This is a genomic window from Polynucleobacter sp. 31A-FELB (assembly GCF_018882405.1).
Lineage (GTDB): Bacteria > Pseudomonadota > Gammaproteobacteria > Burkholderiales > Burkholderiaceae > Polynucleobacter.
The window spans coordinates 1-115,343 of the sequence record NZ_JACVOO010000001.1 but is presented as its reverse complement, the minus strand read 5'-3'; the positions used below and the strand labels follow the sequence as shown (position 1 = coordinate 115,343).

Below are 115,343 nucleotides of genomic sequence, written 5' to 3'. Positions count from 1 at the left end.
CTGGCCGTTTGCATGCTAATCAGTGGAAAGGCATGGAAGATGAGGCCATCATCAAAGAATTGTGTGATATTCGGGGAATTGGGCGCTGGACAGCCGAAATGTTCCTCATGTTTAACATGGTGAGGCCTAATATCCTCCCTTTGGATGATGCAGGCCTAATTAAGGCCATTTCCCTCAATTACTTCAGCGGAGAGCCTGTCAGTAGGCATGAAGCCCGTGAAGTGGCTGCAAATTGGGCCCCTTGGCGCACCGTAGCCACCTGGTATATGTGGAGAAGTCTCGACCCCGTCCCCGTTGAATATTAAAATCAAGCTATGAAAACGACTTTCCTGGATTTTGAACAGTCAATCGCTGAACTAGAGTCAAAGATTGAAGAGCTGCAATTTGTGCAAGATGAATCATCAGTGGATATCTCTGATGAGATCAAAACGCTTACCGAAAAAAGTCAGCAGCTGACTAAAGATATTTATGCCAACTTAAGCCCTTGGCAAGTTTCACAAGTAGCGCGTCATCCACAGCGTCCTTACACGCTGGATTACGTGGGTGCATTGTTTACGGATTTTCATGAGCTTCATGGCGACCGTAATTTTGCTGATGATCAATCCATCATTACTGGCTTAGCCCGTTTTGAGAATCAGCCTTGTGTGGTTATCGGCCATCAAAAGGGTCGCGACACTAAAGAGCGTGCCTTAAGAAACTTTGGTATGAGTCGTCCAGAGGGTTACCGTAAAGCAAAGCGTGTCATGCGCTTGGCAGAAAAATTTAAGTTGCCTGTGTTCACTTTTGTGGATACACCAGGCGCATTCCCAGGCATTGATGCGGAAGAGCGTAACCAGTCCGAAGCGATTGGCCACAATCTCTATGTTCAGGCTGAACTAGAAGTTCCAATCATCGCTACCATTATTGGTGAGGGTGGTTCTGGTGGCGCACTAGCTATTGCTATGGGCGATGTGGTGCTGATGTTGCAAAACTCAACCTACTCTGTGATTTCACCTGAAGGCTGCGCATCCATTCTTTGGAAGACTGCTGATAAAGCACCTGAGGCTGCCGAGCAACTGGGTTTGACTGCGCAGCGTTTAAAAGCAATTGGCTTGATTGATAAGATCGTCGCCGAGCCAACTGGTGGTGCGCATCGCGATTACGAGACCATGATGAACAGCATGCGTAAAGCTTTGGCTGAGTCACTCAAGACCTTCGATGGTATGAAAGTAGATGCGCTTCTTGAGCGTCGTCATGAACGCTTGATGAGCTATGGCAAGTTCAAGGAAATCGAAGCCAAGCCTTAAGGCAAAAACCAAAGCAGCCAAACGTATTGGGCTTGCCTTAAGTGGTGGGCTTGATTCGGTTGTGTTGCTCGATACCGTTTGTAAAGCGGTTCAAAAAAATTCAACCCAAGAGTCAACCGAGGTTTGGGTTTTTCATATTCACCACGGTTTGCAAAAGCCTGCAGATCAATGGCTGGAGTTCTGCGAGAAGCTAGCTAAAAAGTATCGGGTGCATTTTGACTTCCGCCTATTGCATTTTGCAGATCCATCCCAAGGCAATATCGAAGCCAGAGCAAGGGTGGAGCGCTATGAGGCTTTAACTGACTTATGCATTGAGCATGGCATTGAAGATCTCCTGCTGGCGCATCACCAAAATGATCAGGCAGAAACCGTGCTCTTGCAACTCTTACGAGGATCCGGAGTGGCCGGTCTTTCTGGTATGCCACTCAATCGTGCCAATACAAAAGATGCCAGTGCAAAAGATGCCAACACCATTACTCTTTGGCGCCCGCTATTAAATCAAACTAAGGCCAAGTTAGAAGCCTACGCCAAAGAACATAAACTGAAATGGATTGAAGATCCTAGTAATCAAAATACGCGCTATCGTCGTAATGCTATTCGCAAAGAAATTATTCCAAGGTTGGAAAAAATTCAGCCTGGTGCAATTGCCAATTTAGCTCGTAGCGCAGACTTGCTAGCCCAATCCCAGGTGCTGCTCGATCGTTTGGCCAAGCAAGATGGAAAAGGAATTATTGAAACTAAGAGTCTGAAGTTAAAACCGCTTCTGGCATTCGCAAATGCTGATAGACCTGCTGCTAATAATTTGCTGCGCTATTGGCTCAAGTTAAATGATTTAGCCATGCCTTCTCAAGAACGGCTTGAATCTTGGTGGCGGGATCTGATCGCCGTCAAATCAGATTCAAGCCTAGAGTGGCAGCATGATGAGGTGAGCATTTATTTGTGGCGTGGCGCCTTGCAAGTAGCCAAGCCCAAAGTCGGGCAGTGGGTGTTCCAGGATGTGCTCACAAAAGGTAAGTCGCTAGGACTACCTGCGGATTGGGTTGCTCAAGCCCAAGCAGAAGGCCGCGTTGAGGAAAGACTGCGTCAGGGGGCGGAAAAGATTCAAATCAAGCCTAATACCCCGCGTAAGACTCTTAAGAACCTCTTTCAGGAGTCCGACACGCCACCTTGGGAGCGACAGGTACCATTGCTCTATATCAACGAGCAGCTTGTGGCTGTAGCGGGGGTGGGGGTCAGTTACCCGCATTTGGTTCCAGGTGGGAAAAGAGTTTTGCCTTGCTGGGAATTGCTTTAACTTAGTAAATCCCGCCCGATTCTTTTTGGTGGCGAACGGCATTGATGAGGATCGTATTTTTTGATTCCTCAAAGCTATATAAGGCGATATAGCCACTCTTTCCCCGAGAAATCACCAGCTCCCTTAGATGGGTATCGCAAAGTCTTCCAACTAGCGGGTGCCTTGCTAGAATTTTTACAGCTTCTTCAATGAGTTCAATTGTGAGAAGTGCAGCACTTTTGTCATTTTCTATTAGGAAGTCAGTAAGTCGCTCTAAATCATCAAGTGCTTGGGGAGCAAAAACAATTCTTACCAATTGCTAACTTTCAATATAGTTTTTTTCCCTGTGATACGGTTTTTCATTGCCTCAAAAACCTTGTCTGATTCGAAGACCTTACCATTCTTGATAACCCCTTGACGAGCAATGTTGGCTTGCTGAATAAAGTTTCTGCGTATTTCCGCATTGAGGCTGGCTTGCTTAATAGCTTCCACCATAAATGCGTGTGGAGTCATGCCAAGCTCTTTAGCTGCATTTGTAGCTTGTAGTTTTATTTCTTCGGTGAGCTTTAGGGAGGTTGTGCTAACAATGCTCATAATGGTCTCCTGGTGTTACTTTAGTAACACCAATCCTATCGCTAGACCTAGCTACTGTCAATGCCCACGTTTTGGACTATAAAAACCCTGTAAAATAAGCCCCTTTTAGACCCTAGGGAATGTAATTCCCTGTAAATAGACAATACGACGGTTTTTATGGCTCTTATCGTTCATAAGTATGGTGGCACCTCAATGGGCTCAGTTGAGCGCATTCAGAATGTTGCTAAACGCGTTGCCAAGTGGATGCGTGCAGGTCACCAGGTAGTGGTGGTGCCTTCAGCTATGTCTGGCGAAACCAATCGTTTACTTGGTTTGGCAAAAGATATCAATCCCAATGCAAACCCACGCGAACTCGATCAAATCGCCTCGACAGGCGAGCAAGTGAGCTCTGGCTTATTGGCCTTGGCATTGCTGCGCGAAGGTGTGGATGCAGTCAGCTATGCAGGTTGGCAAGTCACTGTTCACACGGATTCTTCATTTACTAAAGCACGCATCAAGAGTATTGATGACAAGAAAATTCTCGCTGATCTCAATGCGGGACGTGCTGTGGTGGTAACTGGTTTCCAGGGCGTAGACCCTAACGGCAATATCACTACTTTAGGTCGCGGCGGTTCAGATACATCAGCAGTTGCGATGGCTGCAGCCCTTAAGGCGGACGAGTGCCTGATCTATACAGACGTAGACGGTGTCTATACGACTGACCCCCGTGTTTGCGAAGATGCACGTCGCTTAGACAAAATTACTTTTGAAGAAATGCTAGAAATGGCAAGTTTGGGTTCGAAGGTATTGCAGATTCGTTCAGTTGAGTTTGCAGGTAAGTACAAAGTTAAAACCCGTGTTCTGTCATCACTGACAGACCCGTTGATGCCCCTTGATCAAGAGATGAAGTCGGGCACCTTGATTACATTTGAAGAGGACAGCACTATGGAAGCCGCAGTTATTTCCGGCATCGCCTTTGCGCGTGATGAAGCAAAAATTACCGTTCTTGGCGTTCCTGATCGCCCAGGTATCGCTTATCAAATTTTGGGTCCGATTGCGGATGCCAATATTGATGTGGATATCATCATTCAGAACCAATCCTTTGAAGGTAAGACGGACTTCACTTTCACAGTGCCACGTGCCGATTATCAAAAGGCCTTGGACTTACTTAAGAACAACGTTCAAGCCCATATCGAAGCTAAAGAAATCACTGGTGATCCAAAGGTTTCTAAAGTGTCCGTGGTTGGCGTTGGCATGCGTTCCCACGTTGGTGTTGCAAGCAAAATGTTCCGCACCTTATCGGAAGAGGGCATCAATATTTTGATGATCTCTACTAGCGAAATTAAGATTTCTGTTGTGATCGATGAGAAATACATGGAGTTGGCAGTTCGCGCTCTCCATAAGGCATTTGAGCTGGATCAGAAGTAATAAACACGCAGTAAACGCTTCAAAAACGCAGTAAAAACCCTCAGCCAACGGAATCCGTTAAACTGTGGGTCGTTGTAAAGGCATCAAGCAGGGAGACGTGGCCGAGCTGGTCGAAGGCACTCCCCTGCTAAGGGAGCATCGGGGCTAAAACTCTGATCGGAGGTTCGAATCCTCTCGTCTCCGCCAGTAACTCTGGCAACCTACCTGCTTTTTGCCATACAACAATGACTTAGCCCCTTAATTGGGGCTTTTTCTTTTTCTATAAAAGACTCTACCCACCAGCCTACCCACCACTAAAACATATCTTGATTGAGGATTTTTTTCGTAGATAAGCCAATTGGCCTCAATTCAAGGTATGAAATGAATGGCACTAGGGTAGTTTGTAATCCTCGTGGTTATGTTCGATCTAACCACGCTGAAAACCCAGAATTCAATCCAGCTCTTATTGTTGAAATCTAGTTGTCGGGCAAGATCTTCTTAATGAGGGATTAACTCTTAGCTAAAGTCTTGATTAATTCAGGACTACAAATATCATCAATATGCCTAAAGGCCAGAGAGATTCCTTCAATTTGATCTGCAGGAATTCCAAGGCTTTCGAAGTGTGTTTTCCACTGCCTCGTTACTCGCCATATGCGATCGATAATGGAGCTTGCTTGCTGCGCAGATAAACCAAAGCGTTCTTTAGCCCCATAGGCATTGTCTAGGGTTGCTAGCTTGCCTTGAGGTCCAATGCCTAGATGTTGATAGCGCTCACTTGCAATGACTGCATGGGGCATCACATCATAGAGTGGGCTTAGACTCCAGCCTTTAAGCTTCCGATTCCATAAGAAGGCATGATTGCGTAGATGATCATCATCGTTGCTGACAAAAAGGTTAAAGATCATGCGTGCATATAGTTCTTCAACATCCGATTTGACGGTTTGAACCAGGCAATATCTGCGTATAGCATCCGCAATATCCATATAGCTTTTTGTATTGGACTCTGATTCGTGGCAAGCAACAAGGGTGAGGGCGCTAACCACATGATGACGAATTTCTACTGGTCGAGCACAGGCGATCCAAGAGCGATCAAAGCGTTTGACCATCAACACCTTTTTCTTGCCGACTTGCTCTAATTGAGTTTGAGCTACATTGAGGCCAGCCAATTCTGCAAGTTTGAGGGTGGCGTATTCAATGCTTGGTACATCTAAAGCGCCATCATTGTTGCCTGGGAACTTGGCCATCCATAAAATGTTGTCATCGTCGCGCACGCTTGCCTTTGGGCGCATACCCCCTAGGCCGCTACCCACAATCAAAATTCTGGATAATGCTTCGGAAACTGGTAAGCCAGCCTCGATCTTTTGCGCACCTTCCAGTACGTAAGATAGATTGTGAATACTTTCATGAGCAGGGCGCTCTTCTTGATCTAAGGAGGCTCGAACATCTAATGCCCCAATGCGATCGCTACCAGCCTCAAGAAGGTAGGTTGATTCAGGCAGGCTATTAGCTGGAACCTTAAGTCTTGCTTCAATGACTCTTCTTCCCCAAGAATCAGGAGCAGCGTCCCGAATTCCGCCAAAAACTTCTAGACCATTTGGTGGAACGAGGCGCTTGCCTTTGATCTCACTTTTATTCTTAAGACTAAGGGCAACAGGATCAATTTCCTGTGCAGTGCCCCTATCTAGGTAGCGCAGGCCATAGGCAAATGAAGAGGCAATAAGTCTTGAGCCTTCCTCGTCTACTTGCAGTTGTCCTGCTGGCACAAATTCACCATCAAGATTGGCAAAGACAAACAGGTCTTTGGTTGTGTTTGCCATCAGAAATCAAGCGCTTTCATTTCAGCTGCACTTAAGTCGCGAACGCGTTGTGGGCGCAAACGACGCTCCAAGGCAGCAATCGCAGGATCATTGCCGCTTAAGAGTTGCAGTAGGGTCATGCCTGGAGCTATTGCATCTAAGTAACGCAGGAGCGCGCCAATGGCAACGCCAGGATCACCTTTTTCAATACGCTGGGCAGTTGCACGAGATAGGCCAGCACGAACCGCAGCCTCACCTTGGCGAACATGACGGGCAAGGCGCAAGGACACTAGGCATTGCGCTATTTCAGCGGATTGGCTAAGTTGCTTTGATGCTAGAGATAGTTGTTGATCTACGCGCATAGCTGCCTCATGCTCTTCATTAGGTACAAGGCGCTAATATACCTGTTTAGACCTGATTTGTCAAAAAAATGACTCATAAATAAGTCCTTAAATACATTAATGACTTATTTATGAGTCATTTACTGATTTAAATTGGTGGAATATAGGCGGTCTATTTCCGTCAAGGGCACCCCAAAGGGGTGGCTTGCGAACCCTTGGTATCTTGCCGCCAACCATCCAGAATTAAGGATCGACATAATCAATTGCAATTGCTGTTACTTCCTTCTTCTTGCCCAGAATGCGGTGGGTGAGAGCTAATAATAGTTCGTATATGGCTTTCAATGCCGCACCTTCATCTGCTTGCCGGCATATTCGCTAAATCGCATCTGCTCCTAATATCCGAGCCTTTTTCTTTCTGCGCTTAAATATTTATTACTAAAGTTCACAACTTCACAACTTCTGTGGTATAGTATTACTAAAGGAGGGTAAATGAGAAGAGCGATACCAAAAACACATCAAGCTTTAGATTGGATAGGGAAGGGAATGACCGCAGCTCAAGCCGCTAGGAAGATGGAAATTTCAGAATCTAGCGTCTACGCCGCCTTAAGAAAAACAAAAGCAAAAGATTCAGGTTGTTGTCCAACGTGTGGTCACAAATTAAGGAAATAAGATGAAAAAAACTCTATTAGCTGTCGCCTCAATCTCCGTAGCTGCATTTGCATACGCAAATACCTCATCTGATTCTTCTGAATTAGTTAGCCAGCAGTGCAAGATTTCAGCTGAAGCAGTTTCCACATTGAAAGGTTTACGTTACGGCAATACATCTATTCGCAAGGATGTGGCCGGTCTAATTAATATGAATCTCAAGGTTCAGGAAAATAAAGATGCAGCGCAGATGACCTTAAACCGCATGGTTGACGATCAAGTAAATTCAGCATCCGCATTGGAAGCAAAGTACTGCTCTTAATGCTGCGTGAATGGGTTGAATGGGTTTCCCAATCATCGATAAAGGTGTGTGATGACCCATTCATTTGAATGTCTGGAATGTGGCAACCCCAGGGGGATGATTGGGGAGTGTCGTCAATGCGGAAGCGAGGAGCTTCCTATCCCGCATAGCGATACGATGGTGCTGAATTTGAAGTTCGATAGTCCAAGTGCTGAAGAGGCTTTGGATCGCTTAACCATTGCTCTACGCCGCGCATCAGAAGTGGGCATTAAGGCAATGATCTTGATCCATGGCTATGGAGCAAGTGGCGAGGGCGGAAGAATAAAGTGGGTCGTACATGACGCCCTCGAAAATAACTATTTTTCAGACCGCGTCGATGAATACCATTTTGGCGAGCAAACCGCCTTTGGTAGCGAGTCCTATCATGCGCTTTTGCGAAGAAGGCCAGGCCTTAAAGCCTATCTTAAGCACTTTAAGGAAGGCAATGCTGGGATGACAGTGCTAATACTGTAATTACTGAGTGGAATTGCTTAGAATGGATCAATTAATTCCTTTAAGCCTATCAACTAGGAGCGGTAATGACTGCTAAAAAATCAACTATCCACCATGAAGAAGCTCAGATTAACTCTGAGAATTTGATTGGTGACTTCAAGGCGCTCATGGCGGATGCTGAAGATCTTATAAAAGCAACAGCAAGCCATGAGGATGGACCTCTGAGTGCTATTCGCTCAAAGGCTTTGGATACGCTCAATAATGCGAAAGAAAGCTTTTCTTCAATGGAAGGCACTTTGACTGAAAAGGCTAAAGTAGTTGCTGAGAGTGCCGATGAGTTCGTTCATCGCAATCCTTGGGAGGCAGTCGGCGTTGCTGCTGGTCTTGGCCTGTTAATTGGCCTCTTTATTCGTCGTCGCTAGGCACTCATGTCCCAAGAAAATCTTTTATCGTCCCTCAAGAATCTAGTCTCTACAGGTGCGTCAATCGCCCAGACGCGTCTGGAGTTGATCTCCACTGATGTTCAGATTGCACGCGCTAAGTTTTTGAGTTTGATGGTCATGATCATCTTTACCTTATTTTTCTTGTTTTTTGGTTTAGTGATGCTAGCCTTGCTCATTGTTATTTATAGCTGGGAGGCTAATCGCATCTTCGCATTAAGTTTGCTTACTGGTGGATTCTTATCCGTCGGAATTATTTTGGCGCTGGTAGTCTTGCGTTCTCTCAAGACTATGCCTAAATTATTTGAAGCAACGATTGCTGAGCTATCCAAAGATCGCCAGGAGCTTGCTAAGCGATGAGTCGAAAGATTTCAGAGCTTCTAGCTCGGCAGCGAGTTCTTCAGGAGCGCGCGGCGCAAGAGCGCGCTGATTTTGCCTTGCATTTTGAACCAATAGAAAAGCCCTTATCTTGGGCTGATAGGGGTGTAGATGCCTTTAATTTTGTGAAGAGCACCCCAGTGCTGTGGACTGGCGCATTTGCTGTACTGGCCCACTACAAACCCAAGCTTGCTAGTAAGGTGCTTGCTGTAGGCTGGGGCGCTGTCAAGCTACTCAAAACCGCCAAGAAGCTGGTGTAACTCTAGCCCTTAGGCTATTAGTACGGTTTTATTAGTAATTCCTTTTCGAGTTAGAAGGTCGCCGCCATTTAAACCGGCGATTTCTAAAAAAGTTAAAGCACCAGCTACTTCAAACCCTGCTTTTTTAAGTAACTGACTGGCTGCTATGATCGTTCCGCCAGTAGCCAAAACATCATCTAGAATCAAAACTCGTGCCCCAGCTGGCAGGGTGGATTGCTGAATCTCCAGAGAGTCAGAGCCGTATTCCAGGCCATAGGATTCTCGATGGCTAGCCAAGGGTAGCTTATTGGGTTTTCGGGCTAAGGCGAGCCCCTTATGAGCCTGGTGGGCTAGGGCAGCACCAAAGATAAATCCACGTGACTCAATACCTAGAATATGGCTGTAGTCAAACTGCTGGGCCAGCGCCTCTAGTCGAAGGGTAGCCTCCTTAAATGCTGCTGGATTGGCTAAAAGTGGGGAGATATCCCTGAATAGGATCCCTGGCTTAGGAAAGTCGGGGACTCCGGGTAGATAATCTAATAAATTCATCAACAGCCAATATGAAAACAGAACTTCTTATTATTACCGCATTAGAGTCCGAGCTCAAGCGTGAAGCTCTGCCAAGTGGGGTGGAAATTGTTTATTCAGGCGTTGGCAAAATTAATGCTGCCATAACCAGCATCAAAGCCATTCACCAATACTCACCAAAGAGAATATTGAATTTCGGTACCGCAGGGAAAATCAAAACAGAATTACAGGGGCTACTAGAAATCGGTAAGGTCATTCAGCGCGATATGGATGCTGAGCCACTAGCACCCCGCGGCAGCACTCCTTTTTGCGCTAGACCACAAGAGTATGTATCTACCGGAAGATTTATCTGTGGCTCTGGTGATAGCTTTGTGACGGCATCCGATCCTTGGTTGCATAGCCAAGGTGTTGATGTTGTTGATATGGAGCTATTTGCAATTGCTGCGATTGCACATGATCATCACATACCTTGGCAATCATTTAAATACATCACCGATGAAGCTAATGAAGACTCTGGGGAAGACTGGCAGGCGAAAGTTCATCTCGGCCAAGAACTCTTTTTGGCGGCTTTAAGTCAGGCTCTTGCTAACGATTCCTAGTTACCTTATTCCTTAATTTGAGCCCAAAATCACCCTAAAAGCACCTAAGTAAGGTTTTTTACCCTCATCAAGCTTGTGGTGATTTCTGCTGAGTCGCACCGGCAAAATAAGTTCTTGTGTTATAAAATTCATTGACTAGTCAATTAGTTTTATGAAAAATACCAGCCCTTCACCATCCTCTTTCTACACCCCGGATAATTACCGCCCCCAGGGGAGTGTGGCTTATTTGATGTTGCGTAACAAATCAAGCTATCAACGCCTAGGTGATTTGAGGCTGGCAGATCTTGGTATTACTGCAGCGCAGATGAGCGTGTTGCTCCTCGTTTCACATTCTGAAGCGGCTACGATTTCTTCCTTATCGCAAGCGTTAGGAGTTAATGCCGCAGCAACAGTGCGCGTGGTTCAAAAACTGGAAAAGATGAAACTCATACAAAAAGAGCTCTCCAAAAAGGACGGACGTGTAATTGGCCTATCGCTCACTGCTGACGGAAAGAAGGCGGCAATATCGATTCCACCACTGTGGTGCGATCTATTAAATCAGTCATTAAATGGCTTTACGCAAAAAGAATTTGATCAATTACGCGATTTCTTATTGCGAATTGAAAAAAATAATTTACAGCAACTTGAGGTGAGCTCATGAGGCGCTTAGCTTGGGTATGTAGCGTAGTCCTAGTGACGTCCATAGGCTCTCTCCTATCGGCTTGTGCCTTTTTTCCTAGGCAGGCATTGCCTGAGCAAGCTGCGAAATCCATTGATGTGCTTGAGCCAAAGCTGGCTACACAAACCAATAGCAATAACAGCAGTACTAATCCTATTGAAGATGCATGGTGGACGGCATTTGGCGACCCCCAGTTAAATCAATTGATTCAACTGGGGCTTAAGCAGTCTCCTAGCTTGGATACATCAGGCGCAAGGATAGCGGCAGCCCAAGCGATGTTAGAGAGTGAAAGGGCGGCATTTATTCCTCAGGTAAGTGTTGGAGGTCAGGTTGATCGACAACAACTTTCACAGAATTATATTTTTGTGCCTGGCATGCCTATTTACACTGGATACGGACTAGCCAATGCTTCACTGAGTTGGTCTTTGGATATTTGGGGAAAGCAAAAGAAGTATTTTGATGCCGCCAAGAATCAGGTACTTGTTGCTCAAGCAAATTACAAAGCCTCAGAACTTCTTCTCTCGACAACGATTGTGCGCGTTTATTTTGACTATGACCATATGGTTCAGGCTCGAGCACTCTATGCGAGGGAGCTTGAGGTCAGAAAGAATTTACTGCGTATTGCCATTGACCGCCAGCACGCAGGTCTAGTTGATGCGTTGACAGTAAATCAGCGCAAGGTAGAATTAGAGTCTGCTCAAGCTAATGTAAATCAGTCTAATTTGAGTGTGAAGATGATGCAGCATCAACTTGCTGCTTTGGTTCAAGAGGGCCCATCCTGGGGTGAATCGCTCAAGGCCCCATCGATTCAGGCAACCAATCTTAGTCTCCCCGAAGTTATCCCATCCGATCTATTGGAGCGCAGGCCTGATTTACAGGCATTGTTAAGTCAGATTGATGTAGCAAAGCTGCAATTAGAAGGTGCAAAGTTAGAGTACTTGCCGGACGTGAATCTTGCAGGTTTCATCGGAGTTCAATCATTTGGCTTATCCCAACTTTTTTCTAGCAGAAGTCAGCAATTTAGTATCGGCCCTGCGATAAATCTGCCAATCTTTGATGGCGGCGTAATTGATGCCAACGTAACTGGCAAAGAAGCCAATCGAAACCAAGCGATTGCCTCATATCAGGAGCAACTAGTACAAGCTTTGCGAGAGGTTGCCGATAGCATTGGATCTGTGAAGAATACACAGGCTAATTATGAGGGCTTCGCTAATGCCGAGATAAACGCCAAAAGAAATTTTGAAATTACGCGCAGTAGAAGCGAGGTTGGAATCGCCTCCAAAGAAGCGTCTTTAACTGCGGAGCAGGCTTATCTGTTGCAGGGGCAAAACTATGCAGATGCTAAATCCAAACTGTTAACTGCCAATGTGGTGCTGGTTCAGGCCTTAGGCGGATCTTATCTTCAGTCTAAATCTGAATCTAGAACTCAAGCGAAATTAAGCGGACAAACTCAATAAGTATTTCACTCGGAATATCCATGGACACTACTACAAACAATGGCGGTTTTAATCGACCAAAAGCTTTCAAGATCTTTTTCGCGATCCTGGTTGGCGTCTTTCTTTTAGGACTGCTGTACTGGCTTATTTTTAGCCGTAATTCAGAATCTACTGATGATGCATATGTAGCAGGTTCTCAGATTCAGGTTGTATCCCAAATAGAAGGCGCGATTGCTACTGTCAATGTTTCTGAAACCCAATCTGTCGAGGAGGGCCAAACACTCTTTAGGGTTGACCCTACAGAAGTACTGATTGCATCTGAAAAAGCAGACATTGATTTGCGCAATGCGAATGCAGATTACCAAAAGCGTAAGGTCTTACAGGGCGATGCCAGTGTGTCAAAAGAGGAGCTGGAACACTCTCAGTTGGCCTTGCTAAAGGCGATGGCTAATGCCCGCCAAGCCTACATCAATCTGCTTCGAGTCGATGTTCAAAGTCCAGCTAAAGCCACAATAGCAAAGCGGTATGCTCAAGTTGGCCAGCGTGTAGCTCCAGGCACTCAACTGGCAATGATGGTTGCGGGCGATCAGATTTGGGTTGATGCGAATTTTAAAGAAGATCAGCTTAAAAATATTCGCATTGGACAGTCGGTGAAATTGGAATCTGACATCTACGGAGGCAAGATGGAATTTCATGGCAAGGTAGTTGGCTTTGCCCCTGGAACAGGTTCCACTTTAGCCCTTTTGCCACCTCAGAATGCCACAGGAAATTGGGTAAAAGTAGTGCAGCGCTTACCTGTGAGAATCGCGCTGGATAGTAATGAGTTAAGTAAGCACCCCTTAAATATTGGCTTATCAATGAATGTTAAAGTCGATACTAGTGATCGCGATGGTAGTTCACTACAGGCGATGGATAAAGGTCCCATTAGTGACACTACTATTTATCAAAAGCAATTTGATAAAGCTGAGCGCCATATTCAGTCTCTATTGACGAATTCTAAGAAGCCATAATTAGCCCTTATGAGTGCGCCTGAGCTAGAGCCTCTTAAGGGATATAAGCTGGTACTTGGAACCTTGGCTTTTGCCTTGGGATCCTTTATGAACGTTCTTGATATGTCCATTGCAAACGTTGCTTTACCAACTATTGCAGGAGATTTTGCTATTAGCCCAACTCAAGGGACCTGGGTCATTACTTCCTACGCAGTTAGCGAAGCTATCTTTTTGCCATTAACCGGCTTTCTAGCCAAGAGAATTGGCGAGGTACGTCAGTTTATCTTTGCCACAATACTTTTTACGATAGCTTCAATGCTGTGTGGGTTGGCGCCATCCTTCGAGGTGCTGGTCATCTCGCGCATCTTGCAAGGCATTGTTGGCGCTTCAATGATTCCGCTTTCCCAAACCTTGATCATGAAATGTTATCCGCCAGCAAAGCGGGGTATGGCATTGGGTATTTGGGCGACAACTACCATAGTGGCGCCTGTATTAGGACCCTTAATTGGTGGCTGGCTTACCGATAATTTGGTATGGCGTTGGGCTTTCTATATCAATTTGCCATTTGGCATTTTGATTGCTGTGATGGTTTACTGGTTGTATGGGGCTCCAAAGCCTGAGTCCTCTAAAGAGAAAATTGATCTTATTGGCATAGCGCTACTAGTTGCTGCTGTCGCCTCGATGCAAATTGCACTTGATAAGGGTAGTGAATTAGATTGGTTGTCATCATCATTCGTTGCAACTTTAGCAACGATCTCCTTTATCTCTTGGGTCGCCTTTGTTCTCTGGGAGTTGGGGGCAGAGCACCCCATTGTGGATTTGCGCTTATTTAGGCTGGTGAACTTTCGTACCTCTGCCATCTGCTTGGGGATAGGATCTTTTGCCTTTTACATCTACATTGTGATCGGCCCTTTATGGCTGCAAACCCAATTGGGCTATACCGCATTTAACTCTGGCAAGGTCATGGCAATCACTGGAGTATTGGCTTTATTTTGTGGCCCTTTATTTGGGGCCAATATCCATCGTATTGACGCGAGAATCATTGCTACTATTGGATTTGCCGCCATGGCAATTGGGTGCTGGATGGCTGCCGGCTTTACAACTGGCGTCGATGAAAAAACACTGATGTTTGCTCGCCTCATTATGGGTGTGGGTATTGCAGGATTCTTCATGCCAATGTCTGCAATTTCTATGTCACAGCTCAGGGGGAGTCAAATCGCTTCTGGTACGGGTATCTCTAACTTTTTAAGAAACGTGGGTGCCAGTGTAGGAACAGCGGTTGCCACTACGCTCTGGCAGGACAATGCGATTAGACAGCATGAGAACCTCATGAGCAATATTCAGACGGGGAATCTTGCATACCAACAATTGATGGAAACAACTGCCAAACTCGGCATGACAGAAATGCAGCGATATGCCTTAGTTGATAACTTGGTTACCTCTCAGGCCTACATGCTTTCAACCAATCAGCTAATGCTATTGGCAGGACTCATTTTGGTGGCGCTGATGCCCCTAATCTGGTTATCTAAACCTCCATTCGGATCGGGCCTTATCGGTCACTAATGAGGCTTTAATGGCGCTCCATCATTAGGGATTTCACTAAGGTACTCTGAGCATAGCGCCTAGAAATGCAGGCTATCAAATCAAGCAATTTTTTTGAGTGGAGGCTAAGATGTGGTTATGAACGGCATAACAACAATCCAAGGTCCAGAGTGGAATGATAAGCGCTGGCTTTGGTTATTGAGCCCAACCATTCCATTTGCTTTTACCGCCTCTATTCTGGCATTCGTATTGACCGGTCATTGGCTCTATTTGCTTTTTGCCCTAGCCATCATTCATATCGCCATCCCTATCTTAGATCTGACTTTTAGTGAAGACTTTAGCAATCCTCCGGAATCCGCTGTCGAGAGCTTAAATAAAGATTTCTTTTATCGCGCGCTGGTTTGGGTTTATGTTCCCTTTCAGCTCATTGGCACAGTCTATGGAACTTGGCTGGCAGCGACTCAGTCTTTAGATTGGTATGCCTACATCGCCCTAGTATTTACTGTGGGATCTACCAATGGTATTGGCATTGGAACTGCTCATGAGTTAGGGCATAAACAAGAGTCCGTAGATCGCTGGCTTTCTAAATTGGCATTAGCCTCCAGTATGTATGGCCACTTCTTTGTGGAACATAACCGCGGCCATCATAAGCGGGTGGCAACACCAGAGGATCCTGCTAGCGCCCGTATGGGGGAAAGTTTTTGGGCATTTCTGCCGCGTACTGTATTGGGCAGCCTAATTTCCGCATGGGAATTAGAGCGAGAACGCTTAAAAAGAAAAGGGAGGGTCGTTTGGAGTATTCAGAATGAAAATCTCCAAGCTTGGTCTCTCACGATTCTCTTGTACGGTGCTCTCATATTTTGGTTGGGATGGGCGGCACTAATCTTTCTTGTCCTTCAGGGCATCTACGCTGCCTCGATGTTGGAAGTTGTGAACTATGTAGAGCACTACGGTCTGTTACGTCAAAAAGATCAAAATGGTGGGTACGTGCGCTGTGCACCAGAGCACTCTTGGAACAGTAACCATATAGTCGGAAATATTTTGTTGTATCACCTACAGCGCCATTCTGATCATCATGCTCATCCAACTAGACGTTATCAAGCATTACGTCATTTTGGAGAGGCTCCTCAATTGCCAGGTGGTTATGCATCCATGATTACCTTGGCGTATTGCCCGCCCCTCTGGTTTGCCTTAATGGACAGACGGGTAGTGCGCCATTACGCTGGGGATATGAGCAAAATCAATATACAGCCTTCAGCTAGATCAAAGCTGATGAATCACTGGAGTAATCAACAATGAAGTCTCAGGCCTTTGATTACATTGTCGTGGGTGGTGGGTCTGCTGGTAGTGTGATGGCAGGACGACTTAGCGAGGATGCCGGCACTAGCGTTGTATTGCTGGAGGCTGGCGGTAATGGTGATAGCTGGGTCGTTAAAACGCCTGCGGCTGCCGTAGCTATGTTACCCACATCAATCAATAACTATGCCTTTCAAACGGTACCCCAGAAGGGCTTAAACGGCCGTCGAGGATATCAGCCCAGAGGAAAGTGTTTAGGTGGCTCTTCGGCGATTAATGCCATGATTTACACCAGAGGGCATCGCTCTGATTACGATCACTGGGCAGCGCTTGGCAATATAGGCTGGTCATATGACGAGCTACTTCCTTACTTTAAGAAAAGCGAAAACAACACCACAATTCAGAATTCCTTCCACGGTATTGATGGCCCTTTATCTGTATCAAATCTGCAGTCACATAATCCTTTTCAGCAAATCTATTTGAATGCAGCCAAGGAAGCCGGATTTCCGGTTACGGAAGACTTCAATGGTGCTGAGCAAGAGGGTTTAGGGATTTATCAAGTTACCCATAAAAATGGTGAGCGCTGGAGTGCAGCGCGTGGCTATTTACACCCCCATATGGGTAAACGAAAAAATTTAAATGTGCAAACTGGTATTCAGGTTGAGTGTATTTTGTTCGAAGGTAAGCGCGCTGTGGGCGTGAGCTATATGCAGGGTGGTAAACAGCACATCATGCGCGCTAACAAAGAAGTTATTCTGTGTGCAGGCGCCTTCCATTCCCCACAATTACTCATGGTTTCAGGGGTGGGGCCTGCTCAAGAGTTAAAGAAATTCGATATACCAGTTATCCATGATTTGCCTGGTGTAGGTCAAAATCTTCAAGACCATCCAGACTTTATTTTTGGCTATTCAGCAGATAGCCTTGATCTGATCGGCATTTCTTTAGGTGGTACGGTTAAATTGACTGGTGAAATTATCAAGTATGTTCGTTCACGCGAAGGTATGATTGCCACCAACTTTGCAGAGGCGGGCGGCTTCCTCAAAACAGATCCCAGTCTTGAGGCGCCAGATGTGCAATTGCATTTTGTAGTTAGCTTAGTGGAAGATCATGCTCGTAAATTACATATGGCCCATGGCTATTCGTGTCATGTATGCGTTCTGAGGCCTAAGAGCCGTGGGCAGATTACGCTAGCTAGTAACAGTATGCAAGACGCACCATTAATTGATCCAGCTTTTTTGGCTGAAGAAGAGGATTTGGAAACCCTAGTTAAAGGTTATAAGCTGACCAAACAACTAATGGATGCCCCCTCGTTTACTAAGATACGCAAAAAAGATGTCTTTACACCTAATGTAAAAACAGATGATGACATTCGGAAGATTATTCGGGAGCGGGCTGATACGGTCTATCACCCAGTGGGCACCTGCAAGATGGGCCATGATGCAATGGCAGTAGTTGATGCAAACTTAAAAGTTCATGGCATGGAGGGGCTAAGGGTGGTTGATGGCTCGATCATGCCAACCCTAATCGGAGGCAATACTAATGCTCCCATCATTGCTATCGCTGAAAAAGCAGTAGACCTGATCCGAGCAGGTCGCTAATCTAGCCCATCAAAATTGGGGGTGCGCTTTTCTAAAAAGGAGGTCAGCGCTTCTTTTGCTGCTGGACTATGGAGTCTATCGATGAAGTGCTTGCCTTCAATATCAATTTGATTGAGTACTGCAGCCTTAAGTTCACCCTCTTTTAACAAAGACTTCGTTCTTGAGACTGATCCGGAGGATAAGGTAGTTAGTTTTTTGGCTCTCTGCTCCGCATAAGGCAGTGCAGATGGTTCTGAAATTACTTTGTTTACAAATCCAATTTGATGGGCTTCATCAGCGCTGATGGGTTCACCAAAAAGCAATATTTCTGAAGCCTTTTGATGGCCAGCGAGACGTGGTAGCAATAATGAGACCGCACCCTCTGGAACCAAGCCCAAGGAAACGAAAGGAAATATAAAACGAGCATTCTTCTGCGCGTATACCAAATCGCAATGAAACAGTAATGTTGCCCCAATGCCAACCGCAACTCCATCAACTGCTGCGATTAAAGGCTTAGTTAGTCCTGCTAGCGCCTTTAACAAATTAATGGGTGGCGCATCTTCATGTGTAATCGGCGATTGCATGAAATCCACAATATCGTTACCTGCTGAAAAGGCATTGCCAGCCCCAGAGATCAACATCACCTTCACTTGAGGGTTTTGATCTCCATCAAAGAGTGTCTGTGTAAGTTCACGATACATTGCATTAGTAAATGCGTTCTTTTTCTCAGAACGGTTCAGTAATATCTTCAGAATCCCGTCAGACAGATGGTGATTAATCATGTGATCTACGCTGCACCTTTAAGCAAAATTGCTTTAGTTTGATCATATTCAACTTTTAATCGAGCAACAAACTGCGCTGTAGGCGTAACTGCTTTTACGGCGCCAATACCTTGACCACAGCCCCAAATATCTTTCCAGGCTTTCTGGGCTGCGCCACCAAAGTTCATTTTGCTCGGATCGCTTTCTGGAAGATTATCTGGATCCAAGCCAGCATTGCGAATAGAGGGTGCTAAATAGTTCCCAGAAACACCAGTAAAAAGGTTGCTCAAGATAATATCATCTGAGTTGCAATCAACCACTGCTTGCTTATAGTCTTCACTCGCACGCGCTTCTTCAGTGGCAATAAATGCAGAGCCGATATACGCATAGTCAGCGCCTATGGCCTGGGCTGCTAAAACTGCACCGCCAGTAGCAATGGAGCCACTCAGTACTAATGGTCCTTTAAACCATTCCCGAATTTCCTGAATTAATGCAAAAGGACTTTTAATGCCGGCATGTCCACCAGCACCAGCTGCAACTGCAATTAAGCCATCAGCACCTTTTTCTATCGCCTTTTTAGCAAAAGCATTATTGATGATGTCATGCAATACGATTCCGCCATAGCTATGTGCGGCAGTATTAATTTCTTCGCGTGCACCAAGGGAGGTAATGATGATGGGTACTTTGTATTTGACGCATAGCGCCATATCATGTTCAAGACGATCGTTGCTCTTGTGCACAATTTGATTAATGGCAAAAGGTGCGGCTGGCTTATCCGGGTGTTCTCTGTTGTATTCCGCTAAGGCAGTAGTAATTTCAATCAACCATTCTTCAAGCTGTTCAGCAGGTCTGGCATTGAGGGCTGGCATAGAGCCAATCACACCCGCTTTGCACTGGGCAATCACTAATTTAGGATTGCTGATAATAAAAAGTGGGGCTGCAATGACGGGTAAATTACCATCCGCCAAATGTTTGCGTAGAACTTCTGGAAGAGGTTGATTGCTCATATTTTTTAAATGATCTGTAGATTACTGCTCAGCTTTGTACCAAACTTGGGTGCGACCTAATAATGGAATGCCAATATAGCCGCGGACATCCATCTTTTTGCCATCTTCAGTTGCAACCTTAACTTTGTAGGTTTCGCCATTCTTTGGGTCTAAGATTTTTCCATCTGACCAAGTGCCTGCCCCATCTTGCTTAAGATCACTCATGATTTTCATGCCAATAAGAGGCTTATCTTTACGATCGTCTTTGCACAGATTGCAATAAACTAGCGGCGTTTCGCCTGGGGCTGGGAATGTTTTGATGATGGTGCCCTGTAAAAACCCATTGGCCTCTTCAATCTTAATTAAGGAAGCCGGTTGATTGGTTTTATCGTCAATTGTTTTCCAAACCCCAATAGCTGGATCGGTAGCTTGAGCATACGTATTGCCAGCAATCAGACCAAGAATACAGGCCGATAGAATGATTTGTTTTTTTAACATTCTGATGTCTCCCATTTTTGATAAAAGCTGATTAGCAACGCTCAAATATTCCAGCAGCGCCCATACCGGTACCAACGCACATCGTCACCATGGCGTGTTTAAGATTACGTCTCTGTAGCGCATGAATCGCTGTTGCAGCTCGGATGGCGCCTGTTGCGCCCAAAGGATGTCCAAGAGCAATAGCGCTACCCAAAGGATTGACTTTGCTTTGATCCAAACCAAGATCTCGAATGACCGCTAAAGACTGGGCTGCAAACGCTTCGTTTAACTCGATCCAGTCCAAATCCTGCAAATTGAGTCCAGCCAGTTTTAACGCAGCTGGAATAGCCTCTTTAGGGCCGATGCCCATAATCTCCGGGGCAACGCCTTTGACGGCAAAACTTACAAAACGTGCCAAAGGAGTGAGGCCAAAGGTCTTGATCGCTTTTTCACTGGCTAAGATGAGTGCGCCAACACCATCAGAGGTTTGTGAGCTATTGCCAGCGGTCACGCTACCTCTAGCGGCGAATGGAGATTTGAGTTTCGCCAACCCTTCAAGCGAGGTATCGATCCGTGGGCCTTCGTCTTTCAAAAATTCACGCCACTGTATATCCACTTGGCCTTTATCCAGATTCATCGAGCGATGGGCAACCTTGACAGGAAAGATTTCAGAGTTAAATTCACCGGCGGCTTGTGCGGCCATAGCCTTTTGATGAGAATGAAATGCAAAAGCATCTTGATCTTCGCGACTGATCTTCCATTGTTGCGCAACTTTCTCGGCGGTTAAGCCCATACCGTAAGCAATACCAATGTTTTCATCGGCCATAAAGATTTCTGGTGACATCGATGGAGAGTTGCCACCCATGGGAACCATACTCATTGACTCAACACCGCCAGCAATCATCACATCCGCTTCGCCAACCCGAATGCGGTCAGCTGCCATAGCAATGGCATTTAATCCAGACGAGCAGAAACGGTTGACAGTAATACCGCCAATAGTATTTGGTAGACCACCTAGGAGTAATCCAATGCGGGCCACATTCAATCCTTGTTGACCTTCTGGCATGGCACAGCCAATAATGGCATCCTCAATGGCTTTGGGATCTAGGGTGGGTACTTGCGTCAGAATATGTTGTAAGGCGTTGCCAAGTAAGTCATCCGGACGAGTATTTTTTAATGCACCTCGCCCAGATCTACCAACGGCACTGCGAGTGGCAGCAACGATATATGCGTCTTGAATATTTTTCATAGTGATATCTCGGTAAATTAGTTTCTAACAGGCTTGCCAGTTTGGAGAATACCCATAATCCGTTCCATGGATTTAGGGTGACCAATGAGCTCCACAAATGCCTGGCGCTCCAGTTTGAGCAGCCACTCTTCAGTAACAAGCGTTCCTGCATCGACATCGCCACCAGTAATGATCTGAATGATCTTCTGAGCAATGTGCGCATCGTGTTCAGAGATAAAGCCACCGTCACGCATATTGACTACTTGACCCATCACGGTGGCGGCAACAGAACGGCCACCAACCGGTATTAAGGTTGGTATAGGAGGTCTGTATCCGGAGTAGCGCATTGCTTTGACTTGATCTTGTGCCAAAGCCAGTAATTCATAGACGTTTGCAACGATAATGTCACCCTTTTGGAGGTAAGCCATCTTCATTGCTTCTTGAGCTGATGAAGAAACCTTAGCCATTGCAGCATTTTCAAAAGCGGCTTTGGTAAAATCCAAATAATTGGTGTTCCCAGCAAGCGCAACGCCTTGAGCCGCACGAATGGCTGCTTCTTTAAGTCCGCCACCAGCAGGTAATAAGCCAACACCAACTTCCACCAGGCCAATATAGCTTTCCATAGCAGCAACTCTGCGCGCAGATTGGAGAACTAATTCACAACCACCCCCTAGGGCAATACCAGAGACTGCGGCAACTACAGGCACTTGGGAGTATTTGATTTTCATCATCGTATCTTGAAACTCTTTGACGAACGGCTCAACTCCAGCAGGGCCGCCTTTCATGACCATAGGCATTGCAGCTTCTAGATTAGCACCTGCAGAAAAGGGCCCACCAGGCGTGCCTAGCTTCAATGAAGTAGGTTGCCAGATCACCAATCCTGCATAGTTCGCTTCTGCGATCTCAACGGCTTTTTGTAGGCCACTTAATACGTCTGGGCTGAAGGTATTCATCTTCGAGCGGAATGAGGCAATCAATACCTCGGGCTGATTGGTATCTACCCAAGCTCGGAAGTCCGTGTTTTCAAAAACAGTGGTGCCCGCTGTTTTAGGATCAGGAGAGCCATCCCCTAACAGTGGCGCCCTAAATACTTGCTTTTGGTATACCGGCAAAGCAGAGCGGGGAATGTATTTATTCTCAGATGCAGACCATGAACCTTCAGGCGTGTGGAAAGCTTGCTTATCAGCAACTGGTCCACTAAAGATCCATGCGGGCAAAGGCTCTTTGCTTAGTGTTTTGCCTGCATCAATATCCTCTTTAATCCAATTAGCCACTTGCGTAACGCCAGCTGCTTGCCAGTCCTCAAAGGGGCCTAAATTCCAACCATAACCCCAGCGCATCGCGAAGTCGATTTCTCGAGCAGATTGCGCAATCTCACCAAGGTGAATCGCACAGTAGTGGAAGATATCCCGATAGATAGCCCATAAAAACTGAGCTTGAGGTTCATCGGTCTCGCGTAGCAATGCAAGTCGCTCTGCAATTGGTTTTTTCAGAATGCGCTCAATCAGCGGTTCAATCGTTGCGGTAGATGGTTTGTATTCACCGGTGACAGCATCCAATACAAGAACATTCTTACCGTCTTTTCGATAGAAGCCTGCCTTTGCCTTTTGGCCTAAGGCGCCTTTGGCAATAAGCTGAGTTACTACGTCTGGAATTTTAAATAGAGTTGAGAAGGGATCCCCTTGTAGAGAGTTCTCCATGGTTTTGATTACATGAGCCATGGTATCTAAGCCAACAACGTCGCTAGTTCTAAAGGTCGCTGATTTGGCGCGACCTAGTTTGCTGCCAGTGATTGCATCCACCGCATCAAACCCAAGACCAAACTTTTGCGCTTCAGCAAAGACCGCCAAAATTGAGAACACGCCTACGCGATTACCAATAAAGTTTGGTGTGTCTTTAGCTCTGACAACACCTTTACCCATGGTAGATGTCATAAATGTCTCTAGCGCATCTAATGCTACTGCATCAGTATCGGCGGCAGGAATGAGTTCCAGTAAATGCATGTAGCGCGGTGGATTAAAGAAATGCACACCGCAAAAGCGTTTCTTTAGATCGCCTGAGAAACCCTTAGCTAGTTCGCCAATAGGTAGGCCAGACGTATTGGTGGCAAATAATGCATGCGCTGGAATATGCGGGGCAACTTTCTCATAGAGAGCATGCTTCCAATCTAAACGCTCTGCAATCGCTTCAATTATGAGATCACAGTCGGCTAACAACCCCAAGTCATCTTCATAGTTGGCTGCCTGAATCAAATTAGCATCACTCGCAAGGCCTAAAGGGGCGGGCTTGAGTTTCTTAAGATTCTCAATAGCCTTAAGGGCAATCGCATTTTTATGAACTGGTTTGCCATCATCCGATTTTCCCGGCAGGTCAAATAAGACAACTGGTAACCCAACATTAATGCATTGGGCGGCAATCTGTGCGCCCATGACGCCAGCACCCAGGATGGCTACTTTTTTAATAATCTTGTTTTCACTCATATTCAGTCTCTCAGAAAAATTCAGCTGGCATTGCCATCAACGATTTGGAGCCGGCGCGCGCTTGACGAATCAGCATTGCGGTCTCAGGCAGGAGTTTGTCAAAGTAAAAGCGGGCAGTGGCCAATTTCGCTTGATAAAAAGGATCGTTGCTAGATTTATTGGCAAGTGCAATTTTGGCCATGCGTGCAAATAAATAGGAGTAAATCAGATGACCCACTACACGTAGGTAGGGAACGGCAGCAGCTCCTACTTCTTCGTGATTCATCATGGCTTTCATACCAATCTCTTTAGTGAGTTTTTCAACTTTAACGGCGATATCAGAAAGGGGGTCAATAAATTCCCGCATTTCTTTGCGAACGCCTTCATCCTCAATGAACTTTTCGATAATCTTTCCAAATTTGGTAAGTTTTTTTCCCATATCACCAAGTACTTTGCGTCCTAAAAGATCTAGTGATTGAATCGTATTGGTACCTTCATAGATCATATTGATGCGAGCGTCACGCACATACTGCTCCATGCCCCATTCAGCAATGTAACCGTGACCACCAAATACCTGCATGCCTTCATTGGTAGCTTCAAAAGCGTTATCAGTCAAGAATGCTTTAATAATTGGGGTGAGTAGGGCAACCATCTCACCAGTTTCTTTGCGAACTTTTTCATCTGGATGATTGAGTTCGGTATCGATCATGAGGGCAACCCAGTAGGAGAATGCTCTACCAGCTTCTGCATAAGCTCTTTGGGTGAGCAGCATCCTACGTACGTCAGGGTGAACAATAATCGGATCTGCTGCTTTCTCTGGTGCTTTCGCTCCAGTGAGGCTGCGCATCTGTAAACGTTCTTTTGCATAGACAACTGAGTTTTGATAAGCCACTTCAGTTAATCCAAGACTTTGCATTCCTACACCAAGGCGAGCCGCATTCATCATGACGAACATGGCATTTAAACCCTTGTGAGGTTCTCCAACTAGGGTGCCAATGGCGCCATCAAAGTTCATGACGCAAGTGGCATTGCCATGGATACCCATCTTGTGCTCAAGAGACCCACAGGAAACAGCGTTAGGTTTTCCAAGCGCTCCATCTGTACCAATCTGAAACTTCGGTACAGCAAATAAGGAGATGCCTTTACTGCCGATAGGTGAGTCAGGCAATCGCGCAAGAACAAGATGAACAATGTTCTCAGCAAGATCATGATCTCCACTAGAAATAAAGATCTTTGTTCCGGTGATAGCGTAAGTGCCATCAGCCTGCGGTTCGGCTTTGGTTTTAAGTAAACCCAGATCGGTGCCGCAATGAGGTTCGGTTAAGCACATTGTTCCAGTCCATTGACCAGACACTAATTTCTCAAGGTAGGTTTTTTTCTGTTCATCGGTACCGTGAGCATGAAGGCATTCATATGCGCCGTGTGATAGGCCTGGATACATCGTCCAGGATTGATTGGCTGAGTTCAGAGTTTCATATAGAACGGTATTGAGTAATTGAGGCAATCCTTGCCCGCCATACTCAGGATCACAGGATAGGGCGGGCCAGCCACCAGCAACGTATTGCTCGTAGGCTTGCTTAAAGCCAGTGGGTGTTGTGACCGATCCATCATCATGGCGTGTACATCCTTCCTTATCGCCAATCTGATTCAAAGGAAAAGCAATTTCGCTAGCGAACTTACCGGCTTCCTCGATGATTTGATTCATTGTGTCTTTATCAACATCTTGATAGGCTGGTAGGTTAGAAAACTCCTTACCAGCATCTAGTAGCTCATGAATTACAAATTGAATGTCGCGGAGTGGTGGGTTGTATTGAGGCATATTAGTTCCAGATTTGATAAAAATGAAAGTTATTTGGTGGTTGCTTGGTGATTGAGAAAAATATTCTTAATGAGCTTATTTGCTAGTGCCAAGCTCTTTGGGTTTTGCAGAAATCTTGAATCGTGATGCGCTCCCAACACAATGCTGTAGAGATGAAAGAGCATTTCTTGGGGAACAACGGTTTTCTTGAGGTGTCCAGCTGCAATGGATTCATTGATGGCACGAAGCAGGGCGGAGCGCCAGTCTTCAACGCTGTGTACTAATTCATCACGTACGATTCCAGGGCGATCGTCAAACTCAGCAGCGCCTGCAATAAAGAAGCAGCTAGAAGTATTCTCGCCAACACTGATCTTCAGCCAAGAATCAATCATTTGGCGTAAACGCGGTAGGCCCTTAGGTTTGGTAAGTGCTGGCGCAAATACGCTATCGGCAAAGAATTGGTAGTACTTGCGTATCACTTCAATCTGCAGTTCTTCGCGGGAGCCGAAGTGGGCAAAGACACCGCTCTTGCTCATGCCAACCGAGTCAGCTAAGTGGCCAATGGTGATTCCTTCTAGCCCTGACTTGCTAGAGATCTCAAGGGCGTCCTCCAAAATCATTGATTTTGTAGTTAAACCTTTTTTGGGCTCTGTAGATAAAGCCAGAGAGGTAGACCTTGTATCAAGCATGGGAATCAATATTAGCCTTCATTGTTGTAAAAATAATACGATCGTTCGTTTATATTACGGCATTATCCTACAACCCACAACCCACGTCAAATAAGCACTACAGAATGCTTACTGCCCGTAGGACTAATTTATTTGTTGCATCGCAAAATAAATAAAGGGAAAACCCGAGATACAAATTAAATTAAAACTGATTAAGATTCATCCAGTTGTTTCAGATTAATTAGAAGAATCAAAAATAGGAAGATATATGAAAACAGTAAAGATTAGCGCGTTAGTTTTAGCTATGGCTTGTGTATTCGCAACAAGTGCAAATGCACAATCTGCTAAGACAAATCCATGGGAAGGTTTTTATGCTGAAGCTGCAGTTGGATGGGGACAATTCAACCCTACTATTAACAACGCAAGCATACAGTCCACCGCTTTGCGAGGTAGAACTCTTCCAGTCACAACCCAGCAAGATAATCTATCCACTGGAACGAATAAAATTGGTTTGGGTTATACCTACGGGATCAATGATCGATACACGCTTGGTATAGCGGCGAGCTACTCTCTTGGCGCATCATCAGCTGCAAACGGATCCTTTTACGCGACACTCCCAAACGGAACGACCTCTTCCCCTACTTGGTTTAAGTATCAGATTAAAGATGTCTGGTCGGTAACTGTTAACCCTGGCTACGTGATCGATAAGGATAAGTTAGCTTATGCAAAAGTGGGTATGACAGGTAACACCATGGGTATTAATGGCGGTACGGCTAATTATCAAACTTATAACTTTACAGGATACGTGCTAGGTTTGGGTTACAAACAAATGGTTACTCAATCTGTCTATTTCCTTGGCGAGGTCAACTATGCCGGAATTAGTTCCAAAACAGCAACAATTCAAACTAGCAGGGGCCCGATTACGGGTAACGTAGGTGGTTCTGGCGTTGACCTGATGGTTGGTGTAGGTTACAAATTCTAAACAGCATTGCAGCATTAAATTTAAGCCCTCCTCACAGAGGGCTTTTTATTTATTCCTCATGTTTTTTCTTGCAACATGTGTTTAGATTAAGTCTTGCAGATTTAGAAGTCTAAATATAAATAAAATAAACGAGACAGGAGATAGCTTCATGGTTAATCCCATAAAACCTTGGTTAAAAAACTATCCTGAGGGCGTTCCTCATGATGTTGACATCTCAGAATATGATTCATTGTTGGACATGTTCGAAGAATGCTTTGAGCGCTATCCAAATCGCCGAGCATGTGAGTATCTGGGTAAGTTTTTAACTTATAGCGAGCTTGATCAGCACTCCAGACATTTTGCCGCCTACTTACAAAGTTTAGGCTTAGAGCCAGGGTCTCGAGTTGCCATCATGCTACCTAACGTGATGCAATTTCAGATTGCGATCTTAGGTGTATTGCGCGCTGGTTTTGTTGTGGTTAATGTCAATCCGCTTTATACGGCGCGTGAGCTGGAGCACCAACTTAAAGATAGTGGCGCATCTGCTCTCATCGTTCTTGAAAACTTTGCACACGTTTACCAACATATTGCCTCAAGCGCGCCACTGAAGAAGGTCATTGTTACCTCAATGGGCGAGATGATTGGTCTCAAGGGGGCAATAGTTAATTTTGTCGTCCGCAAGGTTAAAAAGTTGGTCCCTGCTTGGCATTTACCTGACCATACTCTCTTTACACATGCTTTGAGTGAGGGTGGTCGTCATAAATGGAATAGACCCAATACAACTCTTAATGACATTGCTTTCCTTCAATACACCGGTGGTACCACTGGGTTGTCTAAAGGCGCCATTCTGCTGCATAAAAATATTCTGTCCAACGTTATTCAGACGGACTTATGGTTAGAGCCAGGATTGAAACGTAAGCAGGTAGACCAGCTAGTCTTTTTGTGCGCATTACCGCTCTATCACATCTTTGCTTTAACAGCATGTGCGCTTATGGGAATGCGCAAGGGCGGCCTTTTAATTTTGGTGCCCAATCCACGTGACTTTGATGGCTTTATTAAGTTATTGAAGAAGCATCCAGATATCAACATCTTCCCTGGAGTAAACACTTTATTTAATGCCTTGATGCATAAGCCAGAATTTGCTTCAGTAAAGTTCCCTAATATTTTGGCAACCATCGGCGGCGGTATGGCAATGCAAAAAGTGGTTGCTGATCAGTGGCAGAAAATGACTGGTGCTCCTATTGCTGAGGGTTATGGTCTATCAGAGACCTCTCCAGTCGCTTGCGTTAATTCTGCATTGATCGAGAGTTTCACCGGATTCATTGGCTTGCCAGTCCCTGGTACTGAGGTCGTTATTTTGGGTGATGATGGCATAGAAGTGCCGTTTGGAACTCCAGGCGAGATTTGTATTCGGGGCCCACAAGTGATGGCTGGCTATTGGAATAAGCCCGAAGAAACTAAGAATGTGATGACGGCTGACGGCTTCTTTAGATCGGGCGATATCGGCATCATGAATGCAGATGGCCTAACCAAGATTGTGGATCGCAAGAAAGACATGGTGCTTGTCTCTGGATTTAATGTGTATCCAAATGAAGTGGAAGAAGTGCTATCGCTCATTCCGGGTGTATTGGAATGCGCTGTCATTGGTGTACCAGACGAGGATTCTGGTGAGGCAGTAAAGGCGTTTATCGTTAAGCAGGACCCTGATTTATCGGAGGAGACTATCTTGGCGTATTGCAAAGAAAATCTCACCAACTACAAGCGCCCCAAGCACATTGTCTTCCGTAACGATTTACCGAAGACCAATGTTGGAAAAATTTTAAGACGTGAGCTCAGGGATCTATGAGTCATATCCCTAAAATATTGCAAGGGCTTCGATTGCCGGTCATCTCGGCACCGATGTTCACTGTGAGCTATCCAGAGCTCGTCCTTGCGCAATGCAAGGCAGGTATTGTGGGATCGTTCCCAGCTCTAAATGCTAGACCACAAGAAAAGCTGGATGATTGGTTAAGTCAAATCCAGAGTGAGTTGGTGGATTTTCAGAAATCCAATCCAAACTCTAGGGTTGGGCCATTAGCGGTTAACCAAATCGTTCACGTCTCCAATGCACGACTAGAACAGGATATGTATTCCTGTGTAAAGCACCGCATTCCGATTTACATCACTAGCCTGAGGGCTCCTGTTAAGGAGATTATTGATGCCGTACATAGCTATGGCGGCATTGTCTTGCATGATGTTGTTAATATTCGCCATGCTGAAAAGGCTTTAGAGGCGGGTGTGGACGGTTTGATATTGGTCGCTGCTGGAGCAGGAGGCCATGCCGGTGCATTGTCTCCATTTGCACTGGTAGGGGAAGTAAGAAAGATATTTCAAGGGCCACTCGTACTATCTGGGGCAATCTCAACGGGTGATGCAGTATTGGCCTCACAGGCAATGGGTGCTGATTTTGCTTATATGGGGACTCGCTTTATTGCCAGTCAAGAAGCGCATGCGAGCGAGCAATATAAACAAGCCATTGTGACTGCACAAGCCGCCGATATTGTCTATACGGATCATTTCACAGGCATTCATGGCAACTATATTAAGCAGAGCATCATTAATGCCGGCCTAGATCCAGCCAATCTTCCAGATGGTGATCCGCAAGCGTTTGCCAAACTCTCGCAAGCGGGTAAAGATGGTTCTAGCGCTAAAGCTTGGAAAGATATTTGGGGTGCAGGTCAGGGCGTAGGTCTTATAGACGGGGTACCCACGGTTGCTCAGATCATGGATCAACTCGAGAGTGAGTATCAGGCGGCAAAGAAGCGCTTAGCTATCTAAAATTTGCCTAATATAATGAGGGATTAATATTTTCCTCAATTGTCTTGGGTAATTAACTGCTCATCGTGATTCTTTGGCTACGCTCACTACTGTTTTACCTATTTGGCTTTACATCAGTCACCATTTTTGCGACTGCGATTATTTTGGTCATTCCATTTACTAGTATTCGTACTCGCTACAGTATGGGTGTAGCTTGGTGCAGATTAATTCAGAAAGTTTTGTATTTACTCTGCGGTATTAGGTCTCAAGTTAAGGGATTGGAAAATATTCCAAAAGATCCTAATAAGCCTTTAATTGTTCTGGGCAAGCACCAGTCTGCCTGGGAAACCTTTGTTTATCTATCGATATTTCCAAAAGAACTCTGTTTTGTATTTAAAAGGGAGCTTTTGTATGTGCCATTCTTTGGATGGGCCCTAGCTTCATTACGTATGATTCATATCAATCGTGGCGATCGAGAAAACGCCAGAGAAGCCGTTGCTGCCCAGGGTAAGGTAGTTTTAAAAGAGGGTAGATGGATTGCGATTTTTCCAGAAGGTACTCGCACTCCTCGAGGATCGTTTAAGCCTTATCGCAAAGGTGGCGTACGTCTCGCCATCAGTACGCATACCGATATTCTGCCAGTCGCACAAAACTCAGGTGCAATTTGGCCAAGAAAAACTTTTCTTAAGCGCCCTGGTTTGATTACGCTTTCAATTGGCCCAGTCATTTCCGTTCAAGGAAAAACTGAAGAGCAGTTGCAGCTGGAGGTGGAGGCTTGGATTGAAGGTGAGATGCGCATGACCTGTCCTGGGATTTTCAGACCAAACGCTTTTAGAGATAATGACTCCTTCAACCTAAGGAGCGGGTATGAAGAGAGCACGGTTTTCAGACGAGCAGATTGTTCGGATATTGCAAGAGGCAGATCGTTCGCCAATAGCAGAGGTAGCCAAGCGCCACGGGGTCAGCGAACCCTCGATTTATAGCTGGCGTAAGAAGTTTGGCGACCTAGGTGCAGATGACGTCAAACGCTTAAAGCAACTTGAGCAAGAGAACGGTCGTTTAAAGAAGATCTTGGCAGAGCGCGATCTCGAGATTGAAGTGATGAAGGAGATCGCAGTAAAAAAGTGGTGAGCGTGCAGGAGCGACTGGAGCAGGTTCGCTATGCAGTTGGGCGGGGCATCTCCCAAAGACGAGCTTGTACGCTGCTAAGTGTTGCTAGATCTGGATTGGGTTACCAATGCAAGATGCCGGTTAAAGATCAGCCGATAGTGGCTGCCATGCGCCAGTATTCCGAGCAATATCCTCGCTATGGAGCAAGGCGCATTCGGATCTTTTTGCGGAGAGATGGCCTTATCCTGGGCCGTGATCGTGCAGCACGTATTTGGGCTGGAGCGGGTCTGCAGGTGCCCGCCAAAAGGACCCGCAAGCGTTACCGTAGTCAAAACCGTCAACCCTTTATCGCAACCGGACCCAATGAAGTTTGGGCATATGATTTTGTATTTGACGCTTGTGCCAACGGACAAAAGCTCAAGTGTTTAACCCTGATAGACGAGTTCACTAAAGAGAGTCTTTGCATTGATGTGGCAGGATCGATTAAAGGCGAGCGAGTGGTGCAAGTGCTAGAGGAGGTCATCGCAGAACGTGGTTACCCCAAAGTTCTGCGCAGTGACCATGGCCCTGAGTTTGTCAGTGCCATCTTATTGGAATGGGCTGTAGAGAGAGGATTACGCAATCTACACATTGAGCCAGGAAAACCTTGGCAAAACGGTACTAACGAAAGCTTTAATGGCAAATTTAGAGATGAGTGCTTAGCGATGAGCTGGTTTCATAGCCGAAAGCATGCGAAGGTTTTAATCGAGCAGTGGCGGGAACATTACAATACGATCAGGCCGCACTCAAGTTTGGATTATCAAACCCCATCTGAGTTTGTGGCGGGATGGCAAAAGGAATTAATAACGGGAGCCAGAGTTTCTAGATGAAATTGGTCCGATAAAATCAGATAGGTCACGCAGACTTGATGCGCCTGCTTATAGCAATTAAATAAGCAACAAAAATCTAAAAATATACCTAGCTTTTCTTAATCTTCTTACGTATGTAGAGTGTCTTGGTAATGCGCGCAACGACATCTTCTTCTCGGTCTTTCACATCGACGACAAAATCCCTCAGGACTTTATTGCCAGACTCGGCGGCGTTAATAATCTCGTCAATTTGAGATTGAGTAAGCTCAAAGGAGGCATGCACAGGACCCTTACCAGGCTTAAGGAACTCAATTTTTGCTGCTTGATCCCAAACAATGTAGCCTTTACCAATATTTTGAGACACCATCATCATGAAGAAGGGGTCAGTCATTGCAAATAGGCTTCCGCCAAAGTGAACCCCTAGGATGTTGCGATTTAAAAGACCATGCTTTAAGCGAACTTTGGCGTGACGAAAATCTTTAGCAATACTTTCCACGGTAATGCCCGCACCCAAGAATGGGGGCCATATATTCATTCCCTTACGCAAGAGGTTTGCATTCATCATGGCTTTTAAACCTTACTTTGACCAAGGAGTCTTGCCAACCATCTTGGCTGCCCTCAAGAAATCAAAGTCGACACCTTGGTCTGCTTGAGTAACGGTATCCAAAAAGAGCTTTTTATATCCACGCTCAGCTGTTGGTGAGGTGATGGGGTTATCTTTCATGCGCTGAGCTAATTCTTCATCGGAAATTAAAAGGCTTATCTCACGATTTTTAACGCTTAAGCGAATGTGATCGCCATTGCGTACTTGAGCTAAAGGTCCGCCAATTGCAGATTCAGGAGTAACGTGCAGCACAATTGTGCCAAAGGCGGTGCCGCTCATACGTCCATCAGAAATACGTACGATGTCTTTCACGCCTGCACGTGCCAATTTCATTGGGATCGGAATATAACCAGCCTCAGGCATACCAGGAGCACCTTTTGGCCCAATATTCTTGAGCACTAAAATATCTTCAGCCGTGACATCTAATTCTGGACTATCAATGCGGTTAGCTAAATCAGCGGCATCCTCAAATACTACGGCTCGACCTTCATGCTCCATCAGTTTTTCATTAGCCGCTGACTGTTTAATAATCGCGCCACCAGGAGCAAGGTTGCCGTGCAATACGGCAATGCTGCCACGTGGATAGATAGGCTTATCAAAAGGGCGAACGACATCTTGTTTAAAGCTCGGCGGCGCAGCATCAATCTCTTCACCTAATGTTCTACCCGATACGGTCATGGTATTTAGCTTTAGTAAAGGCTTAAGTTCGCGTAGCAGGGTAGTCATGCCGCCTGCGTCATGGAAATTCTCCATGTAATGATCGCCAGAAGGCTTTAAATTAACTAGAACCGGAGTCTCGTCGCCCATCTTATCGAGAGCATCTAAGTCGATCTCCAACCCCATGCGTCCGGCAATAGCGGCGAGGTGAACAATGCCGTTCGTTGATCCGCCAATCGCTAGCAATACGCGCATAGCATTTTCAAAAGCATCTGCAGTGAGCACTTTGTCTATGGTTAAACCTTCTTTTGCCATCTTCACCGCGCAAGTTCCAGTTTCTTCAGCAACGCGGATACGATCGGCCGTAACGGCGGGAGGAGTGGCGCCACCTGACACAGTCATGCCAAGCGCTTCAGATATGCAAGCCATAGTGCTGGCGGTACCCATAACAGAGCATGTGCCTACGCTGGCAACAAGCTGATCATTCACTTCATCTTTTTCTACTTCATCAATTTCACCAGCGCGGAACTTGCCCCAATAACGGCGGCAATCAGTACAAGCACCTACGCGTTCACTACGATGTGAGCCAGTCAACATGGATCCTGTAATAAGTTGGATTGCTGGCAGTCCTGCGGAAGCGGCCCCCATCATTTGTGCGGGTACAGTTTTATCGCAACCACCAATCATGACAACAGCATCCATAGGCTGTGCGCGTAACATTTCTTCGGTGTCCATTGACATCAAATTACGCAAATACATACTGGTTGGCGCAGCAAAACTTTCATGAATGGAGATTGTTGGAAATTCCATTGGCAAACCACCAGCTAACATAACGCCACGTTTTACTGCTTCAAGCAGTTGCGGCATATTGCCGTGACAAGGGTTATATGCGCTACCAGTATTAATGATGCCAATAACAGGGCGATCTAATGCACTATTGGTATAGCCGGCACCCTTAATAAAAGCTTTGCGCAAGAATAGAGAAAATCCTTTATCGCCATAGCTAGTCAAGCCTTTGCGTAAACCGCTCTCTGCAGGATCTTTTGGTTTATTGCTCATGAATGTCTCACATCTCTTTTAAGTGTTCTTTTGTATCATTGTAGCGATTCAAGACCTTATTTACCTACAGTCCGCCACCCCAGCGATATTGCCAAGAGAGTCCCAGTGCAGTGTAGTCAGTATTGGTATTGGAATAAACACCCTTGCTGCCAGTTAGGCGGATTGAATTGTGCTTATTGATGGGATAAGACATAGTGCTTCCAAAGCGCCAGTTTTCTTGTGAACCAGTGATTGCTGTGCCATTGACATATTTTTGACCGCCAGTAAAGTAGGTGGCATCAGCAGATATATAGGCCATGTTTTGAAAGTAATAAATGACGTGGGCTTCAGATGAATATATCGGATTTTGGGAGAGCGTATTGCTTCCCAGAAAGCTGGTGTTACTTGTATAGATCGTAGCCATACCCGCTAATTCCAAGCGCCATGGACCAATTGCTTGCGATGCTCCGATAGCAGGTTGAATCAGCGAGCGATTAGCGCCTACATTGAGCATTTGTTCGCTGTTGTACTTACCCCATGGAATAGATGTGGCTAGGCTGGTGCCGATAATAAGATCTTGTTGATAACTTTTAAATTCATCTAAGGAGAGTGCTGGTGCTCCATAAAGATTGGCTGAGACTTTCACAACAGGATCAGATAATCCTTCAGCAGATGCGTTTATATTTTGAGGGCCAAGAGTGCCTGTCCCAGAGAGTTGAGCGTACGGAACCAAGAGGCTGATTCGGCCAGACTGCCCAAAGACGTCGATGATGCGAGTTAGATTTACCGCTTCAGTAGTCAGTGTATAAGAACCACTTTTGGCCTGTGCAATACCGCCTGTAACAAAATTGATGCCAATTGGCGCATTGGAATATGCACGGGCTTCAATTTCTTGAGCTTGAGCCTGCTGATAAGTAAATACCAATAGGCATAGCCAAAAAATTCTCACGCAATACGAGTAAAACAATTATTTTTTCGAGCCAAAAAGAATTGCCAGTGTGGCTGTATTGCCTATTGCTTGGTTGACGCCCATGAAGATTAAGTAAGGCCAAACAATAAGCCAATAGAGGATAGCCATTGCAAAAATTCTGATGGGCTCACCATTGCCAAAGGCTGCCATAGAATGGATGAATTCTTTGCCATGAATTAATCCATCGACTCCAGCCTCAAGGAAGTTCAAAGCTAGAACGAAAGCTAAATAAACAATGGATTCAAATATTAGTGAATTAACAATCCCATGTTCTTTGTTAACTTTGATTGGATAAGCAGCCTGAGCAATCAACATAAATTTAGCTGCAATACCCGCCTTGATGATTGCAAAACCAAAAATAGATAGCGGGATCGGGCGCTCCTCAAGAGCGGTAGCGGCAAAAAATGTAATTGCACAGAACCAAGTGCCGAGATAAAGGGTCAGGGCAAAAGCCTTTTTAGCCTCCTCTTTAAGCTTATCTATTAAGCTGTGATGGTTAGGTTGGCTAACGGTATTGTTTGTCATTAAAAATAATCAATCAGAGAAAAGTGGGGCGATTACTCGCCGCAAGTGGCGCAAGAGCCTGCAGTTTCCACTGGAGCAGGCTCCTGTGTATAGCGTGCAATAAAGGCGTGCTTGCTGGTCATCGGAATTTTTAGCCAAACAAAGTGACCTGAACCAGGCGCAACATCTATTGATTCGCCACTCATATTCCACATTTCAGACAAGACAACATCAGTATTGCCGTTAGGCTCAATGATCTCTAATTTGTCACCAACGGAAAAGCGGTTCTTAACATCAACCTTGACGCGGCCCGAAGCAGAATCGACATCCAGAGTCTCGCCTACATACAAGCTGCGCCCTGATAAGGAGTGGCCGCGCATATAGAGTTGATACTCTTTATCGTGGTGGCGCTCATAGAAGCCATCGGTGTAACCTCGGTTAGCCAAGCCTTCTAGTTGACCTAATAAAGCGGTATTAAATGGTCTACCTGCTACAGCGTCATTGATTGCTGCTCGGTAGGCTTGTACAGTACGAGAAACGTAATAAGGCGATTTGGTGCGCCCCTCAATCTTGAATGAATCCACGCCCATCTTCGTCAAGCGTTCAATATGCTCAATCGCGCGCAAATCCTTGGAGTTCATGATGTAAGTGCCATGCTCATCTTCTTCCATTGGCATCAAATCATCTGGACGACGCGCCTCCTGGAGGAGAACGACATCACCACTGGTATTTTGTTGCCCTGGCTTGACCTTGTAATCCCAGCGGCAAGCGTTGGTGCAAGCACCTTGATTGGAGTCACGATGCGACATATAACCAGAGAGTAAGCAGCGACCAGAATAGGCAATACACAAAGCGCCGTGAACAAATACTTCCAATTCCATTTCTGGGCAGTCCTGACGAACTTCTTCGATTTCATCAAAAGAAAGCTCGCGTGACAAGATGACTCGACTAATGCCAACGGAGCGCCAGAACTTCGCAGAAGCTCCATTGACGGTATTAGCCTGAACCGATAAATGAATGGGCATATCTGGCCATGCTTCTCTGGCCATCATGATGAGACCTGGATCCGACATGATCATGGCATCGGGCTTTAATGCAACTACAGGATCCATGTCTTTAATGTAGGTGCGCGTCTTACCGCCATGAGGAAGTAAGTTAGAAACCAGATAAAACTTTTTGCCTAAAGCATGGGCGGTATCAATACCTTCTTTGAGCGTTTCCATTTTTCCGAAGTCGTTATTGCGTACTCGGAGTGAATAACGTGGCTGCCCCGCATAAATGGCATCAGCGCCAAAGTCAAAGGCAGTGCGCAGCATAGAGAGGCTGCCGGCAGGGGCTAGAAGTTCTGGAATCTTGGTCATGGGGGCTATTTTAGTGAATACAGGCATTCTTGCTTGATTTGCAGCAACACCAAGCCCTGGAGGCCAATAGGCATGTGTTTATCTCATCATTCCAGCTAAATAACCCCCTATGCAGAGTATCCTACGGGGTCTGTGGCCAGCATTGCAACAATGAACAGGGAGCCTTCCCCTTGAGCTGTCCACCCGAAATTGAAGGCATTTATTAAAGAATCAGAAAGAACGCAATGACAAAACTCACATCCAAGCCAATCCTCAAAAAAGCGAGCGGCATTCTGGCGCAAGAGTTTGCGATACCCAAAGATATCGCTTGGGCCTGGGTCACATTATTGCTGTCACAAGAAGAGCAAAAGCGCGATAGCGAGGAAAAGCGCTATGCCCGCATCGCAGAATTCGAAGCTTGGATTACAGAGCTCAATTTACCAACGGATCCAAAAAATCCTGCAGGCGGAGCCGTAAGTCCAGAGTCGGTCAAGAATTCAGCTAGAAACGTATTTGAGTGGCCGCATGACTACATCTTTGAAGAGCCGGCAGCAGCTAAACATCCAGATTCCAAGGTGACATATGCCGATACGATTACTAAGCCAATCTTAGATGCCATTAAAGATGCTGGTGGATCCGATGATCGTCCTGCACTCATTGCTATTTTGGAAGGCTACGCAAAAGAGGGTAAAGAGCCATTTGCCAATGTCACACCAGAAGGTATTGAGTGGAAAGGCAGTAACTGGGCTGAGGGAGACAAGCTTAATCTCCTCACTATCAAGACCTTAAACAACCGCCTGGCTAATCTAAGAAAGAAGGGATTGATCTAAGTCCAATCACTTCACGCGGATTGCAAAAGAAAAACCACCTAAAAAGGTGGTTTTCTTGTATTTGGCTCCTCGACCTGGGCTCGAACCAGGGACCTACGGATTAACAGTCCGGCGCTCTACCAACTGAGCTATCGAGGAATAAGCCGATATTATAGCAAGATGAAATCATCTACTCCAAGTTCTGTACAGATCCCTAAAGTATTGACCATCGCCGGGTCCGATAGTGGCGGTGGCGCGGGCATTCAGGCTGACCTCAAAGTCATTACGGCCCTAGGCGGATATGGGATGTCGGTCATCACTGCCATTACTGCCCAGAACACTTTGGGGGTTAGCCGTATTCAGGATATAGACCTTGATGTGGTTGAGGCTCAGATCGATGCCGTATTTTTGGATATTGGGGTGGATATCGTCAAAATTGGCATGTTGGCCAGCCCAGAAATCGTCCGTACCGTGGCATCAGCCCTCAAGCGCCATGGGGCCAAAAGAATTGTTCTTGACCCTGTATTAAGAGCTACCTCAGGCGCCAGCCTTGGAGGTGACGATACTGCCCAAGCCATTATTAAAGAGTTGTTTCCGATGGCGACTTTAGTAACCCCTAATCTCGAGGAGGCCTCCTTGCTATTGGGCCGAGAATTAACTGGCCCTGAGGATTTCAAGTTGGCTGCAGAAGAGTTGCTCGACATGGGCCCGCAAGCGGTCTTGATCAAAGGTGGTCATCTCGATACCACCCATACTCAGCTGACTGATTTTCTGATGTGGCGAACCATGGAAGATGGTCTTGAAGTAATTCAATCAAAAGAGTTCAAGCATTACCGCGTCAATACAGCCAATACCCATGGCACCGGTTGCTCATTAGCATCCGCCATTGCAACGTATTTAGCAGATGGTCATGATCTTTCTCATGCAGTTGCTAAAGCAATTTCTTATGTTGAGGCAGGGCTTGAGGCAGGGCGCTTCTTAAGTATTGGTGAGGGCCCCGGACCCTTGTGGCACATGCATGATTTCTATAAAACGGCATTGCCAGAAGAAGAGGGTAAGTATTGAGTTTTTTTGTCTTAGGTCTTAAGTCTCATCTCTTATGTCTCATGTCTTCATCAACTCTTGCAGCCGCTTCACGGCTGCTTTGGGGTCGCTAGCGCCATTAATTGCTCTGACAACAGCAACTGAGCCAACTCCACTTTGTGCCACCGCATGAATGCTGCTTTCATCAATGCCACCAATCGCCACTAATGGATAGTGGTTCATTAATTGAGCGTACTTATATAAACGCCCTAAACCCTGAGGTGCTGTGGCCATCTTTTTGAGATTGGTTGGAAAGACGGCGCCCATAGCGATATAGCTTGGGCAGAAGCGATCTGCATAAACCATCTCTGCATATCCGTGAGTACTTAAGCCAAGTCGAAGGCCTTCAGCTCGAATGGCATCCAAATCTGCAGTCTCTAAATCCTCTTGTCCCAAGTGGATTCCGTAGGCGCCAGCCTCAATCGCATCTTGCCAATAATCATTAATAAAGAGCAAAGTCTTACTACCTTGAACTGCATCAACAGCTTGCGCGATCTGTTTGCGAATAAGCTTTTTATCCTCGGATTTGAGGCGTAGTTGTACGGTCGGCACTTCAGCTTCCACCATGCGCTTTACCCAATCAGCATCCGGCATCACTGCATATAAACCTAAGCGCTTTGGACACTCTGCAAAAGCATTGGGATTCATATTGCGGGTCCAGGGAAGCAAATCAAAATGCTCGGGTCTAGATGGCCACTTAAAGGGATTAAATCCACCATCTTGGTGAACCATGCGAGACCAGGCCTTACCTAAGGTTTTGGCATCACATTCAATAAAGCCCATTTGGATTGCAGCAACCATGCCGGCGAGTTCGTAATGATCGACAGCATGTTCGTTATCAATTAATGGTGGTGGCGATGCCAGACTGAATTCTGGAATCGGAATGCACAAATCCGCTTTGCTATGGGCTGCAACAATTTGGTCTGCAAGATCGCGAACTAAGCTCATCAGTGCCTTATTTAACTTTGATGCCAAAAAGGCGTGCCAACTAATGGCGTACTAGCTTGTGCGGATTGCTGGGCTTTCATAGCGCCAGAAAGGAAGGCAGTGCGACCGGCATCTACAGACATTGCAAATGCTTTAGCCATTGCCACTGGGTCATCAGCCAGTGCAACAGCAGTATTGAGTAAGACGCCATCAAAACCCCATTCCATGACGCTACAGGCATGCGATGGCAGGCCTAAGCCGGCATCTACTAACAGTGGAACTTTCAAGCGATCACGCAAGAGTTTTAATGCATAAGGATTTAAAGGTCCTTGGCCTGTTCCAATCGGCGCAGCCCAAGGCATGACCGCTTGGCATCCCACATCAACTAAGCGTTGGCACAAGATAAGATCCTCTGTGCAATAAGGTAGAACCTTAAAACCATCTTTAATTAAAGTTTCTGCGGTAGACACTAGGCGCAATGTATCTGGCTGTAACGTATAGTCATCGCCGATCAGCTCTAACTTGATCCAGCTAGTTTCAAAAACCTCACGCGCCATCTGCGCCGTTGCAATCACTTCTTTTGGGCTATGGCAACCGGCGGTATTTGGTAAAACCGGCACAGCCATTTTCTTTAAGAGATCCCAAAATCCAGAGTGCGCTTCTGCTGTAGAAGTGCCTTGCCTACGCAAACTGACAGTAATCATTCCAGGATTAGATTGCTTAACAGCGTTCTCTAAAACTTGTGGGGAAGGGTAACGCGAAGTCCCTAGCAACAAACGGCTAGCAAAAGTCTCTCCATACAGAACCAAGGGATCTGCAGTATTTAAAGGATTTGGCAAAGGGGCAGTCATGTAAATAGATTACTTATGTATTAATTTTATTGATTCGTAGATGAGTTACCCACCGGTAACTGGTGCAATGACTTCCATCTCATCGCCTTCACACAAAACTTCTTCTGCATGTCTGGTCTTGGGAACGAATTCATAATTGATGGCAACAGCAAAAGGTGGTTTTGCATCGATGAGCAATAGAACATCATCAATCGTGCTGTTATCCGGAACCTCTTGAGCAACTTGGTTGACCATTATGCGCATGCACTTAGCTCCTGATGGGTCGAGCCTGTGACTTCTAATCCTAATTCAATTGCAGTAGAGCTAGATCCTGAGCTCAATACTTCTAATGCGCAATCCAGAATAGCTGGAGAGATCATGAAGCCATGGCGATAGAGACCATTGATCATCATGAGATCAGCCTGGTTGGATTTTTGATCAACTGAAATCTCGGGCAAGTTGTCTTTGAGTGTTGGGCGGCACTGTGTCGCCATCTCCAAAATACGCGCTTCGGCAAAACCACTATGCACGGTATAAACCGCACTGAGTAATTCCATGGCGGAGCGCACGCTCATCGGAGATAAATCCTCGGATTCAATTTCTGTAGCGCCAACTACATAGACGTCATCTTCTTTTGGGGCGATATAAATTGGATAGCGCGGATGAATTAAACGAGTAGGGCGACGCAGTTTGACCTCTGGTGCTTGCAAGCGAATAACTTCGCCACGCACGCCACGCAAATCTTTAGATTCGTCACCAAGCTGTTTCCAAGAATCCTTCGCACCCAGGCCCCGACAATCAATCACCCAATCAAAACCATGCGCTTTGCTACGGAGCTCTTCAGGATTGGCGGCTTGATTCCAATGACAGGGTACCTTCATTAAAGTGAGCTCGACTAACAAAGCTTCCAGTAATTGGCGGTTATCGAGTTGGCCTTCATTCGGAAGATAGAGACCTTGGGTAAAGCGATCAGCAACCCCGGGCTCGATTTCCGCTAGAGACTGACTATCCAAATGAATCGGTTTAGAAAGCGCCTGATTACGATCACAATTTCTTTCAAGATGGGAGGCAAAACGTTCCGCATCACTGGCATCTTGACGATGCCATAAGATCAAAGTGCCATCTTGCTGAAAGTAAACCGGCTTAGCTAGTTCATCGATGAGTTGCTTCCAACGCGGTAGGCTATGAACACCCATCCGCACAACGTTATCTTCCGTAATGGCAGATTCCGCCAGTGGCGCAAGCATTGCGGCAGCAATACGTGCAGCCGCATTAGCAGCATCTGAGCCGCCTTTCTCAAACAGCTCAACTTGAGCGCCGCGTTTAGCAAGCGCAACCGCTAGCAACCGACCCATGAGGCCGGCGCCAACGATGGCATATTTGCCGTTTGAGAATGCCTTAGTCACTTACTGATAAATCTCGCTACCGCGCTTACGAAACTCTGCAGACATCTCTTCCATGCCTTTTTGTGGATCGGTTGAGGCTTCTGCAGTAATCGGAATCACTTTTGCTTTGGGATTGCCATCAGCATCTAATGTAGCTGCGTAATCACGTACTTCTTGTGTGATCTTCATCGAGCAGAACTTCGGTCCACACATTGAGCAGAAGTGGGCAATCTTGGCGCCTTCAGCAGGCAATGTAGCGTCGTGATACTCACGAGCACGCTCAGGATCTAAGCCAAGATTAAATTGATCTTCCCAGCGGAACTCAAAACGCGCTTTAGATAAAGCGTTATCGCGAACTTGTGCACCAGGCAAACCTTTGGCCAAGTCTGCGCCATGGGCTGCAATCTTGTAAGTGATGATGCCGGTACGGACATCTTCTTTATCCGGCAAACCTAAATGCTCTTTTGGTGTGACATAGCAAAGCATCGCTGTACCGTACCAACCAATTTGCGCAGCACCAATACCGCTGGTGATGTGATCGTATCCAGGAGCGATATCGGTAATCAATGGTCCAAGGGTATAGAAGGGGGCTTCTAGGCAGTGCTTTAATTCTTCGGTCATGTTTTCTTCAATGCGCTGCATCGGAACGTGACCAGGGCCTTCAATCATCACCTGAACATCATGCTTCCATGCTTTGGCAGTCAATTCGCCAAGAGTGTGGAGCTCACCAAACTGTGCAGCATCATTGGAGTCAGCGATACAACCAGGGCGCAAACCATCACCCAAGCTAAATGACACGTCATAGGCTTTCATGATCTCGCAGATCTCATCAAACTTCGTATAGAGGAAGTTTTCTTTATGGTGAGCTAAACACCACTTCGCCATAATCGAGCCACCGCGAGAAACAATGCCAGTAATACGGTCAGCAGTGAGTGGAACATAGCGCAGTAATACGCCGGCATGAATGGTGAAGTAATCCACACCTTGCTCAGCTTGCTCTACCAAGGTATCGCGGAACATTTCCCAAGTGAGGTCTTCTGCAATACCACCGGTCTTATCGAGCGCCTGGTAGATTGGAACAGTACCAATTGGAACAGGCGAGTTACGAATAATCCACTCACGCGTTTCATGAATATGTTTACCTGTAGATAGATCCATGATGGTGTCTGCACCCCAACGAATGGACCACACCATTTTCTCTACCTCTTCATTAATAGAGGAGGTTACGGCAGAGTTACCGAGGTTGCCGTTAATCTTCACGCGGAAGTTACGACCAATAATCATTGGCTCTAGTTCAGGGTGATTGATGTTCGCAGGAATGATTGCGCGCCCAGCAGCAATTTCTGAACGTACAAATTCACCAGTAACAATGTCAGGCAAATTCGCGCCGTAGCTCTTACCAGGATGTTGCTTGAGCAGTTGTTTGTATTCTGGATTCTTGCGCAATTGCTCAAGGCCCATGGACTCGCGCAAAGCAACATATTCCATTTCAGGAGTCACGATGCCTTTACGGGCGTAATGCATTTGGCTCACGTTTTGGCCAGCGCGTGCAATGCGAGGAGGATTGATATGGGCAAAACGCAAACTTTGCGTAGCTTCATCTTGTGAGCGAGCAACGCCGTACTCAGAGCTCGGTCCAGCCAATTGCACCGTATCACCACGTTCTTCAATCCAGTTCTTACGCAATAAAGGCAAACCTTTTTCAAGGTTGATCACAATATCGGGATCGCTATAAGGACCTGAGGTGTCATAAACCGGTACAGGTGGATTAGGCACCATTTCTTCACCAACACGCGTTGATAGTTGCTCAATCATTCGGATAGGCGCTTTGATATCTGGACGTGAACCTTCTAGATAGGTTTTGGTCGAAGCGGGATAGGCAAATTTTTGGCCAAAGTCTCGCTCTAAGCTTTTAAGGCTAGGAATTTCTTGTTTAGATTTATTTTTGGTATCGCTCATGCCCATCTCCTGACTGTAATTAGATGGACGAAACCGGGTGACGGTCTGATGGAAAACTCCCCACGCCAGCATTACCTGGATCGGGTTATAGGGTCTTTCTCAGCGCCTCACAGTAAAAATCACCATCAGGGCACCCCTGTTTCATCCTTAGATCTAATTTAACCACGAATTCACACCAAGTTGGGTGACCAAAATCAAGTGGTGAAGAGTGCTTCAGTCTAGGGCGGGGAAATCTAGCCTGCTTTGGTATTACGCAATATGAAATCCGCCGTCACAAAAGCGGCATCGCTAGTGAATTCATCGGCCAGAATGCGCGCTGCAGCCTCTGAAATCGAGATTTCGATAAAACCACTGACTTCACCATCGTGGTTGGTTGGTACAAAATTGTCCGCTAGCTCCAAGTCATAGATATAGAGCTGCTCATCATGAAAACCTCGCCCTGGAATGGGGCGGCGCATATGAATGCGGCCCACTGGCTCAATTTGGTCAGAAATCTGCGGTGGAACGCCAGCTTCTTCCCATAATTCTCGGCGGGCATTAACCCAGGGGGTTTCATCGGCCCCAATACCGCCAGCAGCAAGGTTATCTAGTCGACCTGGGTCAGTAGCCTTGGTTTCACTCCGGCGTCCAAGCCAGAGATTGCCGGCCTTGGTATAGCCATTAATGTGGGTTGCCATGCTCTGAAAGCCAAAAGTACGGAAGGCAGAGCGCTCTAAACGGAAGTATTCATGCCCATTTTGGTCAATCCAGGCGAAATCTTCATGTCGCCAGCCCGGAATAAAGCCACCTTGGTGCATCCGGTCAGCCAATTTCGCCATGCTCTCGGAGAGTGCCACGGGTCTTGCATGGCGGATAGTCAGACGATCGTGACCCATTTCTATATGGGGGATTGGATTTTTAGCCAAGGATTCCTGTAAATACAGGGTGAAATCAGGATTTAAGTGCCCAATAACCTGCCCAGAGGTGGCACCACCCAGAAAATGAATAGGTAAAAAATCTTGTGGAGCTGATCTTGCCGTGTTTTGGAGCATCTCCTCAAGGGCGGCAATGGTGCTGGTAGTGACTTTGTGCATGCCCTAAGTGTAAGAGAAATTAAAAATACTAAAAAAGTAATCTAAAAATCTATAAACGAATTTCAATTGTCAATAGATCTTTATTTATATTTTTGTCGGAGGTGGATGCTCATAATTTAAGCAAGCTAGGTCACTCTATACAAATCTGCGACTTACGAAAACTTTCGAGTATTTATCCACAAAACCTGTGGATAAGTTTTTTATTCCGGAGTGGTCCCGCCGACAGGAATCGAACCTGTATCCCACGCTTAGGAGGCATGTGCACTATCCATTGTGCTACGGCGAGAATAAAAAATTAAAAACTATTTTTTCAAAAAGATGTTAGGACGTGAAACATTATCCACTGATTACCAGCCACACATTGCCCATACTGAATTGGTGATGGCAACCATCATGTCAGGTGCAAAGTAGGCAAAAAAAATCATGCCCAGAATAATGATTGCAAATGGATATAGGAGCCATTGCGGGAAACGAAGTTTGGCTGGCATGTTGTCTTAGGCGATCGCAGCGCGATGAATCGCACGCTCTTTCACTGGCAAGTTGACCAAGAATGCAAACACGCCTAATGCAATCGCAATATTCCAAACAATCAAATAGGAGCCAGTACGATCAAATAAGTAGCCGCCAAAATAAGCACCACAGAAGCTGCCCAATTGATGTGAGAAAAATACTAAGCCAGAAAGCATGGTGAGGTATTTAACGCCAAAGATCTGTGCCACGATTGCATTGGTTAAGGGGATAGTGGAGAGCCACAAGAAGCCCATGATGGCTGCAAAGATGTAGGTAGAAGTCGGGCTGAGCGGCAGCCAAACAAAAGCCATGATGGCAACAGACCTGAGGATATAGATCCCCGATAGTAGGTAGCGCTTAGGGAAGCGCTGGCCTAATATTCCAGCGCTATAGGTGCCAAAAATATTGAAGAGACCAATTAATGCCAGTGCGGTCGTTGCAACTGCTGGTGCACCAACATCGGGATAAATCTTAGATAAATCTTTGAGGTAGGGTGCTAAGTGCACGGCGATAAATACCACCTGAAATCCGCACACAAAATAACCTAAGGTGAGCAATCTAAAACTGGGATTGCCGATAGCTTCTTTAAGTGCTTGTTTAATTGTTTGATCACTCGCTTGCTGAGAGTTGCTTAAATTAGGTTCACGCAACATAAACGCAATTGGAATCATCAAGCTGGCCATCAGCGCCAACATGAGTAGCGCATCATTGGCGCCAAAGCTGCTGAGCAATCCTTGCTCAACCGGAATCATGAGGAACTGTCCAAACGATCCAGCGGCTGCAGCAATGCCCATTGCCCACACCCGTTTTTCTGCGGCAACGTTGCGACCTAAGATTCCATAGACCACGCTATAGGTTGTTGCAGTCTGCGCAAGACCAATCAGCAATCCACCAGCCAATGAAAAGTTCAAGGCATCGGTAGAGATCGCCATGCCTGCTAAACCAAGCGCATAAAGCGCACCACCAGCGACCATAATTTTGAGGGCGCCATAACGATCGGCTAGTGCTCCGGTGATTGGTTGAACTGCACCCCAAATTAAATTCTGTAAGGCAATGGTGAGGGCGAAGGTTTCACGACCCCAACCATTGGCCGAGGTGATGGGTAAATTGAAGAGGCCGAAACCATGGCGTATGCCCATGGAGAAAGTCACCATCAGTCCGCCAAAAATCAGCACCTGTCTCAGGGATAGCTTTTGGCTTGAATGGCTCGATGGCATTGGGTTAAATAATGCCTTTATCTTGAAGGGCGGCGATAGCCTGGGGATCTAAGCTTAAGCGTTCCTCCAAAATCTCATTCGTATGTTGACCCAAGGTCGGGGGAGCCATGCGCACCTCAACTGGGGTTTCAGACAGTCGCATTGGGCTGGCAACGAGTTTCATATTGCCGGCAGTAGGGTGCGGAACGTCAATTTGGACCCCTCGAGCCTTAACTTGCTCGTTATCAAAGACTTCCTCGAAGTTGTTGATAGGGCCACAGGGTACGTTCGCCGCCTCTAAAAGGCTGATCCATTCAGCCTTGGTTTTACGACGAGTCATTACTTCTAGTAATGAAATCAATGACTTACGATTCTCTACACGCAGAGGATTGTTGATATAGAGGGGATTCTCGGCCAAATGCGCCTCGCCACCCGCAGCAACAAAGTGCTTGAATTGGCCATCGTTGCCGACCGCCACAATCATCCAGCCATCTGAGGTTGGGAAGGTTTGATATGGGACGATGATGGGTGAGGCATTGCCCCAGCGACGAGGCACTTTATCCGAGCATAAGTAGGCGCTAGAGACGTTGGCCATAACAGCAATTTGAGTATCTAGAAGGGCCATATCGATATATTGACCCTGACCAGTCTGATCACGATGCACTACTGCAGCCAAAATGGCCGTACTGGCATACATGCCGGTAAAGATGTCCGCAATTGCCACGCCAGCCTTTTGCGGGCTGGCTCCCGGAAAGTCATCTGCCTCACCTGTCACACTCATAAAACCCCCCATGCCCTGGATGATGAAGTCATAACCTGGGCGATGCGCATAGGGGCCATCTTGGCCAAAACCCGTAATAGAGCAGTAAATAAGGTCAGATTTCACCTTTTTAAGGCTTTCATAATCAAGGCCGTACTTGGCTAGATCCCCAACCTTATAGTTTTCGATGACTACATCAGACTCTTTAGCGAGCTGGCGAATGATTTCTTGGCCCTCAGGCTTGCTGATATCGACCGTAATAGAGCGTTTATTGCGATTTATGCAGATGAAATAGGCTGTCTCTAGGGTGTCATTGCCTTGGGCATCTTTTACAAAGGGAGGGCCCCAATGGCGGGTATCGTCTCCAACGCCTGGGCGCTCCACTTTAATGACGTCTGCGCCGAGATCGGCGAGATTTTGTGCGCACCACGGGCCGGCAAGCACACGGCTGAGGTCTAAAACGCGAATATGACTTAAGGCTCCCATCTGCTAATTTTGGCATGAATAGAGGGGTAATTTAGGAAAATTCGGGTTTTGTTTTACACATGACTACAATTTGCCCGCATGGCTACCCGTAAAACATCCGAATACAGCGAATCATCGATTCAGGTCCTAAAAGGACTCGAGCCCGTCCGTCAGCGGCCGGGAATGTACACCCGCACCGACAACCCTTTGCACATCATTCAAGAGGTGCTCGATAACGCTTCCGACGAGGCTTTAGGTGGGTTTGGTAAGCAAATCATCGTGACATTGCATACCGATAGCAGTGTCAGCGTTGAGGACGACGGTCGTGGAATTCCGGTTGGAATGCATCCTACCGAGAAGTTACCTGTTGTAGAAATCGTATTTACCCAGCTCCATGCTGGCGGTAAGTTCGAAAAAGGCACTGGTGGTGCTTATGCATTCTCTGGTGGTTTGCATGGCGTTGGTGTTTCGGTAACCAATGCTTTATCCAAGCGACTAGAAGTGACTGTATGGCGTGAAGGTCAAGTGTCTACTTTGACTTTTGCTGATGGCAAGGTCATCGAAAAGCTTAAAACTAGTGCTGCTGGTAAAGAAGATAAATCGCACGGGACGCGCGTCCGTGCATGGCCTGATGGCAAGTACTTTGATAGTGCTGCGATCCCAATGCCAGAACTCATTCGTCTATTGCGCTCTAAGGCAGTCCTATTGCCAGGCGTCAAAGTCACCCTGATTCAAGAGAAGTCTGGCGAGAGTCAAACTTGGCAATATGCCCAAGGCTTACGCGGTTATTTAAATGAAGCAATGGCTCAAGCGGGTCATGGTGCTGAAGTCATCCCTCCATTTGAAGGCGAGCAATACGCTACCGGTAATGGTGATGATGATTCCTTTGCTGAAGGCGAGGGCGCGGCATGGGTGGTGACCTGGACTGAAGACGGCGCACCAGTGCGTGAGAGTTATGTGAATTTGATTCCAACTCCAGCAGGCGGAACGCATGAGAGCGGATTACGTGAAGGTCTCTTTAATGCCGTCAAAGGTTTTATTGAGATGCATGCTTTACAGCCTAAAGGTGTGAAGCTCATGCCTGAGGACGTGTTTGCCCGTGCCTCCTTCATCTTATCTGCCAAGGTTTTAGATCCACAGTTCCAAGGTCAAATTAAAGAGCGCTTGAATTCCAGGGACGCAGTGCGTTTGGTTTCTGGTTACGCTAAATCTGCTCTTGAGCTTTGGCTTAACGAGCACGTGGATTACGGTCGCAAATTAGCGGACTTGGTTATTAAGCAGGCGCAAGCAAGGACTCGCGCAGGTCAAAAGGTTGAGAAGAAAAAATCTTCTGGCGTTGCAGTGCTACCTGGAAAGCTGACTGATTGTGAGAGTCAAGACATTAGCCTGAATGAAATCTTCCTTGTAGAGGGTGATTCAGCGGGCGGCTCAGCCAAGATGGGTCGCAATAAAGAATATCAAGCGATTCTGCCTTTACGCGGTAAGGTTCTTAATACCTGGGAAGCAGAACGCGATCGTTTGTTTGCGAACAACGAAGTACATGACATTGCGGTTGCGATCGGGGTTGATCCGCATGGCGCTAATGACACGCCGGATTTATCGAACTTGCGTTACGGCAAGGTGTGTATCTTGTCTGATGCGGACGTCGATGGCGCACATATTCAGGTATTGCTGCTTACCTTGTTCTACAAGCATTTCCCGAAACTCATTGAATTAGGTCATGTGCATATTTCAAGACCACCTTTATTTAGGGTAGATGCGCCAGCACGTGGCAAAAAGCCAGCGCAAAAGATCTACGCACTAGATGCAAATGAACTTCAAGCAATTGAAGATAAATTACGCAAAGATGGTGTCAAGGAATCTGCTTGGCAAATCTCCCGCTTCAAAGGTTTGGGTGAGATGAGTGCTGAGCAATTGTGGGATACCACTTTAAATCCAGACACCCGCCGCCTCTTGCCGGTGACATTAGGCACTTGGACAGAAGACGAAACGATTAAAACAATGGACATGCTGATGGGTAAATCCGAATCCGGGGCGCGTCGTGATTGGTTAGAAGAGCGCGGTAACGAAGTAGAGGCGGATATCTAATGGCAACTAAAAAAACTCCAGGCGGTACTGGTTCAGATGATCAAGCAGACTTATTTGCTGGCGAACCCATTGAAATGAATATCGTTGAAGTGGATGAGCCAATTGCTGCTCAAGCAGGTGGCACTAAGGATCCGCATGATCCAAAAATTGTTGAGCTCAATGAGGATGACAAAGACAGCCTAACGCTGGCAGTCTATGCAGAGCGCGCTTACCTTGATTACGCCATTAGCGTAGTTAAAGGCCGTGCCTTGCCAGATGTATCGGATGGTCAAAAGCCGGTTCAACGTCGAATTCTGTTCTCCATGAGCGAGATGGGTTTACGTGCTGATGCTAAGCCGGTGAAGAGTGCCCGTGTGGTGGGTGATGTATTAGGTAAGTTTCATCCGCATGGCGATCAATCTGCTTATGATGCATTGGTACGTCTTGCCCAGAGCTTTTCATTACGTTACCCATTGATTGATGGTCAAGGTAACTTTGGCTCACGTGATGGCGATGGCGCGGCGGCCATGCGTTACACCGAAGCACGTTTAACCAAAATTGCTGGCCTCTTATTGAGTGAGATTGATGAAGGTACGGTTGATTTTGCGCCGAACTACGACGGATCTTTCCAGGAGCCTAAGTTGTTACCAGCACGCTTACCATTCGTTCTCCTGAATGGAGCATCTGGTATTGCCGTAGGTATGGCGACAGAGATTCCTTCACATAACTTACGTGAAGTAGCTAGCGCAGCGATTGCTTTGATGAAGTCGCCAAAAATGAGTACTTCAGAGTTGTTAGAGATCATGCCTGGCCCAGACTATCCAGGCGGCGGTCAAATTATTTCTTCTCCAGCAGAGATTGCGCAGATTTATGAAGCCGGTCGCGGCAGCTTAAAAGTTCGTGCTCGCTGGTCTATCGAAGAATTGGCTCGTGGACAGTGGCAAATTGTGGTCAATGAGTTACCTCCATCTACTTCATCACAACGCGTACTGCAAGAGATTGAAGAGATCACCAATCCGAAGGTGAAGGTTGGTAAGAAGACTTTAACTCCAGAGCAGAACAATCTCAAATCTACGATCTTGAATGTGCTTGACGGTGTCCGTGATGAGTCGAGCAAAGATGCCGCCGTGCGCTTGGTATTTGAGCCTAAGAGCAAAAATATTGATGTCAATGAGTTTGTCAACTTATTACTAGCCCACACATCACTAGAGTCCAATGCGCCAATGAATTTGGTGATGATTGGTACTGACGGCCGTCCTCGTCAAAAAGGCCTCAAAGAGATTATTGCTGAGTGGATTTCTTTCCGAGTCGGCACCGTTACACGTCGTACTCAGCACCGCTTGGGCAAGGTTAACGACCGTATGCATATTTTGGAAGGGCGTTTAATCGTTCTTCTGAATATTGATAAGGTTATTAAGATCATTCGTAATAGTGATGAGCCGAAGGCTGACCTGATTAAAGAATTCAAGCTCAGCGATCGGCAAGCAGAAGATATCCTAGATATCCGCTTGCGTCAGTTGGCTCGCCTTGAGGGCATCAAGATTGAACAAGAGTTGAAAGAACTCAAGTCCGAGCGTGATGATCTTGAAGGTTTATTACAGAGCGACACCGTTCTCCGTAAACGCATCATCAAAGAAATCGAATCCGATATGAAGGATTTTGGTGATGATCGCCGGACCTTGATTCAGGAAGATAAGCGCGCTGTTGCTGAAACTAAAGTATTGGACGAGCCAGTAACAGTCATCGTGTCTCAAAAAGGCTGGGTGCGCGTGCGCCAGGGCCATGAGCATGATGCAACTCAGTTTGGCTTTAAAGCAGGTGATGCTCTCTATGGCACATTTGAGTGCCGCACAGTGGATGTGATGCAAGGTTTTGGCAGTGATGGTCGCGTCTATACCGTACCGGTTAGCGAGTTGCCTGGTGCCCGTGGCGATGGTTCGCCATTAACCAGTTTCGTGAACTTGGCGGCTGGATCGCAGATGGTGGCTTACTATGCCGGCCAACCAGATGACCTCGTACTCATTTCTACAAGATCGGGTAACGGCTTCCTTGCAAACGTGGCGGATATGACTACCCGTAACAAGGCCGGTAAATCTTTTGTTGGTATTGATAGCAAGTTCCCAGGTGGTGATGCACCGCTTGGAGCATCTAAAGTGACTGCTGGCATGAAGCAAGTCGCTTGCTTATCTGAAAGCTCTAAGCTATTGGTTTTCCCGTTGGATGAACTCAAGCGTTTACCTACTGGCGGTAAAGGTGTCATTCTGATGGGCTTAGATGACAAAGAGAAGTTGGCGTCTGCAATTGCTGTTGGTCCAGATGGCGCTACGTATTCTGGCGCTGGACGTGCTGGTAAGCCAACCGAGTTAAGTCTGGATGCAAAAACCTTGAAATCGTTTGCGGGTAATCGCGCGCGTAAGGGTCATTTCGTAGAACCAAGACTGAAGGATGGAAAGCTCAAGGCAAACTAAGTAGCGAGCCTAGTTTGGTAGAAGTTGAAAAACCCGATCATTAGCTGATCGGGTTTTTTATTTCCCCTTAAACCTTTTTCGGAATTGGGACGCCGTACTTCACGGCAATCACTTCAGCCAAAATCGATACGGCGATTTCAGGTGGCGTCAAAGCGCCGATAAAGAGACCAACGGGTCCGTGAAGACGCTCTACCTGCTCCTGTGTCACATCAAATTCCAATAAACGAGCTTTGCGTTTTTGGGTATTGATTCTGCTGCCCAAAGCACCAACATAGAAAGCGGGGGACTTTAATGCTTCCATCAAGGCCATGTCATCGAGCTTGGGATCATGCGTTAAAGCAACTACCGCCGTATGAGAGTCAACACCAATTTCTAGCAATACATCATCTGGCATGCCCTTGATAAATTGAATATGCTCGCGATTGATGCCTTCTGCATACTCTTCACGAGGGTCAATGACGATGACTTCAAAGTCGGATGCAAGCGCAAAGTCTGCCGTGTAGAGCGAAAGTTGTCCCGCGCCAATAATGACCATGCGCCAACGAGGACCATAAGTGGTTTTCATTAATTGCTCATCGCAAATAAAGGCCTCGTTACGGTTGCCAGTATCTAACGTGGATTTACCTGTCGCCAGATCCACCGTGCGGGAGGTAATTTGGTGATTGGAGATGGAATGCAGAATGGCTTCCAGAATTGCCAATTCCGGTTTTGGTTCGACAAGCAAGCGCAGTGTTCCGCCACAAGGCAAACCAAAGCGCGCGGCCTCTTGCTGGCTCACTCCGTAGACGACCATCTCTGGCAAGTCTTTGGTCAGGATTTCAGTTTGAACTCGACGAATCAAATCGTCCTCAACACACCCACCAGACACCGACCCAGTAACCTGCCCATCACCCCGAATAGCCAACCAAGAGCCAATAGGTCTTGGGGCTGAACCCCAGGTTTGAACCACTGTGGCGATAGCAACAGGATGGCCCGCCTTGAGCCAGTCAACGGCGGCTTTTAATACGCTTAAATCAGTGCTGTTCATTTCTTGTCTTTAATTTCTTATATTTAATTTTTTATATTTATTATTTTTTCTGGCAATGTAATTATTATCACCTTAATGACAAGTTCTAGCCCGTCCACTAAAGCTTCACATTTACGCCTTGCCGTTCTCTTACTAGCTGCGGGAGAGGGTGGTCGCCTGGGGGCACATCCCAAAGCCTTGCTCCGCAAGGACGGTCAGACTCTATTAGGGCTATTTTCAGGTGCAATTCAAGGATTTGCTCCAACCGAATACATCGTAGTGACTGGCTTTCATGCTGGAGCGATTGAGTCTGAGATCAAGAAGATAAACAGCTCCCTAACGCATCCAATTGAAGTCATTCAGAATCCTGCTCCAGAAAGAGGCCAGGCCTCATCTGTGCGCCTGGGCCTCGAATCCCTTAAAGGAGAATTTCATGTCTTGTTGGTCGCACTCTCAGATCAACCTGAGATAGGGGTAAGAGAAGTTCAGGAGCTAGTCGATGCATTTCTCAATCGAGAGACCGGCAAGGAAATCATTCTCCCAATGGTGGAAGGCAGGCGTGGCAATCCTGTGCTCTTCTCTCGAAAAGCTATATCTGAAATTCTTGCGACTCCGGGGATGGTTTGTCGGGAATATATGGATACTCATCCTGACAAAGTGATGGCTATACTCACCAGCAATCAGGCATTTGTAATGGATGTCGACACACCGGAAGACATCCAACAGCACAAATTAAGCCTGACTTAGTTTTTTAAATCTCGGCAATCAACTCGATTTCAACACAAGCACCCAAAGGGATTTGCGCGACACCAAATGCACTGCGTGCGTGCTTACCGGCATCCCCAAATACTTCAAAGAGCAGTTCTGAGCAGCCATTCACTACCAAGTGTTGCTCAGTAAATTCAGGGGTGGAGTTGACTAAACCCATCACTTTCACAATACGCTTCACTTTGTCTAGAGAACCCAAGTGATTTTGTAAGGTGGAAATCAAATCAATCGCAATTGACTTGGCCGCAGCTTTGCCGGTCTCTGTATCCATATCTTGACCAAGTTTTCCAACCCAAGGCTTGCCATCTTTCTTGGCAATATGCCCTGATAGAAAAACAGTGTTGCCAGAAGTGGCTGCCATGACATAAGCGGCAGCAGGGGGTCCGGCCGGAGGTAAGTCAATACCAAGAGTTTTAAGGCGATCGCTAATGTGATTTGTCATAGAGTTCAGTGGCGTTAAATAAAGGATGAGAAAAAATAAAAAGAAAATAGGTCAATAAAGACTTAATTACAGCAAATAGTACTTGATTACTTTGACAGTTGACGCATGGCATTTTCAAGACCATTCAAAGTCACAGGATACATGCGGTCTTTCATCAAGCCTTTCATGATGTCAATGGACTGGCGGTACTGCCAAACAGATTCTGGCTCAGGATTGAGCCAAGCAAAGTGGGGGAAGTGATCAATCAGGCGATTGATCCAGGCTGCCCCAGTTTCGCGGTTGTTGTATTCAACCGATCCATTAGGACTCAGAATTTCATAAGGAGACATTGTGGCATCCCCAATAAAAATCAACTTGTAGTCGGGCCCATACTTGTTAATGATGTCTTGAGTGGCCGTTACCTGGTCTCGCCTGCGTCGATTACTTTGCCAAAGGTGTTCATATACGCAGTTATGAAAGTAGTAATACTCCAAGTGCTTGAACTCAGTTTTGACGGCAGTGAACAATTCGGAAATCCGTTGGATGTGGTCATCCATCGATCCACCGACATCCATTAACAATAAGACTTTGACTTGATTGTGACGCTCAGGCCGCATTTGGATATCAAGCATTCCTGCATTTGCTGCAGTGGAGTGAATGGTTTTATCGAGATCTAGCTCTAGACTTGAGCCTTCTCTGGCAAATCGACGCAAGCGACGTAATGCCATTTTGATATTGCGAGTACCCAAGCTGAGATCGCTGTCGTAATCTTTAAACTCGCGCGCTTCCCATACTTTGATGGCCGTTCGATTGCCAGCACTTTCACCACCAATCCGAATACCTTCTGGGTGATAGCCACTGTGACCAAAAGGGGATGAGCCTCCAGCTCCAATCCACTTGTTGCCACCACCGTGCCATTCCTTTTGTTCCTTCATGAGTTCTTGAAGGCGTTTCTGCAACTCCTCAGGACCGCCTAATTTTTTGAGCGCCGCTTTTTCTTCTTCAGTTAATACGCGCTGTAATTTTTTCTCAAGCCAGTCCAGTGGAATATCGGGGGCTAAGGCCATGATTTGCTCTACGCCATTAAAGTAAGAGCCAAAGACTTGATCAAAGCGATCAAAATGCTGCTCGTCCTTTACCAAAGTCATGCGCGCTAACTGATAAAACTCATCAATCGAAGGTTCAATGACACCTTCCTTTAAGGCTTCCAATAGAGTTAAAAATTCTCGAACAGAAACCGGCACCTTGGCCTCTTTCAGTTTGAGAAAAAATTGAATCAACATGATTCAGCTATCGCAGTATGGAGGTGCGTGAGATCAGCGGTGATTGCGGTTCATCATGACGAGACGTTCAAACAAATGAATATCCTGTTCGTTTTTCAGAAGTGCACCATGTAGCGGTGGAATCGCAATCTTGTCTTCGCTGCTATAAAGCGCCTCAGCTGGAATATCTTCAGCTAACAATAGCTTCAACCAATCAATTAGTTCAGAGGTAGAGGGTTTCTTTTTTAACCCCGGTAGTGATCTGATTTGATAAAAGGACTTAAGGGCTGCATCCAGCAATTCTTGTTTGATGTTGGGGTGGTGGACATCCACAATGCTTTGCATGGTTCCAGCATCTGGAAACGAGATGTAATGAAAAAAGCAGCGACGCAAAAATGCATCGGGTAATTCTTTTTCATTGTTTGAGGTGATGATGACAAGAGGGCGGTGCTTAGCTTTAATCAGCTCTCTGGTTTCATATACGTAGAACTCCATGCGATCAATTTCTCGTAAAAGATCGTTCGGAAATTCGATATCCGCTTTATCAATCTCATCAATTAACAGCACAACCGGCTCATCAGCTTCAAATGCTTGCCAAAGGACACCTTTAACAATGTAGTTGCGTATGTCATTTACTTTTTCATCGCCAAGCTGGGAGTCTCTTAGTCGACTAACCGCATCGTATTCATAAAGGCCTTGTTGGGCTTTAGTCGTGGATTTGATGTGCCATTGCATCAGAGGCATATTCAAGGCTGCAGCAACTTCCTCAGCCAGCATCGTCTTGCCTGTACCTGGTTCACCTTTAATTAAAAGAGGGCGCTGCAGTTGAATTGCCGCATTTACGGCCAATTTCAAGTCATCAGTAGCCACATAGCTTTGGGAGCCATCAAAGCGGGATTTGGTCTTAGTCATCTCTAGGGCAATCAATTTGTCTTTAAATAGCGTTCAAGTATAGGTAAAAGGGCTGATATTTTCAGTGTTTTCACTGATTTCAAGCTCTTAAATGGTGGATCTGCTCCTGTCTCCGCTATACTCTGAGCAAATTGATCTAAATCAAACTCGTTAATGATGATTTCTATGAAAAAACACCTCATTCTTTCCCAATTGGCCCTTTGCGCTGGCTTGGCTTTTGCTGGTTTTGCTGCTCAAGCTCAAGACGTCAAAGGTTCCGCTCAGGCTGGACAAGGTAAGGTTTGGCTCTGTATTGGTTGCCACTCCATTCCTGACTACCGTGCTGACTATCCTTTGGTTTACAAGGTTCCAATGCTGGGCGGCCAAAATGCTGCTTACATTGCAAGCTCCTTGTCTGCCTATAAGAAGGGCGAAAGAAAGCATCCAACCATGCGTTCTATTGCTGCCAGCTTGTCTGATCAAGACATGGCTGATCTTGGCGAATACTATGCTGCGCAAACTGCCAGCTCACCAAATAACCCATTGAAGTGATATTTAGAGGCACGTTTATGAAATTCGCACTAATTACCGCCATTTTGTTATCCACGATTGGCGTTGCTCAAGCAGCTAGCGCTGAAAAAGGTCAGGCACTCGTAGAGAAGGCTAATTGCGCCTCATGTCACGGCGCTGGACTTAATGCCCCAATCCTGCCTGCCTACCCAAAGTTGGCTGGTCAATATTCTGATTACCTCTACTACGCATTGCGTGCTTATCAAGTTGGCGGATCCAATGCTCAATTTGGCCGCAATAACGCTGTGATGTCTTCTCAGGTTCAGGCATTTTCTGATGCTGACCTTCACGACATTGCTGCATACATCTCAAAATTGCCAGGAAATTTCGTAGTTAAGAAGTAATCCAGCAATTCTTGTCGCATAAGCAAAAAGGCTTAGGTTAATCACCTAAGCCTTTGTTCTTTATGGACTTTCGATTTTCCCCATGCCTTTATTTTGTTGCTTCAAGCCCTCTGGTCAGGTGTTTGCGCATAGCCAGATCTGCTGCCAGAGGATCTCTTTTCAGAATAGCCTGAAGAATCTCACGGTGCTCTACCAGTGAGCTTAATAAGCGTCCACTCCTAGTCAAAGAATCCCGTCTTTGAAGTTTGAGCACCTTGCGAAGGTCTTCAATCACGCCATTCATCCACTTGTTCCCAGCGATTTCTTGAATCAGATCATGAAATTTGACGTTAATTTCAAAGAATTGCTCGGTATCACGATCTGCCGCAGCCTTTTCTAGGCGGTGGTGCAGGTTATCCAGTTGTGTGAGTTGAGCCTCAGATGCCTTTATGGCCGTCTCTTTAGCTGCTTGACCCTCCAGCAAAGAAAGAACTGTAAATATTTGCTCTAGATCCCGCCGATCAACTTCGGTGACGTAAGCGCCTTTATTCATCTTGGTTGTCACCAAGCCTTCAGAGGCTAAAACCTTGATAGCTTCACGCATTGGTGTACGCGATATACCAAAGGCTAACGCCAAGCTTTGCTCGTCAAGCCAGCTCCCAGGGGCTAATTCATGGGAGAAGATCTGCTCGCGTAGTCGCTCAGCTACATCTTCGTACAGCGGTCTGTTGATTAGTTTTGTATTCATAATTATGTATACAGTATCTAGACAAATTTAAAAATGTCAAGCAAAATAGCCCTACAAATTTAGCAACAATGTAATAAAGCCAACCGGGAGTGCTTTATGAGTACAAGTGAAAAAAAGTCAGCATCGAATTCATCTAATACTTGGCCAAATGTGCCAGACAGCAATTTAGATGCTTGGAAAAAATCAGCCCAAAAGTCGGCACCGAATGGTGATGTCGATAAATTAGGTTGGCAAACACCTGATGGAATTCATCTAAAGGCTTTGTATACCGCCGAAGATACTGAAGGTCTCCAATACACACATTCATTGCCAGGGTTCGAGCCATTCGTTCGCGGCCCTCAGGCAACGATGTATTCAGTTCGTCCTTGGACTATTCGTCAATACGCTGGCTTCTCAACTGCAGAAGAATCTAATGCGTTTTATCGCAAGGCCTTGGATGCAGGTGGTCAAGGCGTTTCTGTTGCATTCGACTTAGCAACCCATCGCGGCTACGACTCTGATCATCCACGCGTTACTGGCGACGTTGGTAAAGCTGGTGTGGCAATTGATTCTGTAGAAGACATGAAGATTTTGTTTGATGGCATTCCATTAGACAAGGTGTCCGTTTCAATGACGATGAATGGTGCCGTATTGCCGGTGTTGGCTGGTTATATTGTTGCCGGTGAAGAGCAGGGTGTGAAGCAGGAGTTGTTATCTGGAACGATTCAGAATGACATTCTGAAAGAGTTCATGGTGCGTAACACTTACATTTACCCACCAGAGCCTTCCATGCGCATCATCGGTGACATCATTGAATACACCGCTAAGCACATGCCGAAATTTAACTCGATTTCTATTTCGGGTTATCACATGCAAGAGGCTGGTGCGAACCAAGTTCTCGAATTGGCATTCACATTGGCTGACGGTAAAGAGTATGTAAAAACCGCCTTAGCTAAAGGCTTAGATGTCGATGGCTTTGCTGGTCGCCTTTCATTCTTCTTCGCTATTGGCATGAACTTCTATTTAGAGGTTGCTAAGTTGCGTGCTGCGCGTCTCTTGTGGTGGCGCATCATGAAGTCCTTCGAGCCAAAGAATCCAAAGTCACTGATGTTGCGTACGCATTGCCAAACATCGGGCTGGTCCTTAACTGAACAAGATCCGTACAACAACGTTGTTCGTACAACTGTTGAAGCTATGGCTGCAGTCTTTGGCGGGACTCAATCCTTACATACGAATTCATTTGATGAAGCCATTGCATTACCATCTGAATTCTCTAGCCGTATCGCTCGTAACACCCAGTTAATTCTTCAGGAGGAAACTCACATCACTAGCGTGATTGATCCATGGGCTGGTTCTTACATGATGGAGAACCTCACTCAAGAGATGGCTGATAAAGCCTGGGAAATTATTCAAGAAGTAGACGCCATGGGTGGCATGACCAAGGCTGTCGAAAGTGGCTGGGCTAAGTTGAAGATTGAAGCAGCAGCTGCCGAGAAACAAGCCAAGATTGACTCTGGCTCTGATGTCATCGTCGGCGTTAATAAATACAAGCTCGGTAAAGAAGACTTAGTTGATGTCTTGATGATTGACAACGATAAGGTTCGCGAAAGCCAAGTTGCACGATTAAAAGAAATCAAAGCTAAGCGTGACTCCAAAAAAGTTGAAGCTGCATTGGAAGCATTAACAAAAGCCGCAGAAGAAAACACTGGCAACTTATTAGAGTTAGCTGTCCAAGCAATTCGTTTGCGCGCCACGGTTGGTGAAGTTTCTGATGCATTGGAAAAAGTTTACGGGCGCCATCGCGCCGATACTCAAAAGGTGACCGGTGTGTATGCAGCTGCTTACGACTCAGCAGAAGGCTGGGAAAAATTGAAGGTCGAGATTGCTGATTTTGCAAAAGACTTTGGCCGTCGCCCGCGTGTGATGATTGCGAAGCTTGGCCAGGATGGTCATGATCGCGGTGCAAAAGTGGTTGCAACTGCCTTCGCCGACTTAGGTTTTGACGTGGATATTGGACCTTTATTCCAAACTCCGGAAGAGTGCGCTCGCCAAGCAATTGAGAATGACGTGCACGCTTTAGGAATTTCAACATTAGCTGCGGGACACAAGACTTTGGTGCCGGCCATCATTGCTGAGTTGAAAAAGCAGGGTGCTGATGACATTATTGTTTTCGTTGGCGGTGTGATCCCAAGACAGGATTACGACTTCTTGTATGAGGCGGGTGTGAAGGGTATTTATGGCCCAGGCACTCCGATTCCAGCATCAGCCAAGGATGTGCTTGAGCAGATTCGTAAATCTGTAAAGCCAGAGTAATTTAAAGATCGAAGACATCAGCATGCTCAATGCAGTTGACCAAGCTTTGGTGAATGATCTCACCGGTGCGCCTTCATCGGCGCAGCGTCGGGCCTTGGCCAAGATCATCACCTTACTTGAATCTACTCGCATGGATCATCGCAAGCGTGCAGATGAGGTGCTTAATACCTTGTTACCAAAGACAGGCAAGTCATTTCGCTTGGGAATCTCTGGTGTGCCTGGCGTTGGGAAATCCACCCTCATTGAAACTCTTGGTCTGTATCTGATTGAAAAGGGGCATCGCGTTGCTGTCCTAGCTATTGACCCATCATCCAGCTTATCTGGCGGATCTATATTGGGCGATAAAACGCGCATGGAGAGATTATCCGTTTTGGATAACGCATTCATTCGTCCGAGTCCATCATCTTGCACATTAGGCGGCGTGGCTGAGAAAACGCGTGAAGCGATGTTAGTCGCTGAAGCGGCAGGCTTTGACATTGTGATTGTTGAAACTGTCGGTGTGGGTCAAAGTGAAATTGCAGTTGCAGGTATGACGGACATGTTCTTGCTATTGCAATTACCGAATGCCGGAGATGATTTGCAGGCAATTAAAAAAGGCGTTATGGAAATTGCCGATCTGATTGTGATCAACAAGGTTGATATCGATCCAGATGCCGCTATGCGCGCACAATTATTCATTACCAGCTCTTTGCGCCTTTTGGGTTTCCAGGGCAACCCAGATCATGCTTCGCACGATCAAGAATATTGGCATCCTACTGTCATGACCTTAAGCGCGCTAGAGGGTAATGGCGTGCCTGAGTTATGGGAAAAAATTCTCCATTTTCAGAAGCTGCAAAACGCGAATGGAAAATTGCAATCCCGCCGTAAACAGCAGGCTGGGGCATGGATGTGGGATCGCATTGATGCTGGCCTTAAGAATGCTTTTCAGAATCACCCAGCAGTACAAACACTTTTACCTGGTCTGAGTGCCGAGGTAAATCAAGGAACCATGGCCGCTTCTGTTGCTGCGAGACGTTTGCTCGAAGCAATGGGACACGAATTTTTCTAAGGAGTAGTTATGAAGGAAATCATTCAACAGCTTGAAGCAAAGCGCGAACTTGCCAGATTAGGTGGCGGGCAAAAGCGTATTGCCGCTCAACATTCCAAAGGCAAGCTCACTGCACGTGAGCGTATTGAGCTCTTGCTAGATGCTGGCACCTTTGAAGAGTGGGATATGTTCGTAGAGCATCGTTGCCACGATTTTGGTATGGCTGATCAAACTGTTCCAGGCGATGGTGTTGTTACTGGTTACGGCATGATTAACGGCCGTTTGGTTTTCGTCTTTTCTCAAGACTTTACGGTTTTGGGTGGTTCTCTTTCAGAAGCGCATGCCGAGAAGATTTGCAAGATCATGGATCAGGCTCTCAAAGTAGGCGCTCCAGTGATTGGTTTAAATGACTCTGGTGGCGCACGTATTCAAGAGGGTGTTGCTTCCTTAGGTGGCTATGCTGAGATTTTCCAGCGCAACGTGACTGCCTCTGGCGTTATTCCACAAATCTCTTTAATCATGGGTCCATCAGCTGGTGGTGCTGTGTATTCACCAGCACTTACTGACTTCATCTTCATGGTGAAGGACAGCTCTTACATGTTCGTTACTGGCCCAGAAGTGGTTAAGACAGTTACGCATGAGGATGTCACTGCCGAAGAGTTGGGTGGTGCGGTAACTCACTCCACCATTTCAGGTGTTTGTGATTTGGCTTTTGATAATGACGTTGATGCCATCATGATGCTGCGTCGTTTCTTCAACTATCTGCCTTTATCCAATCGCGAAAAGCCACCCATGATCAATGGGGCGCAGCGTACTGAAGAGCCTGATTTCTCGCTTGATACATTGGTGCCAAGCAATCCAAATCAACCTTACGATATGAAGGAGTTGATTGAGAAGATTGTTGATGATGGCGAGTTTTTTGAACTCCAGCCTGATTACGCAAAGAACATCTTGATCGGTTTTGCTCGCATGGAAGGCCGCTCAATTGGTATTGTTGCTAACCAGCCTTTAGTTTTGGCGGGTTGCTTGGATATCAAAGCATCCATTAAAGCTGCTCGTTTTGTTCGCTTCTGTGACGCCTTCAATATCCCTGTTGTCACATTGGTTGACGTGCCTGGATTTATGCCTGGTACATCACAAGAATACGGCGGCATTATTAAGCATGGTGCGAAGTTGCTTTACGCCTATGCGGACTGCACCGTTCCTAAAGTGACGCTAATTACACGTAAAGCCTACGGTGGTGCGTATGACGTGATGGCATCTAAGCATTTGCGTGGCGACGTTAACTTTGCTTGGCCTTCTGCTGAAATTGCAGTAATGGGTCCTAAAGGCGCCGTTGAAATTATCTTCCGTGAAGAAAAATCGGATCCAGCAAAAATCGCCGCACGTGAAGCTGAGTACAAAGCGAAGTTTGCAAACCCATTTGTGGCAGGTCGACGTGGCTACATTGATGATGTGATCCTGCCGCATGAGACACGTAAGCGTATCTCACGTTCTTTGGCGATGTTGAAGGATAAAGAACTCACAAACCCACCACGTAAACACGGCAACATTCCCCTCTAAGGCGCCGATAAATCATGACTACGAAAATGTTTAAGAAAATTTTGATTGCAAACCGCGGTGAGATTGCTTGCCGTGTAATGAAAACCGCCAAGAAGATGGGCATCAAGACAGTAGCCGTCTATTCCGAGGCGGATAAAGAGGCGCGTCATGTGCAGCTGGCTGATGAAGCCGTTTGTATTGGACCAGCTCCTTCACGCGAATCCTACTTAGTCATGGATCGCATTATTCAGGCTTGTAAAGATACTGGCGCTGAAGCGGTTCATCCAGGCTATGGTTTCTTATCTGAGAACGAACAGTTTGCTAAACGCTGCGAAGAAGAAGGCATTGTATTTATTGGGCCAAAGCATCAGTCAATTGCAGCCATGGGCGACAAAATCGCCTCGAAAAAGCTTGCTCTTGATGCTAAGGTTAATACCATTCCTGGCTACAACGAAGCGATTGATACAACTGAAGAAGCAGTCAAGATTGCCCAAGGTATCGGTTACCCGGTGATGATCAAGGCATCAGCAGGCGGTGGTGGTAAGGGCTTGCGTGTTGCATTTAATGATAAAGAGGCTGCCGAAGGCTTTGCTGCCTGTAAAACAGAGGCAATGAATAGCTTTGGCGATGACCGTATCTTCATTGAAAAGTTTGTCGAAGGCCCGCGCCATATTGAGATTCAGGTTCTGGGTGATTCACATGGCAATGTAGTGTATTTGGGCGAGCGTGATTGCTCGATTCAGCGTCGCCATCAAAAGGTTATCGAAGAAGCTCCATCTCCATTTATTGATCCTGCAACTCGTAAGGCAATGGGTGAGCAAGCTGTTGCTTTGGCAAAGGCTGTGAACTATCAATCCGCCGGTACAGTCGAGTTCGTAGTTGGTAAAGATAAGTCTTTCTACTTCCTCGAGATGAATACCCGCTTGCAAGTTGAGCATCCAGTAACTGAAGGCATTACCGGCTTAGATTTAGTTGAGCAAATGATTCGTGTAGCTGCTGGTGAGAAGCTGGCATTTAAACAAGAAGATATTAAGCTTGATGGTTGGTCAATGGAGTGCCGTATTAATGCGGATGATCCATTCCGTAACTTCTTGCCGTCTACCGGCCGATTAGTGAAATACCGTCCGCCAGAAGAGTTAGATGGCGTGCGCGTAGATACTGGTGTGTACGAGGGTGGCGAGATCCCAATGTACTACGACTCGATGATTGCGAAGTTGATCGTTCATGGCAAGGATCGCACTGAAGCAATTGAGAAGATGCGCGCTGCTCTCAATGACTTTGTCATTCGAGGCATTCATTCAAACATTCCTTTCCAGGCAGCACTTTTGCAGCATCCACGATTTGTCTCAGGCGACTTCACTACTGGCTTTATCGCTGAAGAATATCCAGATGGCTTCAAAAAGGATTCTGTTCAGCCAGCTGATCCGAAGCGTTTAGCAGCCTTAGCGGCATTTATGCGCTATCGATACCTTGAGCACATCAAGATGATTGATGGCCAATTGGCCGGTCATGAAATGACGATTGCGAAGAAGTTTGTCGTGGTTACTGGCTCACGAGTAGGTTCAAGCGAAGAGATTCAAGAGATTCCAGTTCGCGTTGATCTGAAAGATGGCGTCTACTCTGTCTACATAGAAGAAGAGAGCGATGTTAGTCGTTACAACATCGTTAGCAATTGGCGTCCAGGCGAGCTTTGCCTACGTGCAACCATTAATGGCACGCACAAGATCACCGCACAAGTAGAGCGTAAGGGTGTTAAATACGCACTCGTCTTAGATGGTGCGCATTACGAATGTATGGTCTTAAGTCCTCTGGGTGCCGAACTCCAACGTCGCATGTTGGTTAAGGTTCCGCCAGATACTTCTAAGCTTGTTATGTCTCCAATGCCTGGTCTATTGACCAACATTTCTGTCAAGGTGGGCGAAGCTGTAACTGCCGGTCAGAAATTGGCTGCTATTGAAGCAATGAAAATGGAGAACACGCTCGTTGCTGGACAAGATGGTGTCGTTGCTGAGATCTGCGCCAATGTTGGTGAAAGCTTGGCGGTTGATCAGTTGATCATTCGTTTTGAATAAGGCTAGTCATGACTAAACCATTCAAGATTTTGGGGATTCAGCAAGTTGCTATCGGTGGCGAAAACAAAGATCGCCTCCGTAAGCTTTGGGTTGAGTTGTTAGGCTTTGAATACAAGAGTACTTTTGTCTCTGAGCGTGAAAACGTTGATGAAGATATCTGCGCGATCGGTAAAGGTGCTCATGAGATTGAAGTTGATCTCATGCAACCTTTCGATATCGAAAAGAAGCCTGCCGTTCATCAGACACCTTTAAATCACATTGGCCTATGGGTAGACGACCTACCAAAGGCTGTTGAATGGTTGTCAGATCAAGGCCTGCGCTTTGCTCCAGGTGGTATTCGTAAGGGTGCTGCGGGATATGACATCACCTTTGTTCACCCAAAGGGAAATGAAGAGTTTCCGTTCTGTGGTGAGGGTGTATTGATTGAGCTAGTTCAGGCGCCACCAGATATCATTGCGGGTCTGAGTTCATAGAATCTAGAGAGTCCAAATTGACGCGTATATTGGCCATCGACACCTCCTCAGCTTGGTGTTCGGTGGCTTTATCTTTACCTGATGCCGCACCTTTAGTTCGTCACCAAAAAGTGTCGGCTGGCGCTAGCCAACTCTTATTGCCTTGGGTGGAAGAGTTGTTATCCGAAGCTTCGATTAAACTTTCTTCTCTAGATGCGATTGCGATTGGTAATGGCCCTGGAGCTTTCACTGGAGTGCGCTTAGGTGTGGCTGCTGTTCAGGGTCTAGCCATTGCGGCAAGGCTGCCAGTTTTGCCTGTAGCCAGTCTAGATGCCATTGCTAGTCAACTTGTTCAAACTCCAGCATTTATTTCTTCGGGGGCTCAATCATTTGTCATTGCAGTTGATGCCCGCATGGAAGAGGTTTATTGGGCTAGCTACAAGATTCTGGCCAATCAATTGCCTCAGCGGCAGGGAGAAATACATCTGACGCCACCAGAGGCATTGGAGCTTTCAAATATTGATTTTCTAGCGGGCAGTGCGCTTCTAGAATTTGGTGATCGACTATTTACCAACACTTCACATCCATTAGCCAGTACTCATCTTGATTCCGCTATCGGAGTGAATGCTCTAGGCGTTTTGGCTTGTGCGGAGGAAATGTGGGGTAAAGGCCTGCAGCAAGATGTACATCTACTGGAGCCTCTATATATTCGAAACAAGGTGGCATTGACTACTGCGGAACGAATTCAGCAACATGGTTGATAACATCGATTCCTTGCACTCCAGTACCGAAGGAGTATCAGAGCTCTCATTTCTACCCATGACGGTAGCAGATTTAGATTCTGTTCTAGCCATTGAATCTGTTTCGCACATTCATCCATGGACAAAGGGTAATTTTTCAGATTCACTTGCTGCTGGTCATTGGGCATACTGTGTGCGACCTCAATTGACAGATACAGTTAAGGGTAGTTATTTGGATCCAGAAGTGCTTTGGTCTTACTGCATTTTATTTCCGGCGGTAGATGAGTTGCATCTCCTGAACATTACCGTTTCTCCAAAATTGCGTCGTCTAGGTATTGGCATAAAAATGATGAATGCAATCGAGGGTGTAGCAGCGCAGCAAAAAATGCCTCGGATTATTCTTGAGGTTCGCCCCAGCAACGATGCAGCCTTAAAACTATATCAAAGCCTGGGATACGAACAGATTGGTTTGCGCAAAAACTATTACCCAGTTGATGCGGCAAGCGGATTGCGTGAAGATGCTCTGGTTTTGGCTAAATCGATTAAGCTTGAGGCATGAACATGAGTGCAAATTCTGCCTTTCTGAAAGAGATGGGTATTACCGAGTGGACTTCACGGGATGCTATTCCAGCGCAAACTCAAGTAATGGCTTCTGCAGAAGTGCTTACCCAGGATGCTGATCCACTGGCTACTTCAGCCCCTGTTGCCTCAGAAGCACGCGAGCGAACCTCTTCTGGAATATGGTGGTTTTTTGGTAGCAAACCTCAAGGTGACGCAGAAGTGCTTTTTCAGAACATCATTCGTGTTCTGGGTTTAACCCCACAAGAATGGTCTTGGAAAAATCCTGCGGATAAGTTCAATCCGGAATTGTTGCCGCAAGATGGAGCTCCGATAGTTGCTGTAGCTTTTGGTGGCTCAGCCGCTCAAAAATTATCGGGTGAACGTGATGCTCTTCCAGAGCTTCGCGAAACAGTCTTAGCTATTAATGCTGATGGCGCAGAGGATCTACCGCTGATTGCGACTTTTGAGTTAAATCAATTGATTGCTAGACCAAAAGATAAGGCGCTATTTTGGCAGGATTTATTGCTTGCTAAATCAGTATTGCAAAATATCTAAGCCTTCCGCTTAGTGCTTGTGCTCGCCAATTAAATGCATTGAGTCATATTCAGCTTGATTGGCAGCATGACGTTTAATCACTAGCCACATAATTGCGCTTACAGCGACACCAAAGCCAATAATTACCGCCTGAATCGGAGCATCCAGCCAAATTAATCCAGAGTAGATTAAGAGCATCATCAACACTGAAATATTTTCATTAAAGTTTTGCACGGCAATGGAATGACCGGCAGACATCAGAACGTGCCCACGATGTTGAAGCAGTGCGTTCATTGGCACCACGAAGTAACCAGCCAGCCAACCAACCAATATCAATAAGAAATAAGCTGGCAATAGGTTTAGGGAGATCTCAAACTTACCAATAGTCCAAAGCGTTGTATTGGGCAGCATGTCTGAGTTGTAGATTGCCATGACGCAGACCACAAGACCCATGGCAATGCCATAAGGAAGGACTTTGAGGGAGCTACGTAGAGGTACGCGCCAAGCTGCCCAAACAGCCCCTCCGGCAACGCCAACCGCAGAGATTGCCTGAAGAATCGCTCCTTGGGATAAGGTCATATGCAAGGCAACTTGAGCCCACTTAATCACAATAAACTGCAAGGTAGCGCCAGCACCCCAAAATAGGGTGGTCACTGCCAAGGAGATCTGTCCAAGGCGATCATCCCAGAGGGTCTTAAAGCAAACAGCAAAATCTTTTACCAACTCAATCGGATTGGTTTTCTGGGATTCATAGCGCGCCCCGGTATCTGGAATGCGTAAATTGATTAGGGCAGCCAGCACATAAATCATCATGATGATGATGATTGCTGATTCTGCGGCAGTATCAATACTAGTCTCAAGGATGGGCATATCAAACCCCAAAAGACTTTGGGATACAGACTTGCTAATCAGGACGCCTCCAAGTACTGTGCCCATAATGATCGAGCCAACAGTGAGGCCCTCAATCCAACCATTGGCGGCAACCAGCTTCTCCGGAGGGAGCAATTCGGTCAGGATGCCGTATTTAGCTGGTGAGTAGGCAGCAGCCCCAAGGCCAACAATGGCATAGGCTAGCAAAGGGTGGCTACCAAAGAGCATCACTACACAGCCAACAAACTTAATCGTATTGGTAATGAACATGACATTACCCTTGGGGCGGGAGTCAGCAAAGGCTCCCACAAAGGCTGCCAGCAATACATAAGAGAGAACGAAGAATAATTTGAGTAAAGGAGTCATCCAGGCCGGAGCGTTAAGCTGGACCAAGAGGGCGATTGCTGCGATCAGCAATGCGTTATCAGCAAGCGACGAAAAAAATTGCGCCGCCATAATGATGTAAAAACTACGGTTCATTCGTACAATCTAGTCATTAATGTAATTAAAACATGAAAGGAGGGGTGGATATGAGCTCGTCGGCTAATCGCTTGATAAATAGGCCAATTTTGGCAACTATACACACTGATGCCTTTCGTCATAATTTAGGTCGTATTCGTGAGCTGGCCCCGGAATCCAAAATCTGGTCGGTTGTAAAGGCTAAAGCCTATGGGCACACCCTTGAGGCTGCATTTAAAGGGCTGGAGTCTACCGATGGTTTTGCCTTGCTGGATATTGCAGATGCACAATGGCTCAGAGATCATGGGTGGGATGGCCGCATCCTGCTTTTGGAGGGTCTTTTTAGTCAAAAAGAGCTTGAGTTAGCAAGTAAGCTCCGATGTGATTTGGTGGTTCATAGTGAGAAGCAAGTCTTATGGCTGGAGTCTTTTGTTAATCATTCGGGCAACCCAATCAATCTCTTTTTGAAGCTCAATTCCGGCATGAATCGCCTTGGCTTTAGGCCGGAGCAATACCGGACAGCTTTTCACCGTTTGCATGTTGCTGGTTATCACATGCATCACATGACTCATTTTGCTAATGCTGATCAAGTCGATCAAGCTCCATCGGTAGGTGAGCAGCTGGACTGTTTTGAGCAAGCAACTGAGGGCTTGGTAGCTCCAAGCTCCTTGGCTAATTCAGCGGCAATACTCTGGCATCGCAACGCATTGGGTGATTGGATTCGCCCAGGAATTATGTTGTACGGCGTTTCACCTACTGGAGTGGATGCCGACATTGTTCGCTCTGAGTTTCAAGCAGTTATGGAGCTCCGTAGTGAAATCATTGACATTCAAGAATTAAAGAAGGGTGATCACGTTGGCTATGGTGGTCGCTACCAAGCTCCGGAAGATATGCGTATCGGTGTGATTGCGTGTGGCTATGCTGATGGCTACCCCCGTCATGCGGAAGATGGCACCCCAGTGTGGGTTGATGCTGCTGATGCTCAAGGTGACGGCGTGATTTGTCCAATTGTTGGTCGGGTATCAATGGACATGCTAACGATTGATTTGCGTGAAGCACCCAATGCCAAAATCGGTAGTGTGGTTGAGCTATGGGGTCAAGAAGTGCCGGTGGACGATGTGGCTCAGATGAGCGGAACCATTGGCTATGAACTTATTTGCGCATTGGCACAACGGGTGCCCGTAGTAATCAAGTAAGGCGCTGTGCTACTTGATAGCACGCACCATATTTAAATTTACTTATTCCAGATCTGCCACCAACGGCGCTCTTTTTGAACGCGTTGGCCAGTAACCATCATCTGGCTATCAGGGAAGTTGAGCTTGAATACACGCAGCGAATCATTACTCAAGTCAGTCATGCCTAGCTTCTCATAAGACTTCGTTAGAAGGTAGAGCGCTTCTTCAACAGCAGGTGCGCGATCGTAATCACGGATAACAAGTTGTGCTCTATTAGCTGACGCTAGATAAGCGCCGCGCTGATAGTAGAAGCGAGCAACAATCACGTCAGCCTCTGCTAAAGAGTTCACGATATAGCGCATACGATCCAAAGAGTCGGGCGCATATTTACTATCAGGGAAACGCTCAACAACGACTTTGAATGATTCAAAAGCTTCCTTAGCTGCCTTAGGATCTCGTTCACTTAAATCTTGTCCAGTAAATTTACCAAGCCAACCCAGGTCATCATTAAAGCTAATCAAGCCCTTGAGGTAGTAGCCGTAATCTAAATTTGGACTTCCTTGATGAAGCTTAATGAAGCGATCGATGGCAACTTGAGCTTGCGCTTGTTCTTGTGCTTTCCAGTAGCAATAGGCTGCATTAATTTGCGCTTGCTGAGAATAGGGGCCAAAAGGGAAGCGTCCCTCTAGCTTTTCAAAGTACTTGCCGCACTTTGCATAATCAGCATCTTTCAGTTTGTCGGTTGCCTCAGAGTAGAGCTTTGTTTCTGACCAAATATCCGCATCATCTTTTTGACCGTCACTACCAGCGCACCCACTGAGAACTAAGCATGCAACGCCAGCTCCAACAAATAGGGAAACAAGTGATTTTCTAGAAGATGACCCAACAGTGGCAGCAAGCCTTAAACTGGCGTCTGTAATAACGTCCGACATAACTAAAAGGCTCTTTAAGCGTGGCATTGCCGCATACTCCCGATTCGAATCCCATTGATTATATCGATGATGAGGATTTCATTGCCCTAGAAGTTCCCTCTGAGGTCAGTGGAGAGCGTTTGGACAAGTTCCTTGGTGGTGCTTTGCCTGATTATTCGCGAAATCGACTTAAGGCCTGGGTTGAGGCTGGGGCCGTTACGGTTGATGGAAAGGTCACTAAAGTCCGCCATTTGCTCCGTGGAAGCGAGAGTATTAAGGTCTTTCCACAAGAAATGCCGGAACAATTTGCTTTTGCACCAGAAGATATCCCCTTAGATGTCGTTTATGAGGATGACACGGTCATTGTCATTAATAAGCCCGCTGGCCTAGTGGTCCATCCTGCAGCTGGTAATTGGACGGGCACTTTGTTAAATGGCCTATTACATCGCTTTCCAGAGCTAAAACTGCTCCCAAGGGCTGGAATTGTGCATCGCCTGGATAAAGATACCTCTGGATTAATGGTGGTGGCCCGCACGGATATCGCCCAAACCTCCCTGGTAAGGCAGCTACAGGAGAGGACAGTAGGTCGACGTTATCTCGCTTGGGTTTGGGGTGATGCCCCATCTCAGGGTAAGGTATTGGCAAGCGTTGGCCGTGATCAGCGTGATCGCCTCAAAATGGCAGCTGGCTCACCCCAGGGCAAGCCTGCAGCAACACTGTTTCGACGCTTGGCTAAAGGGGCTTTTGCTGAAAGTCCTACGGTTTTGCTAGAGTGCCGCCTAGAGACAGGCCGCACCCATCAAATTCGGGTTCACTTGGAATCCTTGGGTTTTCCACTTTTAGGTGATCCTGTTTATCGCAAACGTACCCCTGGTGCAGCCAAATCATTGCCTTTCAGCCGCCAAGCTTTACATGCTTACGCTCTTAGCCTTCAGCACCCAGCAACTCATGAAATCATGACCTGGTTTAGGCTTCCCCCACAAGATTTAATCGATTTATTGCCACTGGTGGGTATGACTGAGGAAGATCTGCCTAAAGAAGAGGCGCTAATGGCATCCATCAAAAATGATCAACGCAATTAATCTGATTGAGCCGAGCTTGGTTGCACCGCAGCAAGTAAGGGCCTTTTGTACAACTCGCCATGGCGGTGTCAGCAAGTCACCATTTAATACTCTCAACCTTGGGTTGAATGCGGGCGATGATTCGGCGGATGTTCTCCAAAACCGCATCATCGTTAGATCACATCTTCCAACTGAACCACTTTGGCTTAAACAGATTCATGGTGCGACTGTAAGCACTCCAATCAACAGGAACGCTTCCAGTGGCAGACCATTTGAGGCAGATGCTGCCGTCACCAATATTCCAAATGAGGTCCTAGCGATTCTGACTGCGGATTGCATGCCGGTATTGTTTGCAAGCAAGAGTGGGGGAGTTATTGGGGCAGCACATGCTGGTTGGCGTGGTTTAAGTGGTAGTGTTCTTGAAAATACCCTTCAAGAAATGCTTGCCATATCACCAGGCTTGAGTCCAAGAGATATTGTTGTGTGGATGGGTCCCGCCATAGGTCCAACCGCATTTGAGGTGGGTGAAGATGTGCTGCAGGCTTTCGCTCCCCAAGGCCTAGATATTCTGTCAAAGGCATTTACGCCAATTGTTGCTAGCCCCGGAAAGTACCTGGCAAACTTATATTTACTAGCCCGAGATCGTTTGCGCTCATTGGGTATCGAGCAAATTGATGGTGGCGACTTTTGCACCTTCAACGATTCAGAGAGATTCTTTTCTTATCGCAGAGATAAAGAAACCGGCCGTTTTGCTTCCTTGATTTGGATATCTGCCGATAGATAAACTCGGGGTTATTACTAGCTTAGCCCTAGGGCTAGGGTTAGTGCGTATAACCCTTCCAGCCCGATAGATGGAGAATGGTCTCAATAACTTTACGAGATCATTATGTTTGCAGGTATGAATACAGGTGTTGCGCCATCATTGGCTCCACACCACATGGCGTTAATTCCACCAGAGCGTTTGGCAGAAATTCAAAAAGAATACTTCGCTGAATTCGCGCACCTTGCAACCAATCCAGAATCTATTGAAGTAAAAGATCGTCGCTTCTCTGGCAAAGCTTGGCATTCGTCTTGGAGCAAGATGATTGCCGCAACTTACTTGTTGAACTCTAAGCATTTGCTAGCGCTCGCAAATGCGGTTGATGCTGATGAAAAAACTAAGGCCAAAATTTTGTTCGCTACAGAACAAATGATTGATGCTTTATCGCCATCAAACTTTATTGCTACCAATCCCGAGGTTCTTGAAAATATTATTAGTTCACAAGGTCAGTCTATTCAAAACGGAATAGTGAACTTGTTGGGAGATTTGAAAAAAGGCAAAGTTTCATTAACCGATGAAAGTGCTTTTGAAGTTGGAAAGAATATTGCAACAACAGAAGGTCAGGTGGTATTCCGCAATGATCTCTTTGAGTTGATTCAATACACGCCACTGACTGACACAGTCTATGAGCGCCCATATTTGATGGTCCCGCCTTGTATTAATAAGTACTACATTTTAGATCTGCAGCCTGATAACTCTGTTGTGCGCTACATGGTTGAGCAAGGTCACACGGTTTTCTTGGTTTCCTGGAAAAATCCTGATGCCTCCATGTCTAAAGTAACTTGGGATGATTACGTCGGCGAAGGTGTCATTAAAGCAATTGAGGTAACCAGGGAAATTGGAGCGACGGATCAGATTAACGTGCTCGGCTTCTGCGTTGGTGGAACATTAACTTCTACTGCTTTAGCTGTATTAGCGGCTCGCAAAAAAGATTACGTTGCCAGCTTAACTTTGCTCACTACGCTATTGGACTTCACTGATACTGGAATTTTGGATGTCTTTATTGATGAAGGCATGGTCAAGTTACGCGAAACCACCATTGGCGGTGAGGGTGGTCAATTCGGAATGATGTCGGGTTTAGATCTGGGCAATACATTCTCATTCTTGCGTCCAAATGATTTGGTGTGGAACTATGTTGTTGAGAATTACTTAAAAGGAAATTCTCCGCCGCCATTTGATTTGCTTTATTGGAACGGCGACTCGACTAATTTACCTGGTCCAATGTACTGCTGGTATCTACGCCACACCTATCTACAAAACGAACTGATTAAACCAGGCAAACTCACCGTTTGTGGTGAAAAGGTTGACTTGGGAAAGATCACGGTTCCAGCCTATATTTATGCATCGCATGATGACCATATCGTGCCCTGGAAATCGGCTTATGAATCTACCCATATTTTGAAGGGTAAGAATCGATTTGTCTTGGGCGCATCGGGTCACATTGCTGGCGTGATTAATCCACCGGCAAAAAATAAGCGTCATTATTTTGAAAACAATAAGTTAGCTAAGACAGCAGACGAGTGGTTAGCTGCGGCTAAAGATATCAAGGGTAGTTGGTGGCCCAACTACGCTCAATGGTTAGAACAATTTGGTGGCAAGAAAATTAAAGCCAGCAAGTCGTTTGGTAATGCACAGTACAAAAAACTAGAAGCGGCGCCTGGTAAGTACGTGAAAGAAAAAGTATCCGCAGCTGCTCAATAATATTTTCATAAGGGGTAAACATGTCTCAAAAGATTGCATACGTAACTGGTGGTATGGGTGGCATTGGAACTGCTATTTGTCAACGTCTCGCCAAGGATGGCTTTAAAGTCATCGCTGGTTGCGGCCCAAACTCCCCGCGTAAGGATCGCTGGATTGGCGAGCAAAAAGCTTTAGGTTATGACTTCATTGCTTCTGAGGGTAACGTTTCCGACTGGGATAGTACCGTTGCTGCATTCGATAAAGTTAAAGCTGAAGTAGGGCGTGTGGATGTTTTGGTTAATAACGCTGGCATTACTAAAGACAGCGTCTTCCGCAAAATGACTCCAGAGCAATGGAAGGCAGTGATTGATACCAACCTCAATTCTTTGTTCAATGTGACTAAGCAAGTAGTCGATGGCATGGCTGATAACGGCTGGGGTCGCATTATCAACATCTCCTCAGTAAATGGTCAGAAGGGCCAGTTTGGTCAATCCAACTATTCAACAGCAAAAGCAGGTTTGCACGGATTTACGATGGCTTTGTCACAAGAGTTAGCCTCTAAAGGGGTGACTGTAAATACAGTTTCTCCAGGCTACATTGGTACAGATATGGTCAAGGCTATTCGTGAAGATGTTCTGGAGAAGATTGTTGCTGGTGTTCCGGTTAAGCGTTTAGGGACTCCTGAAGAGATTGCTTCCATCTGCTGCTGGATCGCGTCTGATGATGGTGGCTATGCCACTGGTGCTGACTTCTCCTTGAATGGCGGTCTGCATACAGGCTAAACGCCTTAAAAATGCAGTTTTAGTAGTGTGCTCATCGGCATATTTACCTTTAGGTCAAACTAGGGATAAACTATGCCGATGTTGCATTGCAGTACAGAGAGTTAGGAAAAAATTACATGGCCACACGTTCAAAAAAAACCGGCGATAGCCGCTTGATCAAGAAATACCCCAATCGTCGTTTATATGACACCCAAACCAGCACCTATGTCACGCTGGCTGATATCAAAAATTTAGTGATGGCCGGTGATGCTTTTAGCGTTGTTGATGCAAAAACTGAAGATGATTTAACGCGTAATATCTTGTTGCAAATTATTTTGGAAGAAGAGGCTGGCGGAGCGCCGGTATTTTCAACTCAAATGCTTTCTCAAATCATTCGCTTCTATGGAAACTCCATGCAAGGTTTGATGGGTAGCTATCTTGAAAAGACAATGCAGTCTTTTGTCGATATCCACAATAAGCTAGGTGATCAAACGCAGGGCTTGGGTGCAGGTAGCACCCCCGAGGCATGGGCCAAGATGATGAATCTTCAAAACCCAATGATGCAGGGTTTGATGGGCAACTACATGGAACAAAGTAAAGATCTGTTTGTGAAGATGCAAGAGCAAATGCAAAACACCCCAACAATATTCAAAGGCTTCCCATTTCCAGGTCAACCTAACCCAACAGAAAAAGAATAGTTGTGGCGGGTAAAGTTGGTTTTGTTTCCTTGGGATGCCCCAAGGCGCTTGTTGATTCTGAGCTCATCCTCACGCAATTAAGTGCTGAAGGTTACGAGACTGCCAAGGATTATTCCGGTGCCGACCTCGTGGTTGTGAACACTTGTGGCTTTATTGACTCCGCTGTTGAGGAAAGTCTTGCCGCAATTGGTGAGGCCCTATCCGAGAATGGCAAGGTGATTGTTACGGGCTGTCTTGGAGCTCGTAAAAACGCTGATGGTAGTGATCTTATTCAGAGCATTCACCCTAAAGTCCTTGCCGTTACTGGCCCACACGCCACGCAAGAGGTGATGCAGGCTATTCATTTGCATCTGCCAAAACCACACGATCCCTTTACCGATTTACTGCCGCCGATTGGTGTGAAGCTCACGCCAAAGCATTATGCGTACCTTAAGATTTCTGAGGGCTGTAATCACCGTTGCACCTTCTGCATCATTCCTAGCTTGCGTGGTGATCTAGTTTCACGTCCGATTGGTGAGGTTTTGCTAGAGGCTAAAAAATTATTTGAGTCTGGCGTAAAAGAGTTATTAGTCGTTTCTCAAGACACGAGTGCCTATGGTGTTGATATTCAATATCGAACTGGCTTTTGGGATGGCAAACCAGTCAAGACGCGCATGTTTGATTTGGTAAATGCTTTAAATCAAATTGCCAGAGAACATCAAGCTTGGGTCCGTTTGCATTATGTGTATCCCTACCCACACGTTGATGATGTTCTGCCTTTAATGGCCGAGTTCTCTGATCATGGTTATGGCGTACTTCCTTATTTGGATATTCCTTTGCAACACGCGCATCCAGATGTGCTTAAGCGCATGAAGCGTCCCGCTAGTGGAGAAAAGAATTTAGAGCGCATTCAGGCATGGCGTGCTGCATGCCCAGATTTGGTAATTCGTAGTACTTTTATTGCGGGCTTTCCAGGCGAAACCGAAGAGGAGTTTGAATATCTCTTGAATTTCCTGGACGAGGCTCAAATAGATCGTGCCGGTTGTTTTGCTTATTCACCGGTTGATGGTGCAACTGCCAATGCCTTGGATAAGCCAGTTCCAGATGCATTGCGCGAAGATCGCCGAGCTCGATTTATGGCCAAAGCCGAAGAAATCTCAATAAAACGCCTTGCTAAAAAAATAGGCAAGCGTATTCAGGTCATTATTGACCGCGTGGATGAATCCGGTGGAATTGGCCGAACTATCGGCGATGCCCCTGAAATTGATGGTTTAGTGCGGGTTTTGCCCCCTAGCAAGCCTTCTAAGCGCTATCGTGCAGGTGAAATCATCAAAGTGACGGTGATTAGCTCCCAAGGGCATGACCTAATAGCCGAAACTTGACTATTAGAATAAAAATAGTGTTTTGACCTGTTCTCGGGGTCATTATTTTGCCTAATTAGGTACCGTAAAGGGGATTGATATGAGTCGTGATGTCGTCGTTTTAAGTGCTGTACGTTCTGCCATTGGTACATTTAATGGATCACTAAGCAGCCTGGAGCCATCTGAGCTCGGCGGTATCGTGATGAAGGAAGCGGTTGCCCGCTCCGGAGTAGATCCAGCTTTAATTAATTACGTTACTGTTGGCAATACCATTCCTACAGACAACCGTTACGCCTACGTAGCTCGTGTAGCTTCGATCCAAGCTGGCCTGCCAATGGAATCCGTTGCGATGGCCTTGAATCGTTTATGCAGTTCTGGTTTGCAAGCGATTGTGTCTACTGCTCAACAAATTATGTTGGGTGACTGCGATTACGGTATCGGTGGTGGTGTTGAAGTGATGTCACGCGGTATGTACGGTTCTCCAGCAATGCGCAGCGGTGCTCGCATGGGCGATACCAAAATGATTGACTTGATGGTTTCTGTTTTGACGGATCCATTTGGCGTTGGTCATATGGGTGTTACTGCAGAGAACCTCGTTGAAAAGTGGAAGCTCACACGTGAAGAGCAAGATGCTCTCGCAGTGGAATCACATCGTCGTGCAGCGCATGCAATCAAAGAGGGTCGCTTCAAATCTCAAATCGTTCCAATCACCATCAAAACTCGTAAGGGTGATGTTGTGTTTGATACAGACGAACATTGCAAGCCAGATACCACTATGGAAACATTGGCGAAGATGAAAGCAGTCTTCAAAAAAGAGGGTGGTAGCGTTACTGCAGGTAATGCATCAGGCATTAATGATGGTGCAGCATTCTTTGTATTGGCAGAAGCTGAAGCCGCTAAGAAGGCTGGTCATAAGCCAATCGCTCGCCTAGTGTCTTACGCTGTTGCTGGCGTACCTAACCACATCATGGGCGAAGGCCCAATCCCAGCAACCAAGATTGCTCTTGAGCGTGCTGGCCTGAAATTGGATCAAATCGACGTGATCGAATCCAATGAAGCATTTGCTGCACAAGCTTTAGCAGTGACTAAAGGCTTGGGTTTAGATCCAGCCAAGACTAACGTAAACGGTGGAGCGATTGCATTGGGTCACCCAATTGGTTGCTCTGGTGCCGCAATTGCTACTAAGGCTATTCATGAACTGCATCGTGTTCAAGGCAAATATGCTTTGGTCACAATGTGTATTGGTGGTGGTCAAGGTATCGCAACTATTTTTGAGCGTCTGTAATCAGCGCTCATTTGCTGCTCTAGCCTAAACCAAGTGCTTTAGGCAATGAGCAGTAAAGCAGCATCTAAGCCGACTCGGTCAAAAGCCGCGTCGGCTTTTTCTTTGACGATTGGTTTTGCTTTATAGGCAATACTCATTCCAGAGCCATGCATCATTGGTAGGTCATTTGAGCCATCACCCATGGTGATGGAATTACCTTTTTTGCAATTCATCAACGCGCAGGCTTGCTCTAGATAAGCATTCTTCGCTGCGCCATCAACGATATCGCCAATGACTTTACCGGTCAGCTTGCCGTCAATGATTTCTAAGGTATTTGCTTGGGTTTGCTTGAAGCCCAACTCCTGTTGGAGCTTTTGGGTAAAGAAGGTGAAGCCTCCGGAAACTAGTAAGGTGTACAAGCCTTTAGCATTTGCCCCGGCTAGCAATTCAGCGGCACCTGGGTTAGGTTGCAAACGTTCGCGATAGACTGAATCCAATACATCAGAGGAAACGCCTTCCAGAAGGGCTACGCGTCTGCGCAAGCTTTCTTTAAAGTCTTTAATTTCACCGCGCATAGTGGCTTCAGTGATTTCTGAAACGGCAGCTTTCTTGCCTGTGAAGTCGGCAATCTCATCAATGCACTCGATATTAATCAGCGTTGAGTCCATATCCATTGCCAGCACCTTCACTTCACTTGGATTAAATCCTTGGGAAAGAAAAGCTAAATCGGTCTCGTGTGCTGCAGCAATATCACGCATAGCAACCCTTGCTTCTGGAAGTAAAGCTTGAGAACAAGTCCAGCGGGCAGTGAAATACTTTAAATGGCTTTGTTCATTGCCGTCCTTGGCAATCTCAACACCTAAGACTTTCGCATGCGCAATCAATGCAGTATTTAATTGCGAAGAGATTGGGGTATTAGCAAGTGCTACAAGAGTAAGGTGCTTAGACATGGGCATTAACGATCAGTAATTAATTTGCTTGAACAGTATTGAGCATGGCGGACTCATTGAGGCTTCTGAGAATTTTTCGGATATGGTCTAGACGTTGCTCTAGTTTCTCAAAATCCTTCTCTTTTTGGGGAAGAATTTTGAGCTTATCTTGCCCATTGAGCTGAATGTATTTGGATGACTGAATCAATTGAATAATCTTCATTGGATCAATCGGAGGATTGGGGATGAACTGAATCTGTATCGATGCTGGGCTAGCATCAATTTTCTTAATTCCAAAACCAGCCATTTCTAAGCGTAATCGATGGGTCTCATATAGGGATTTAGCTTGGTCAGGCAAATCACCGTAGCGATCCACTAATTCCTCGCGCAATCCCATGAGTTCGGAGAAATCATTTGTACCGGCGAAACGCTTGTACATGGAGAGGCGTTCATGAACATCAGGGCAATAGTCATTCGGGAAGAGGGCGGGTACGCCGAGATTGACATCAGTGGTGGCCTGCAGTGGAGATAGTAGATCTGGCTCTTTGCCGCTTCGCAGAGATTTAACTGCTCTATTGAGCATCTCGGTATACAGCTGAAATCCAATTTCATGAATTTCACCAGATTGTTTATCACCTAGGACTTCACCGGCACCACGGATTTCTAGGTCATGCATCGCCAAATAGAAACCAGACCCCAGTTCCTCCATGGCTTGAATCGCATTTAAACGTAGCTGCGCTTGCTTACTGAGGGCTTCGGGGTCAGGTACTAGTAAATAGGCATACGCCTGGTGATGTGAGCGCCCAACGCGACCGCGCAATTGATGCAACTGAGCTAAACCAAACTTATCTGCGCGATGCATGATGATGGTGTTAGCGGTCGGAACGTCAATACCTGTTTCAATAATGGTGGTGCATAACAAGATATTGGTGCGTTGAGTCACAAACTCACGCATGACTGATTCCAGTTCACGCTCATGCATTTGACCGTGCGCTACGCTGATGCGGGCCTCGGGAATAAGTTCTTGCAAGGCATGCTTGCGGTTTTGAATCGTTTCGACTTCGTTGTGTAGGAAGTAGACCTGTCCACCACGCTTAATCTCCCGAAGAACGGCCTCACGAATAACGCCGTCACCTTCACGGCGCACAAATGTTTTGATTGCTAAGCGTTTTTGGGGTGCTGTCGCAATGATTGAGAACTCACGTAAGCCCTCCATAGCCATGCCAAGCGTTCTCGGAATAGGGGTTGCAGTCAGGGTCAGGATATCTACTTCAGCGCGCAATGCCTTGAGTGCATCCTTTTGACGCACGCCAAAGCGATGTTCTTCATCCACGATTACTAAACCTAAATTAGCAAACTGAGTTTCTTTTGAAAGAAGCTTATGTGTGCCAATAATGATGTCAGCCTCGCCTTTGGCTATTGCTTCAAGGGCTGCATTGATTTCTTTAGTGGTTTTAAAGCGTGAGAGCTCAACAATGCGCACAGGCCAATCGGCAAAGCGATCTTTCCAGGTTGCGACATGTTGTTCAGCGAGTAGGGTAGTTGGCGCAAGGATGGCTACTTGCTTGCCGCCCATAACTGCTACAAAGCTGGCGCGCAATGCAACCTCAGTCTTGCCGAAGCCCACATCGCCACATACCAGTCGATCCATTGGCGTACCGCTGGTCATGTCACCAATCACTGCGGCAATCGCATTGGCTTGATCTGGCGTTTCTTCAAAGCCAAAGCTTTCTGCAAATGCAGCATAGTCATGTGCTGAGAATTCAAAGGCGTGACCTTTGCGAATCGCTCTTGCCGCATAGAGGCTTAATAGTTCTGCGGCGGTATCTCGAATTTGTTGCGCAGCTTTACGTCTCGCCTTATCCCACTGACCAGAACCTAATTGATGCAGTGGTGCTGAGTCAGGATCAGAGCCTGCATATCGGGTCACCATCTGCAGTTGTTGCACAGGTACATACAGGGTTGCATCTTTGGCGTAAACCAAATGCAGGAACTCTTCAAAAATGGGTTCTTCTTTGGGTGGCGCTAAATTAAGTAGCACTAAACCTTGATAGCGACCAATGCCATGATCTGAGTGAACAACGGGGTCACCAATCTTAAGCTCAGATAAGTCCTTGAAGAGCATATCCGGATCGGCGCTCTCACTTTCTTTACCCTTGCGTCGTTGACGTGCAGTGGTGGTAAAGAGCTCAGCCTCAGTAACAACGATGAGGTTTTCAGCTGGCCATGTAAAGCCGTTAAAGAGTTGCGCTGTGACTAAGCCGAATAGTGCATCACTCTTAATAAAGTCTGCAACACCTTCAAAGCCTTCTGGCTTTAGTGGGTACAGCGGTTTGCCATTTTGTCCGGCAACCGAATTACTCTCTTCAAAGAGTTGACGAATCGATTCTTTACGGCCATTACTATCACTACAAATAAGTACGCGGACTTTTTCTTGAGAAACCAAAGCGCGCAAGCGATTGATTGGATCAGCATCACGACGATGGACTGCTAAATCAGGTACGGCTAAAAATTGTGGGGCTGCTTTTGATTCTTTATCTGCCTCTTTATCTAATGCCAAACGCGCATTGGGTTTAGCTGCTGTAAAGAACTGATCAACATCCAGGAATAACTCTGCCGGCGGAAGAATAGGGCGATCAAGATCATGCTTTAAGAATTCATATCTAGAAAGCGTGTCCTTCCAAAAGCTCTTAATAGATTCTTCAACATCACCGATGCTTACTAGCCAGACGGGATCGCCTGAGCGGGGGAAATAATCAAAGACTGTCGATGATTCTTCAAAGAAGAGGGGTAAGTACGATTCGATGCCAGCGCTGGGGATTCCGAGATTGGCATCTTTATAAATTGAGCAACGTGTTGGATCGCCTTCAAATACTTCGCGCCACCTGCCGCGGAATGCGGTACGTGAAGCATCATCAAAAGGAAATTCATGTCCGGGTAATAGGCGAACTTCTTTAACGGGATAGAGGCTACGCTGGGTATCTGGATCAAAAGCTCGAATTTGCTCAATCTCATCGCCAAAGAGATCCAGGCGATAAGGCAGACTAGAGCCCATCGGAAATAAATCAATGAGTCCGCCGCGAATACTATATTCACCAGGGCGCATTACTGCGCTCACAGGATCGTATCCAGCCTGCTGCAACTGAAGTTTTAGAGCCGCCTCATTAAGCTTGTCACCTTGTCTAAAAAAGAAAGTGTGACCAGATAAAAAGTTTGGTGGTCCGAGTCTTTGTAATGCAGTGGTGATGGGCACCAAGACAATGTCGCAACTGCCGTTGAGTAATTCATAGAGCGTCGCTAAGCGTTCTGAGACTAAATCCTGATGAGGTGAGAAATGGTCATACGGCAGAATTTCCCAGTCAGGTAATAAGCGCGTCTTGAGCTGAGGGGCAAAAGCTGGAATTTCCTCAAGAAGACGCTGGGCTTCCTGCGCCTGAGCGCAGAAAATAACCATGACTGAGAATTCAGATCGGTACCGAAGGGCGGATTGGGCTATTAATGCAGCATCTGATGAGCCAACGAGGCCCGAAAAGGTAAAGCGCTGCCCAGCCCGGGGTGCGGGTATGGGGGGTGCTAGTTTTAATGCATCAGACATCTGCGCTCATTATAGAATCAGGTATGCACCCGGGAAATCAATCTTCACCCCAATGTCACACCTTGTTACCTACGGCTGGAACAGGATCTAGACTTGGTGGAATTTTGCCAAAGCAGTTTCAGGAATTGGCGGGCAAACCAATGCTGGCCTATGCCTTGGAAGCCTTTGCTGCCACCCCAGAGATTGCCTCTATTTGGGTAGGTGTTAGCCCCGGCTTTATCGACAATCCTATTCTGAGCTCACTTTCCAGCAAGTCTACCTCCATTCAATTTCTTCCCAGCGGCGGCCCAACTCGTCAAGAAACCGTCAGAAATACTCTGGCAGCCATGCTTAAGGCGGGCATTCCGGAGACTGATTGGGTGCTAGTTCATGACGCCGCCCGACCTGGAATTTCCCCCGAGCTGATTCAAAAACTGATTCGTGCCGTCACTCAAGCTGGTGAGGGTGGCCTCTTGGCAATGCCCTTAGCGGATACCTTAAAAATGGCTGATGCCAATTCCGCAATTGCAGGCAATCCCAATAGGGCAATGAAGACAATTTCTCGAGATCATCTTTGGCAGGCACAAACACCACAGATGTTTGGTCTAAAACGCCTGCATGATGCAATTGAGGAGGGCATACGACTAGAGGCCGATATTACCGATGAGGCAAGTGCAATGGAGCTCTCAGGCTCTAGCCCATTATTGATAGAGGGAGCTACTCGCAACTTCAAGGTGACTCACCCAGCAGATTGGGATTTGATGCAAACCATCTTGCAGGCCTCCTGCCAATAAGATCTCAGAATCTATAACGACAACTCAATGACTTCAAACACTCCTCACATCCCCCAGTTTCGTATTGGTCAAGGTTATGACGTTCATGCCTTAGTTGCGGATCGTAAGTTGATATTGGGCGGTGTTCATGTCCCTAGTGATAAAGGCCTACTGGGGCATTCGGATGCGGATGCCTTGCTACATGCATTAACAGATGCATTGCTAGGCGCTGCTGGATTGAATGACATTGGCCAGCTATTTCCAGATACTGATCCCCAGTTTAAGGATATGGATAGCCGAATTTTGCTCAGAGCGGCTCTTCAGAAGGTTCAGGCAGCGGGGTTTCAAGTTGGTAACGTCGATGCGACGATTATTTGCCAAAAACCCAAATTAGCCACTTTTTTGCCAGATATGGTTCGTAATATCGCAGTAGATTTGGCTGTCACGCCAAGCCATGTCAACCTAAAGGCCAAAACCAATGAATCCCTTGGGCACTTAGGCAGAGGCGAGGGCATTGCAGTCCATGCGGTGGCTTTGCTCTACAAGGCCTAAATATCCTCCAAAACCGCTAAGCATTGTAGAATTACGGTCTTTAGAGTGAAGCTTCAGCTCGGTAGTGTTTGCGGAATTCGCGCGAGGATGGCGAAATTGGTAGACGCACCAGGTTTAGGTCCTGACGCCAGCAATGGTGTGGGGGTTCGAGTCCCCCTCCTCGCACCACAAGATAGCTACTTGGCTTGGGCTTCACATATCCGATTTTCAATTAAGAGACGAGAATGGCTGTGCAGATAGAAAATTTAGGTCAGTTAGACCGCAAAGTGACCTTAGAGTTCGCTCGTGCCGATTTGGCTAAGGCAAGAGAAGACCGTTTGGCTAAATTGGGTAAGACCATGAAAGCCCCAGGCTTCCGTCCAGGCAAAGTGCCTAAGAGCATGGTTGAAAAGCAATACGGCATGCAAGTGGATTTCGAGCTTCAGTTCGATAAAGCTTCTGAGCTGTTCTATGACTTAGCCCAAAAAGAAAAAATCCTTTTGGCTGGACAACCACGCCTTGACCCAAAATCTGAATTAGACGCAGACAAAATTGTGTTCGATGCTTACTTTGAAGTGTTGCCGGAAGTAAAGATTGGTGACTTCAGCAAAGCAGAAGTGACTAAGTACACAACCGATATTTCGGATGCAGAAATTGATCGCGCATTAGATGTATTGCGCAAGCAGCAAGTTCATTACCATCCACGCGGCGTAGCTGGTGCTCATGGTGATGGCGGTGCAAACACAGCCGCTCAAGCTGGTGACCAGGTTGTTATCGACTTCGTTGGCAAAATCGATGGCGTTGAATTTGCTGGCGGTAAAGCTGAAAACTTTGAATACGTTCTTGGTGAAGGCCGTATGCTCCCAGAATTTGAAGCTGCAACATTGGGCCTCAAAGCAGGTGAAAGCAAGACTTTCCCATTAAGCTTCCCAGCGGATTACCACGGTAAAGATGTTGCTGGTAAGACTGCAGATTTCACCATCACTGTTAAGTCAGTTAATTGGGCTCATCTACCAGCAGTTGATGATGCTTTTGCATTGTCTTTGGGCGTTACCGAAGGTGGCGTTGCCAAAATGCGTGAAGAAGTTAAAGAGAATTTGGATCGTGAAACAAAGCGTCGTATTACTTCCCTGTTAAAAGGTGAAGTAATGGAGAAGCTCAATAGCCTTTGCGAACTTGACGCACCAAAATCTTTGGTTGCTCAAGAGCAAGAGCGTTTAGTTGAGTCAGCACGTCAAGACTTGATGCAGCGTGGCATTCCGAATGCGAAAGACGCACCAATTCCTGCTGAAATGTTTGCTGAGCAAGCTCTCAAGCGTGTTCGCCTCGGTTTGATTTTGAGCGACTTGGTAAAGCAGCAAAACTTGGCTGCCACTGCAGATCAAATCAAAGCTGAAATTGATGAGCAAGCTGCCACATACGAAGATCCTAAAGAAGTAGTGCGTTGGTTCTATAGCAATCCAAGCCGCCTCAAAGATATCGAGAACTTGGTGCTGGAAGATAACATGATTAAGTTTTTCACTTCGCAAGCTAAAGTGATCGATAAAGCAGTTACCTTCGAAGAACTCAGCAAGCTCAACTAAGTATTCATTAATAAAGGCCTGATCACATGAACCAGAATCATTTCCAGTCTGAGAATTTAGAGCCCAAAGGTTTGGGTTTAGTTCCAATGGTGATTGAAACCTCTGGTCGAGGTGAGAGAGCCTATGACATTTACTCTCGCTTACTCAGAGAACGTGTAGTTTTCTTAGTTGGCGAAGTAAATGATCAAACTGCAAACTTGGTGATTGCTCAGTTGCTATTCCTTGAGAGTGAAAACCCAGACAAAGAAATTTCTCTGTACATCAACTCTCCTGGCGGCTCTGTTTCTGCTGGTCTAGCAATCTACGATACGATGCAATTCATCAAACCACACGTCAGCACTTTGTGCATGGGTATGGCTGCAAGTATGGGTGCATTCTTGTTATGTGCTGGTGAGAAAGGTAAGCGTTATGCATTGCCTAATTCACGTGTGATGATTCATCAGCCATTAGGTGGCGCACGTGGCCAAGCTTCTGATATTGAAATCCAAGCCCGTGAGATTCTCTATTTACGTGAACGCTTGAACAAGATTTTGGCGGATCGCACTGGTCAATCGATTGAAACGATTGCCAAGGACACTGATCGCGATAACTTTATGTCTGCAGATCAGGCTCAAGAGTATGGTTTGATCGATAAAGTGATCGATAAGCGTCCTTAATATATTCATTTTTAGATATCTACTTTGAGCGATAAAAATACTACCAATAGTGCAGATAAAGTTCTGTACTGCTCTTTCTGTGGCAAGAGTCAGCATGAAGTAAGGAAACTGATTGCTGGACCTTCTGTATTTATTTGCGATGAGTGTATCGACTTATGCACCGACGTCATTCAAGAAGAGCTTGCTAAGCTTCCTAAAGGTGAGGGTGATGACGCTTTACCAACACCACACCAGATCCGTGAGAACTTAGACCAGTATGTGATTGGTCAAGACCATGCGAAGAAGACTTTGGCTGTAGCGGTTTACAACCACTACAAGCGTTTACAGTATTTGCCAAAACCAAAAAAAGAGAAGCTTGATAAAGACGGCAAGCCTGTTGATGTTGCCGACAAAAAGGAATCCAAGACTCCTGCCAAAGCCATGGTTGACGGTGTTGAATTAGCAAAAAGTAATATTTTGCTGATCGGCCCAACTGGCTCGGGTAAAACATTGTTGGCGCAAACCTTAGCGCGCATGTTGGACGTTCCATTTGTAATGGCTGATGCAACGACGCTGACTGAAGCGGGTTATGTTGGTGAAGATGTAGAAAACATTATTCAAAAATTATTGCAAGCTTGCGACTACAACGTAGAAAAAGCACAGCGTGGCATTGTGTACATCGATGAGATCGATAAGATCTCCCGTAAGTCAGATAACCCGTCTATTACCCGTGATGTGTCGGGTGAAGGCGTTCAGCAAGCCTTGTTAAAGCTGGTTGAAGGCACGATGGCTTCTGTACCGCCTCAAGGTGGACGCAAGCATCCAAACCAAGATTTCTTGCAAGTTGATACGACTAATATCCTATTTATCTGCGGCGGTGCATTTGACGGTCTCGAGAAGGTCATTCAGCAGCGCACTGCGAAGACAGGCATTGGATTTAATGCCACGGTTCCAGGTAAAGATGATCGCGGTGTTAGCGACCTCTTAATCGAAGTGGAGCCTGAAGATTTAATCAAGTTTGGTCTTATTCCTGAGTTGATTGGTCGTTTGCCGGTTGTGGCGACTTTGGCTCAATTGGATGAAACTGCATTAATTCAGATTCTGACTGAACCTAAAAATGCCTTGGTTAAGCAATATCATGCGTTATTAACGATGGAAGGCTCTGAGCTTGAAGTTCGCCCAGCAGCATTGTCAGCTATCGCCAAGAAGGCTATTGCACGTAAAACCGGTGCACGCGGCCTGCGCTCTATTCTTGAGGGATCCCTCATGGATGTAATGTATGACCTGCCATCTTTGAAGAATGTTCAAAAGGTGGTCATCGATGAAAATACCATCGCTGAGGGCGGAAAGCCCATTTTGGTCTACAAGCAGGGTGATGAATCCACGGAAATGAGCAAAAAAGCCTAATTTTTGCTATTTTTTGCTGTTTTCACAGGGTTTTCGCTCACTTTTTGCATATTTACCCCTTGTTTTTCACTTGGTGGCACCCATATAGGTAGTATCCTATTCCTAAATAATGTCCGTATCTAGTAGTACGGCATTTTTAGAGATTTTTACGGAACGACTATTTTGGAGGAATTGCCCCATGCCTGGCCACTTATTACTACCCTCTGAACCTATTCAACTGCCACTCCTCCCTTTAAGGGACGTCGTAGTGTTTCCGCACATGGTCATCCCCTTGTTTGTGGGTCGTCCAAAATCAATTAAAGCGCTAGAAGCTGCCATGGAAACTGGCAAAAATGTACTTTTAGTAGCTCAAAAGACAGCTGCCAAGGATGAGCCTGGCGTAGAGGACCTCTATGAGGTTGGTTGTATCGCCAACATTCTGCAAATGCTCAAGCTGCCCGACGGCACCGTAAAGGTGCTAGTTGAGGGCGTCCAGCGTGCCGAAGTAAGTCAGGTTGAAGATAGCCAAGGCTATTTCTGCTGCGAAGCTAGCCCAAGCCCAATGTCAGCATTAGATGCGCATGAGACTGAGGCTTTGCGTCGCGCCATCATGGCTCAGTTTGATCAGTACGTAAAACTGAATAAAAAAGTTCCTCAAGAGATTCTGTCATCACTGGGTGGCATCGATGATCCAAGCCGTTTGGCGGATACGATTTGCGCACATCTCCCAGTCAAGCTCGAACAGAAACAGCGTCTATTAGAAATGACTGATGTAGTTCAACGCTTAGAAAGCCTCTTAGCTGATCTCGAAAGCGAAATCGATATTTTGCAAGTTGAGAAGCGTATTCGTGGGCGTGTAAAGCGTCAGATGGAAAAGAGTCAGCGCGAGTACTACTTGAACGAACAAGTTAAGGCTATTCAAAAAGAATTGGGTGAGGGTGAAGAGGGCGCTGATCTCGAGGAGCTTGAGAAGAAAATTAAGGCTGCTCGCATGCCTAAGGAAGCTTTGAAGAAGGCTGAGTCTGAGTTGAAGAAACTCAAACTCATGTCACCAATGTCTGCTGAAGCAACCGTGATTCGTAATTTTATTGACACTTTGGTTACGCTTCCATGGAAGAAGAAAACTAAGATCAATAATGATTTGGCTAATGCTGAAAAAGTATTGGATGAGGATCACTACGGTCTCGATAAAGTGAAAGAACGCATCCTGGAATACCTCGCAGTTCAACAACGTGTTGAACGCGTTAAAGCTCCGATCCTTTGTTTGGTTGGGCCTCCTGGTGTTGGTAAAACTTCCCTAGGTCAATCTATTGCACGTGCAACAAACCGTAAGTTTGTTCGTATGGCATTGGGTGGCGTGCGTGATGAGTCTGAAATTCGCGGTCATCGTCGTACCTACATCGGCTCTATGCCAGGCAAGATTCTCTCTAGCCTTACTAAGGTAGGTGTTCGCAATCCTTTATTCCTCTTGGACGAAGTAGATAAGATGGGTATGGATTTCCGTGGCGATCCTGCAAGTGCATTGCTTGAGGTTTTAGATCCAGAGCAAAATCACACATTCCAAGATCACTATGTTGAGGTTGACTTTGATCTCTCCGATGTGATGTTTGTTGCAACATCTAACTCATTGAATATTCCTGGTCCTTTATTGGATCGCTTGGAGATCATTCGTCTCGCCGGTTACACGGAGGATGAGAAAACAAGCATTGCGATCAATTATTTAATCCCTAAACAGATTAAAAATAATGGTCTCAAGAAAGATGAATTGAAGATTGAGGAATCCGCTGTTCGCAGCATGATTCGCTACTACACACGTGAAGCTGGTGTTCGTTCTTTAGAGCGTGAAATCAGCAAAATCTGCCGTAAGGTGGTGAAGTTGCTTCTCCTCAAGAAAGAGGCGGCACCAGTCACTGTGAATGCTGACAATCTAGAGAAGTTCCTGTCCGTGAAGATGTATGACTTTGGTCTAGCTGCAAAAGAGAATCAAGTTGGCCAGGTAACTGGTTTGGCTTGGACTGAGGTTGGTGGCGATCTATTGACCATTGAAGCAGCAGTGATGCCAGGTAAAGGTGTTATCACTCGTACCGGCTCTATTGGCGATGTGATGAAGGAGTCTGTCGAAGCGGCTAAGACTGTGGTTCGCTCTAGAGCGAGAGCTTTGGGAATTGCGGATGAAGCTTTTGAGAAGAAGGATATTCATATTCACTTCCCAGACGGCGCGACGCCAAAGGATGGCCCATCAGCTGGTATTGCCATTACGACGGCCTTGGTTTCTGTGTTTACAGGCATTCCAATTCGCTCTGATGTAGCCATGACTGGTGAGATTACTTTGCGCGGCGAAGTATTGCCAATTGGCGGTCTAAAAGAGAAGTTATTGGCAGCGCATCGCGGTGGTATCAAGCTGGCTTTAATTCCTGAGGAAAACGTCAAAGATTTGATCGATATTCCTGATAACGTCAAGAATGCGATTGAAATCGTTCCGGTCCGTTGGATTGATAAAGTTCTGGAGTTGGCTTTAGAGCGAAAACCAGTTCCTTTACCGGATCCAACACCAGAAGAGCTGGCTAAAAAGGCTGCTGAAGCTAGCAAAGCTAATGAAAAGATTTCTTCTGGAGAAGCCTTAAAGCATTGATGCCTAGGGGATATTTGAGGGATTTTGAGTCGATTTGAGTGATCTATTTAAGCCCATTTTGATGAAGAATCTCTCTTTTATTCCCGCACTAGGTTACAATCTCGTCTGTATTAATTTGGGGCGCTTAGCTCAGATGGTAGAGCGTCTGCCTTACACGCAGAATGTCGGCGGTTCGATCCCGTCAGCGCCCACCAGTTTCCCAAATCGCATTTGCTTTTCCTCTTATAGGCTTTCTAGTTCCTCTAGACCTTCTGCCTTGTACACTCGCATTATTGACTTCACTTCCTAGCGATTAATTCATGTTTGATACCGTACGTAAGCACCAAAAGATTCTTCAGCTTGTGCTGATGTTATTCATCGTTCCTTCATTTGCCATGTTTGGTATTTCTAGCTATTCCAGTTTCATGGATAAGGAAACCGATATTGTTAAGGTGAATGGCAAGCCAATTACTGCGCAAGAAGTGGATATGGCTGCCAAGCGTCAAGCTGAGCGTGTCGGTGGGAATATGCAAATTGCCCAAAGCCTGCCGTTTCGTCAAGCTATTTTGAATGAGTTACTCCAGCAGCGCATCTTAGGATTTGCAGTAAGCGACCTGCGATTGCAAGTTGGCAAGCAAGAGCTTGTTAATAGCCTGCAAAAGATTCCTCAGATTCGTGCTTTATATCGTCAAGATGGCACATTTGATGATGCACGTTTTAAGCAGTTATTGGCAAGCAATGGCATGAACGAAGAGCAGTTCTATGCTGGTCAAAGCTTTGACTTAAAAATTCAACAGTTGGTTAACTCAGTTGCACGTACAGAACTGGCTAGCCCAAAATTATCTGAGATTGTTTCATCTTTGTATGAGACCGAAAGACAAGTTCAGACTTTGCAGTTCAATGCCAAAGATTATTTGTCTAAAGTGAATCCAACTGCTGAAGAGCTACAGGCTTTTTACGAAGCTAACGCCAAATTATTTGAGCGTCCTGAATACATTGATGTTGAGTACATTGTTCTTAAGGCAGATCCAAAAGAAGACTCCAAAGCCTTTAATGAAAAGGCAGATCAGTTTGCGAATATGACTTACGACCAGTCTGATAGTTTGAAGCCTGCTGCTGATAAATTAAAGCTGAGTATTCAATCCCAGAAGGGTGTAACTCGTGGTGGCGCACCAGGCGTATCCAAAGATCATCCTTTGGCTAATCCTAAAGTGATCCAGTCTCTTTATGGTGATGAGGCTCTTAAGAATAAGCGTAATACCGAAGCCGTACAAACGGCGCCGGGTGTATTTGTATCCGCTCGGGTAGTAATTTTGCACCCAGCACAAATTTTGCCTTACAAAGATGTTGCTGCAGAAGTGAAGCGTCAAGTTAGTCAACGTGCCGCAGAGAAGTTAGCTATTGCTGCCGCAAGCGAGAAATTAGCCGCACTTGAAAAAGATCCGAAGAATGCCGCTGGTTTCGCAAGCCCTAACTGGATCTCGCGCAATAAGCCCGGCAGCTTGGTTGGTCCATCAATGGATGAGGTTATGTCTGTTAATGCAAATAACTTACCGGCTGTAGTTTCGGTTGCTAATCCAGGTATTGGCACTACGATTTATCGTATTGATCAAGTTCGTCAGCCACCTGCAGTTGATGCCAAAGTACATAAGGCTCAGGCGCAACAGATTCAAGCTTTAGCTGCGCAATCCGAATTTGCTGGCTTTATGGGCTACTGGCGTAATAGCGCTGGCGTTAAAGTTATCAACCCGCTCAAGCAAGCAAGCGCAGGTAGCGCGGGCAGTTAAAACTAAGGCAGTTTTTTAAGTAAGTTACTGTATGGGGCCATTGAGCCCCATACGTTTTTAAAGATAATGCTTTGTGCTGCCACATTGGGATGTAGGCGATCCGCCTGAAACAATTCTGGTTTAGTAGCAACACCTTCTAAGAAAAATGGTAGCAACTCTACGTGCTCTTGAGTTGCAAGAAGGGGATAGAGATTCTTAAATTGCATCGTGTAGGTTTGACCATAGTTCGAAGGAATCTGTATGCCGCATAGCAAAACCTTTGCACCTGATTTTTTGCTCATCTGAATCATCTTACGTAGATTGGCTTCAGTTTGATTTACTGGTAAACCACGCAAGGCATCATTCGCTCCCAACTCTATGAGCACGATCCCTGGTTTTTTCTGATCCAAGAGATTCGGAAGTCTGCTCAGGCCGCCTGAGCTAGTTTCTCCACTAATACTGGCGTTAAATACGTTCCATGGACTCTGATCTTTGACTAATTGCCCTTGGAGAAGCGTGACCCAGCCAGTGCCACGCGGCAAGCCGTATTCAGCGGAAAGGCTATCACCTAGTATCAGGACGACTGGCTTTACTTGTGCCCAGGAAGAAATGCTTAATACAAGGCAAAATAGCCCTGTAATCAATTTATTCACAGTTAAAAACTGAATCCGCATTTTTCCACTCTAGAAAATTCCACATGAACAAACAGTCTAATTCCATTGTTGCCGAACACGTTGGCAAGCTGGTAAATACGGCTGATGGTGACTTGGCTATTTTGCACGACTTGAGTTTTCAAATTGCGCAGGGTGAAAGTGTAGCGATTATTGGCGCTTCGGGCTCTGGAAAGAGTACCTTGTTAAGTCTCTTGGCTGGATTAGATCTGCCAAGCACAGGGCAAATTGCTCTAATGGGGCAAAGCCTCAATCTGCTGGATGAGGATGGCAGGGCACGTTTGCGCGGTCAGTTTGTTGGCTTTGTATTTCAGTCATTCCAGCTATTGCCACACCTTACGGCCTTGGAGAATGTCATGCTTCCCCTGGAGATGGCTGGTATAGAGCACGCTGACGCTAGGCTAGAGGCTCATCAATGGCTCGAAAAGGTTGGCTTAAGCCTTAGGGCTAATCACTTTCCCAATACGCTGTCGGGTGGTGAGCAGCAACGGGTGGCGCTAGCCCGAGCTTTCATTAATAAGCCCGCCATTCTGTTCGCCGATGAACCCACTGGGAGCCTGGATGAAGCTAGCGGAAATAGGGTGATTGAGCTCCTTTTTGAGCTAAATCGGGAGAATTCTTCGACACTGGTTCTGGTGACCCACGATCCAGCCTTGGCTGCTCGGTGTCAACGTCAATTGAGCCTTCAGGGCGGGCGCCTGGTTTAAGCAAAACCTTATAATCTTGGCATGTCATCATTCTGTTGCTTGCCCGGGGCAAATGCCCTTTCAGCCTTCCGCCAACAGCGACTTTTAGCTTCGCTCGCAGCCCAAGGAATTCAACTTGAGTCCATAGAGGCTCAATACCTTCATTTTGTTTGGTCTGAGTCAGAGCTCAATGCCAAGGACATAGAGGTGCTCGAGAGTCTTCTGACTTACGGCCAACCTTTTGTATCTCAGTTGAAGGGTGGCTCCTTATTTAGTAAAGCCGCCGATAAACAATCTGCGATTGCTATTCCTCGATTTGGCACAGTTTCTCCATGGGCCAGTAAAGCAACAGATATTGCGCGTCAATGTGGTCTTCAAGTTTTACGTATTGAGCGTGGCGTTCAGTATGCTTGGCAGAGTAAAAAATCACTCAGCACAGAACAAGAGCAGCTGGTGTTGGCTGCATTACATGATCGTATGACTGAGGCTGTTATCTCAGATATCAATGAAGCTAGTGCTTTATATCAATCTCTGCCTGATCGCCCATTTGTCCGCATCCCAGTATTAACTGAGGGCAGAGCTGCACTAGATAAAGCAAATCAAGAATTAGGTCTCGCCTTATCAGAAGATGAGGTGCTCTATCTCGTTGAGAATTTCATTCGCTTAGAACGTAATCCGAGCGATGTTGAGTTGATCATGTTTGCCCAGGCGAATAGTGAACATTGCCGCCATAAGATTTTCAACTCCAGTTGGACTATCGATGGGGATGATCAAGAGAAATCTCTATTTGCGATGATTCGCAATACCCATCAACTTCAGCCAGAAGGCACGATCGTTGCCTACTCCGATAACTCAGCAGTGATGGTGGGAGCCGAGTCAGAAACTTGGTCCTCCAAAGGTGAGGGTCGTCTTTACGAAAAAGACACACGTTTAGTACATACCTTAATGAAGGTGGAGACCCACAATCACCCAACGGCAATTGCTCCATTCCCAGGCGCCTCTACAGGTGCTGGTGGCGAGATTCGTGATGAAGGTGCGACTGGTGTCGGCGGGCGTCCTAAAGCAGGCCTTACCGGCTTCTCTGTTTCAAACCTCAATATCCCTGGCACCGATTTGCCGTGGGAGTCTGAGAAGTACGGCAAGCCAGAGCGCATTGCCACGCCACTACAAATCATGATTGATGGCCCATTAGGTGGGGCCGCATTTAATAATGAATTTGGTCGTCCCATTCTCGGTGGTTATTTCCGCGTCTTTGAGCAAACCCTAGAAGGTGTTCGTCGCGGTTATCACAAACCCATCATGATTGCTGGTGGTATCGGTAGCATTGATTCTATCCATACTGCAAAGAAACAAATTAAAGCAGGGCACTTGTTTATTCAATTGGGTGGTCCTGGTATGCGTATTGGTATGGGTGGCGCAACTGGTAGTTCTGTTGCAACCGGAACCAATACTGCAGATTTAGATTTTGATTCTGTCCAACGCGGTAATCCAGAAATGGAACGTCGCGCACAAGAAGTGATTAATTCTTGTATCGCTATGGGTCAGAGTAACCCTATTGTTTCAATTCATGATGTTGGTGCGGGTGGTATTTCCAATGCATTTCCAGAGCTGGCTGATGGTGCCGGATTAGGCGCCCAATTTCAGTTACGCAAAGTGCCGCTTGAGGAAAGTGGCATGAGTCCTGCAGAGATTTGGTGTAACGAATCTCAAGAGCGTTATGTTCTAGCAATTGAGGCTAAAGATCTGGAGCTGTTTAAGTCACTCTGTGAGCGCGAGCGATGCCCATTTGCCGTAGTGGGTGTAGCAACAGTTGAGCGTCAACTTCAGCTAAGCGACAGTAAGGAAGCTACTGGTACTGATGCTGCAATGCCCATTGATATGCCAATGGAAGTATTGCTAGGCAAGCCGCCACGTATGCATCGTGACGTAACGCGTGTTGCGCAAGAGTTTGAAGAATTAAATGTCACTGACGCCGATCTTGCCCAATGCATTGCTTGGGTTCTACAGCAACCCACAGTTGCTAGCAAATCCTTTTTGATTACTATCGGCGATCGTACCGTTGGTGGTCTCAATGCTCGTGATCCATTTGTTGGGCCATGGCAAGTTCCTGTTGCTGACTGTGCAGTTACCTTGATGGATTACAAGGGCTACCGTGGTGAAGTTATGACCATGGGCGAGCGTACTCCATTGGCCGTGATTGATGCACCAGCCGCTGCCAAGATGGCAGTTGGTGAAGCCATTACTAATCTATTGGCTGCGGACATTCGTCGCTTAGAAGACGTTAAGCTTTCTGCTAATTGGATGGCTGCTTGTGGTGCACCCGGAGAAGATGCAAAGCTGTATGACTCCGTTAGAGCAATTGGGATGGATTTATGTCCAGCACTTGGCATTTCTATTCCGGTTGGTAAAGACTCTCTATCTATGGCTACTGCATGGCAGGAGGGCGATCAAGCCAAAAAAGTGGTTTCTCCAGTCTCCTTAATTATTTCTGCTTTTGCTGCAGTTCAGGACGTTCGTAAAACTACAACGCCTTTGCTTAAACTCAAAGATGAATCTGGCGCAGCATTAGAAACTGAGTTGATCTTGATTGATTTAGGTCGCGGTAAAAACCGCATGGCTGGAAGCATTCTTGCTCAAGTACTCAATCAATCTGGTAAATCAGCTCCGAATGTAGATCACCCAGAAGATCTAAAGGCACTTGCCACTGCCATCATTGAACTGCGCAAAGCAGATCAGTTGCTGGCTTACCATGACCGTTCTGACGGCGGCTTGTTGGCCTGTATTGCAGAGATGGCATTTGCATCGCATACCGGCATTTCAATGAACGTCGACATGATTGCTGTTGATGTTGGGCAAGAGGCTGACTGGGGTGATGCCAAGAACTGGGCGCAACAGGTATCTGGTCGACGTCATGAGCAAACCATGCGCGCTTTATTTAATGAAGAGCTTGGTGCGGTAATTCAGATTCGCAAAGCTGATCGGGATGCTGTATTTGCTGTTTTGCGTAAATTGAACCTGAGCGCGTTCAGTCATGTGATTGCAAAACCAAATACCAATGGCCGAATTGAAATTTGGCGTGATGCGAAAAATATCTTTGCTGAGCCACGCGAAGTCTTACAAAAGATGTGGGCTAACACGAGTTATCAGATTGCTCGCTTACGCGATAACCCAGATTGTGCTGATAGTGAGTTTGCGCTGCTCGATAACGTTGCCGATAGTGGAATGTCACCAAAGCTGACATTTGACATTGCTGACGACATTGCAGCACCATTCATTAATAAGAATGCCAGACCTAAAGTCGCCATCTTGCGCGAGCAGGGTGTTAATTCTCATGTAGAAATGGCTTATGCCATGAATTGGGCTGGCTTTGATAGCTACGACGTTCACATGTCAGATCTACTATCTGGTAAATCCAAGTTAGATGATTTTCGTGGCCTAGTTGCCTGCGGTGGATTTAGTTATGGAGATGTATTGGGTGCAGGCGAGGGTTGGGCGAAAACTATTCTCTTTAATGCTCAATTACGCGATCAGTTCTCCTCATTCTTTAATCGCCAAGAAAGCTTTGCATTAGGTGTCTGTAATGGTTGCCAAATGATGAGCAATCTAGCGGGAATCATTCCTGGCGCTGAAGCTTGGCCTAAATTTACCCGCAATCAATCCGAGCAGTACGAGGCTCGATTGGTGATGGCTGAAGTGATGGCATCACCTTCTATCTTTACGCAGGGTATGGCAGGAAGTCAGCTACCTATCGCTATTGCGCATGGAGAGGGCTTTGCTAACTTTAGCCAACAAGGCAATTTAGAGGCACTTCAGAAACAAGGGTTGGCTGCTCTACGTTTTGTAGATCACCAAGGTAACCCAACTGAAACCTACCCAATGAACCCAAATGGTTCGCCTGGTGGCTTAACTGGCGTTACAACCCCAGACGGACGCTTCACGGTAATGATGCCGCATCCTGAGCGCGTCTTTAGGGCTGTGCAGATGAGCTGGGCACCAAAGGAATGGTTAGATACGCCTGATGGTGCTAGCCCATGGATGCGCTTATTCCGCAACGCTAGAGTCTGGGCAAAGTAATCTAATGCCAGATTCATCTATGGCGATGGAGCCAGTTACGTTTTCTGAGAGTGGTGGGGTGCGCTATTTGCACTTTGGGAGCGAGCTAATTCAGGGGGCAATGCGCATTCGTGATCCAGATGAGATTTATCTGGAATACAACCAGCAAATGATGGCGTGGTTATTATTTTTAGAAACCAAGCCCGGCATGCGCATTGCTCAACTGGGCTTGGGTACTGGCGCTCTGACAAAGTTTGCTCATCGTTATTGCCCAGCTGTAAAAACAACGGTTGTCGAGCTTAATCCTGCTGTGATTGTTTCTGCTCGCAGCATGTTCTTCACGCCGGATGATGATCGCCGGCTAGAGACATTGCAAGTTGATGCCAAGGCATTTGTTCAGAACACCAAGAATCAGGACCGCTTTGATGCAGTTCAGGTTGACTTGTATGACGCTATTTGCGATGGCCCTGCTGCTAGTTCCCTAGAGTTTTACAAAGGTTGCTACGATATTCTCAAGTCGCCTGGCATACTAACCGTGAATTTGTTCTCTCGTCACAAAAGCTTTGATATCAATTTAAATAATATCTGTGAAGCGTTTGATAATCGCGTGCTTCTCTTTCCGGAGTCTCATGACTGCAACGTGGTGGCAATTGCGTTCAAAGGCCCTCAGTTGGAAGTAGAGTGGAAAGAAGTTTCTAAGCGCGCAAAATTAATCATGGAAAAAACAGGCTTGCCGACCAATACCTGGGCTTCTGGTTTGAATCGTGAGAATGCCCATCAAGAAAATAAGCTCTGCATCTAGGCAAATTTAGATATGAAAAAAGGCGATCGGTTGATCGCCTTTTTTATTGCCCCAAACATCGGGGCTATTAATGCTTAAATTGTTACCGTGTCAGCAACATCGCTGAATGACTTAATCTTGTCAAAGTTCATGTACTTATAAACTTCACCAGACTTGGCATTCAATGACTCAACTTGCTCGAAATATTCCTGCGGCGTTGGGAGGCGACCCAAGAGTGCTGCAACCGCTGAAAGCTCAGCAGAAGCAAGGTACACACGAGTATCGATACCTAAACGATTTGGGAAGTTACGTGTTGATGTAGAAACTGCTGTAGAGCCTTTGCGGATCTGAGCCTGGTTACCCATACAGAGTGAGCAACCTGGAGTTTCCATACGAGCACCTGTAGCACCCAGAATGCCGTAATAGCCTTCTTCGGTCAAAATCATCTGGTCCATCTTAGTTGGAGGAGCCACCCATAGGCGAGTAGGCATATCCTTTTTACCCTGAAGAACTTGACCAGCTGCGCGGAAGTGTCCAATGTTCGTCATGCAAGATCCGATAAATACCTCATCGATTTTCTCGCCAGAAACTTCAGACAAGAACTTCACATCGTCTGGATCATTAGGGCAAGCTAAGATTGGTTCTTTAATCTCGCTCATATCGATTTCGATTACTTCAGCGTAGTCTGCGTTTGTATCTGCTTTGAGTAAATCAGGTTTAGCAATCCATGCTTCCATTGCTTTGATACGACGACCTAAAGTGCGCTTATCTTCGTAGCCATTTGCAATCATCCACTTCATCAAAGTGATGTTAGAGCGCATGTATTCAATGATCGGCTCTTTGCTGAGAGCAATTGCACAACCTGCAGCTGAACGTTCTGCTGAAGCATCAGACAACTCAAATGCTTGTTCAACTTTCAGATCAGGCAAACCTTCGATTTCTAAGATGCGCCCAGAGAATACGTTCTTCTTGTTTTGTTTTTCAACAGTCAACAAGCCTTTCTTGATTGCATACAAAGGAATCGCATTTACTAGGTCACGCAAAGTGATGCCAGGCTGCATTTTTCCTTTGAAGCGAACCAATACAGACTCAGGCATATCCAAAGGCATTACGCCAGTTGCAGCAGCAAACGCTACCAAGCCAGAACCAGCAGGGAAGGAGATGCCGATTGGGAAACGAGTATGGCTATCGCCACCAGTACCGCAGGTATCTGGCAAGAGCAAGCGATTTAACCAGCTGTGGATCACGCCATCACCTGGACGTAATGCAACGCCGCCACGGTTGGTCATAAACGCTGGTAACTCATGGTGAGTGCGAATGTCTACTGGTTTTGGATATGCAGATGTATGGCAGAAAGATTGCATTACCAAGTCAGCAGAGAAGCCTAAACATGCCAAGTCTTTTAATTCATCACGGGTCATTGGACCAGTGGTGTCTTGTGAGCCGACTGTAGTCATGTGTGGCTCGCAATAAGTGTCTGGGCGTACGCCTTGACCTTCTGGCAATCCACAAGCGCGGCCAACCATCTTTTGCGCCAAGCTGAAACCTTTTTTGTTATCAGGTGGGCTAACAGGGATGCGGAATTCTGTAGAAGCTGGCAAGCCAAGTGCTGCTCGCGCTTTAGCTGTGAGGCCACGACCGACGATCAAAGGAATGCGACCGCCTGCACGAACTTCATCCAAAATTACTGGTGACTTGAGTGAGAAGGCGGCAATTTCTTTACCGTTCTTAAATGCTTTACCTTCGTATGGACGCAATTCAATTTCGTCGCCCATATTCATGTCGGAAACGTCTAACTCGATTGGCAATGCACCAGCATCTTCCATAGTGTTAAAGAAGATTGGGGCAATCTTTGTACCTAAGCAAACACCACCAAAGCGCTTGTTCGGAACAAATGGAATATCTTGACCAGTCCACCACAACACCGAGTTGGTTGCAGATTTACGTGATGATCCTGTACCAACAACGTCACCAACGTAGGCAATTTGATTGCCTTTCTTTTGGAGAGCTTCAATTTGCTTCATTGGGCCACGAACACCAGCCTCATCTGGCTCAATGCCTGGACGTGGGTTCTTCAGCATGATCGTTGCATGCAATGGAATGTCTGGACGGCTCCATGCGTCAGGAGCAGGTGAAAGGTCGTCGGTATTCGTTTCACCGGTAACTTTAAATACGGTGAGCTTCATGCTTTCTGGAACAGCGGCACGGCTCGTAAACCACTCGGCATCAGCCCAGCTTTGCAGAACGCCTTTCGCTTCTGCATTACCTTTTTCAGCTAATTCTTGTACATCATGGAAATAGTCGAACATCAACAAGGTCTTTTTCAAAGCTGCTGCAGCAGTAGCTGCACACTCTGAATCGGAGAGCAATTCAACTAAAGGCTTAATGTTGTAACCGCCGAGCATAGTGCCCAAAAGCTCAGTAGCCTTAATGCGTGAAATCAAAGGAGACTTCTCAGTTCCTTTGGCAACGGCATCCAAAAATTCTGCTTTAACTTTAGCTGCTTCATCAACACCAGCGGGTACGCGGTTTGTGATGAGTTCAAGTAATTCTGCTTCTTTACCCTTTGGAGGATTTTTGAGCAAACCCACTAGTTCGGCAGTTTGATCTTTAGTCAGGGGGAGGGCTGGAATTCCAAGGGCTGCGCGTTCGGCAACTTGGGCGTTGTAGGCTTCTAGCATCGTATTTCCTATCGGGTAAGAGTTATCAACTTAAGGCTCAGCAGGGCTTATTTCCCTATCCAGTCTATTGTAATTGCTAATTCATGTCTTATATAAGACTTAATTGTTAAAAGTTCTCAAAAAATGCCTCATTTAAGGGCTAAATAGGGGTTTATGGGGATAAACCAATAATTGTCAGTAATTCAACACAATTGCAGAAGGGGTATTAGATCCGGGGTGATGGAGGATTAAGGGTTGGTAAAAGAATTCTGGGTGGCAAAAAATTGCCTATAAAACAGGCAAATTTTATGTTGAGCTAGCTGGCAGCCCGAGAGTTATTGGATAGCCCAAGAATTTATCCTGACAGAGTCGCTATCGTTATAATTACTTTTTCCAACAGAGCTTAAGCGATGACCAAATACGTTTTTGTCACTGGTGGTGTGGTTTCTTCTTTAGGGAAAGGAATCGCAGCTGCCTCGCTTGCCGCGATTCTTGAATCCCGCGGCCTGAAAGTCACCCTCCTAAAATTAGACCCATATATCAACGTTGACCCTGGGACAATGAGCCCGCTTCAACATGGCGAAGTCTTCGTTACTGAAGACGGCGCTGAAACTGACCTCGATCTTGGCCACTACGAGCGCTTTGTCTCCGCAAAGATGCGGAAGAGCAATAACTTCACAACTGGTCAGATTTATGAATCTGTCATCAGCAAAGAGCGACGCGGTGAATACCTTGGTAAGACAGTTCAAGTTATCCCCCATATTACGAATGAAATTCAAGCATTTGTAGAGCGCGGCGCTAAGGCAAGTCACGATGGCAAAGCTGATATTGCTATTTGTGAGATCGGTGGAACGGTGGGTGATATTGAATCACTGCCATTCCTTGAAGCAGCCCGCCAAATGAGTATCCGCCTGCCAAAACACAGCTGCGCCTTTGTTCATCTGACTTTGGTCCCGTACATTGCAAGTGCAGGGGAGTTGAAAACAAAACCTACGCAGCACTCAGTACAAAAGTTGCGTGAAATCGGCATCATGCCGACCGTACTCTTATGCCGCGCAGATCGCCCAATTCCAGAAGATGAGCGCTCTAAGATCTCACTGTTCTCGAACGTTCGTGAAGAAGCTGTGATTTCAGTTTGGGACGTTGACACCATCTACAAGATTCCTGAGATGCTTCAAGCTCAGGGTATGGATGATTTGATTTGTCGTGAATTAGATATTGAGGCTAAGCCTGCAGATTTATCTGTTTGGGCAAACTTGGTTTATGAGTTAGCTAATCCGCAGCACGAAGTCACCATTGGTATGGTTGGTAAGTATGTTGAGCTAACCGAATCCTATAAGTCATTGATCGAAGCTTTGCGTCACGCAGGTATTCATAATCACACCCGCGTCAACATCAATTACATTGACTCTGAAGTCATTGAAAAAGATGGTGTTGACTGTCTTCAGAATCTTGATGCAATCTTAGTTCCTGGTGGTTTTGGTAAGCGTGGCACAGAAGGCAAGATTGCTGCCATTCGTTATGCCCGTGAAAACAATGTTCCTTACCTGGGTATTTGCTTGGGTATGCAGTTAGCTGTGATTGAGTTTGCGCGTCATGTTGCTAATATTGCCCAAGCAAACAGTACTGAGTTTGATCCTGAGACTGAGAGCCCAGTTGTGGCTTTGATTACCGAGTGGGTTGATCGTGAAGGCCGTGTTGAGAAGCGCACCAATGATTCTGATCTTGGTGGAACCATGCGCTTAGGCTCACAACGTTGCCCTGTTAAAGCAGGCACTTTGGCTCATGAAATCTATGGCCCTGAAGTGAATGAGCGTCACCGCCATCGCTATGAAGTGAATAACATCTACGTGCCGCGTCTTGAGAAGTCTGGCCTGATTATTTCTGCTAGAACTCCTAACGAATCCTTGCCTGAAATGATGGAGTTGCCTAACTCAATGCATCCTTGGTTCTTTGGTGTGCAGTTCCATCCAGAGTTCACATCAACGCCACGTGATGGGCATCCACTATTCTCTGCTTTCATTAAGGCGTCATTGATTCATCAAGCTGCTTCCCAAAAGCAAGCAGCCTAGGAGATCGTTATGAGTGCTTTTAAGTTATGTGGTTTTGATGTTGGCCTAGATCACCGTTTTTTTCTTATTGCGGGTCCTTGCGTTATTGAGTCTGAGCAATCTGCTTTAGATATCGCTGGTGAGCTTAAAGAGATTACTGCCTCACTAGGAATCCCATTTATCTACAAGTCATCTTTTGATAAAGCCAATCGCTCATCTGGGACTTCCTTCCGTGGCTTAGGCATGGAGAAGGGGCTAGAGATTCTGGCACGTGTAAAACGTGAAATTGGCGTACCGGTTTTGACTGATATCCATGACATCAGCGAAATTGCTCCTGTATCAAAAGTGGTCGATGTTCTTCAGACGCCAGCCTTTTTATGCAGACAAACTGACTTCATTCGAGCTTGCGCTCAAAGCGGTAAGCCAGTGAATTTTAAGAAGGGTCAGTTCCTATCCCCGCATGAAATGCTGAATGTGATTGATAAAGCGCGTGCAGCAGCCGCTGAAATGAACCTAGCAGATCAATTTATGGTTTGTGAACGTGGTGCTTCTTTTGGCTACAACAACTTAGTTTCAGATATGCGTAGCTTGGCAATTTTGCGTGAAGCAAAGGCGCCAGTTGTTTTTGATGCAACCCATTCAGTTCAACTTCCTGGCGGTCAAGGCAATGCGAGTGGTGGGCAACGGGAATTTGTTCCTGTACTGGCCCGTGCTGCTGTTGCAGTTGGTATCAGCGGCTTATTTATGGAGACACATCCAGATCCAGCTAAAGCGCTTTCTGATGGTCCAAATGCTGTGCCGCTAAACCGCATGAAAGAACTGCTGGAATCTTTGCTTGCAATTGATTCCGTTGTTAAGAAGCCCGGATCATTTTTAGAAGATAGTTTTAAGTAACACCCCAAATTCATTTTTACTTAGGAGAAGGTGCATGAGCGCCATTGTTGACATCATCGGTAGAGAAGTTTTAGATTCACGCGGCAACCCAACGGTTGAGTGCGATGTATTGCTTGAATCAGGCGTTATGGGACGTGCTGCAGTGCCATCTGGCGCTTCAACAGGTTCACGTGAAGCCATTGAGCTCCGCGATGGAGATAAAGCACGCTACCTAGGTAAGGGCGCTCTTAAGGCGGTTCAAAATATCAACATCGAGATAGCTGAATCAATCTTAGGTCTTGATGCTAGTGAACAAGCTTTCCTTGATCACACCTTAATTGAGTTGGATGGTACTCATAACAAGGCTCGCTTGGGTGCTAACGCAACTTTAGCCGTCTCTATGGCTGTAGCGCGCGCCGCTGCAGAAGAAGCTGGCTTGCCTTTGTACCGCTACTTTGGCGGATCTGGCGGTATGCAATTGCCAGTACCAATGATGAATATCGTTAATGGTGGGGCGCATGCCAATAACAGCCTGGATATTCAAGAATTTATGGTGATGCCTGTCGGCGCACAAAGCTTCCGTGAAGCCTTGCGTTGTGGCGCGGAAATTTTCCATGAGTTGAAGAAAATTTTAGGTGCGCAAGGTATGCCAACCACTGTTGGAGATGAGGGTGGCTTTGCCCCGAACTTCAAGAGCAATCAAGAGTGCTTGCAGACCATCATGAAGGCAATTGAAGGTGCCGGGTATCAAGCTGGTGAAGATGTCTTATTGGCTTTGGACTGTGCAGCTAGTGAGTTCTATAAAGATGGCAAGTACCACTTATCAGGCGAAGGTCTACAACTAACTTCCAGTGAGTTCTCGGACTACCTCGGCAATTTAGCCGATCAATTCCCGATCGTATCGATTGAAGATGGAATGCATGAGAGTGACTGGGATGGATGGGCAGACATTACTCAAAAATTAGGCAAGAAAATCCAATTAGTTGGAGATGACCTCTTTGTTACCAACACTCGCATTCTTAAAGAAGGTATCGAGAAGGGCATTGCTAACTCTATCCTCATTAAGATTAATCAAATTGGTACATTGACAGAGACCTTTGCTGCGATTGAAATGGCGAAGCGTGCTAATTACACTGCAGTCATCTCTCATCGCTCTGGTGAAACAGAAGACAGCACGATTGCTGATATTGCTGTTGGCACAAATGCCGGCCAGATTAAGGCGGGTTCACTGTCTCGCTCTGATCGAATTGCAAAGTACAACCAACTGCTGCGTATCGAAGAAGATTTGGGTGATGTAGCTACTTATCCAGGTAAATCTGTTTTCTATAACCTTAAACGCTAACTAGTAGCAACTTCATCTCTTATGCGGATTGTCATCTACTCTATGCTGTTATTGCTTATCGCAATACAGTACCCACTTTGGTTGGGTAAGGGTGGATGGCTTAAGGTTTACGAGATGGAGAAACAGCTTGAGTTACAGCAGGCCAAAAATAGCTTGCTGAGCTTACGCAATGCAAAACTTACTGGTGATGTTAAGGATTTAAAAGACGGTACCCGCGCAATTGAAGAGCGTGCTCGTGTTGAGCACGGCATGATTAAGGAAGGTGAGTTCTTTGTACAAATTCTACCAACCGAAAAATCAGCCACCAACGCATCTGATGGCGAAAAGCCAGCAACAACCAAGCAATAATTAGCGCTTAATGACCGCTAGATGGTGGTCTCGTAGCATCAGCTAGCAAGTCTGTTTTAAATACTTGCCTGCAATCAACCGCATCAAAGCGATAAGCTTTAGCGCAAAAATCACACTCAGTTTCTACAGCACCTTGTTCTGCAAGGATGCTTTCAACTTCCTCTTCACCAAGCATTCTGAGGACATCGGCTACCTTAGCGCGGGAGCAGCGGCAGCCAAAACGAACAGGACGAGCCGGAAAGCTGCGAACACCGCTTTCGGCGGATTCCTCTAAAAAGAGACGGCGGAGGATAGTTTCTGGGGATAGGGTCAATAACTCTTCATTGGTGATGGTTTCACCAAGCGTCTGAATTCTCGTCCACCCTTCAGCGGCTAACTGAGGATCAAGGTGGGCATGACCACCAGAATCAGGCAATCGCTGCAAAAGCAATCCACCAACATGAGTATCGTTTGATGCTAGCCAGATACGGGTATCTAACTGCTCTGAATTTTGCATGTACAGAGCAATTGCCTCAGCAGCGCTAGTTACTGGCTTAATGACCGTGCCACGGTGCTCCTGAAGAGCCACAATGCCTTGATAGGGCGGTTGACCGGGCTGACGGTCAGATGGATCGAGAGTGATCACCAGTCGACCCGTATTGTCCGCATCCAATAGCTCGCCAAGGGTGGCTTCGGGATCAATGCTTGCTGCGTCAACAGAGAGCTTTACCGTGGCTCGCATTGTCAGGTCAGATTTGCATTCGACCACCAGAAGCTGGATAGGGCCTTTGCTTTGAGCTTGAATAATCAAAGTCCCATCAAATTTGAGGCTGGCGCTTAAGAGCGTCGCTGCGCCCACGAAATCACCCAGGATTCGTCGAATCACAGGGGGGTCATTACGGCGCTCTAAAACGGCCTGCCAGGCGCTGCTAATAGAAACAATTTCCCCGCGGACTGGGGCGCCATCACACATAAATACAAGTAATTCGTTCATAGGTGAAAGTATCCACTTTTTTGAGGGTCAGGTGCTAAATGATGAATTCCTAGGCCGACCTGAGATAATGTCATTTATGCATATACGTACACGTTTCGCCCCCAGTCCAACGGGCTTCATTCACTTGGGCAACCTTCGCAGCGCTTTGTATCCATGGGCTTTTGCCCGTCACAACAAAGGCGATTTCATTTTGCGTATCGAGGATACCGATGTAGAGCGCTCTACCCAGGAGGCGGTCGACGTCATTATTGAAGGTATGGCTTGGCTTGGTCTAGATTTGGATGAAGGCCCAATCTATCAAATGCAACGCATTGATCGTTATCGCGAAGTTGTTAAGCAAATGCTAGATGCTGGTCTTGCTTATCCTTGCTATATGAGCGAGGAAGAGCTCAATAAGCTGCGCGACCAACAGATGGCGAATAAGGAAAAGCCGCGCTATAACGGCCAATGGCGTCCAGAGTCTGGCAAAACTTTGCCAGAAGTTCCAGAAGGTGTTTTGCCAGTGATTCGCTTTAAGAATCCCATCGGTGGATCCGTTATCTGGGAAGATGCAGTTAAAGGCAAGATTGAAATTAGCAACGATGAGTTAGATGATTTGGTGATTGCTCGTCCTGATGGAACGCCAACCTATAACTTCTGCGTTGTGGTGGATGATCTTGATATGAACATTACCCATGTAATTCGTGGTGATGATCACGTGAACAACACGCCTCGCCAAATTAACATCATGAAGGCACTCGGTGGTACGCCGCCGGTATATGCCCATTTGCCAACAGTCTTGAATGACTCTGGCGAAAAAATGAGTAAGCGCAATGGCGCCATGAGTGTTCGCGATTACCAAAAAGCAGGGTACTTGCCCGAAGCCATTCTGAATTACCTTGCACGATTAGGATGGTCTCATGGTGATGCGGAGATCTTTACTAAAGAGCAGTTTGTGAATTGGTTTGACTTGGCTAGCCTTGGTAGATCACCAGCACAGCATAATCCTGAAAAATTGCTTTGGCTAAATCATCAATATATTCAGAATGCAGATCCAGCTGTTCTTGCTGAAGCAACTAAGCCTTTTGCGCACGACTTGGGTATAGATACAGAGAAGGGCCCGGACTTTGTTCAAGTGGTTGCACTATTGAAAGACCGTGCAAACACCTTGATTGAAATCGCTGAGGGAGCAAAGCTTTTTTACTTGCCGGCACCAGCGCACAATCCTGAACAAATCGCTGCAAATATCCCAGCTGAAATCGTTCCAGCTCTAAAAGATTTGATTGAGGCGATTAAATCTGCGGAGCATACAAAAGCGGCCTATGGCGCAGCTTTTAAAGAAGTTTTAGCCAAGCATCAGATCAAAATGCCAGCATTAGCAATGCCTGTCCGTTACGCCTTATTTGCTACAACACAGACCCCAGCGATTGATTCTGTCTTGGTTGTTTTGGGTAAGGATGAAGCTGTAGAAAGGCTCTCCAAGGTCGTCTAAGGCAGAATTTGCGTCCTCCTACAAAAATAGGATAAAATCTTGGATTGTTTTGAGTGTCTTGTAGATTTTTAGCGAGATTACGGGGGTATAGCTCAGCTGGGAGAGCGCTTGCATGGCATGCAAGAGGTCAGCGGTTCGATCCCGCTTATCTCCACCAAGCATTTAAAATAGCAGCATTAGTTTTAGCAGTAGTCCAGGTCCCCATCGTCTAGAGGCCTAGGACATCACCCTTTCACGGTGAGTACGGGGGTTCGAATCCCCCTGGGGACGCCAAATTTTTGGCTAGTTGTGAGTAGTAAGAAGTGACACAAGTAGCATGCGATGTACTTGGAGCGGTAGTTCAGTTGGTTAGAATATCGGCCTGTCACGCCGAGGGTCGCGGGTTCGAGTCCCGTCCGCTCCGCCAAGTTAGTATATAAATCAAGGGCTTATAGCCCTTGATTTATATCTGGACCATCTAATGGACCAAAAAAGACTGGCACTTTTAGCGCTCAATATCTCTCAATTCTTAACTTCCTGGCGTTAACCTCACTTTAATCTATCGAAGTTTGTTATTGCTTCAAAAAACTATCCTTCACTTTGAAACAACCTGTACACATAGATAGCTTACGTATGGTGATTGTCTGATTAATTACCTCTAGCTCACTCCTGAGTAAAGGATTTTCTGTCTGTTGGTCTCATCGCCGCTATCTGCCTGTGAGGCTGGATTAAGCTACATCAATAAGCAAGAAGGTCTAGATTTCTCTGGGCCTTTTACGTACTTGGTCCCTCGACCTGGGCTCGAATCAGGGGCTCACGCATTAACTGAACAGTTTGGGCACTATTTAACGCAAACAAAGTCAATCTAAGACAGCTATTTAGTGTCTGGAAGTAGCTTGGGGCAAAATACTAGTAAGCAACCTTTTCTTATAGCCTTACTTGTCGACGTATTATTTATGCGCTTTCTTTAGCAATTAATATGTGCGGTGGTTTAAGTGCGTAAGACCACGTTTGTAAAAATGACTTTAGGCTATTTTCACTGCTGTTACAAATTGTTACAAGAAGTACTAGACTTACCACATCCATCAATTTAGATTTGATGAACATTCTTTTTTTTCAATCCCACCATAGTATCGGATTAAATAATCTGTGAGCGCGCAATGTCAAATATTAGTTATTGATGATGATGAGCGTTTGCGGTCTTTGATTTCATCCTATCTCACTCAAGAAGGTTTTAATGTGAGTGTTACAGGCGATAGTGAAGAGGCATTTCTAATTATTTATGAGAAAGATCCACATTTAATTATTCTGGATATCAATTTACCAGGTGCAAATGGCCTTACCATTTGCCGTAAGTTACGCCATACAGGAATTGTTACCCCTATCATTATGTTGACTGCTCGTGGCGATGATTCAGATCGAATTTATGGGCTGGAAATTGGGGCCGATGATTATCTTACAAAGCCTTTTAATCCCCGTGAATTAGTTGCGCGTATACGTGCGGTATTGAGACGGCAAAGTATTGCCGGCTTTTCTCTATTTGAAACAGAGTCGATAGTTTATAAATTCGGAAGATTTGTATTGGATTTAAAAAAACAATCCTTAGCTAAAAATGGAGAAGATATACATATTTCTGGTGCAGAATTCGCTCTGCTGCGTCTACTAATCTCAGAGGTAGGCAAGCCCATCTCGCGTGACCAGTTAGTGGCCCGCATGACATCGAAGGAGCATCATCCAGATCAGCGTGGAATTGATATGTTGGTATTCAGACTTCGCAAACGATTGGATGACCGCGAAACGCTAGGTGGGATGATACGTACACTACGTGGGGTGGGGTATATATTTGTTGCTGATGTGAGTACGGAGAAGGGCGCATGAGTATTTTTGCGCATAGGCCTGTTGGCTTATTTCAGAAAATTTGGTTTTGGTTTCTGCTGCTGATTACATTTAATCAGGCAGCAATATTAGTGTCTTATTACGTGTTCATTGTTCATCCCACCGCCAGTAGTCTGACGACAGTTTTTATGGGCTTAGCGGATGCCGTGGAGCGGCAGCGATCCTCACACGAGCAAAATCGACTGGGCGTACTAAAGGATCGCTGGGTTTCAAAAGACTACATCATGGTCATTCCTGGTTCACCACCGAACTTAGTACCCTCTCCGCCGTATCCCGCACTCGGTGTAATTGAGTCCAAACTTCGCTCAGTTTGGGGTGATCGCGTACAACTTGGTTACAGCAAAATTCCGGATCGAATTTTATGGCTTCAGTTTTTACGAGAGGAAAATCCTTTTTCGATAGGCATTCCATTTAACATACGCTTACAAACCCAGTTGGTGATGCTCTTAGTAATAATGTTAATTTTTATGCTGACCATCATAGCTGCTTGGGTTGTATCAAATCGATTCGGACGCCCTTTACTCCAGCTATCCAATGCTGCAAGAAAACTTGGTAGAGGGGAAAATATTGATGTGATGAAATCAGTGCCCAAGGCCCCACCAGAGGTTTCCGAGCTCGCAATCGCGCTAAAGCAAATGCAAGATGAGATTTACCAAATGCAGGCCGAGCGTGAACGTTTCTTAGCGGGTATTGCGCATGACATGCGAACACCTTTAAGTCGGATGCGTGTTGCTATTGAGTTTCCTGAAATTTGTCATACACATCTTGCTGCGGGTCTCCGGGAAGATATCGAGGAAATGCGTATGATTCTGGATCAGTTTTTAGAGTTGTCTAGACTGGATGCTGAAAAATCAGAGCCTTTTATTGAGGGAGACATTAGCAGGCTAATCAGTGAAGTTGTTGCGAAGTATGCTCGGGCTGAGGCACCGATTACTCTAAGTATTCAAAAAACAAAGCTAACTCACTTTAAGCCAATTGCTCTCACCCGAATACTTTACAACATCATTGATAACGCCCTTCGACATGGTAAGGGGGCAATATTGGTTGAAACAGGATCAGATGGTAGTGGGGTATGGCTATCTGTTACGAGTCAAGGTGACAGTCTTGTAGCGAATTCTGCCTTATTTCAGGCCTTGCAATGGGTTGGTAGCTCAGGTCAAAGCGGTCTGGGTACCGCGATTATCCGCCGACTCTCTGATGTTCATTCGGCCGAGCTCGCTATCCAGATAGATGATGAAGGCACCAGGAAAGTGGTGTTGCGATTTAAAAAATAAGTAATTTTGATCATAATTTCGAAGAATAATCAAAATCTACTTTATTACAGCCACCTTTTTAAGTTGTTAGCTGGGAATAATGTTTGTTACAAATTGTGACAAATAAATAAGCAATCTTATGAAAGAATAAGTTCAATTTAGTGGCTAGTAACATAAAAGTAAAAAATTATGACAAATACCGATACATCTATTGGTGATACTGAGATTATATTAAGCAATATATGGCGTGATCAGCTTAAAACGGTAGCAGTCCTTCTTGCTACATCTGCATTTCTGAGTTTTGGCAGGAATCATCCTTATCCTCTTCTGGAAGTGCAGATAAGTCAAATATATTCTTCGTGATGGTTGATGAGATACGCTAAGGTCGAGCTATGACCCATCCACCCAATCTCCTACAAAGTAAATCCTCGAAGTTGGGCGGGGAAGCGCATTTACAAAATCACGTGACCTTGTTACTTAGTCGGGGATTTGCGTTGCATCAGCAATATAAGTTCACAGAAGCGCAGGCCATCTATGAGCGAGTAATAGTCATGCAGCCAAATTATTTTGATGCCTTGCAACTTATGGGCGCTTTGTTTAATCAGACGAATCAGTATGTAAAAGCCGTTGAGTTTTTGAATAAAGCATTACAAATTAATCCAAGTTACGCTCCTGCTTACTCTAACCGCGGTAATGCACTAAAAGAACTAGGGCAGATAAAAGAGGCCCTAGCTAGTTACGATAGGGCTATACAACTCAAGCCCGACTTTGCAGAAGCTTTCTCAAATCGAGGTAATGTATTGGCAGATCTTAAGCGTTATGATGAGGCTGTTGCCAGTTACGATAAAGCGATTCGCCTTAAGCCAGACTATGCTGAAGCCCACTCCAATTGCGGCAACGCATTAAAAGAGCTAAAGCGTTCAGAAGAGGCTCTAGTCAGTTACGAAAAAGCTATTAGCATTAATCCAAATTACGCCGAAGCTTACTCTAATCGTGGTAATGCCCTACAACAGCTTGGACGATTACAGCAAGCACTCGCAAGTTTCAACAAAGCCATCAGCATTAATCCAAATTATGCCGAAGCTTACTCTAATCGCGGCAATGTTTTCATGGATTTGAGGTGTTACGAAGAGGCCCTATCTAGTTTTAATCAAGCGATTAGAATTTATCCGAATTACGCTGAAGCTTACTCTAATCATGGTAATGTTTTACAACATCTTAAATGTTATGAAGAGGCCCTGGTCAGTTACGATAGAGCCATCAGCATTAATCCAAATTACGCCGAAGCTTACTCTAATCGCGGCAATGCCTACATGGAGCTAGAGCGCTTTGAAGAAGCACTTGTCAGCTTCAACAAAGCCATCAGCATTAATCCCAATTACGCCGAAGCTTACTCTAATCGCGGTAATGCCTTGGCGAATCTTGGACGTTATGATGGGGCTGTTGACAGCTACGACCAAGCGATTATTATTAATACAAATTATGCCGAGGCTTACTCTAACCGCGGTAATGCCCTACAAGAGCTAGGGCGTTTAGAGGAGGCGCTGAATAACTACGATCAAGCCATCGAAATTAAGCCGGATTACGCTCAGGCCTACTCTAATCGTGGTAACACACTACAAAATCTTGGCCGTTTAAATGAAGCTCGTGCTAGTTTTAATAAATCCATTGATATCAATCCAAATTACGCTGAAGGGCATTGGAATTTATCTTTATTGAATTTATTAGTAGGTGATTTTAAGGATGGTTGGCAAGGCTATGAATGGCGCTGGAAAAATAAAACTCTCCAATCCTTTAAATATAAGAGGTATTTTCAAAAACCGCTGTGGCTTGGCGTGGAGTCTTTGAAAGATAAGACGATCTTAATTTACGCTGAGCAAGGCTTAGGCGACACAATTCAGTTTTGTCGCTACGTTCCACTGGCTGCCCAGCTTGGAGCCACGGTCATTTTAGAAGTTCAGCCTCCTCTAGTAAATTTGCTTAAAAATATTGAGGGGGTTTGTCGGGTTGTAGCTAAGGGTGATGCGCTTCCTGCGTTTGATTATCAATGTCCCTTGCTATCACTACCGCTTGCTTTTAAAACAGAAATTCACAGCATCCCGCCAATACCGCAAGTATTTATCGGAAATCATTGGAGGAGTAAAGGGTGGCAAGCTAAATTAGGTAAAAAAAGTATGCCCCGCATAGGTCTTGTATGGAGTAGTGTCTCTAATTTTAATAAAGACCATGCTCGAAGTATTACTCTTGCACAATTATTGGAAGTTTTACCGAAAAAAGGTTTTGAGTATATTTGCCTTCAAAAAGAAATTAAAAAAGCAGATAAAGAAATCTTGGCGGCAAATCCTCAAATTCAATTTTTTGGAGATGCACTAAATCATTTTAGTGATACAGCAGATTTAATTCAGTGTGTAGACTTGGTGATCAGCACCTGCACCAGCGTTCCTCATTTGAGTTGCTCGTTAGGAAAAGAAACTTGGTTAATACTTTCTTATATGCCTGACTGGCGCTGGCTATTAGGCCGAAATGATAGTCCGTGGTACTCAACAGTAAAGCTGTATAGACAGAATATTCCAGATGACTGGGGTAGTGTATTTACGAATGTTAGGGAAGACCTGCTTTCTATGACGTGAGTTGTATTTTTTTCATTCTTTTATTTTAAAAATCGTTTTTAATTCTTTAAGGAAATTATCAATATGGGCACTTTAAATATTGGCGCAGCAGCATCCTTTGGGTTGTTAGGGCAAATTTTGTATTTGAATTCTTCGGCGTTGGGTGGGCAGGGCACAATAAATTATTCTTACGGATATGTTGATGCCTCCCAACTCTATAACCAGGTTCCACTCGGGGCGATGGCGACGGAAACAGTACAGACCGCATCAAATGTTCAGGCCATGCAAAATTTATTTAATGATCCATCGAGCGTGAACCCTGGCTTTAATCTCGAGAATGGTATTTACGGGCGCAATGGTAGTGGAACTATAGATACCAATTTCCCCGTCACATCCACAATGACAATAACGACAGTTCCAGTACCCGCTGGAAGTTATAACGTTAATCTCAGCACTGCAACCCAAACATCTAATAACCCTACTGAGGTGGCCGCTTCCTCACTTCAATTTATATTTATTCCGGGTTCTACTCAAAGCCAATCATTGACTTATAGCGAGGGTGCGACTATTTCCGAATCAGTCACGAATGGCATTACTAACACCACCACGAATGCAGAAGGACAAACCGTTGCATTAAGTGAAACTTGCGCCACCTCAGTTACTGGTGGTGTGCCAGGTGATAGCACTAGTGCATCTGCATCGGAGTCAGCAGCGATTTCTTACGCATGGTCCCAAACGAGCTCCCAATCAACCAACTATTCGACAACGAACACAAGTCAGACCAACACTACAGTATCTTCAACCACCACTGTTAACCTTAATACCGCCACACCTAATGCAGATGGATCTTATACCTACGGCGCCTATACTTGAATCGCTACCAATATCCTAGACACTTGCCAACCTCGCTTGGTACTGCTGTTCAAATCTTACCGGAGAAAGCCCATTGTTGTAACTATGGCGTCTAACCGGGTTGTAAAACATTTCGATGTAATCAAAGATATCTTCTCTTGCTTTTGCTCTGCTGGCATAGGTTTTACGTTTGATCCGCTCCCGCTTGAGTAGTTGGAAAAAGCTCTCGACTACAGCGTTGTCATGGCAGTTTCCGCGCCGACTCATGCTTTGCTT

102 protein-coding genes, 8 tRNA genes and 1 riboswitch (1 of these 111 running past the window's edge) are annotated in these 115,343 nt (G+C 46.1%); of the genes, 69 read left to right on the top strand and 41 right to left on the bottom strand.

Going from position 1 to position 115,343, the window contains the following annotated elements; all coding sequences use genetic code 11:
- The 3 genes in view from ICN30_RS00550 to tilS are tightly spaced (at most 9 nt apart) and all read left to right on the top strand, a layout consistent with a single transcriptional unit that may run on beyond the window.
- A protein-coding gene (locus tag ICN30_RS00550; protein WP_216272581.1) for a DNA-3-methyladenine glycosylase crosses the window boundary here: on the top strand, nucleotides 1-305 show its 3' portion. Its footprint begins 352 nt before the window's first position; only the last 305 of its 657 coding nucleotides appear in the window; its start codon lies off the left edge, out of view; its stop codon occupies nucleotides 303-305.
- 9 nt (nucleotides 306-314) lie between these two features.
- On the top strand, nucleotides 315-1,286 hold the full coding sequence (locus ICN30_RS00545; protein WP_216272580.1) for an acetyl-CoA carboxylase carboxyltransferase subunit alpha: 972 nt from the start codon (nucleotides 315-317) through the stop codon (nucleotides 1,284-1,286).
- Complete coding sequence (tilS, locus tag ICN30_RS00540) at nucleotides 1,252-2,580, top strand: tRNA lysidine(34) synthetase TilS (protein ID WP_216272579.1); 1,329 nt, start codon at nucleotides 1,252-1,254, stop codon at nucleotides 2,578-2,580. Before ICN30_RS00545 ends, tilS begins: the two co-directional genes overlap by 35 nt.
- Nucleotide 2,581: 1 nt before the next feature.
- On the opposite strand, the gene ICN30_RS00535 is transcribed toward tilS, so the two are convergent.
- Entirely contained in the window at nucleotides 2,582-2,875 is a 294-nt protein-coding gene (locus tag ICN30_RS00535) for a type II toxin-antitoxin system RelE/ParE family toxin (protein ID WP_216229149.1), read from the bottom strand.
- Entirely contained in the window at nucleotides 2,869-3,153 is a 285-nt protein-coding gene (locus ICN30_RS00530) for a hypothetical protein (RefSeq protein WP_216229148.1), read from the bottom strand. The genes ICN30_RS00535 and ICN30_RS00530 overlap by 7 nt, the downstream gene beginning before the upstream one ends.
- A 156-nt stretch (nucleotides 3,154-3,309) precedes the next feature.
- On the opposite strand from ICN30_RS00530, the gene ICN30_RS00525 reads away from it, so the two are divergent.
- The gene (locus ICN30_RS00525; RefSeq protein ID WP_216181578.1) at nucleotides 3,310-4,560 is read left to right on the top strand and encodes an aspartate kinase; all 1,251 of its coding nucleotides are present in this window, start codon (nucleotides 3,310-3,312) and stop codon (nucleotides 4,558-4,560) included.
- 91 nt (nucleotides 4,561-4,651) lie between these two features.
- A tRNA-Ser gene (locus ICN30_RS00520) sits at nucleotides 4,652-4,746 on the top strand.
- 302 nt (nucleotides 4,747-5,048) lie between these two features.
- Here ICN30_RS00520 and ICN30_RS00515 read toward each other — a convergent pair.
- The gene (locus ICN30_RS00515; protein ID WP_216272578.1) at nucleotides 5,049-6,356 is read right to left on the bottom strand and encodes a type II toxin-antitoxin system HipA family toxin; all 1,308 of its coding nucleotides are present in this window, start codon (nucleotides 6,354-6,356) and stop codon (nucleotides 5,049-5,051) included.
- Complete coding sequence (locus ICN30_RS00510) at nucleotides 6,356-6,697, bottom strand: helix-turn-helix domain-containing protein (protein WP_216272577.1); 342 nt, start codon at nucleotides 6,695-6,697, stop codon at nucleotides 6,356-6,358. Before ICN30_RS00510 ends, ICN30_RS00515 begins: the two co-directional genes overlap by 1 nt.
- Before the next feature lie 649 nt (nucleotides 6,698-7,346).
- On the opposite strand from ICN30_RS00510, the gene ICN30_RS00505 reads away from it, so the two are divergent.
- The 5 genes from ICN30_RS00505 to ICN30_RS00485 all read left to right on the top strand — a co-directional run bounded on the left by ICN30_RS00505 (nucleotide 7,347) and on the right by ICN30_RS00485 (nucleotide 9,192).
- Nucleotides 7,347-7,643, top strand: a complete 297-nt coding sequence (locus ICN30_RS00505; protein ID WP_216272576.1) for a hypothetical protein — start codon at nucleotides 7,347-7,349, stop codon at nucleotides 7,641-7,643.
- Nucleotides 7,644-7,694: 51 nt separating this feature from the next.
- A complete protein-coding gene (locus ICN30_RS00500) occupies nucleotides 7,695-8,135 on the top strand; it encodes a Smr/MutS family protein (protein WP_216272575.1) in 441 nt (146 codons plus the stop codon).
- Between the two features lie 65 nt (nucleotides 8,136-8,200).
- A complete protein-coding gene (locus ICN30_RS00495) occupies nucleotides 8,201-8,536 on the top strand; it encodes a YqjD family protein (RefSeq protein WP_216272574.1) in 336 nt (111 codons plus the stop codon).
- A gap of 6 nt (nucleotides 8,537-8,542) precedes the next feature.
- A complete protein-coding gene (locus tag ICN30_RS00490) occupies nucleotides 8,543-8,914 on the top strand; it encodes a phage holin family protein (RefSeq protein ID WP_216272573.1) in 372 nt (123 codons plus the stop codon).
- Entirely contained in the window at nucleotides 8,911-9,192 is a 282-nt protein-coding gene (locus tag ICN30_RS00485) for a YqjK-like family protein (protein ID WP_216229140.1), read from the top strand. The genes ICN30_RS00490 and ICN30_RS00485 overlap by 4 nt, the downstream gene beginning before the upstream one ends.
- A 9-nt stretch (nucleotides 9,193-9,201) precedes the next feature.
- On the opposite strand, the gene ICN30_RS00480 is transcribed toward ICN30_RS00485, so the two are convergent.
- Nucleotides 9,202-9,720, bottom strand: a complete 519-nt coding sequence (locus ICN30_RS00480) for an adenine phosphoribosyltransferase (protein ID WP_216229139.1) — start codon at nucleotides 9,718-9,720, stop codon at nucleotides 9,202-9,204.
- Between the two features lie 11 nt (nucleotides 9,721-9,731).
- On the opposite strand from ICN30_RS00480, the gene ICN30_RS00475 reads away from it, so the two are divergent.
- From ICN30_RS00475 to ICN30_RS00445, 7 genes are all read left to right on the top strand, one after another.
- Complete coding sequence (locus ICN30_RS00475; protein ID WP_216229138.1) at nucleotides 9,732-10,298, top strand: 5'-methylthioadenosine nucleosidase; 567 nt, start codon at nucleotides 9,732-9,734, stop codon at nucleotides 10,296-10,298.
- Between the two features lie 151 nt (nucleotides 10,299-10,449).
- The gene (locus ICN30_RS00470; protein ID WP_216229137.1) at nucleotides 10,450-10,938 is read left to right on the top strand and encodes a MarR family winged helix-turn-helix transcriptional regulator; all 489 of its coding nucleotides are present in this window, start codon (nucleotides 10,450-10,452) and stop codon (nucleotides 10,936-10,938) included.
- Entirely contained in the window at nucleotides 10,935-12,413 is a 1,479-nt protein-coding gene (locus tag ICN30_RS00465) for an efflux transporter outer membrane subunit (RefSeq protein WP_216229136.1), read from the top strand. The genes ICN30_RS00470 and ICN30_RS00465 overlap by 4 nt, the downstream gene beginning before the upstream one ends.
- 20 nt (nucleotides 12,414-12,433) lie before the next feature.
- Entirely contained in the window at nucleotides 12,434-13,402 is a 969-nt protein-coding gene (locus ICN30_RS00460) for an efflux RND transporter periplasmic adaptor subunit (protein WP_216191502.1), read from the top strand.
- A 9-nt stretch (nucleotides 13,403-13,411) separates the two neighbouring features.
- On the top strand, nucleotides 13,412-14,944 hold the full coding sequence (locus tag ICN30_RS00455) for a DHA2 family efflux MFS transporter permease subunit (protein WP_216229135.1): 1,533 nt from the start codon (nucleotides 13,412-13,414) through the stop codon (nucleotides 14,942-14,944).
- A gap of 117 nt (nucleotides 14,945-15,061) precedes the next feature.
- Entirely contained in the window at nucleotides 15,062-16,222 is a 1,161-nt protein-coding gene (locus ICN30_RS00450) for an alkane 1-monooxygenase (RefSeq protein ID WP_216272572.1), read from the top strand.
- Nucleotides 16,219-17,817, top strand: a complete 1,599-nt coding sequence (locus ICN30_RS00445; protein WP_216229133.1) for a GMC family oxidoreductase — start codon at nucleotides 16,219-16,221, stop codon at nucleotides 17,815-17,817. Before ICN30_RS00450 ends, ICN30_RS00445 begins: the two co-directional genes overlap by 4 nt.
- Here the strand turns inward: ICN30_RS00445 and ICN30_RS00440 are convergent.
- From ICN30_RS00440 to ICN30_RS00410, 7 genes are read right to left on the bottom strand one after another with little or no spacing between them, the layout of a single operon-like run.
- The gene (locus ICN30_RS00440; RefSeq protein WP_216229132.1) at nucleotides 17,814-18,578 is read right to left on the bottom strand and encodes an enoyl-CoA hydratase; all 765 of its coding nucleotides are present in this window, start codon (nucleotides 18,576-18,578) and stop codon (nucleotides 17,814-17,816) included. The two genes, ICN30_RS00445 and ICN30_RS00440, sit on opposite strands and share 4 nt — an antisense overlap.
- A 5-nt stretch (nucleotides 18,579-18,583) precedes the next feature.
- Complete coding sequence (locus tag ICN30_RS00435; protein ID WP_216272571.1) at nucleotides 18,584-19,564, bottom strand: nitronate monooxygenase family protein; 981 nt, start codon at nucleotides 19,562-19,564, stop codon at nucleotides 18,584-18,586.
- Nucleotides 19,565-19,585: 21 nt separating this feature from the next.
- Nucleotides 19,586-20,041 (bottom strand): DUF2147 domain-containing protein, encoded by a 456-nt coding sequence (locus tag ICN30_RS00430; protein ID WP_215322062.1) that lies wholly within the window; start codon nucleotides 20,039-20,041, stop codon nucleotides 19,586-19,588.
- A 31-nt stretch (nucleotides 20,042-20,072) separates the two neighbouring features.
- A complete protein-coding gene (locus ICN30_RS00425) occupies nucleotides 20,073-21,269 on the bottom strand; it encodes an acetyl-CoA C-acyltransferase (protein ID WP_216229129.1) in 1,197 nt (398 codons plus the stop codon).
- 17 nt (nucleotides 21,270-21,286) lie between these two features.
- Nucleotides 21,287-23,728, bottom strand: coding sequence for a 3-hydroxyacyl-CoA dehydrogenase/enoyl-CoA hydratase family protein (locus ICN30_RS00420; RefSeq protein ID WP_216272570.1), 2,442 nt, complete (start codon nucleotides 23,726-23,728; stop codon nucleotides 21,287-21,289).
- A gap of 10 nt (nucleotides 23,729-23,738) precedes the next feature.
- Nucleotides 23,739-25,526 carry an acyl-CoA dehydrogenase C-terminal domain-containing protein gene (locus ICN30_RS00415; RefSeq protein ID WP_216272569.1) on the bottom strand — a complete coding sequence of 596 codons (1,788 nt, stop codon included), beginning with the start codon at nucleotides 25,524-25,526 and terminating at the stop codon, nucleotides 23,739-23,741.
- 29 nt (nucleotides 25,527-25,555) lie between these two features.
- On the bottom strand, nucleotides 25,556-26,194 hold the full coding sequence (locus tag ICN30_RS00410; protein WP_216272568.1) for a TetR/AcrR family transcriptional regulator: 639 nt from the start codon (nucleotides 26,192-26,194) through the stop codon (nucleotides 25,556-25,558).
- A gap of 247 nt (nucleotides 26,195-26,441) precedes the next feature.
- Here ICN30_RS00410 and ICN30_RS00405 point away from each other — a divergent pair, with 247 nt between their 5' ends.
- The 5 genes from ICN30_RS00405 to ICN30_RS00385 all read left to right on the top strand — a co-directional run bounded on the left by ICN30_RS00405 (nucleotide 26,442) and on the right by ICN30_RS00385 (nucleotide 31,909).
- Nucleotides 26,442-27,155: an outer membrane protein gene (locus ICN30_RS00405; RefSeq protein ID WP_216272567.1), complete on the top strand. Its 714-nt coding sequence runs from the start codon at nucleotides 26,442-26,444 to the stop codon at nucleotides 27,153-27,155.
- 148 nt (nucleotides 27,156-27,303) lie between these two features.
- The gene (locus tag ICN30_RS00400) at nucleotides 27,304-28,980 is read left to right on the top strand and encodes a long-chain-fatty-acid--CoA ligase (RefSeq protein ID WP_216272566.1); all 1,677 of its coding nucleotides are present in this window, start codon (nucleotides 27,304-27,306) and stop codon (nucleotides 28,978-28,980) included.
- Nucleotides 28,977-29,951, top strand: a complete 975-nt coding sequence (locus ICN30_RS00395; protein WP_216229123.1) for a nitronate monooxygenase family protein — start codon at nucleotides 28,977-28,979, stop codon at nucleotides 29,949-29,951. The genes ICN30_RS00400 and ICN30_RS00395 overlap by 4 nt, the downstream gene beginning before the upstream one ends.
- 65 nt (nucleotides 29,952-30,016) lie before the next feature.
- Nucleotides 30,017-30,913 carry a lysophospholipid acyltransferase family protein gene (locus ICN30_RS00390; protein ID WP_370626563.1) on the top strand — a complete coding sequence of 299 codons (897 nt, stop codon included), beginning with the start codon at nucleotides 30,017-30,019 and terminating at the stop codon, nucleotides 30,911-30,913.
- Nucleotides 30,798-31,909 (top strand): IS3 family transposase gene (locus tag ICN30_RS00385; RefSeq protein WP_370626562.1). Its coding sequence is split into 2 segments (ribosomal slippage): nucleotides 30,798-31,047 and nucleotides 31,047-31,909, totalling 1,113 coding nucleotides; the frame shifts between segments, so codons are not numbered across the junction. Before ICN30_RS00390 ends, ICN30_RS00385 begins: the two co-directional genes overlap by 116 nt.
- Before the next feature lie 88 nt (nucleotides 31,910-31,997).
- Here ICN30_RS00385 and ICN30_RS00380 read toward each other — a convergent pair.
- The 5 genes from ICN30_RS00380 to ICN30_RS00360 all read right to left on the bottom strand — a co-directional run bounded on the left by ICN30_RS00380 (nucleotide 31,998) and on the right by ICN30_RS00360 (nucleotide 37,022).
- Nucleotides 31,998-32,453, bottom strand: a complete 456-nt coding sequence (locus ICN30_RS00380) for a DUF4442 domain-containing protein (RefSeq protein WP_255533022.1) — start codon at nucleotides 32,451-32,453, stop codon at nucleotides 31,998-32,000.
- 12 nt (nucleotides 32,454-32,465) lie between these two features.
- Nucleotides 32,466-34,208, bottom strand: a complete 1,743-nt coding sequence (locus tag ICN30_RS00375; RefSeq protein ID WP_216272564.1) for an IlvD/Edd family dehydratase — start codon at nucleotides 34,206-34,208, stop codon at nucleotides 32,466-32,468.
- A gap of 64 nt (nucleotides 34,209-34,272) precedes the next feature.
- Nucleotides 34,273-35,136, bottom strand: a complete 864-nt coding sequence (locus ICN30_RS00370) for a transporter (protein ID WP_370626561.1) — start codon at nucleotides 35,134-35,136, stop codon at nucleotides 34,273-34,275.
- Between the two features lie 18 nt (nucleotides 35,137-35,154).
- Nucleotides 35,155-35,682, bottom strand: coding sequence for a hypothetical protein (locus ICN30_RS00365; RefSeq protein ID WP_216229120.1), 528 nt, complete (start codon nucleotides 35,680-35,682; stop codon nucleotides 35,155-35,157).
- A 32-nt stretch (nucleotides 35,683-35,714) separates the two neighbouring features.
- The gene (locus ICN30_RS00360) at nucleotides 35,715-37,022 is read right to left on the bottom strand and encodes a U32 family peptidase (RefSeq protein WP_216229119.1); all 1,308 of its coding nucleotides are present in this window, start codon (nucleotides 37,020-37,022) and stop codon (nucleotides 35,715-35,717) included.
- Between the two features lie 224 nt (nucleotides 37,023-37,246).
- Here ICN30_RS00360 and ICN30_RS00355 point away from each other — a divergent pair, with 224 nt between their 5' ends.
- Nucleotides 37,247-37,831, top strand: coding sequence for a hypothetical protein (locus ICN30_RS00355; RefSeq protein WP_216272562.1), 585 nt, complete (start codon nucleotides 37,247-37,249; stop codon nucleotides 37,829-37,831).
- A gap of 62 nt (nucleotides 37,832-37,893) precedes the next feature.
- On the opposite strand, the gene ICN30_RS00350 is transcribed toward ICN30_RS00355, so the two are convergent.
- Nucleotides 37,894-37,969: transfer RNA gene (locus ICN30_RS00350), tRNA-Asn, on the bottom strand.
- Between the two features lie 21 nt (nucleotides 37,970-37,990).
- Between ICN30_RS00350 and thiD the strand changes: the two genes are divergently transcribed.
- A complete protein-coding gene (gene thiD, locus ICN30_RS00345; RefSeq protein ID WP_216272561.1) occupies nucleotides 37,991-38,875 on the top strand; it encodes a bifunctional hydroxymethylpyrimidine kinase/phosphomethylpyrimidine kinase in 885 nt (294 codons plus the stop codon).
- 39 nt (nucleotides 38,876-38,914) lie between these two features.
- On the opposite strand, the gene ICN30_RS00340 is transcribed toward thiD, so the two are convergent.
- The 10 genes from ICN30_RS00340 to ICN30_RS00295 form a co-directional block, all read right to left on the bottom strand.
- The gene (locus ICN30_RS00340) at nucleotides 38,915-39,841 is read right to left on the bottom strand and encodes a thiamine phosphate synthase (protein ID WP_216272560.1); all 927 of its coding nucleotides are present in this window, start codon (nucleotides 39,839-39,841) and stop codon (nucleotides 38,915-38,917) included.
- A gap of 11 nt (nucleotides 39,842-39,852) precedes the next feature.
- Nucleotides 39,853-40,671, bottom strand: coding sequence for a thiazole synthase (locus ICN30_RS00335; protein WP_370626560.1), 819 nt, complete (start codon nucleotides 40,669-40,671; stop codon nucleotides 39,853-39,855).
- Between the two features lie 45 nt (nucleotides 40,672-40,716).
- A complete protein-coding gene (gene thiS, locus ICN30_RS00330) occupies nucleotides 40,717-40,914 on the bottom strand; it encodes a sulfur carrier protein ThiS (protein ID WP_216272559.1) in 198 nt (65 codons plus the stop codon).
- Nucleotides 40,905-42,056, bottom strand: a complete 1,152-nt coding sequence (locus ICN30_RS00325) for an FAD-dependent oxidoreductase (RefSeq protein WP_370626559.1) — start codon at nucleotides 42,054-42,056, stop codon at nucleotides 40,905-40,907. The genes thiS and ICN30_RS00325 overlap by 10 nt, the downstream gene beginning before the upstream one ends.
- Nucleotides 42,057-43,994: a phosphomethylpyrimidine synthase ThiC gene (gene thiC, locus ICN30_RS00320; RefSeq protein WP_216863363.1), complete on the bottom strand. Its 1,938-nt coding sequence runs from the start codon at nucleotides 43,992-43,994 to the stop codon at nucleotides 42,057-42,059.
- Between the two features lie 40 nt (nucleotides 43,995-44,034).
- Nucleotides 44,035-44,142: riboswitch (TPP riboswitch) on the bottom strand.
- Between the two features lie 85 nt (nucleotides 44,143-44,227).
- Nucleotides 44,228-45,067, bottom strand: a complete 840-nt coding sequence (locus tag ICN30_RS00315; RefSeq protein ID WP_216272558.1) for an NUDIX hydrolase family protein — start codon at nucleotides 45,065-45,067, stop codon at nucleotides 44,228-44,230.
- Between the two features lie 211 nt (nucleotides 45,068-45,278).
- Nucleotides 45,279-45,353, bottom strand: a tRNA-Arg gene (locus tag ICN30_RS00310).
- A gap of 61 nt (nucleotides 45,354-45,414) precedes the next feature.
- Nucleotides 45,415-45,555 carry a hypothetical protein gene (locus ICN30_RS00305; RefSeq protein WP_216272557.1) on the bottom strand — a complete coding sequence of 47 codons (141 nt, stop codon included), beginning with the start codon at nucleotides 45,553-45,555 and terminating at the stop codon, nucleotides 45,415-45,417.
- A gap of 6 nt (nucleotides 45,556-45,561) precedes the next feature.
- Nucleotides 45,562-46,794, bottom strand: coding sequence for an MFS transporter (locus tag ICN30_RS00300; protein ID WP_216272556.1), 1,233 nt, complete (start codon nucleotides 46,792-46,794; stop codon nucleotides 45,562-45,564).
- Between the two features lie 4 nt (nucleotides 46,795-46,798).
- Complete coding sequence (locus tag ICN30_RS00295; RefSeq protein ID WP_216272555.1) at nucleotides 46,799-48,019, bottom strand: CaiB/BaiF CoA-transferase family protein; 1,221 nt, start codon at nucleotides 48,017-48,019, stop codon at nucleotides 46,799-46,801.
- A gap of 78 nt (nucleotides 48,020-48,097) precedes the next feature.
- Here ICN30_RS00295 and ICN30_RS00290 point away from each other — a divergent pair, with 78 nt between their 5' ends.
- Both ICN30_RS00290 and parC read left to right on the top strand, forming a co-directional pair.
- Entirely contained in the window at nucleotides 48,098-50,086 is a 1,989-nt protein-coding gene (locus ICN30_RS00290; protein WP_216272554.1) for a DNA topoisomerase IV subunit B, read from the top strand.
- A 74-nt stretch (nucleotides 50,087-50,160) separates the two neighbouring features.
- Nucleotides 50,161-52,533, top strand: coding sequence for a DNA topoisomerase IV subunit A (gene parC, locus ICN30_RS00285; protein WP_216863367.1), 2,373 nt, complete (start codon nucleotides 50,161-50,163; stop codon nucleotides 52,531-52,533).
- Between the two features lie 67 nt (nucleotides 52,534-52,600).
- On the opposite strand, the gene ICN30_RS00280 is transcribed toward parC, so the two are convergent.
- Nucleotides 52,601-53,560 carry an XdhC family protein gene (locus ICN30_RS00280; RefSeq protein WP_216272553.1) on the bottom strand — a complete coding sequence of 320 codons (960 nt, stop codon included), beginning with the start codon at nucleotides 53,558-53,560 and terminating at the stop codon, nucleotides 52,601-52,603.
- 75 nt (nucleotides 53,561-53,635) lie between these two features.
- Between ICN30_RS00280 and ICN30_RS00275 the strand changes: the two genes are divergently transcribed.
- Nucleotides 53,636-54,286 carry an NTP transferase domain-containing protein gene (locus tag ICN30_RS00275; protein WP_216272552.1) on the top strand — a complete coding sequence of 217 codons (651 nt, stop codon included), beginning with the start codon at nucleotides 53,636-53,638 and terminating at the stop codon, nucleotides 54,284-54,286.
- A 4-nt stretch (nucleotides 54,287-54,290) separates the two neighbouring features.
- Here the strand turns inward: ICN30_RS00275 and ICN30_RS00270 are convergent, their stop codons facing one another.
- From ICN30_RS00270 to ICN30_RS00260, 3 genes are all read right to left on the bottom strand, one after another.
- A complete protein-coding gene (locus ICN30_RS00270) occupies nucleotides 54,291-54,749 on the bottom strand; it encodes a RidA family protein (protein WP_216272551.1) in 459 nt (152 codons plus the stop codon).
- A gap of 86 nt (nucleotides 54,750-54,835) precedes the next feature.
- Complete coding sequence (locus ICN30_RS00265) at nucleotides 54,836-56,011, bottom strand: VWA domain-containing protein (RefSeq protein ID WP_216272550.1); 1,176 nt, start codon at nucleotides 56,009-56,011, stop codon at nucleotides 54,836-54,838.
- 33 nt (nucleotides 56,012-56,044) lie between these two features.
- Nucleotides 56,045-56,902 (bottom strand): MoxR family ATPase, encoded by an 858-nt coding sequence (locus tag ICN30_RS00260; RefSeq protein WP_216229104.1) that lies wholly within the window; start codon nucleotides 56,900-56,902, stop codon nucleotides 56,045-56,047.
- 165 nt (nucleotides 56,903-57,067) lie between these two features.
- On the opposite strand from ICN30_RS00260, the gene ICN30_RS00255 reads away from it, so the two are divergent.
- A complete protein-coding gene (locus tag ICN30_RS00255; protein WP_216182273.1) occupies nucleotides 57,068-57,433 on the top strand; it encodes a cytochrome c in 366 nt (121 codons plus the stop codon).
- 17 nt (nucleotides 57,434-57,450) lie between these two features.
- A complete protein-coding gene (locus tag ICN30_RS00250; protein WP_216272549.1) occupies nucleotides 57,451-57,795 on the top strand; it encodes a cytochrome c in 345 nt (114 codons plus the stop codon).
- Nucleotides 57,796-57,883: 88 nt separating this feature from the next.
- On the opposite strand, the gene ICN30_RS00245 is transcribed toward ICN30_RS00250, so the two are convergent.
- Nucleotides 57,884-58,522 (bottom strand): GntR family transcriptional regulator, encoded by a 639-nt coding sequence (locus tag ICN30_RS00245; RefSeq protein ID WP_216272548.1) that lies wholly within the window; start codon nucleotides 58,520-58,522, stop codon nucleotides 57,884-57,886.
- 96 nt (nucleotides 58,523-58,618) lie between these two features.
- Here ICN30_RS00245 and scpA point away from each other — a divergent pair, with 96 nt between their 5' ends.
- Genes scpA through ICN30_RS00205 form a run of 8 tightly spaced genes read left to right on the top strand, consistent with a single transcriptional unit; the run spans nucleotide 58,619 to nucleotide 67,763 of the window.
- Nucleotides 58,619-60,814, top strand: coding sequence for a methylmalonyl-CoA mutase (scpA, locus tag ICN30_RS00240; protein ID WP_216863362.1), 2,196 nt, complete (start codon nucleotides 58,619-58,621; stop codon nucleotides 60,812-60,814).
- A 22-nt stretch (nucleotides 60,815-60,836) separates the two neighbouring features.
- On the top strand, nucleotides 60,837-61,862 hold the full coding sequence (meaB, locus tag ICN30_RS00235; RefSeq protein ID WP_216272547.1) for a methylmalonyl Co-A mutase-associated GTPase MeaB: 1,026 nt from the start codon (nucleotides 60,837-60,839) through the stop codon (nucleotides 61,860-61,862).
- Nucleotides 61,863-61,871: 9 nt separating this feature from the next.
- Nucleotides 61,872-63,404, top strand: a complete 1,533-nt coding sequence (locus ICN30_RS00230) for an acyl-CoA carboxylase subunit beta (RefSeq protein WP_015421081.1) — start codon at nucleotides 61,872-61,874, stop codon at nucleotides 63,402-63,404.
- Between the two features lie 26 nt (nucleotides 63,405-63,430).
- Nucleotides 63,431-65,455 carry an acetyl-CoA carboxylase biotin carboxylase subunit gene (gene accC, locus ICN30_RS00225; protein WP_216272770.1) on the top strand — a complete coding sequence of 675 codons (2,025 nt, stop codon included), beginning with the start codon at nucleotides 63,431-63,433 and terminating at the stop codon, nucleotides 65,453-65,455.
- 8 nt (nucleotides 65,456-65,463) lie between these two features.
- The gene (locus ICN30_RS00220) at nucleotides 65,464-65,928 is read left to right on the top strand and encodes a VOC family protein (protein WP_216272546.1); all 465 of its coding nucleotides are present in this window, start codon (nucleotides 65,464-65,466) and stop codon (nucleotides 65,926-65,928) included.
- A 17-nt stretch (nucleotides 65,929-65,945) separates the two neighbouring features.
- Nucleotides 65,946-66,668: a tRNA (adenosine(37)-N6)-threonylcarbamoyltransferase complex dimerization subunit type 1 TsaB gene (tsaB, locus tag ICN30_RS00215; protein WP_255533021.1), complete on the top strand. Its 723-nt coding sequence runs from the start codon at nucleotides 65,946-65,948 to the stop codon at nucleotides 66,666-66,668.
- Nucleotides 66,661-67,206, top strand: coding sequence for a ribosomal protein S18-alanine N-acetyltransferase (gene rimI, locus ICN30_RS00210; RefSeq protein ID WP_216229099.1), 546 nt, complete (start codon nucleotides 66,661-66,663; stop codon nucleotides 67,204-67,206). The genes tsaB and rimI overlap by 8 nt, the downstream gene beginning before the upstream one ends.
- Nucleotides 67,207-67,208: 2 nt before the next feature.
- A complete protein-coding gene (locus tag ICN30_RS00205) occupies nucleotides 67,209-67,763 on the top strand; it encodes a hypothetical protein (RefSeq protein ID WP_216229098.1) in 555 nt (184 codons plus the stop codon).
- Between the two features lie 9 nt (nucleotides 67,764-67,772).
- On the opposite strand, the gene lplT is transcribed toward ICN30_RS00205, so the two are convergent.
- Nucleotides 67,773-69,092: a lysophospholipid transporter LplT gene (gene lplT, locus ICN30_RS00200; RefSeq protein WP_216272545.1), complete on the bottom strand. Its 1,320-nt coding sequence runs from the start codon at nucleotides 69,090-69,092 to the stop codon at nucleotides 67,773-67,775.
- Between the two features lie 50 nt (nucleotides 69,093-69,142).
- Here lplT and alr point away from each other — a divergent pair, with 50 nt between their 5' ends.
- Nucleotides 69,143-70,267, top strand: a complete 1,125-nt coding sequence (gene alr, locus ICN30_RS00195) for an alanine racemase (RefSeq protein WP_216863361.1) — start codon at nucleotides 69,143-69,145, stop codon at nucleotides 70,265-70,267.
- A gap of 38 nt (nucleotides 70,268-70,305) precedes the next feature.
- On the opposite strand, the gene ICN30_RS00190 is transcribed toward alr, so the two are convergent.
- On the bottom strand, nucleotides 70,306-71,178 hold the full coding sequence (locus tag ICN30_RS00190; RefSeq protein WP_216229096.1) for an outer membrane protein assembly factor BamD: 873 nt from the start codon (nucleotides 71,176-71,178) through the stop codon (nucleotides 70,306-70,308).
- 20 nt (nucleotides 71,179-71,198) lie between these two features.
- Between ICN30_RS00190 and ICN30_RS00185 the strand changes: the two genes are divergently transcribed.
- The 7 genes from ICN30_RS00185 (at nucleotide 71,199) to ICN30_RS00155 (ending at nucleotide 78,802) form a co-directional block, all read left to right on the top strand.
- Nucleotides 71,199-72,239, top strand: coding sequence for an RluA family pseudouridine synthase (locus tag ICN30_RS00185; RefSeq protein WP_216272544.1), 1,041 nt, complete (start codon nucleotides 71,199-71,201; stop codon nucleotides 72,237-72,239).
- Nucleotides 72,223-73,002 (top strand): peptidoglycan editing factor PgeF, encoded by a 780-nt coding sequence (gene pgeF, locus ICN30_RS00180; protein ID WP_216272543.1) that lies wholly within the window; start codon nucleotides 72,223-72,225, stop codon nucleotides 73,000-73,002. Before ICN30_RS00185 ends, pgeF begins: the two co-directional genes overlap by 17 nt.
- 102 nt (nucleotides 73,003-73,104) lie before the next feature.
- Entirely contained in the window at nucleotides 73,105-74,739 is a 1,635-nt protein-coding gene (gene phaC, locus ICN30_RS00175; RefSeq protein WP_216272542.1) for a class I poly(R)-hydroxyalkanoic acid synthase, read from the top strand.
- 20 nt (nucleotides 74,740-74,759) lie between these two features.
- Nucleotides 74,760-75,500, top strand: coding sequence for a 3-ketoacyl-ACP reductase (locus ICN30_RS00170; RefSeq protein ID WP_216181466.1), 741 nt, complete (start codon nucleotides 74,760-74,762; stop codon nucleotides 75,498-75,500).
- A 116-nt stretch (nucleotides 75,501-75,616) separates the two neighbouring features.
- Complete coding sequence (gene phaR, locus ICN30_RS00165; protein ID WP_216272541.1) at nucleotides 75,617-76,177, top strand: polyhydroxyalkanoate synthesis repressor PhaR; 561 nt, start codon at nucleotides 75,617-75,619, stop codon at nucleotides 76,175-76,177.
- A gap of 2 nt (nucleotides 76,178-76,179) precedes the next feature.
- Complete coding sequence (gene rimO / locus ICN30_RS00160) at nucleotides 76,180-77,538, top strand: 30S ribosomal protein S12 methylthiotransferase RimO (RefSeq protein WP_216272540.1); 1,359 nt, start codon at nucleotides 76,180-76,182, stop codon at nucleotides 77,536-77,538.
- Nucleotides 77,539-77,617: 79 nt separating this feature from the next.
- Nucleotides 77,618-78,802 carry an acetyl-CoA C-acyltransferase family protein gene (locus ICN30_RS00155; protein WP_216181460.1) on the top strand — a complete coding sequence of 395 codons (1,185 nt, stop codon included), beginning with the start codon at nucleotides 77,618-77,620 and terminating at the stop codon, nucleotides 78,800-78,802.
- A 38-nt stretch (nucleotides 78,803-78,840) separates the two neighbouring features.
- Here ICN30_RS00155 and serB read toward each other — a convergent pair whose 3' ends face one another.
- Both serB and mfd read right to left on the bottom strand, forming a co-directional pair.
- The gene (serB, locus tag ICN30_RS00150; protein ID WP_216272539.1) at nucleotides 78,841-79,731 is read right to left on the bottom strand and encodes a phosphoserine phosphatase SerB; all 891 of its coding nucleotides are present in this window, start codon (nucleotides 79,729-79,731) and stop codon (nucleotides 78,841-78,843) included.
- A 19-nt stretch (nucleotides 79,732-79,750) separates the two neighbouring features.
- On the bottom strand, nucleotides 79,751-83,305 hold the full coding sequence (gene mfd, locus ICN30_RS00145) for a transcription-repair coupling factor (protein ID WP_216272538.1): 3,555 nt from the start codon (nucleotides 83,303-83,305) through the stop codon (nucleotides 79,751-79,753).
- Between the two features lie 23 nt (nucleotides 83,306-83,328).
- On the opposite strand from mfd, the gene ispD reads away from it, so the two are divergent.
- The 9 genes from ispD to ICN30_RS00100 all read left to right on the top strand — a co-directional run bounded on the left by ispD (nucleotide 83,329) and on the right by ICN30_RS00100 (nucleotide 92,590).
- Nucleotides 83,329-84,078, top strand: coding sequence for a 2-C-methyl-D-erythritol 4-phosphate cytidylyltransferase (ispD, locus tag ICN30_RS00140; RefSeq protein ID WP_216272537.1), 750 nt, complete (start codon nucleotides 83,329-83,331; stop codon nucleotides 84,076-84,078).
- 27 nt (nucleotides 84,079-84,105) lie between these two features.
- Nucleotides 84,106-84,609, top strand: a complete 504-nt coding sequence (ispF, locus tag ICN30_RS00135) for a 2-C-methyl-D-erythritol 2,4-cyclodiphosphate synthase (RefSeq protein ID WP_216272536.1) — start codon at nucleotides 84,106-84,108, stop codon at nucleotides 84,607-84,609.
- A gap of 81 nt (nucleotides 84,610-84,690) precedes the next feature.
- A tRNA-Leu gene (locus ICN30_RS00130) sits at nucleotides 84,691-84,777 on the top strand.
- A gap of 56 nt (nucleotides 84,778-84,833) precedes the next feature.
- Nucleotides 84,834-86,171: a trigger factor gene (tig, locus tag ICN30_RS00125; protein ID WP_216272535.1), complete on the top strand. Its 1,338-nt coding sequence runs from the start codon at nucleotides 84,834-84,836 to the stop codon at nucleotides 86,169-86,171.
- 26 nt (nucleotides 86,172-86,197) lie between these two features.
- Nucleotides 86,198-86,827: an ATP-dependent Clp endopeptidase proteolytic subunit ClpP gene (clpP, locus tag ICN30_RS00120; RefSeq protein ID WP_015421102.1), complete on the top strand. Its 630-nt coding sequence runs from the start codon at nucleotides 86,198-86,200 to the stop codon at nucleotides 86,825-86,827.
- A gap of 24 nt (nucleotides 86,828-86,851) precedes the next feature.
- On the top strand, nucleotides 86,852-88,213 hold the full coding sequence (gene clpX / locus ICN30_RS00115) for an ATP-dependent Clp protease ATP-binding subunit ClpX (protein WP_216272534.1): 1,362 nt from the start codon (nucleotides 86,852-86,854) through the stop codon (nucleotides 88,211-88,213).
- 178 nt (nucleotides 88,214-88,391) lie between these two features.
- Complete coding sequence (lon, locus tag ICN30_RS00110; RefSeq protein ID WP_216272533.1) at nucleotides 88,392-90,824, top strand: endopeptidase La; 2,433 nt, start codon at nucleotides 88,392-88,394, stop codon at nucleotides 90,822-90,824.
- A 118-nt stretch (nucleotides 90,825-90,942) separates the two neighbouring features.
- Nucleotides 90,943-91,018 (top strand) — tRNA-Val (locus ICN30_RS00105).
- 105 nt (nucleotides 91,019-91,123) lie between these two features.
- On the top strand, nucleotides 91,124-92,590 hold the full coding sequence (locus ICN30_RS00100) for a peptidylprolyl isomerase (protein WP_216272532.1): 1,467 nt from the start codon (nucleotides 91,124-91,126) through the stop codon (nucleotides 92,588-92,590).
- A 2-nt stretch (nucleotides 92,591-92,592) separates the two neighbouring features.
- On the opposite strand, the gene ICN30_RS00095 is transcribed toward ICN30_RS00100, so the two are convergent.
- Complete coding sequence (locus tag ICN30_RS00095; protein WP_216272531.1) at nucleotides 92,593-93,243, bottom strand: arylesterase; 651 nt, start codon at nucleotides 93,241-93,243, stop codon at nucleotides 92,593-92,595.
- Nucleotides 93,244-93,266: 23 nt separating this feature from the next.
- Between ICN30_RS00095 and ICN30_RS00090 the strand changes: the two genes are divergently transcribed.
- From ICN30_RS00090 to ICN30_RS00080, 3 genes are read left to right on the top strand one after another with little or no spacing between them, the layout of a single operon-like run.
- Complete coding sequence (locus tag ICN30_RS00090; RefSeq protein WP_216272530.1) at nucleotides 93,267-93,947, top strand: ABC transporter ATP-binding protein; 681 nt, start codon at nucleotides 93,267-93,269, stop codon at nucleotides 93,945-93,947.
- A 21-nt stretch (nucleotides 93,948-93,968) separates the two neighbouring features.
- A complete protein-coding gene (gene purL, locus ICN30_RS00085) occupies nucleotides 93,969-98,000 on the top strand; it encodes a phosphoribosylformylglycinamidine synthase (protein WP_216272529.1) in 4,032 nt (1,343 codons plus the stop codon).
- Between the two features lie 4 nt (nucleotides 98,001-98,004).
- Nucleotides 98,005-98,781 (top strand): spermidine synthase, encoded by a 777-nt coding sequence (locus ICN30_RS00080; RefSeq protein ID WP_255533020.1) that lies wholly within the window; start codon nucleotides 98,005-98,007, stop codon nucleotides 98,779-98,781.
- A 74-nt stretch (nucleotides 98,782-98,855) separates the two neighbouring features.
- Here ICN30_RS00080 and ICN30_RS00075 read toward each other — a convergent pair whose 3' ends face one another.
- Nucleotides 98,856-101,441, bottom strand: coding sequence for a bifunctional aconitate hydratase 2/2-methylisocitrate dehydratase (locus ICN30_RS00075; RefSeq protein WP_216272528.1), 2,586 nt, complete (start codon nucleotides 101,439-101,441; stop codon nucleotides 98,856-98,858).
- 389 nt (nucleotides 101,442-101,830) lie between these two features.
- On the opposite strand from ICN30_RS00075, the gene ICN30_RS00070 reads away from it, so the two are divergent.
- The 4 genes from ICN30_RS00070 to ftsB are packed head-to-tail and all read left to right on the top strand — an operon-like array spanning nucleotide 101,831 to nucleotide 106,034.
- Nucleotides 101,831-103,492 carry a CTP synthase gene (locus ICN30_RS00070; protein WP_216272527.1) on the top strand — a complete coding sequence of 554 codons (1,662 nt, stop codon included), beginning with the start codon at nucleotides 101,831-101,833 and terminating at the stop codon, nucleotides 103,490-103,492.
- Between the two features lie 9 nt (nucleotides 103,493-103,501).
- A complete protein-coding gene (gene kdsA / locus ICN30_RS00065) occupies nucleotides 103,502-104,365 on the top strand; it encodes a 3-deoxy-8-phosphooctulonate synthase (RefSeq protein WP_216272526.1) in 864 nt (287 codons plus the stop codon).
- A 34-nt stretch (nucleotides 104,366-104,399) separates the two neighbouring features.
- On the top strand, nucleotides 104,400-105,686 hold the full coding sequence (gene eno / locus ICN30_RS00060) for a phosphopyruvate hydratase (RefSeq protein WP_216272525.1): 1,287 nt from the start codon (nucleotides 104,400-104,402) through the stop codon (nucleotides 105,684-105,686).
- A gap of 21 nt (nucleotides 105,687-105,707) precedes the next feature.
- Nucleotides 105,708-106,034 (top strand): cell division protein FtsB, encoded by a 327-nt coding sequence (gene ftsB, locus ICN30_RS00055; protein WP_216181412.1) that lies wholly within the window; start codon nucleotides 105,708-105,710, stop codon nucleotides 106,032-106,034.
- Between the two features lie 7 nt (nucleotides 106,035-106,041).
- On the opposite strand, the gene ICN30_RS00050 is transcribed toward ftsB, so the two are convergent.
- A complete protein-coding gene (locus tag ICN30_RS00050) occupies nucleotides 106,042-107,007 on the bottom strand; it encodes an Hsp33 family molecular chaperone HslO (protein WP_216272524.1) in 966 nt (321 codons plus the stop codon).
- A 67-nt stretch (nucleotides 107,008-107,074) separates the two neighbouring features.
- Here ICN30_RS00050 and gltX point away from each other — a divergent pair, with 67 nt between their 5' ends.
- The 8 genes from gltX (at nucleotide 107,075) to ICN30_RS00010 (ending at nucleotide 115,088) form a co-directional block, all read left to right on the top strand.
- Nucleotides 107,075-108,478, top strand: a complete 1,404-nt coding sequence (gene gltX / locus ICN30_RS00045) for a glutamate--tRNA ligase (protein ID WP_216272523.1) — start codon at nucleotides 107,075-107,077, stop codon at nucleotides 108,476-108,478.
- Between the two features lie 81 nt (nucleotides 108,479-108,559).
- A tRNA-Ala gene (locus ICN30_RS00040) sits at nucleotides 108,560-108,635 on the top strand.
- 40 nt (nucleotides 108,636-108,675) lie between these two features.
- Nucleotides 108,676-108,751 (top strand) — tRNA-Glu (locus ICN30_RS00035).
- Between the two features lie 56 nt (nucleotides 108,752-108,807).
- Nucleotides 108,808-108,884, top strand: a tRNA-Asp gene (locus tag ICN30_RS00030).
- A 722-nt stretch (nucleotides 108,885-109,606) separates the two neighbouring features.
- Nucleotides 109,607-110,335: a response regulator gene (locus ICN30_RS11715; RefSeq protein ID WP_216272522.1), complete on the top strand. Its 729-nt coding sequence runs from the start codon at nucleotides 109,607-109,609 to the stop codon at nucleotides 110,333-110,335.
- Nucleotides 110,332-111,627: a histidine kinase dimerization/phospho-acceptor domain-containing protein gene (locus tag ICN30_RS00020; RefSeq protein ID WP_216272521.1), complete on the top strand. Its 1,296-nt coding sequence runs from the start codon at nucleotides 110,332-110,334 to the stop codon at nucleotides 111,625-111,627. Before ICN30_RS11715 ends, ICN30_RS00020 begins: the two co-directional genes overlap by 4 nt.
- 443 nt (nucleotides 111,628-112,070) lie before the next feature.
- The gene (locus ICN30_RS00015) at nucleotides 112,071-114,236 is read left to right on the top strand and encodes a tetratricopeptide repeat protein (protein WP_216272520.1); all 2,166 of its coding nucleotides are present in this window, start codon (nucleotides 112,071-112,073) and stop codon (nucleotides 114,234-114,236) included.
- 63 nt (nucleotides 114,237-114,299) lie between these two features.
- Nucleotides 114,300-115,088 carry a hypothetical protein gene (locus ICN30_RS00010; RefSeq protein WP_216272519.1) on the top strand — a complete coding sequence of 263 codons (789 nt, stop codon included), beginning with the start codon at nucleotides 114,300-114,302 and terminating at the stop codon, nucleotides 115,086-115,088.
- A 15-nt stretch (nucleotides 115,089-115,103) separates the two neighbouring features.
- Here the strand turns inward: ICN30_RS00010 and ICN30_RS00005 are convergent.
- Nucleotides 115,104-115,343: IS3 family transposase (locus ICN30_RS00005; RefSeq protein ID WP_216272518.1), on the bottom strand; the 240-nt coding region annotated here is incomplete at its 5' end.

Bases quoted from the DNA above. Each gene is read 5' to 3' on its own strand.
- ICN30_RS00545 (WP_216272580.1), top strand. From the start codon at position 315: ATGAAAACGACTTTCCTGGATTTTGAACAGTCAATCGCTGAACTAGAG.
- tilS (WP_216272579.1), top strand. From the start codon at position 1,252: ATGGCAAGTTCAAGGAAATCGAAGCCAAGCCTTAAGGCAAAAACCAAA.
- ICN30_RS00530 (WP_216229148.1), bottom strand. From the start codon at position 3,153: ATGAGCATTGTTAGCACAACCTCCCTAAAGCTCACCGAAGAAATAAAA.
- ICN30_RS00525 (WP_216181578.1), top strand. From the start codon at position 3,310: ATGGCTCTTATCGTTCATAAGTATGGTGGCACCTCAATGGGCTCAGTT.
- ICN30_RS00515 (WP_216272578.1), bottom strand. From the start codon at position 6,356: ATGGCAAACACAACCAAAGACCTGTTTGTCTTTGCCAATCTTGATGGT.
- ICN30_RS00510 (WP_216272577.1), bottom strand. From the start codon at position 6,697: ATGCGCGTAGATCAACAACTATCTCTAGCATCAAAGCAACTTAGCCAA.
- ICN30_RS00505 (WP_216272576.1), top strand. From the start codon at position 7,347: ATGAAAAAAACTCTATTAGCTGTCGCCTCAATCTCCGTAGCTGCATTT.
- ICN30_RS00500 (WP_216272575.1), top strand. From the start codon at position 7,695: ATGACCCATTCATTTGAATGTCTGGAATGTGGCAACCCCAGGGGGATG.
- ICN30_RS00495 (WP_216272574.1), top strand. From the start codon at position 8,201: ATGACTGCTAAAAAATCAACTATCCACCATGAAGAAGCTCAGATTAAC.
- ICN30_RS00490 (WP_216272573.1), top strand. From the start codon at position 8,543: ATGTCCCAAGAAAATCTTTTATCGTCCCTCAAGAATCTAGTCTCTACA.
- ICN30_RS00485 (WP_216229140.1), top strand. From the start codon at position 8,911: ATGAGTCGAAAGATTTCAGAGCTTCTAGCTCGGCAGCGAGTTCTTCAG.
- ICN30_RS00480 (WP_216229139.1), bottom strand. From the start codon at position 9,720: ATGAATTTATTAGATTATCTACCCGGAGTCCCCGACTTTCCTAAGCCA.
- ICN30_RS00475 (WP_216229138.1), top strand. From the start codon at position 9,732: ATGAAAACAGAACTTCTTATTATTACCGCATTAGAGTCCGAGCTCAAG.
- ICN30_RS00470 (WP_216229137.1), top strand. From the start codon at position 10,450: ATGAAAAATACCAGCCCTTCACCATCCTCTTTCTACACCCCGGATAAT.
- ICN30_RS00465 (WP_216229136.1), top strand. From the start codon at position 10,935: ATGAGGCGCTTAGCTTGGGTATGTAGCGTAGTCCTAGTGACGTCCATA.
- ICN30_RS00460 (WP_216191502.1), top strand. From the start codon at position 12,434: ATGGACACTACTACAAACAATGGCGGTTTTAATCGACCAAAAGCTTTC.
- ICN30_RS00455 (WP_216229135.1), top strand. From the start codon at position 13,412: ATGAGTGCGCCTGAGCTAGAGCCTCTTAAGGGATATAAGCTGGTACTT.
- ICN30_RS00450 (WP_216272572.1), top strand. From the start codon at position 15,062: ATGAACGGCATAACAACAATCCAAGGTCCAGAGTGGAATGATAAGCGC.
- ICN30_RS00445 (WP_216229133.1), top strand. From the start codon at position 16,219: ATGAAGTCTCAGGCCTTTGATTACATTGTCGTGGGTGGTGGGTCTGCT.
- ICN30_RS00440 (WP_216229132.1), bottom strand. From the start codon at position 18,578: ATGATTAATCACCATCTGTCTGACGGGATTCTGAAGATATTACTGAAC.
- ICN30_RS00435 (WP_216272571.1), bottom strand. From the start codon at position 19,564: ATGAGCAATCAACCTCTTCCAGAAGTTCTACGCAAACATTTGGCGGAT.
- ICN30_RS00430 (WP_215322062.1), bottom strand. From the start codon at position 20,041: ATGTTAAAAAAACAAATCATTCTATCGGCCTGTATTCTTGGTCTGATT.
- ICN30_RS00425 (WP_216229129.1), bottom strand. From the start codon at position 21,269: ATGAAAAATATTCAAGACGCATATATCGTTGCTGCCACTCGCAGTGCC.
- ICN30_RS00420 (WP_216272570.1), bottom strand. From the start codon at position 23,728: ATGAGTGAAAACAAGATTATTAAAAAAGTAGCCATCCTGGGTGCTGGC.
- ICN30_RS00415 (WP_216272569.1), bottom strand. From the start codon at position 25,526: ATGCCTCAATACAACCCACCACTCCGCGACATTCAATTTGTAATTCAT.
- ICN30_RS00410 (WP_216272568.1), bottom strand. From the start codon at position 26,194: ATGCTTGATACAAGGTCTACCTCTCTGGCTTTATCTACAGAGCCCAAA.
- ICN30_RS00405 (WP_216272567.1), top strand. From the start codon at position 26,442: ATGAAAACAGTAAAGATTAGCGCGTTAGTTTTAGCTATGGCTTGTGTA.
- ICN30_RS00400 (WP_216272566.1), top strand. From the start codon at position 27,304: ATGGTTAATCCCATAAAACCTTGGTTAAAAAACTATCCTGAGGGCGTT.
- ICN30_RS00395 (WP_216229123.1), top strand. From the start codon at position 28,977: ATGAGTCATATCCCTAAAATATTGCAAGGGCTTCGATTGCCGGTCATC.
- ICN30_RS00380 (WP_255533022.1), bottom strand. From the start codon at position 32,453: ATGATGAATGCAAACCTCTTGCGTAAGGGAATGAATATATGGCCCCCA.
- ICN30_RS00375 (WP_216272564.1), bottom strand. From the start codon at position 34,208: ATGAGCAATAAACCAAAAGATCCTGCAGAGAGCGGTTTACGCAAAGGC.
- ICN30_RS00365 (WP_216229120.1), bottom strand. From the start codon at position 35,682: ATGACAAACAATACCGTTAGCCAACCTAACCATCACAGCTTAATAGAT.
- ICN30_RS00360 (WP_216229119.1), bottom strand. From the start codon at position 37,022: ATGACCAAGATTCCAGAACTTCTAGCCCCTGCCGGCAGCCTCTCTATG.
- ICN30_RS00355 (WP_216272562.1), top strand. From the start codon at position 37,247: ATGACAAAACTCACATCCAAGCCAATCCTCAAAAAAGCGAGCGGCATT.
- thiD (WP_216272561.1), top strand. From the start codon at position 37,991: ATGAAATCATCTACTCCAAGTTCTGTACAGATCCCTAAAGTATTGACC.
- ICN30_RS00340 (WP_216272560.1), bottom strand. From the start codon at position 39,841: ATGAGCTTAGTTCGCGATCTTGCAGACCAAATTGTTGCAGCCCATAGC.
- ICN30_RS00335 (WP_370626560.1), bottom strand. From the start codon at position 40,671: ATGACTGCCCCTTTGCCAAATCCTTTAAATACTGCAGATCCCTTGGTT.
- thiS (WP_216272559.1), bottom strand. From the start codon at position 40,914: ATGCGCATAATGGTCAACCAAGTTGCTCAAGAGGTTCCGGATAACAGC.
- thiC (WP_216863363.1), bottom strand. From the start codon at position 43,994: ATGAGCGATACCAAAAATAAATCTAAACAAGAAATTCCTAGCCTTAAA.
- ICN30_RS00315 (WP_216272558.1), bottom strand. From the start codon at position 45,067: ATGCACAAAGTCACTACCAGCACCATTGCCGCCCTTGAGGAGATGCTC.
- ICN30_RS00305 (WP_216272557.1), bottom strand. From the start codon at position 45,555: ATGCCAGCCAAACTTCGTTTCCCGCAATGGCTCCTATATCCATTTGCA.
- ICN30_RS00300 (WP_216272556.1), bottom strand. From the start codon at position 46,794: ATGCCATCGAGCCATTCAAGCCAAAAGCTATCCCTGAGACAGGTGCTG.
- ICN30_RS00295 (WP_216272555.1), bottom strand. From the start codon at position 48,019: ATGGGAGCCTTAAGTCATATTCGCGTTTTAGACCTCAGCCGTGTGCTT.
- ICN30_RS00290 (WP_216272554.1), top strand. From the start codon at position 48,098: ATGGCTACCCGTAAAACATCCGAATACAGCGAATCATCGATTCAGGTC.
- parC (WP_216863367.1), top strand. From the start codon at position 50,161: ATGAATATCGTTGAAGTGGATGAGCCAATTGCTGCTCAAGCAGGTGGC.
- ICN30_RS00280 (WP_216272553.1), bottom strand. From the start codon at position 53,560: ATGAACAGCACTGATTTAAGCGTATTAAAAGCCGCCGTTGACTGGCTC.
- ICN30_RS00275 (WP_216272552.1), top strand. From the start codon at position 53,636: ATGACAAGTTCTAGCCCGTCCACTAAAGCTTCACATTTACGCCTTGCC.
- ICN30_RS00270 (WP_216272551.1), bottom strand. From the start codon at position 54,749: ATGACAAATCACATTAGCGATCGCCTTAAAACTCTTGGTATTGACTTA.
- ICN30_RS00265 (WP_216272550.1), bottom strand. From the start codon at position 56,011: ATGTTGATTCAATTTTTTCTCAAACTGAAAGAGGCCAAGGTGCCGGTT.
- ICN30_RS00260 (WP_216229104.1), bottom strand. From the start codon at position 56,902: ATGACTAAGACCAAATCCCGCTTTGATGGCTCCCAAAGCTATGTGGCT.
- ICN30_RS00255 (WP_216182273.1), top strand. From the start codon at position 57,068: ATGAAAAAACACCTCATTCTTTCCCAATTGGCCCTTTGCGCTGGCTTG.
- ICN30_RS00250 (WP_216272549.1), top strand. From the start codon at position 57,451: ATGAAATTCGCACTAATTACCGCCATTTTGTTATCCACGATTGGCGTT.
- ICN30_RS00245 (WP_216272548.1), bottom strand. From the start codon at position 58,522: ATGAATACAAAACTAATCAACAGACCGCTGTACGAAGATGTAGCTGAG.
- scpA (WP_216863362.1), top strand. From the start codon at position 58,619: ATGAGTACAAGTGAAAAAAAGTCAGCATCGAATTCATCTAATACTTGG.
- meaB (WP_216272547.1), top strand. From the start codon at position 60,837: ATGCTCAATGCAGTTGACCAAGCTTTGGTGAATGATCTCACCGGTGCG.
- ICN30_RS00230 (WP_015421081.1), top strand. From the start codon at position 61,872: ATGAAGGAAATCATTCAACAGCTTGAAGCAAAGCGCGAACTTGCCAGA.
- accC (WP_216272770.1), top strand. From the start codon at position 63,431: ATGTTTAAGAAAATTTTGATTGCAAACCGCGGTGAGATTGCTTGCCGT.
- ICN30_RS00220 (WP_216272546.1), top strand. From the start codon at position 65,464: ATGACTAAACCATTCAAGATTTTGGGGATTCAGCAAGTTGCTATCGGT.
- rimI (WP_216229099.1), top strand. From the start codon at position 66,661: ATGGTTGATAACATCGATTCCTTGCACTCCAGTACCGAAGGAGTATCA.
- ICN30_RS00205 (WP_216229098.1), top strand. From the start codon at position 67,209: ATGAGTGCAAATTCTGCCTTTCTGAAAGAGATGGGTATTACCGAGTGG.
- lplT (WP_216272545.1), bottom strand. From the start codon at position 69,092: ATGAACCGTAGTTTTTACATCATTATGGCGGCGCAATTTTTTTCGTCG.
- alr (WP_216863361.1), top strand. From the start codon at position 69,143: ATGAGCTCGTCGGCTAATCGCTTGATAAATAGGCCAATTTTGGCAACT.
- ICN30_RS00190 (WP_216229096.1), bottom strand. From the start codon at position 71,178: ATGTCGGACGTTATTACAGACGCCAGTTTAAGGCTTGCTGCCACTGTT.
- pgeF (WP_216272543.1), top strand. From the start codon at position 72,223: ATGATCAACGCAATTAATCTGATTGAGCCGAGCTTGGTTGCACCGCAG.
- phaC (WP_216272542.1), top strand. From the start codon at position 73,105: ATGTTTGCAGGTATGAATACAGGTGTTGCGCCATCATTGGCTCCACAC.
- ICN30_RS00170 (WP_216181466.1), top strand. From the start codon at position 74,760: ATGTCTCAAAAGATTGCATACGTAACTGGTGGTATGGGTGGCATTGGA.
- phaR (WP_216272541.1), top strand. From the start codon at position 75,617: ATGGCCACACGTTCAAAAAAAACCGGCGATAGCCGCTTGATCAAGAAA.
- ICN30_RS00155 (WP_216181460.1), top strand. From the start codon at position 77,618: ATGAGTCGTGATGTCGTCGTTTTAAGTGCTGTACGTTCTGCCATTGGT.
- serB (WP_216272539.1), bottom strand. From the start codon at position 79,731: ATGTCTAAGCACCTTACTCTTGTAGCACTTGCTAATACCCCAATCTCT.
- mfd (WP_216272538.1), bottom strand. From the start codon at position 83,305: ATGTCTGATGCATTAAAACTAGCACCCCCCATACCCGCACCCCGGGCT.
- ispD (WP_216272537.1), top strand. From the start codon at position 83,329: ATGCACCCGGGAAATCAATCTTCACCCCAATGTCACACCTTGTTACCT.
- ispF (WP_216272536.1), top strand. From the start codon at position 84,106: ATGACTTCAAACACTCCTCACATCCCCCAGTTTCGTATTGGTCAAGGT.
- tig (WP_216272535.1), top strand. From the start codon at position 84,834: ATGGCTGTGCAGATAGAAAATTTAGGTCAGTTAGACCGCAAAGTGACC.
- clpP (WP_015421102.1), top strand. From the start codon at position 86,198: ATGAACCAGAATCATTTCCAGTCTGAGAATTTAGAGCCCAAAGGTTTG.
- lon (WP_216272533.1), top strand. From the start codon at position 88,392: ATGCCTGGCCACTTATTACTACCCTCTGAACCTATTCAACTGCCACTC.
- ICN30_RS00100 (WP_216272532.1), top strand. From the start codon at position 91,124: ATGTTTGATACCGTACGTAAGCACCAAAAGATTCTTCAGCTTGTGCTG.
- ICN30_RS00095 (WP_216272531.1), bottom strand. From the start codon at position 93,243: ATGCGGATTCAGTTTTTAACTGTGAATAAATTGATTACAGGGCTATTT.
- ICN30_RS00090 (WP_216272530.1), top strand. From the start codon at position 93,267: ATGAACAAACAGTCTAATTCCATTGTTGCCGAACACGTTGGCAAGCTG.
- purL (WP_216272529.1), top strand. From the start codon at position 93,969: ATGTCATCATTCTGTTGCTTGCCCGGGGCAAATGCCCTTTCAGCCTTC.
- ICN30_RS00080 (WP_255533020.1), top strand. From the start codon at position 98,005: ATGCCAGATTCATCTATGGCGATGGAGCCAGTTACGTTTTCTGAGAGT.
- ICN30_RS00075 (WP_216272528.1), bottom strand. From the start codon at position 101,441: ATGCTAGAAGCCTACAACGCCCAAGTTGCCGAACGCGCAGCCCTTGGA.
- ICN30_RS00070 (WP_216272527.1), top strand. From the start codon at position 101,831: ATGACCAAATACGTTTTTGTCACTGGTGGTGTGGTTTCTTCTTTAGGG.
- kdsA (WP_216272526.1), top strand. From the start codon at position 103,502: ATGAGTGCTTTTAAGTTATGTGGTTTTGATGTTGGCCTAGATCACCGT.
- eno (WP_216272525.1), top strand. From the start codon at position 104,400: ATGAGCGCCATTGTTGACATCATCGGTAGAGAAGTTTTAGATTCACGC.
- ftsB (WP_216181412.1), top strand. From the start codon at position 105,708: ATGCGGATTGTCATCTACTCTATGCTGTTATTGCTTATCGCAATACAG.
- ICN30_RS00050 (WP_216272524.1), bottom strand. From the start codon at position 107,007: ATGAACGAATTACTTGTATTTATGTGTGATGGCGCCCCAGTCCGCGGG.
- gltX (WP_216272523.1), top strand. From the start codon at position 107,075: ATGTCATTTATGCATATACGTACACGTTTCGCCCCCAGTCCAACGGGC.
- ICN30_RS00020 (WP_216272521.1), top strand. From the start codon at position 110,332: ATGAGTATTTTTGCGCATAGGCCTGTTGGCTTATTTCAGAAAATTTGG.
- ICN30_RS00010 (WP_216272519.1), top strand. From the start codon at position 114,300: ATGGGCACTTTAAATATTGGCGCAGCAGCATCCTTTGGGTTGTTAGGG.